Consider the following 113,413-nt stretch of genomic DNA (forward strand, 5'->3'; position numbering starts at 1 on the left):
CAGCTCGAAGAGGATCTCTTCCGCGGCAAGCCTGAGGAGGAAGCAGCGCGCGACGCGGAGGTGCCGGCCGTGGCCGACGTCTTCGAAGAGGCCATGCGCCTCGGTCCGCTCCTGTGGACCAGGCGTCCCGAGCACTGGAACTTCCTCGCGCTGCGTCTCGGCACCTGCTCGCTTCCGGCTCGCAACGGGATCGACGACGCCGAGACCCCCGACGGACTCCCCGAGTACATCGACCGTGTCGATCGGCTGCGGCTGCGCTACGCGACGGTCGACAACGTCCCCGTCTTCGAGACCTTCCCCACTGCCGGATCCATCGGCATCGCCGGCCCGCGCGCCCTCGTCGCCGACGTCATGCGCGGCGTCGCCGTGCAGGTCTTCGGGCTGCACGCCCCGAACGACGTGGTCACTGTGGCTTTCTCGGATTCGTCATGGACATCAGAGCTCGAATGGCTCAAGTGGCTCCCGCACACGTCCGCCGAGCGGAGTCCGTTCCGCGGCGCGGCGCTCGCCGATTCCGCCCCGAGTGGCGCGGCCCTCCTCAACTCGCTCGAGGAGTACGTGCGGCGCGCCGCCGGCGGCGGCGCCGGTGCACCCCGCGGACCGTTCAAGGACGACTGGAACCCGCTGCTGTACGGCACCGATGTGGCCCGCGCCGCGGAGGACCGCACCAAAACGCCTCCCGTGTCCGTCATCGTGTTCGTCACCGGGGATGCACCGGTCGACCGAGGTCGACTGACGGATGTGCTCGAGAGGGGCGCCGACCACGGGGTCCACGCCATCTTCATCTCCGAGACCGTCGAGTCGCTTCCCGCCGTCTGCCGCAGTTTCATCGAACTCACGTCGGACCTCGGTGACGCACGCGTCGGTCTCGTGCGCAACGGCGAGAGCTTCGAGCATGTCGCCGTGGAGGGCGTCTCGAACGCGTACATGGAGATGTTCGCGCGGCGGCTGGCCCCGGTCGTCGATGCGAGCACCGTGGTGCACGACGCATCCGACATCCCGAACGCGGTCATGTTCCTCCAGCTCATCGACCCGGCCATCGCCGAGAACCCGAACGCCGCCATCGAGCGCTGGCGGCAGAACAACACGATCCTCGACCGCACCCCGACGCCACGGCCACGGCTCAAGAAGGCGGGCACGCTCCGCGCCATCATCGGCCAGGGGCCGAGCGATGCGATGGCCCTCGACCTCCGCACGCAGGGCCCGCACGCCCTCGTCGGCGGGACGACCGGATCGGGCAAGTCCGAGTTCCTGCAGGCGTGGGTGCTCGGGATGGCTGCGGCGCACAGTCCCGACCGCGTCACGTTCCTCTTCGTCGACTACAAGGGCGGGTCGGCATTCGCGGACTGCGTCGACCTGCCGCACTGCGTCGGTCTCGTGACCGACCTCAACCCCCACCTCGTCCGCCGTGCTCTCACCAGCCTCCGCGCCGAGCTGCAGCACCGCGAGCACCTGTTGAACCGCAAGAAGGCCAAGGACCTTCTCGAACTCGAGAAGCGCCAGGACCCCGAATGTCCGCCCTCGCTCGTCCTGGTGATCGACGAGTTCGCCGCGCTCGCGTCCGAGATGCCCGAGTTCGTGGACGGCGTGGTCGACATCGCCCAGCGCGGCCGCTCCCTCGGCATCCACCTCATCATGGCGACCCAGCGCCCCGCCGGCGTCATCAAGGACAACCTCCGGGCGAACACCAACCTGCGCATCGCGCTCCGAATGGCGGATGAGGCAGACTCGCGCGACGTGGTCGACGACGACGTCGCGGCGAGCTTCCCGGCATCCGTCCCCGGTCGTGCGATCGCGAAGACCGGACCGGGCCGACTCGTCCCCTTCCAGTCCGCGTACACCGGCGGGTGGACCAGCCAGGAGGAGACCACGGTCGCCGAGGTGCGCGTGGCCGAGTTGCGCTTCGGTGCAGCCCCCGAGTGGGAGCCGGACCGTCCCGCCGAGTCGGACTCCCACGAGGAGGACCTGGGCCCGAACGACCAGAAGCGCATCGTCTCGACGCTCGTCGCCGCGCGCGAGCTCGCCGAGCTGCCGCTCCCGCGACGTCCGTGGCTCGACGACCTCTCTCCGCTCGTCGACCTGGCGGATCTCGAGAACGACGGCGATACCCGCATCCCGATCGCCCTCATGGACGTCCCCGAGAAGCAGATGCAGGAATCGGCGGCCTTCGTCCCCGATCGCGACGGCTCCCTCGTCGTGTACGGCACGTCGGGGTCGGGCAAGTCGACCGTCCTCAAGACGATCGGCACCGCCGCGGGCATGCGACCGGACCGCGGCCGCGTGAACGTGTACTGCCTCGACTTCGCCACCGGTGCCCTCGGCGCGCTGTCGGCGCTGCCGCACGTCGGATCGGTCGTCGACGGGTCCGACGTGGAGCGCATCCAGCGCCTGTTCCGCACCCTCGACAGCGAGATGGACCGGCGGGCGACGGCGTTCTCGGCCGCGAGCGCGGCGACGCTGCAGGAGTACCGCGAGATCGCGGATCCGAACCTCCCGCGCATCATCCTCCTCATCGACAACTTCCCCGAGTTCAAGAAGGACTGGGAGGTCGCCCCCGGGCGCGGGCCGTTCTACCGCACCTTCATGCGGATCCTCGGCGAAGGCCGCACGCTCGGTGTGCACACGGTGCTGACCGCGGACCGCGGCAACGCGGTGCCGAGCGCGGTCGCCTCGAACATCCCGCGCAAGGTCGTGCTGCGCATGGGCGACCCGTCGCAGTACATGCTGCTGGGCACGCCCCGTGACGTGCTGGACGAGCAGTCCGCCCCCGGTCGCGCGGTGATCGACGGTCACGAAGCGCAGATCGCCGTCCTCGGCGGCACATCGAACGCGGTGGAGCAGACGAAGGCGCTCGGTGTGCTGGGCGAGAAGCTCCGCGCCGAGGGCGTGCGGGATCTGCCCGAGATCGGCGCGCTGCCCACTGCGGTGCCCGCGTCCGACATGCCGGCACGGGCCGATGGGATGCCGGTGTTCGGCGTCGCGGACGACACCCTCTCGGCCCATGGGTTCGAGCCGATCGGTTCGTTCGTGATCTCCGGGCCCCCGGCATCCGGTCGCACCAACGGCCTCAAGTCGCTCGTCATGGCGATGGAGCGCTTCGACCCGGGCGTGCAGCTGTACCACTTCGGCAGCCGCAGGTCCGAGCTCAAGGACTTCCGTCCATGGGTGAAGAGCGCCACGCGCCCCGACGACGAGAAGGAGCTCGCGACCGAGCTGACGGAACTCGTCACGCGGGAGCTGTCGGAGGGCCGCATCCTGATCGTCATCGAGGACATGCCTCACCTGTCGGACGGACCGGCGGACCGCCCTATGCGAGCGCTCCTGCAGGCCATGAACGACAGCGAGCACATGCTCATAGGCGAGGCCGAGATCTCGCGCGCGAGCGGCAGCATCGGCGTCCTCGGCGAGTGGAAGGCCGGCAGGCAGGGCATCGTGCTCAAGCCCGACACGTACGACGGCGAGGCGATCTTCAAGACACCGTTCGGTCGTGTCAAGCGGTCGGACTTCCCCGTCGGGCGCGGCATCTTCGTGCAGGCGGGTCGCGCCGTCACCGTGCAGATGCCGCTCGTCGCCGACGTCGCGCCTGCCGCGGAACCGGTCGTCAGCGTTCCGACGACGCGTGCCGCGGCTCGCGAAGCGGTGACGGCGGATGCCGCGGGCACGACGCTGGGGGCATAACCCTCGATCGAAACGGGGACTTCTCCCCATGTACGTGGCGACGAGTCTTTTCTACTCTCGATAGGGAGGTGATGCGCTGTGGGCATGATGCTGCCGAACGAACTGATCTGGGTGATGGAGAAGCTCGGATTCGAATGGCCCGACGTCGACGAGGACGAACTGCGACGCGGTGCGCAGATCGTCTCCCACTTCCGGGACGACCTCGAGGACTCCCTGCAGGCCATCGACCGGAAGGTGAACGGCGACCTGGCAGCGGCGATGCGGGGCCAGGCGGGGCCTGCGTTCGTGTCGGCGTGGAACACCAACCGGTCGCAGAATCTGCAGAAACTCGTCGACCTGCTGGGGCCTGTTCCGCCCGGGATGGACATCGCCGCCGGCGTCGTGCTGGGACTCAAGATCAAGGTCATCGCCGACGTCACGACGACGATGATCGCGCTGGTCGGCATGCTCACGAACCCGGTCACCGCGGTCGGTGCCGGCCCCATGCTCATCATCAAGAAGAAGCTCTTGAACGCCGCGGTCGACATCGCCATCGAGCAGGCGCTGAACCAGATCCTGCCGACGGTCATCGAGCCGCTCGCCGATGAATTGCCCGCTGTTGTCATGGCGGCGCTGAACGCTCCCGTCGTCGAGGCCGTGGCCGGCAACCCAGACGAGTTCTACGCCGACCTGCAGGCGCTCGAGCAGTCCGAGGAGGAGCTCGATCTGCGCGCTGCCGACATCGAATCGTTGATGGACCGGCTCATGGCCGACCTCGCCGGACTGAACATCACGGGGGACTGACACATGGCTCGAGTCGGAGACGAACTCATCAAGCCGATGCTGCGGGCGCTGGACGACATCCCGGTCCACGGTCGGCAGCTCGGCGAGATGGTGCGAGGCTTGCGCGGCAAGCAGCGACGCAACCGCGACGGTGTCGAAGACATCGACACGTTCGATGTCACCTTGCGTCCGTTCAAGCGGAACAAGAAGCACGACCCGGTCGAGTACGACCGCCAGTACAACGAGCAGATGGACGCCCTGCAGCAGATGCCGCTGTCCGACTGGCTCCGCAACCGCACCGAATACCTGCAGAACGGCCGCACGCCCGACTCGCTCCGGGCGCAGGAGAACGCTCGCGCGGCTGCGCTCAAGGCAAAGATCTTGGAGCTTCGTGAGCAGGGCCAGAGCCGATCCGAAGCTGCGGAGAATGCGTCATCATGGCTTGCGACGCAAGCTGCCACTCACAGGCTGGACGGCATCGCGGGGGGCAACGTCACTGACATCTCCGGTGTCGGCGACGCTCGCATCAACTCGTCGCTGGGGTCTCAATGGCGGTCTCGCGTGGGTGACATCGACGCCGCCGTCGTCCGGTTCATCCAATCTCATCCGGGGGCGGACCTCTCCGATGTCTACATGAATGTCACCTTCAGATAGGTTGAAAACCATGGTCCAGATCGAAGATTTCGTCGCGCACTCGCCGGTCTCGCAGGAAGTCATAGCCGCGTATCGCGACCGAGTTCCCTCGGAGATCGTCGAGATCTGGGAGCAGTACGGCTACGGCACGTTCGGTGAGGGGTTCATCCGCGTGATCAACCCTTCAGTGTTCGAGGCTGAGCTCGGTGATCGGATCGGGAAAACTCAGGGCGACGGCATCGCGATCCCCGTCATGGTGACCGCCCTGGGCGATCTCATCACCTGGGAGCCGAGCGTCGATTCACTCGTTGCGATTCTCTTCCGGAAGTTCGAAACGGTGGGTCTGGGTTCGCCCAAGACCTTCCTCGGCCTAACTCGCCTCGACGGGGCGGAGCACCTGGAAGAAGAATTCGCGTGGGACCCCTACCCGGAGGCAGTCGCCCGTCATGGGGCCGTGGAGTTCGACGAGTCATTCATCTTCGTCCCGCTGCCGTCGTTGGGTGGTGCGGGCACGGTCGATACTCTGCAGAAACGCCCCACGCTCTCGGCTATTCAGGTAATGGTCGATCTGCAGGGTCCCATCGGCCACTGAATTCGACCGCCCCGGGTCGAGGCTGTCCGCTGGCTCGAGTCGGCGACGAAACCACCATCGTCATCGTCGATAGGTTGTGGGGATGATCGAGTTGGCTGACTTCGTCGAGCATGCACCTGTCGAACCCGACGTTGTCGCCGCGTATCGCGATCGGGTACCCCCGGAACTGGTCGAGGTTTGGGAACAGTACGGATACGGCACGTTCGGTGAGGGTTTCATCCGCGTCATCAATCCCGCCGTCTACGAGGCGGAGCTGGGGGACCGGCTCGGCAAGACCCAGGGCGACGGTATCGCGATCCCCGTCATCTTCACCGGTCTTGGCGATGTGATCACCTGGGAACCCAGTATGGGCGGCCTGATCGCGCTGATGTTCCGTAGCAATCGAGGCGCGGGTTTGGGTAAGGTGTCCAGCTTCCTGACCTTGACGCGTGCAGGCGGCGCGCGTCACCTTGCCCGTGTTCTGGACTGGGATGTATTCCCACAAGCGGTTGCGACGCAGGGCGTACCGGACTTCGACGAATCGTTCATCTTCGTGCCGCTGCCTTCCATGGGTGGTCCGGGCACAGTCGACACTTTGCAGAAGCGGCCGACGATCTCCGCCATCCAGGTCATGGTCGATCTCCAAGGGCCCATCGGTCACTGATCGACCACATCTGGGTTCTTCCCTAGGTTGGAAACCATGGTAGAGATCGCAGATTTCGTCCCGCATGCTCTGGTGGAGCCGGAAGTGATCGCTGCGTACCGTGACCGGGTTCCCGCAGAGATCGTCGAGATCTGGGAGCAGTACGGTTACGGCACGTTCGGGGAAGGCTTCATCCGCGTCATCAACCCTGGCGTGTACGAGGCGGAGCTCGGCGACCGCATCGGTAAGACACAGGGTGGCGGGATAGCGATCCCCGTCATGGTGACCGGTCTCGGTGACCTGATCACGTGGGAGCCGAGTCTCAACGGGCTCGTCGTACTCATGTTCAGGAGCAACCGCGGGACGGGGATGGGCAAAGCCGCTACTTTCCTCGGTCTGTTGATGCTGGACGGCTCGGATTACTTGTCGGAGAAGTTCGGGTGGGATGTCTTCCCTGAGGCGGTCCAGCAGCAGGGGGCGCCCGCATTCGACGAGTCGTTCATCTTTGTTCCCCTTCCTTCCTTGGGTGGACCTGGCACGGTCGACACCCTGCAGAAGCGTCAGACGCTGTCGGCTATCCAGGTCATGGTCGACCTGCAGGGTCCCATCGGGCACTGATCGGCCACAGTCGGATGAAGGAAGCTGTTCGCCTCGCCGGTCCGCGCCGGGCAGTGCCCGGACACCGAGCGCGAACGCCGCGGGGTGGGGTCTCCGCAACGACGGTCTTCGGTTAGCTTGAGGGACATGGTCGAGATTGCTGACTTTGTTCCGCACGCGCCGGTCGAGCCCGAGGTCATCGCGGCCTACCGGGAGAGGGTTCCCGCAGAGATCGTCGAGATCTGGGACACGTACGGGTACGGCACTTTCGCTCACGGTTTTCTTCGAGTGATCAATCCCGCGGTCTACGAGGCTGAACTCGGCGACCGAATCGGCAAGACCCAGGGTGACGGTGTGGCGATCCCCGTCATGGTCACTGGGCTGGGAGATCTCATCACCTGGGAACCCAGTCTGGGTGGACTTGTGGGTCTCATCTTCCGCGAGAACAGAGGCGTCGGCCTGGGGGACGTGGATTCATTCCTTCTTCTCACCGAGGCGGTGGGCTTGGACCATTTGGCCGCGGAGTTCAACTGGGGCGTCTTCCCCGAAGCGGTTGCGACGCAGGGCGCACCGGACTTCGACGAGTCGTTCATCTTCGTTCCCTTGCCATCCCTGGGCGGCCCGGGCACGGTCGACACACTTCAGAAACGCCCGACCCTCTCAGCGATCCAGATGATGGTCGACCTACAAGGCCCCATCGGGCACTGAGCGCACGCTCGGAATTGCGCTGTCGATCAGCGCTTCGGCGCGGGGGAGCGACCGGCCCGACGAGCGATTGTCAAGAGGGGACTTCTCCCCATGGGGTGGGAGAGACCTCTTCGCTAGCATCGTTCACGCGGGGGAGGAAACGGGTTCTCCGTACCACGACGAAACGCTGGGAGGCGGGTTCATGGCTCACGATTTTGGTGCAACATACAGCGAGATGGAGAGCGCGGCGCAGCGCCTGCGCGATGGTCGTCAGACTGTCACCGACACGCTGAAGGAACTCCAGGGCATCATCGATGACCTGGTGCAGGACGGCTTCAAGACCGAGAACGCGTCCGAGGCCTACTCGACCGCCTACTCGGAGCTCACGACGTCGCTCGACGACGCCGCTGAGGCCGTCAACGACATGGCTCAGGCGCTCGACCGCATGGCGGACCGCATCCGCGACACGGACGCCGAGCTCGCCGGCGGTTGATCCCTCCACACGCTCACGGGCCGCGATGCGATCTCATGATCCGCATCGCGGCCCGTCGCCTGTGTTCACGATGATTAGGATCAGGATGACGAACGGAGTGTCGCGACGATGACCACCTCGCAGACCTACTGGTACAACCTCTCCACCCAGTCCGTGGTGCGCGACGATCAGCGCCCCTCCGAGGACTGCCTGGGCCCGTTCGCCACCGCGGCAGAGGCCGAGGATTCGCCCGCCGTGCTCATCGAGTACGCGAAGAGCTGGCTCGAGAGCGAAGAGAGCGAGCCGTACCGTCAGATGGCGGCGGAACTCGACGACGACATCGATCGCGCCTGACGCGCGCATGCGTGCTTCCCGCCGCGGAGCGGTCGCTGTTCTCGCTGTTGCCGCCCTTGCCCTGAGCGCCTGCGCGCCCGCACTGCCACCGTCGGTCGTCCCCGACAGCAGCGTCACCGTCGGGTGGGGAGGCCGGCTCACCTCGTTCAACGCCGCGACCGACCCCACAGCAGCCAACCGCGACATCGCCGCGGCGACGCGCTCAGCCTTCGGTCATATGGTCGATGGGGAAGTCGTCCCGGACGAGTCGTTCGGCACGGCGAAGATCGTGGGCAAGGACTCCTTCACTGTCCGGTACGACCTGAAGGAGCCGCTCTGGTCCGACGGCATCCCGCTGGACGCCGCCGACCTCGTGCTGGGATGGGCGGCATCCGTCGGTCTTCTCACGAAGGACGGCCCCACGGATGCGGCGCTGAAAGCCGCGCGGCCGAAGGTCGACGAGTTCGCTCGCGCAATCGACGTCACCTACCCCGCCCCCACCATCTCGTGGCAGACCGCGATCGCCGCTGACGTGCCGGCGCACACCGTGGGGATGCGCGCCTTCGATCTCGACGACCCGATGGAGGCGAAGCAGGCCGTCATCCGGGCGGTGCTCGACCGGGACACAACGGCTCTCGCCGCCATCTCGGACGTATGGAACACGGATTTCGCTCTCACGGACGGCAAGCTCTCGCCGACGATGGCGCTCTCGAGCGGCCCGTACGTCGTCTCGAAGGTCTCCGACGAGGGGGCGAGTGTCACGCTGACGCCGAACCCTCAATACCGCGGAGCGGCGGTGCCGCAGGTCGCCGACGTCGCGCTCGTCCCTCGCGGGGACGACCCTCTCGCTGCCGTCGGGAAATCCCTCGACATCCTCTCGTTCACGCCGACTCCCGCTGACCGCACGCCGGTGAAGCAACTCGAGCGGCGAGACTTCGGGGCGCAGACGACGAACGACGGCACGATCTGGACCGTCCTCCTCAGCACCGACGCGGTCTTCTCCTCGCGCAACGCCCGCGCGGCCTTCTTGCGCGCCATCCCCGCGGACGACATGGTCGCCGCCGGCGCGGGTGAGTGGTCGCAGTCGTATCCGAAGACGACGTCGATGGTCACGGCCCCGGGTTCGCGGGCGTTCGAGATCGTCACTGAGGATTCCGGTTTCGCGAAGACGATCGGCACTCCCGCGGACGACGCCGCCGTCGATCGTGCTGCCGCCGGTGTCCGCGGCGGTGCCCGGGTGTGCGTGCTCTACGACCGAAAGAGCGGATTCGCGAAGGGCGCCTTCACAGCCCTGAAAGCCGGCATCGCCGAGGCCGGCTGGAACGCCGTCGACTGCGCGACGGATGACCTGGATGCCGCGCAGAAGGCGTCGGGATGGGATGCCGTCATCCGGCGCGTCCGCGTTCCCCAGACACCCCAGCAGATCGCGAGCCAGTGGAGCACCACGGGCTCCTCGAGCCTCGTCGGTCGGGTCGATCCGAAGCGCGACGAGCTGATCGCCACACTCCAGCAGACGGTGGACGTCTACGACGCGCGCGACCTGCTGGCGAAGATCGAGTCGACGATCGTGTCGGACGCGGTCGCCCGACCGCTGGCCGCGGTCCCGCGTCTGACGATCTCCGCGCCCCGCGTGACCGGCGTCACGGTGCGCGACGGCGACGACGCTCCGGTGCTCTCCGGGATCTCGGGGTGGACGCCCTCGGGGTGAGCCGCCGCATCCCGCCGTCGTGTCCGATTTCCGCGAGTCGATGTCGGGCGGTCGTGTCAGGCTGAGGTCATGACGATCGCAGCGATGACCTTCGACGAGCGGTATCGCGCGATCGACGCGCGCGACGCCCGCTTCGACGGGCAATTCGTCACCGCGGTGCACACGACCGGGATCTACTGTCGTCCCAGCTGTCCGGCGCGGACCCCGAAGGCGGCGAACGTCAGCTTCTTCGCCACGAGCGCCGCCGCGCACGAGGCCGGGTTCCGGGCGTGCAAGCGCTGCCTGCCCGAGGCGACCCCCGGCTCACCGCAGTGGAATCTGCGGGGCGATGTCGCCGGGCGGGCGATGCGTCTCATCGCCGACGGGGTCGTCGACCGGGACGGGGTCTCCGGGCTCGCCGCGCGGCTCGGGTACTCCGATCGTCACCTGACGCGGCTCCTCACGACCGAGCTCGGCGCCGGCCCCCTCGCCCTGGCGCGTGCGCATCGCGCTCATACGGCGCGCACCCTGCTCGTCGACACCGATCTGTCGATGGCCGACGTCGCGTTCGCCGCCGGATTCGGCAGCATCCGTCAGTTCAACGAGACGATGACCGAGGTGTTCTCCCTGTCGCCGTCCGACCTCCGGGCCCGTCGGCGCGGGACGACCGCGGCTCCCGGGCGGATCGACCTCGTCCTCCCGGTGCGCAAGCCGTTCGACGCGGTCGGGCTGTTCGGATGGATGCGGGCGCACGCCATCCCCGGGGTCGAGACCGGTGACGCCGCGACGTTCGCGCGCACGATCCGTCTCAGCGGCGGCCCGGCCTGGTTCGAGGTGCGACAGGATGCCGCGGGTCGCCTACGGCTGCGCGCCGAGCTCGCCTCGCTGCGAGACCTCGCACCGCTGATCGCGCGGGTGCGTCGGCTGTTCGACCTCGACGCCGACCCGACCGCCATCGATGCCGCCCTGTCGCGGCATCCCGAACTGCGTCCTCTCGTCGAGCGCATTCCCGGAGTTCGACTGCCGGCAGCCATGGATGCCGACGAGATGCTCATCCGCGCCATGATCGGGCAGCAGATCAGCGTCGCGTCCGCGCGCACCGTGATGGGGCGGCTCGCCGCCGCACTCGGCGAACCGATCGACTCGCCCGCAGGGCCGTCCGTCCTCTTCCCCACATCCGCCGTCATCGCCGAGCGCGGGGGAGAGGTGCTGCGCGGGCCCGGCGCCCGGATCCGCGCCATCGTGGGCGCAGCGACCGCGCTCGCCGACGGGTCGCTCCGCCTGAGCCCCGGCGACGACACCCTCGAGCAGCGCGAGCGGCTGCTGGCTCTTCCGGGGATCGGTCCCTGGACGGCCGACTACGTCCGCATGCGCGTCCTCGGCGACCCGGACATCCTGCTCCCCGGCGACGTCGCCGCCCGGGCGGGAGCCGCAGCGGCCGGCATCCCCGCGGATGCCACCGGCCTCACGACCTGGTCGACCAGGGTCGCGCCGTGGCGCAGCTACCTGATGGCGCACCTCTGGTACGCCGCCCCCGTCACGCAGGCGTGGCGCGCGGAAACCCCCGACACCCCGTCCCGAAAGGACGACCGATGAGCGCGGTCCTGCAGACCCTCGACACTCCCGACGGCGCATTCACGATCCTCGAAGAGGACGGTCGCGTGCTGGCGTCGGGATGGACCTCGGATGCCGACGCGATCCTCGGCAGGCTACGGGCCGACCGCGTGCCCGCCGACGTGACGACGGGTCGAGTCCGGTCCGCGGACGCCGTCGCCGCCTATTACGACGGCGACCTCGCGGCGATCGACGACGTGCCGGTCAGCCAGCACGGCACAGCGATGCAGCTCACGGGGTGGAGCGCGCTGCGAGACATCCCGGCGGGAAAGCCCCTCACCTACGCCGAGTTCGCCGCCCACCTCGGCTCACCGACCGCGGTCCGGGCCGCGGCATCCATCTGCGCGCGGAATGCGCCGGCCCTGTTCGTCCCCTGCCACCGGGTGCTGCGGACCGGGGGAGCCCTCGGCGGATTCGCCTGGGGTCTCGACGTCAAGATGCGGCTGCTGGAGCGCGAAGCGGCGATCTGACTCGGTTTTTTCGAGTAAGCGCTTGCTTGCGGCGAAATCACAGGGATATCCTGGAGGGCTCCCGCGCGATGCGGGCGCCTTGTCCGGCCCCATCAAGGAGGAAGCCATGTCCACGGAGATCGTCTACACGAAGTCCGCCGCCTTCCTCGTCGCCGGACGCCCCGTCCGTCAGGGATGACACCGAGGATCTGATCCCGCGCGGAGGCTTCCCGCGCACCTCTTCGTTCTCCCTCGACGGGTCACCGCGACCCTGATCGTCCGCGCCACGCCGCGCTCCTCGCCGCCTCGGCATCCGCTCCTCACCTGTGCAGGATCATGACCTCCTCGACGCATCCCCGTCTGTCCACCGCCCGCTCCCTCGCCCGCCTGATCCCGTTCGCGAAGCCCGTGCTCCCGCGTCTCGGGCTCGGTGCCCTCAGCGCGCTCATCGCGAGCCTGCTGGGCCTGTCCATCCCGCTCGTCCTCGAGCAGATCGTCGGCAAGAACGGTCCCATCGCCTCGGGCAACCCGTGGCTGATCGCCCTCGGCGGCGGCGCCGTGCTGCTGCTCGGCCTGCTCGAAGCGCTCATGGTCTGGGCGCGCCGCTGGTTCGTGCTCTCTCCCGCCACCGCCGTCGAGTACGAGCTGCGCACCGACTTCTACGGCCGGCTGCAGCGACTGCCCGTCGCCTTCCACGACCGCTGGCAGTCGGGCCAGCTGCTCAGCCGCATGATGCAGGACATCGGCCTCATCCGCCGGTGGATGGCGTTCGGCGTCGTCCTGCTGGTCGTGAACATGATCACGATCGTCGTCGGCTCGGCGATCCTGTTCAGCTGGCACTGGCTGCTCGGCACGATCTTCGTCATCGTCTCCGCACCGCTGTGGATCGCGGGCTTCGTGTTCGAGAACCGTTACGGCATGCTGTCGCGGCAGAGCCAGGACCAGGCCGGCGACCTGGCGACCGCCGTCGAGGAGTCGGTGCACGGCATCCGCGTCCTCAAGGCCTTCGGGCGCGGCAGCCATGCCCTGCGCAAGTTCACCCGCCAGGCCGAGACGCTGCGCGAGACCGAGATCAGCAAGGCCAAGGCCGTCGGCTGGATCTGGTTCTGGCTCGTGCTGCTGCCCGACATCGCCTTCGCGCTGTGCCTCGGCGCGGGCATCTACCTCGTCTCGGTCGGCGAGATCGACACCGCCGCGCTCATCGCCTTCTTCGCGATGGCGACGATCCTCCGCTGGCCCGTCGAGTCGATCGGGTTCCTGTTCTCGTTCCTCGTCGACGCACGCACCGCGACGGACCGCATCTTCGAAGTGTTCGACGAGCAGAACACGATCGTCGACCCCGAGAACCCGGTCTCGATCGCGGAGCCCCGCGGCGAGCTGGTCTTCGAGAGGGCGCGGTTCCGGTATCAGGATGCCGCGGCCACCGAGCGCGACCTGCTCGACGGCATCGACCTGTCGCTGCGACCCGGCGAGACCATGGCTCTCGTCGGTCTGACGGGGTCGGGAAAGACGACGCTCACGACCCTGCCCGGGCGCCTTTACGACGTCACCGGCGGTCGCGTGCTGATCGACGGCGTCGACGTCCGCGACCTGCCGTTGACCGAGCTGCGCCGTCACGTCGGCATGGCTTTCGAGGACGCGACGCTGTTCTCGCAGACCGTGCGTGAGAACGTCCTGCTCGGGCGCGAGGACCTCGACCCGCAGAGCGCCGAGGGGGAGCGCGTCATGCGCGAGGCCCTTCAGGTCGCGCAGGCCGCGTTCGTCGACGACCTGCCCGACGGCGTCGACACCGTCATCGGCGAAGAAGGGCTCAGCCTCTCGGGCGGTCAGCGTCAGCGCCTTGCGCTCGCGCGCGCCGTCGCGGCGCGTCCCGCCGTCCTCGTCCTCGACGACCCGCTGTCGGCACTCGACGTCGACACCGAGGCGCTCGTCGAGGACGCCCTCCGTGTGGTCCTGGCCGAGACGACGGCGCTCGTCGTCGCGCACCGGCCCTCCACCGTCACGCTCGCCGACCGCGTCGCGCTCCTCGAAGAGGGACGCATCACCGCCGTCGGCACGCACTCCGAGCTCCTGCGCACCAGCGAGCACTACCGGCACGTCATCTCGAGTCTCGAGGACGAGCAGGAACGTCAGCACAAGAGGGAGGTGTCCCTGTGAGCACCGTCACGGGCACCAGCGGCGAAGACCGCTCCGATTACACCCGCGAAGAGAGCCGGCAGATCCGGCGTCGCTCGCTGCGACTCCTCGGGTCGCTCGTCACGCCGCTGAAGATGCAGCTCGTCCTCGCGGGGATCGTGCTGGTCATCTCGACCGTCCTCCGCGTCGCCGGTCCCGCCCTCGTCGGCTGGGGCATCGCGAACGCGCTCCCGGCCGTCCAGAAGGAAGCCGACTGGATGCCGACGATCGTCGTCGTCATCATCTTCCTGATCTCCGCGATCGGCGGCGCCGCGCTCATCGGCTGGTACGCCGTCGTCGTGGCGCGCCTGACCCAGGCGGTCATGCTGGACCTCCGCAAGCGGATCTTCCTGCACACGCAGAAGCTCAGCCTCGAGTTCCACGAGTCGTACACGTCGGGCCGCATCATCTCGCGTCAGACGAGCGACCTCGACACGATCCGCGAGCTGCTCGACGGCGGTCTGAACGAGCTCGTCTCGGGCCTGCTGTACGGCGGGTTCACTCTCGTCGCGCTGATCCTGCTCGACTGGCAGTCCGGTCTCGTCCTCGCAGCCATGGGCGTCCCGCTGTTCTTCCTCATGCGCTGGTTCTACCTGCGCTCGCAGGTCGTCTACCGCGAGTCCCGCGTCGTGAGCGCCAAGGTGATCGTCAAGTTCGTCGAGACGATGACCGGTGTCCGCGCCGTCAAGGCGTTCCGCAAGGAGCCGGCGAACGACCGCGAGTTCGGCGGTCTGGCGAGCGACTACCGCGACATCAACATGCGCTCGATCCGCCTGTTCGGCACGTTCGAGCCCGCGATGATGGCCCTGGCATCCTTCGCCCTCGCGGCAGTGCTGCTCTGGGGTGGTCTGCGCGTTGTGAGCGGGGCTCTCGAGCTCGGTTTCCTGCTGTCGGCCGTCCTGTACGTCCGGAACTTCTTCGCGCCGATGCAGGAGGTGGCGTTCTTCCTGAACTCCTACCAGTCCGCCACGGCGGCGCTCGAGAAGGTGTCGGGCGTCCTCGAGGAGTCGCCGACCGTCCCGGATCCGGCGAAGCCGGTCGACCTCCGCGAGGCCAGCGGCCACCTGAGCTTCGACGACGTGACCTTCGGGTACTCCGAGACGAAGATCATCCTGCCGGACTTCCGCCTCGACATACCCGCCGGGCAGACGATCGCCCTCGTCGGGACGACGGGTGCCGGCAAATCGACGCTCGCCAAGCTCGTCGCACGGTTCTACGACCCGACGAAGGGTGCGGTGACGCTCGACGGCGTCGACCTGCGGGAGCTGCACCCGAAGGATCTGCGCCGCGCGATCGTCATGGTCACGCAGGAGGCCTACCTGTTCAGCGGGACCGTCGCCGACAACATCGCCCTCGGCAAGCCCGACGCGACGATGGACGAGATCCGTGCGGCGGCGCGCGCCGTGGGGGCGGACGGCTTCATCCAGAAGCTGCCCGACGGCTACGACACCGACGTGAACAAGCGCGGCGGCCGCGTATCGGCGGGGCAGCGTCAGCTGATCTCGTTCGCGCGCGCCTTCCTCGCCGACCCGGCCGTGCTGATCCTCGACGAGGCGACGGCGTCGCTCGACATCCCGAGCGAGCGGCAGATCCAGGAGGCCCTCGGCACCCTGCTCGCCGACCGCACGGCGATCATCATCGCGCACCGCCTGTCGACGGTCGCGATCGCCGACCGCGTGCTCGTCATGGAGCACGGCCGCATCATCGAGGACGACACCCCCGACGCCCTCATCGCGGGCACGGGCAAGTTCGCCCAGCTGCACCGGGCCTGGCGCGAGTCGCTCGTCTGAGTCGATCCTGGTCCGCTGACGGGTGCCGGGGCCCGATGTCGGGGCCTCGGCATCCGTCGTTCGCGGCGGCCGAGTGTGCCGGATGCAGGTTCAGGGGGTGTTCACCGCGCTCAGGGCACCATCGGAGCCGTCTGAACCTGCACTCGGCACGGTCACCGCGCGTCGCGTGCGGGTCAGATCGCGCCGGCGCGGTGGACGGCGGCGCCGAGCGGATGCGCGGGGGTGATCTCCGCCAGGGCGAGGGCGCCGTCGATCCCGACGCCGCGGGGCGAGACGAGGCGGAGGTCCTCGCCGAGTTCGGACTCGAAGGCGTCGTGCAGCGTTCGCGAGGCGAAGACCCCGCCGATGGCGCAGACGTCGAACGCCGGCTCGTCGGTGCGCACGCGTCGGACCGCGGTCCGGGCGGATGAGGCGAGCTCGTGCGCCGCGCGACGCGAGATGTCCTGCGCCACCGCGTCGCTGGCATCCGCGGCTGCAGCGACCTCGCGAGCGAGCGAGGCGACGACGCGCACGCGGTCGTGGTCGGCCTGCAGCGCCATGTAGGCCTGCGTCAGGTCCGGCCAGCGCGACAGCGCGGCCTCGGTCAGAACCGTCGCGGGGCCGCGTCCGTCGTAGGCGCGCATCACGGCATCGAGGGCCGCGCGCCCGATCCAGTAGCCGCTGCCGGCGTCGCCCATGATCCAGCCCCAGCCGTCGACCCGCGCCGTCTCGGTCTCGCCGACGGCCAGAGTGACGACTCCGGTGCCGGCTGCGACGACGGCGCCGTGCCGATCGCCCAGCGCACCGAGGAACGACGTCGTCGAATCGTGCGCGAGCATCGTCGCCTGCACGCCGTCGGCGTGGACCAGCGCGAGCAGCGCATCCGCATCGGCGTCGCGGTCGGTGAGTCCCGAGATCCCCGCCGTCACGACGTCGAGGTCGGTGCCGGTCCGCGCGAGGGTCTCGCGCACGACGTCGGCGAGCTGCGGCAGGAGGGGGATGCCGGTGTGGATGCCGCGGAACGTCAGGTCCTCGCGGCGGGTGCCGTCGTCGACTCGCACCTTGATGTCGCTCTGTCCCGCATCGATGGCGAGCACTCGGCGCGCGTTCATCGTCCTCCTCCGGTGGTGGCGCCTGCCAGCGCCCGGTACCGCTCGCGCAGGAACTCTCCCGCCGGCTTGCCATATGGACAGTAGTCGTCGTTGCGGTCGGCGACGTCCGGGTCGTAGAGCTCGGCCGGCCAGTCCCAGAGGAAGAACCCCGACATCCACTCGCGTTCCGCGCACGCGTCGAACATGACGCGGTAGTAGTCGAGCTGCGCCTGTCCCGACGGCGCGCCCTCGAGAGCCCAGTCATTCGGTCGCATCGGGGAGTTCTCGCGCGAGGGGCATCCCGCTTCGAGGAAGACGAACGGTTTGCCGGATGCCGCGACGACCGCCTCGATCCGGTCGAGGTTCTCCTGCCACGCGTCGATCGGGTAGTAGCCGCTCGAGGAGATCACGTCGACCGCGTCCCACCAGCCGACCCGATCCTCCTGGTACTTGTCGCAGTTGTACGTCACGAGTCCGGAGTACACCTCTCGCACGGCCCGCACCAGGTCACGCCAGTGCGACTCCTGCCCGTCGGCGCGCACCATCTCGCACCCGATGCAGAGCATCGCGCAGCCCTCGGCCTCGGCGATGCGGGCGGCGTCGAGGATGAACTCCCGGTACGAGGCGAACCACTCCGTCCAGCTCGGCTCGCCGGGCACGTCCCAGTCGAAGAAGCCGATGAACGCGCGCCAGGTCCCCTCGGCGACGTTGACGACCGGCTTCAGACAGACCTTCAGGCCGCGGTCGTGCGCCACACGGATGGCGTGGACGATCTCGCCCTCGGTGACCGTCGGCTCGTCGCGGAACGGGATCTCGGTCGAGAACGCGGTCGTCTGCAGGGCGGCGTACGAGAGCGCCGTCCACGTGACGCCGTGGTCGACCATCGCGTCGAGGGATGCCGCGGCCGCAGGTGTCGTCCACGTTCCGCGGACGCCCGTCCACCCCCACGTCATCCCGCAGACGAATCCATCCGGCAGGCTCATCCGGTCACCAGCTGGTTGGCGGAGCGGAGCACGCGGGGGTCCGCGAGCGCGTCCGCGTCGAGCGCGACGCCGGCGTCGTGGCGCACGACGATGCGTCCGGTCTCGCCGGGGAGCAGCGTGAGCAGGCCGTCGGCGGGCTGCGCGGAGGCATGCACCTTGTCGGCGAGCAGCGAGACCTCGCGGACGAAGCGGGCAGCCGTGATGCTGACCTCGGTGCCTCCCTCGACGGCGCGCGTCGAGACCGTCAGACCGGGATCGCCGAGCGTCGAGTCGCGCGGCTCGGCGAAGTACCAGACTCCGCGCGCGCCGTCGGCATCGACCACGAGCGCCTCGGACGCGGCATCCGCCGCCGTGGCGAGCTCGGCATCGATCGACACGACGAGCGTTCCCCGGGCCTCGACGGTGACGTCCACCGCCGTGTCCGCGAGCACCTCGCCGCCGAACGAGACGCGTCGCGTGCGCACCGGGACGCTCCACGCCTCATCGGTGTCGTTTCCGAGGACCGCGACGAGCCGGCCGTCGCGCGGCTGCACCGTCGCGACGCGGGGCGCGAAAGCGTTCTTCAGCGCGTGGAACAGCGGCTTGACCCGCTCGGCCCCGTCGATCGCGGCCCACGAGGTGACCGGCCAGCAGTCGTTGAGCTGCCAGACGACGGCGCCCATCGTGTGCGGCGCCCACGAGCGGAAGTGGTCGAGCGCGGCGCCGACGGCGAGGGCCTGGTTCAGTTGCATCGCCCAATGCCAGGTCTCCATGTCTGCCGGCACCCGGAAGTGGGGGAGCAGCCCGTTCGTGAGCTTCACGTTGCCGTCGATGGCCTTCTGGTGGACGATCATGCCCGGCGACTCGGGCGTCAGCGGCGCATCGTCGACGGACTCGACGAGCGTCGTCCACGCCGGCGGCGCCTGCCAGCCGAACTCGGCGACGAAGCGCGGCGTGTGGTCGCGGTACGTTGCCCAGTCGCGCCGGTTCCACTGCTCCCACAGGTGCATGCTGCCGTGCAGCTCGTCGTTCGGGTGCGGCCCCGTCTGACGACCGGATGCCGCGTCCCAGCCCGTCTCCGGACTGAAGGGGCTCCCGGGGGCGTACGGGACGTGCGGGGCGAGTTCGGCGATGAGGGCGGGGAAGAGTTCGTAGTAGTACGTCGCACCCCAGCTCTTGCCGTCGAGGCTCAGCTTCCAGCCCCAGTCCTCGAAGCCCCAGAGGTTCTCGTTGTTGCCGACGAGCTGCGCGAGCGAGGCGTGCGAGGCGAGTCGGACGATGTTCTCGCGCGCCTCGGCCTCGATCTCGGAGCGCAGGGGCTCCTCCTCGGGGTAGGCGGCGCACGCGAAGAGGAAGTCCTGCCAGACGAGCAGGCCGAGTTCGTCCGCGAGGTCGTAGAAGTCGTCGGACTCGTAGAGGCCGCCGCCCCACACGCGGATGAGGTTCACGTTCGCGTCGATCGCCTGGCGGAAGCGGCGCTCGTAGCGGTCGCGGTCGACGCGCACGGGGAGCGCGTCGTCGGGGATCCAGTTGACCCCCTTCACGAAGATCGGCCGGTCGTTGATGACGAGCGTGTACGGCGTGCCCGCGGCATCCGGCTCGATGTTCCAGTGGACCGTCCGGAACCCCACCCGACGGGTGGTCGCGTCGACCGTCCCGCCCTCGGCGTGCAGGGAGACCTCGACGGTGTAGAGCGGCTGGCCGCCGTGACCGACGGGCCACCAGCGGTGGGCCACGGGGAGGTCGACCTCGACGTGCCCGTTCTCGCCGACGGCGGTGGCGACCACGGTCGCGTCGCCGTCCAGGCCCGGACCCCGCACCACCGCACGCAGCTCGAGCGGGGTGTCGGCGGCATCCGTCCGGTCGATGCGGACGTCCACCGACACGCGTCCGCCGTCGCCGTCCGGCATCGCGACGACGCAGGTCTCGGCCAGTCGCGCGGTCGACCACGACTCGAGGCGCGCCGGCTTCCAGATGCCGCTCGTGTACGTCGCGATGCCCCAGTCCCAGCCGAAGCTGCAGGCGGACTTGCGGATCGCCTCGTAGGGCAGCGGGTACGGACGCGGCCGGGCACCGAGCTCGATGCTCGCCTGATTCGCGTACGGCACCGGTGCCCGGAAGGCGACCTCGAGGTCGTTGTCGCCGTCGCGCAGGAGCGCGGCCACGTCGTAGCGGTAGGAGCGATGCTGATTGGCGACCTCGCCGATCACCGTGCCGTTGAGGCGGATCGCGGCGACCGTATCGAGACCGTCGAACACGAGGTCGTGGCGCTCGCTGCCGTCGGGCGTCCAGGCGAACGTCGTCCGATACGTCCAATCGACGAGGCCGATCCACGCCAGCAGCGACTCGTTGTCGCCGTGGAACGGGTCGGGGATCAGGCCCTCGGCGAGCAGATCGACGTGGATGCTGCCGGGCACGGTCGCGGGCACGGTGAGACCGCCGACGACGTCGGGTACGGGACCCGCGGTGGCGCGGACGGTCCATCCGTCGTGGAGGGGACGGCGGGAGAGGTGGGTCACTTGACGGCTCCTGAGGTGAGGCCCTGGTAGATCCATCGTTGCAGGACGAGGAAGGCGACCAGCGTCGGGATGATCACGACGAGCGTGCCGGCCGCGATCACCTCCCACTGCGCGCCGAACGGACCTTTGAATCGGAAGAGGGACGTGGAGATCATGCCCTCGGAGGGCAGGTAGAGGAAGGGGGCGTAGAACTCGTTGTAGACCGCGATGCCCTTGATGATGACGACGGTGGCGATCGCGGGGCGCAGCAGGGGGAGGATCACACGCCAGTAGATCGTCCACCGGTTGGCGCCGTCGATCATCGCGGCTTCGTCGAGCGAGATCGGGATCGACTGCATGAACTGGATGAAGAGGTAGATCGCGATGATGTCGGTGCCCATGAAGAGCAGGATCAGCGCGGCCTTGGTGTCGTAGAGGCCGAGACCGTTGACGAGCTGGAACGTCGCGACCTGACTCGTCACCCCCGGGATGAGGGTGGCCAGCAGGAACAGGCCCATGACGAGCTTCTTGCCCCGGAAGGCGAACCGGTCGAGGGCGTACGCGGCCATCGTGCCGAGTGCGATCGTGCCGACGAGGGAGACGGCCAGGACGATCGTCGTGTTGACGAAGCCCTCGAGCATCTTGCCGCTCGTGAACGCCGTCACGAAGTTGTCGAAGTTCAGCCAGTTCGACGGCGGATCGAACGGCCCCGTCGCCGCGTATTCGCTCGAGCTCTTCATCGAGGCGAACAGCAGCACCGACAGCGGCAGCAGGGTGACGACCGCGGCGATCACGAGGCTGGTGTACTTCGCCGCGGTGGCGCTCATGCTGCCGAGACGCTGGAGCGGCGTCCGCCCCGACCGGCGCCGGGGGAGGGGCGTGGGCTTCGTGGGCGGAATCAGCGTGGCGGTCATGTCAGGTCCACCTTCTCGTCGGGGAACACGCGGCGCTGGATCCACGTCACGACCAGCACGATCGCCAGCAGGACGACGGCCATGGCCGAGGCCAGTCCGACCTGGCGGAAGGAGAACGCGGTCTGCAGGGTCTGGATGACGAAGGTCGCCGACCCGTTGGCGCCGCCGGTCATGATGAACGGCACCTCGAACACCGACAGGCTGCCGGCGATGGCGAGGATGAATGACAGTCCGATGATGCGACGGATGCCGGGGGCGATGATCGACCAGAACTGCTGCCACTTGTTGGCGCCGTCCAGTTCCGCGGCTTCGTAGAGCTCGCGGGGGATCGACTGGATCGCGCCGAGGAAGAGCACGAAGTTCAGTCCCGTGTAGCGCCAGACGGATGTGCCGGCGAGCGACCAGTTGACGACGTCGGGGTCGCCCAGCCACTTCGGCGGGTCGGCGAGGCCGACCCATCCGAGCACCGTGTCGAGGGTGCCCCCGGGCTGGAACAGGTAGAGGAAGACGAACCCGATCGCGACGCCGTTGATCAGGTACGGGAAGAAGAGGATGCCGCGGAACAGGTTCGAGAACCGGGTCGAGAAGCTGAGGATCACCGCGAAGTAGAGCGCGATGGCCATCTGCAGGAAGGAGGCGGCGAAGTAGTAGAGGCTCACCCAGAAGACGCTGAAGATGCGCGGATCGGTGAAGACCTGCACGTAGTTGTCGATGCCGACGAGGTTCTTCTCGAGGTCGATGCCGTCCCAGTCGGTGACCGAGTAGTAGAAGAGGTTCAGCGCCGGCCAGTAGGTGAACAGGAGGAGGAGGCCGACCGCCCCGGAGAGGAACAGCCAGGGGGTCAGCCGTTGCACGATCCCGCGTCCCGCCCGGCGCGACCCGCTGCCGGGGGCGCCGGATGCGCGGCGTGTGCCGCGCATCCGACGTCCTCGGGCGGGTGCGGACAGGACCGCAGGGGCATCCGCGGGTGCGGAGCCGGAAGCTGCGATCGCCATCGTGGATGCCTCTCTCAGCCGAGCTTCTTCGCCGATGCGCCCCAGCGCTCGTTGAGTTCGGCGAAGTAGCTGTCCTTGTCGCCGTCGGCGGCGCCGCGGGCGATGTCGACGAGCTTCTGGCGGTAGAGCGGGCCGTAGAGGTCGATCTGCGAGTCGTCGGCGATCGCGTTGATCAGACCCTCCTTGCCGGCGGGGGCGGGATTGATCTCCATGAGCTCGACTCCCGAGTCCTCGAATCCGGCGAGGTTGGCGGGGAGCGGCTTGTCGATGACGGGGGACAGCATGCCCTGCGCCTCCGTGTAGCCGGAGTCGGCGGCGACCCACTGGATCCACGCCCACGCGGCGGCCTTCGCCTTCGAGTGCTTGCTCACGGCGAGGTTGTAGTCGCCGCCGATGACGGCGTACTGGGTGCCGTCGACGTTGGCCGGGAAGGCCATGTAACCGATGTCGTCGGCCGAGCCGCCGTTCGCCTCGGCGGCCGCCTGCATCTGCGAGATGGCCCACGAGCCGAGCGGCATCGTGGCGATCTTGCCGGTGCCGAGGTCGACCTTGGACTGCTCCCAGTTGGTGGTGAGCGGGTCCTCCTCCGTGAGTCCGGCCGCGACCGTGTCGTAGAGGAAGGAGTCGACCGCGTAGGTGTCGGTGCCCTCGGTCCACGGCGCGGGGTTCTCCGCCATCGTGATGGGGGCGTCGGGGTCGTGCGTGATAGAGCCGAGGTTCCCGAAGGCCTGCGTGAGCGGCCAGCCATCCTTGTAGTTGGTGTACATCGGGATCGCGTCGGTGTTGTCTTTCACCTTCTGCAGCGTGTCGAGCCAGCCGGCCTCGTCGGTGGGCAGGTCGGTGATCCCCGCCGCGTCGAAGACCTTCTTGTTGTAGACGATGCCGTTGGCGTTGCCGCCGAAGGCGATGCCGTACTGCGTGCCGTCGAAGCTCGCGGCGGGCAGGAAGCGATACGTGTCCTCGAACGACGAGGTCTTGCCGAGCGGCTCGAGGAACTGCTCGTACTGGTCGGGCTTGATCGCCGGGATGCCGATGACGTCGCCGTAGTTCGTGGTCGACATGCGGGTGAGCATCTCACCGGCGTAGTCGGTGATGCCCTCGAAGGTCACGGTGACGTCAGGGTACTTCTTGGTGAACTCCTTCGCGTACTTCTCGAAGGTGCCGTCCTCGACAAGGTCGGTGCGCCAGGTGACGACCTTGATGTCGCCGGCCACCTTTCCGTCGATCGTGTTGTCGCCGGCGGGCTGTGTGCCACCGCCGGCGCAACCGGCGAGGGCGATGCCAGCGAGCGTGAGCGTCGCGGCAGCAACGCCGATCCGTGTGCGTGCCATGTGTGCGTCTCCTGTCAGGTTCGTCTTCGAAACCACTCGGGTGCGGGTCGGCAACGGCGCCGACGCGGCTCACGTTAGACCCCCGACCGACCTCTCACAAGGCTTCGATGACAGCGCTGTCTGGACTTGTCCGAATGTCGATGCACATCCGCGAAATAGCCCTGGGCTGGGGTTTATTATCTCGGATGCGTCTTTGTGAGGCTTCCGATGTCAGACAAATGTCCATCGTCGTCATTTCTGTCCGGACTGCTATCGTGGGCGGCGGGAGGCACGATGACGGTGCAGCAACGGGCCACGCTCGACGACGTCGCGCGGCTGGCCGGAGTCAGCTCCAAGACGGTCTCACGGGTCTTCGCGCAGCGGGAGCTCGTCGCACCGCAGACGGTCGAGCGGGTCCTCGCCTCGGCGAAGCGGCTGCGCTTCCGGCCCAACAGCCTCGCGCAGGGGCTGCGCCGTGGGGGCAGCCGCACGGTCGGCTTCATCATCGGCGAGCTGAGCAACCCGTTCTACTACAAGGTCGCCGCCGGTATCGAGAAGGAGCTCTCCGCGCACGGGTTCAGCCTTGTCGTCGCCACCACCGACGACACCGAAGAGGGCGAGGGGCGCGTCGCCGATGCGCTCCTGGCGCAGCGCGTCGGAGCGCTGCTGCTCATCCCCGTCGGCGAGGACCAGTCCTACCTCGAGGGGGAGCGTCAGCTCGGGACCCCGGTCATCGCCATCGACCGCCCGGCCCGCAACCTCGCTGCCGATTCGATCGTCCTCGACAACCGCGCGGCCGTCCTCGAGGCGACCCGTCGGCTGACGGCGCTCGGTCACCGGCGCATCGCCTACGTCTGCAACCCGGCATCCGTCTGGACGCAGTCCGAGCGTCTCGCCGGCTACCGCCAGGCGATGGCCGAGGCGGGCATCGAGGCGGGGCGGTGGGAGATGCTGGGCGACGACCTGTCGATCCCGCCGCGGGAACTCGTGCAGCGCCTCTGGCAGCAGGATGCCTCGCCGACGGCCATCATCGCCGGCAACAACCGGGTGACGGTCGGCGCACTGCGCGCGCTGAAGGCGCGCGACGATCAGCGGACGGCGCTCATCGGCTTCGACGACTTCGACACCGCGGACGTGCTCGGTGTCTCGGTCATCTCATACGACCCGCTCGAACTGGGGCGACGCGCGGCCACCCTCGCGATGGAGCGCATCGGCGACCCCTCCGGCTTCGTGCGTCAGATCACCCTGCCGACGTGGATCATCGAGCGGGGCACCGGCGAGCGTCCGCCGGTCGACTGAGCGGACTCAGACCCGCGCCGCGAGGAACTCGGCCTGCCGCATCCACTGGTACGCCTGGCCGCCCTCGTGCTCGTTGAAGGGGAAGACCTCGATCTCCTTGTCCGCCCCGGCCCATGCGTTGAAGGCCGCGAACACGGTCGACGGCGGGCAGATCGGGTCGAGCAGGGCGACCGAGAAGAGGGATGCCGCCTGTGCCCGCGCGGCGAAGCTCACCCCGTCGAAGTACGAGAGGGTCTCGAAGACGCGCTCCTCCGCTCCGCGGTGGACGGCCAGGTACCGCGCGACCTCCTCGTACGGGTCGCGGCCCGTCATCCCGACGGCGCGCTCGAAGTGGCAGAGAAAGGGCACGTCGGGCATCGCCGCGACGAGATCGTCGCTGAGGGCTGCCGCCGCGATGGCGATGCCGCCGCCCTGGCTGCCGCCGCACACGGCCACACGGGCGGCATCCACCTCGGGGAGGGAACGCACCGCGTCGATCGCCCGCACCGCGTCGGTGAACACGCGGCGGTAGTAGTAGGTCTCGGGGTCGTCGATGCCCTGAGTCATGTATCCCGGGAAGGCGGGGCCGGAGCCGTGCGGGTCGGGGGTCGCCCCGCCCGATCCCCAGGCGCTGCCCTGACCGCGGGTGTCCATGAAGAAGTGCGCGTAGCCGGATGCCGCCCACCCGAGCCGCTCCACCGGCAGACCCCGGCCCCCGCCGTACCCGTTGAACTCGACGACGGCCGGCAGCGCGCCGTCGCGCGCGGTCGGCAGGAGCAGCCAGCCCTTCACGGGGTCGCCCGCGAAGCCGGGGAACGTCACGTCGAACGCCTCGATGCCCCGCAGGGGCGTCTCGACCGGGGTGACCACCGGCGACCCGCCGGCCTCCCGCGCGCCGGCGATCGTGCTCGACCAGAAGTCGTCGAAGTCGGCGGGGATGCGGATCTGGGGACGGTAGTCGCGGAGGTCGGGCAGAGGCAGATCGAAGCGCGGCACGGCCTCACCCTAGCGCCCGGGCGAGCCCCGGCGGAGATATCTCGACATCGAGAGAAACCGGGGTCGTGCGATACGCTGAGGAGCATCCGCGACGCCCTTTTCTTGGAGACGACACGTGCCTGATTCCACCATCATCTACACCTACACCGACGAGGCTCCCGCGCTGGCGACGGCGTCCTTCCTGCCGATCGTCGAAGCGTTCGCCGGAAAGGCCGGAGTCCACATCGACACCCGCGACATCTCGCTCGCGGGCCGCATCCTCGCGGCGTTCCCCCAGAACCTCACCCCCGAGCAGCAGGTGGGCGACGCGCTCGCCGAGCTCGGCGGTCTCGCCACCCTGCCCGAGGCCAACATCATCAAGCTGCCGAACATCTCGGCATCCATTCCGCAGCTCAAGGCGGCCGTCGCCGAGCTGAAGGCCGCCGGCTACGACATCCCGGACTACCCGGACGAGCCGAAGGACGTGGCCGAGAAGGACATCCGCGCCCGTTACGACCGCATCAAGGGTTCCGCCGTGAACCCCGTCCTGCGCGAAGGCAACAGCGATCGTCGTGCCCCGCTGTCGGTCAAGAACTACGCCCGCAAGCACCCGCACCGCAACAAGGCCTTCGCCGACGGCAGCAAGACCCGTGTCGCGACGCTCGGCCACGACGACTTCAAGGCCAACGAGACCTCGACGGTCATCGAAGGTGACGACGTCCTGACGATCCGCTTCACGGCCGAGGACGGCTCCGTCACCGAGCTGAAGTCGGGACTCAAGGTCCTCCCCGGCGAGGTGGTCGACGCGACCTTCCTCTCCGCGGCGGCCCTCGACGCCTTCCTGACCGACACGATCGCTCAGGCGGCGGCCGAGGACGTGCTCTACTCCGTGCACCTCAAGGCCACCATGATGAAGGTCAGCGACCCGATCATCTTCGGCCACGTCGTCCGCGCCTTCTTCGCCGACGTCTTCTCGCGCTTCGGTGACAAGCTCGCCGCGGCCGGCCTCACCCCGAACGACGGTCTCGGCGCGATCCTCGCCGGTCTCGGCCACGTCGAGGGCGGCGACGAGATCCGCTCGGCGTTCGATGCGGCCATCGCGAACGGTCCCCGACTCTCGTACGTCAACTCCGACAAGGGCATCACCAACCTGCACGTCCCCTCCGACGTGATCGTGGATGCCTCGATGCCGGCCCTCATCCGCAACGGCGGCAAGCTCTGGGGTGCCGACGGCGGTGAGGACGACACGATCGCCGTCATCCCCGACTCCTCCTACGCGGGCGTCTACCAGGCGACCATCGACGACGTCATCGCGAACGGTCCGCTGAACCCGGCGACCATCGGCTCCGTGCCGAACGTCGGACTCATGGCGCAGGCGGCCGAGGAGTACGGCTCGCACGACAAGACGTTCGAGATCCCCGCGGCCGGCACGGTCGAGGTCGTGAACGCGGCGGGCGAGGTCCTCCTCTCGCACGCGGTGCAGTCGGGTGACATCTGGCGTGCGACGCAGACCAAGGACGTCGCCATCCGCGACTGGGTGAAGCTCGCCGTCACGCGTGCCCGTGCGACCGGGGTCCCCGCCGTGTTCTGGCTCGACGAGAGCCGCGCCCACGACGCGAACCTCATCGCGAAGGTGAAGACCTACCTCGCCGACCACGACACCGAGGGGCTCACGATCGAGATCCTCGCGCCGGCCGACGCGACCCGGTACTCGCTCGAGCGCATCCGCCGCGGTGAGGACACCATCTCGGTCACCGGCAACGTCCTCCGCGACTACCTCACCGACCTGTTCCCGATCCTCGAGGTCGGCACGAGCGCCAAGATGCTCTCGATCGTCCCGCTGCTCGCCGGCGGCGGACTGTTCGAGACCGGTGCGGGCGGCTCGGCCCCCAAGCACGTGCAGCAGCTCGTCGGTGAGAACTACCTGCGCTGGGACTCGCTGGGCGAGTTCTTCGCGCTGGCTGCCTCGTTCGAGCACCTCGCCGACTACACCGGCAACGCACACGCGAAGGTCCTCGCCGACACCCTCGACGCGGCCACCGGCACCTTCCTCGAAGAGGACAAGTCGCCCGGACGCGCCCTCGGCACGATCGACAACCGCGGCAGCCACTTCTACCTCGCGACCTACTGGGCGCAGGAGCTGGCTCGTCAGACCGTCGACGCCGAGCTCGCGGCGGCCTTCGCCCCCGTCGCCGAGGCGCTGAGCTCGAACGAGGAGACGATCGTCGCCGAGCTCGTCGCCGTGCAGGGTGCGCCCGCCGAGATCGGCGGCTATTACCGTCCCGACCCTGCGCTGGTCGAGAAGGTCATGCGCCCCTCGGCGACGCTGAACGGCATCATCGACGGGCTCTGATCCCAACGAACGGATGCCCCGGCCGCGTCAGCGGGCCGGGGCATCCGTTCGTTCGGGGGAGTGTCAGAGCTTGATCTGCGCGACGACCTCGCCGTACTCGGTCTCGTCGACGGGAGTGAAGCCGACGCGCTGGAAGAACGCGTCCGGCCCGCCCTCGCCCGCTTCGTAGATGACGTTGACGTGGTCGAAGCCGCGCGCACGGGCTTCGTCGATGAGCTGGTCGACGGCGTAACGGCCGACGCCGCGGCCCTGGTCGTCGGCATCCACATTGATGCGCCAGAGCACCGAACGGAAGTGCTCGTGGGGGGCGTCCGCATCGAACCCGGCACTCACGAAGCCCACGACCTCGTCGCCGTCGAGGATGACGCGCTGCCACGAGGTGGCGGGATCGACCACGGTCGCCGCGATCGCGTAGCTCTCGGGCGTGACGAACCGTTCCTGGCCCGGCTTGAGGGAGAGCGTGTTCACACCGACGATCGTCGTCGCCGACAGTTCTTCTACGCGGAGGTCAGCCATGAGCACAGGCTAACCGGGATCGCCACGGACTGCATCCGAACGATCGATGCGCTTCGCGTCAGGAATGGATCCAGACGTCGCCGCCGTCAGGCATCCAGTCATAGAGCTTCTTGGCCAGGGCCGGAGGCATGTTGACGCAGCCGGCGCTCATCTGGTTGCCGAAGTTGTTGTGCCAGTACGCGCCGTGGAAGGCCTGGTTGCCGTTGAAGTACATGACCCACGGAACGTCGGGCTGCGTGTACTTGTTGCCGGTGTCGCGCGACGTGCCCTTCATGTCCTGCAGGGGGGTGCGCCAGCCGATCGAGTAGTGACCGGTGTACGTCACCGCGCCGTCGCGGCCGCTGGAGATCAGCCAGGTGTCGACGACCTTGCCGTTCTCCTTCAGGTAGAGCCGCTGCTCGCCGAGGTCGACCTCGGCGAGTCGGACGGTGCTCACCGTGTCGCGCGGCGTCACATCGACGGGCAGGTCGTAGGACGCATCGCCGGTGGCGAGCTGGTTGGCGAAGTCGCGGGCGATGCCCGAGGTCTCACCGAGGACGCGGCCGTCCTGGCCCGCGACGACGGTCGACAGCACGGTGCCCGCCTCGCTCGTGAGGACGTTGGCGCTCTCGGGGTCCTGGTTGATCTTCGTCGGCAGCGCGTCGACGGCCGCCTGGATCGCCGCGGCGTCGGCCGTGTAGCCGAACGTGCCGGACTCGTCGGCCGAGACCTGCAGCCAAGACGCGAGGGTCTCGGGTGCCACAGGCACGGCACGGTCGTCGCCGACATAGAAGCCGGCCTCGGCGATCATGTCGTTGAGGGTGGTCGCGGTCGCCTCGGCCTCCGTCGTCGTGACGGCCGACGCGACCGGCTCGGGCGTCGGGTCGACGCTGGCGGTGGTGGCGCCGTCGGCGAGGGCGGTCTCGAGGGCGGCGCGGACGGCGTCGATCGACACCCCGGTGCCGTCGACCGCCGGTGTCACCGTGTACGCGCCGTCCTGGAACGAGACGGCCGCAGGCGTCGGATCGGTGTACGCGTCGGGCAGTGCCGCGCGCAGAGCGGATGCCGCCCGGTCGGCGTCGAGGGTGACCTCAGGCGTCCCGTACTCGGCGAACCACGCGGTCACGTTCCACATGGGGCTGCCCGCGAAAGCGGCGTCGGCGACGGCGGAGGCATCGACCGAGGCGCCGAGATCGGCAGCCGACACGGTCGGGCCGCCGTCACCCAGCGAAACCTCGATGGACGCGAGGCGCGACGAGATCGAGTCGGCAGCGGCTCCCGCGGTCTGTCCGCCCACCGGCACTCCGGCGGCGGTCGTCCCCGGGGCGATCAGCACGAGCGAGCACACCGTGGCGGCGGCGACGACAGCGGCGACGGGCAGCCCGATCTTCAGCCACAGACGGCGAGGCCTGGGCGCCGGCTCGGCCGGTGCCCAGCGGACGTCGACGTGCCCACCCGATGCGGGCGTGCCGTCGGCGTCCTGGCGTGTGATGGTCTCGGACATCGATCTCCCCCGAGCTGCGGCCCGGCGTTCCCGACTCCACGGGGATCCGGGGTCTCGTCGCCAGGGCGAATGTCGCTTCCGAAAAGGGTACGCGACGTGGGCTGAATCCGGTTCACCGACCGCACAGATCGTGATAATCGGACACCGCCGTGCGGATGCGGTCGGTGGCGTCGGCGAGGCCCGTGGCGCCGTCGAGGTCGCCCGCCGCGGCATCCGCGGAGGCGTCCGCCAGAACGTCGAATCCGGCGCGGAGGTCGGCGACGATCGCCTCGACGCGTGCATTGTCGATCGATCCGGAGACCTGGCGCAGCGTCGTGCGGACGGCGGCGGTGGCCGTCGCGGCGGCGGCCGGGTCGGCGGCATCCGCCTCGGCGAAGTCGGTCATCGCACCGTCGACGGCGCCCGAGAGGGTCGCGCACGCGGCGGCGACGGTCTGCGTGTCGTGCCGCGGGGCCGCCGGCGTGCACGCGACGGCGATCGCGGCGATCGCGGCGGCGACGAGGAGGGTGCCCGCGGCGCGGGCGGGGCGGGATGCGGACACGTCGGGCCTCCTCGGGTCGGGACCGTTCGAGCCTGTCACGTCTCCGCTGGAGGAACGGTGGAACCCGGGCTCCGGCCGGGCGGGTGACAGCCCCGCACCGCGGGCCGTAGGGTGTGGCCATGCAGCGCACAACGGTGTGGTCGTGGCTCATCGGCGGTCTCCTGCTCGTCGGGCAGAGCGTGCTCGGCGTGCTCTCCGCCCTCGCCGCCCGCGCGGGAGACGCCGCCTCGGTACCGCTCGAACTCGGCGCCGCCGTGCTGGTCGCCGCCGCCTGCGTCGTCTACGCGTTCGGGTTGCGGCCCGAGGAGAGCGTCGTCGCCCGCCGGCCGGCGGGTGTGGTCATGCTGCTCTCGCTGGGCGGGTTCGTCCTGGTGCGCGCCGCGTGGTGGGCCGGCCCCACCGGGTACGCCGTCGGTGCGGAGCCGACCGCGGCGCTCAGTGTCATCGTCGCTTTCCTCCTGGCCATCGGGGGCGCGATCGCGATCCTCCGCATCGGGGTGATCCCGCGGCCGTGGAGTTGGATCCCGATTGCCGCCATCGGTCTGGGGCTCGGCCTCGCCACCATGTTCGCCGTGGCGACACTCGTGGCGCCGGGCGCCGGCGGTCCCGTCGGGGTGCTCCCCGCGTCGATCCCGGGTGTCGTCGGGATCATCTCGATCGTCCTGGCGGTCACGACGCAGCCGTCGCCGGCGCGGCCGTCGGCTTCACCGGCCGGCGCCGCCGTCCGTCACGGCTGAGGAGAGAAGACCTTGCCCGGGTTGAGGATCCCGGCCGGGTCGAAGACGGACTTGATCCCGCGCTGCAGCGACCACTGAACCTCGCCGAGCTCGTCTGCGAGCCAGCGGCTCTTGAGGACGCCGATGCCGTGTTCGCCGGTCAGGGTGCCGCCGAGGGCGATCGCCGCGCGGAACAGGTCGGCGGCCGCACGCCAGACCTCGGCGGGCACCTCGTCGCCCTCGAAGATGAAGTTGGGGTGCAGATTGCCGTCTCCGGCGTGACAGACCGTGGGGATCGTCAGCCCGTAGGCGGCTTCGATGCGGGCGATCTCGTCGAACATCGCCGGCAGCGCGCTCCGCGGCACGGACACGTCCTCGATCAACGCCGTTCCCAGCGTCTCCATCGCGGGGTGCATCGCCCGCCGCACCGCCCACAGCTGCGCGGCTTCCGCGTCGTCCGCGGCGAGCCGCACGGCTCCGCCGCTCGCGGCGAGGATGTCCGCGATCTCGGTCTGCTCGTGTGCCGCGGCGGCTCCGTCGGTCTGCACGGTCAGCTGCGTCGCGCCGGGCGTCGGCGGGGCGAGACCGAGGAGCTCATGCGCGGCCGTCAGGCTCACGGCATCCATCAGCTCCATGATCGACGGCTGGATGCCGGCCGCGGTCACGGCGGCGGCTGCGGCGGCGGCGGTGCGGACATCGGGGAAGAGGGCGGTGAGGGTCCGCGTCTCGCCGGGCACGAGCCGACGGAGCTTCAGGGTCGCGCCGACCACGACGCCCAGGGTGCCCTCCGAGCCGATCATGAGTGCCGTCAGGTCGTAGCCCGTGACGCCTTTGACGCTGCGATGACCCGTCGAGATGAGCCGCCCGTCGGCGAGGACGACATCGAGTGCGAGGACGGCGTCGCGGACGACTCCGTACTTCGCGCACAGCAACCCGCCCGCGCCCGTCGCGATGTTGCCGCCGACGGTCGAGATCTCGCGGCTGGCGGGGTCTGGTGGCCACCAGAGACCATAGGGGGCGAGGGTGCGCCCGAGGTCGGCGTTGAGGATGCCGGGTTCCACGACGGCGAGGAGGTCGTCCGGGCGGACCTCGAGGACGCGGTCCATGCCGCGCACCGACAGGGCGATTTCGCCGGCGCCGGTGTTCGCTCCTCCGGCGAGGCCCGTCCCGGCACCGCGGGTCACGACCGGCGTGCCCGTCGCGGTGGCGATCCGCATCGTGGTCTGGACGTCTGCGACGGATGCCGCGTGCACGACGGCGAGCGGTCGCCCGGCGGCGCGCTGCCCCGACTTGTCGGCGCGGGCCGCGTCGACGGCCGGATCGGAGGTGTCGACGCGCTCCCCGAGCGCCTCGCGCAGCAGAGCGACGACGTCGGTCACGACAGGCGGCGGCGCCCCGCCAGGACGCCGACCACGACGGCGACGACGGCGAAGCCGAGACCGATCCAGGCCTGCCCCGCGCTCCACCAGGCGATCGTCGCCGACAGGTAGATGAGCAGCTCGACGAGTCCGCGCACGAAGGGGTGGACGCGGATCACGGCGCGCGGCGAGGCGAACAGGCCCCACACGATGAGCGTCGCCAGGGGCGCGGCGATTCCGAAGACGATGTTCCAGGGGAGGTCCCACGCCGTGAAGCCCCAGATCGCGAGCGATGCGACCGCGAAGAGGGTGCACAGGAAGCTGAGGAGGTCGAGGGCCGAGAGCCGCTCGGCGGTCGCGGTGGTCCCCGTGGCGGCAGGTGCCGTGGCGGCGGGTGCGGGCTCCGCGGGTCGTTCGGGGCGGACGTGGGGGAGCTCGGACATGCCTCGATTCTACGGGGGCCGTCGTGACGGCCGGAGTGTAACGAGTTTGTTAAGACTGCTTGCAAAAGCGGGTCGCTCTCTTGCGGCATCCGTATTCGTAAGGCTTACTAACAAACATGCCGAGCCCGATCCGATCCGCAGCCGTGACCCGCTCCCGACGTGCCGCGGGCAAGATCCTCCCCGAGCACGCACGTGCCCACAATCGCGCACTGGTGCTGCAGTCGCTCTTCTCTGCAGGGGCGATGAGCCGCGCCGACCTCGCGCGCGAGACCGGACTCACCCGGGTCACCATCTCGGATCTCGTGGGGTCGCTCATGGAGGACGGGTACGTCGTCGAGCAGGGTGTGCGGGAGGCATCCGGCCCCGGCAAGCCCGCCATGCTCGTCGACATCGCGCGCGACGGTCATCGCATCGTCGGACTCGACCTGTCGGGCAGCGAGAGCCTCGTCGGCGCGGTGCTCACCCTCGACGGCGAGATCGTCGCACGCCACAGCGTCCCGGTCCCCGCCCGGCAGAGCGAGGTCCTCGACGCGATCGTCGCCCTCGCCCGCACGGTCGTCGCCGACGCCCATGCCCCGGTCCTGGGTCTCGGCGTCGGGACACCGGGCGTCGTCGACGACCGCGGCGTCGTCCTCGCGGCGCCCGGCTTCGGGTGGGCGGATCTCGACCTCGCCGGGGCCCTCGAGCGCGACCTCGGACTCCCCGTGCTCGTCGCCAACGACGCGAACGCCGCGGTCCTCGCCGAGCACACGTTCGGCGGCGCCGGCGACGACGTGATCCTCGTCCGCGTCGGCCGCGGTGTCGGCGCGGGCCTCCTCACCGGGGGAGAGCCGCTCGCCGGTGCCCGCTTCGCCGCCGGCGAGATCGGCCACGTCACCGTCGGTACCGACGGCGGACCCGCCTGCGCCTGCGGCAAGATCGGATGCCTCGAAGCCTGGCTCGCCGTCCCCGCACTCACCGAGCGCATCGCCGCCACCGGCGACCCCGACAGCGTCCTGCGCGACGCCGGCGAGCGGCTCGGCATCGCCCTCGCGCCCATCGTCGGAGCGCTCGACCTGTCGGAGATCGCGCTCTCGGGCCCCGCCGACCTGCTCGGAGGGGCGCTCGCCGAGGCCGCGGCCGAGACGGTCCGCACCCGCACCCTCGCCACGTTCCACGACGGGCTCCAGGTGCGGATGTCGACCCACAGCGAGGACATCGTCCTGCGCGGTGCGGCCGTCATGGTCCTCTCCGGTCGCCTCGGAGTGTCCTGACCCGCACCACCCGCACCACCCGCACCACCCGCATCCGCGACGACCCGTCCGGGCCGCCGCATCCCCACACAGTGAAGGAATAGCTATGAAGAAGACCCTCGGAGCACTGTCGCTCCTCGGCGCGTCAGCCCTCCTCCTCTCCGGCTGCGCCGGTGGCGGGACGCCCACCGGCGGGAGCGCCGAGACCGGCGACCTGACCGTCTGGCTGGTCGGCACCGACACGCCCCAGGACGCGCGCGACTATCTGAAGAAGACGTTCGAAGACCAGAACGACGGCTGGACCCTCACGATCGAGGAGAAGACGTGGGCCGACACCGGTGAGGCGTACGTCGCCGCGCTCTCGTCCAACGACGCCCCCGACATCGTCGAGGTCGGCAACACGCAGGCGCCGGGATTCATCTCGCAGGGCCTGTTCGCCGACCTCTCCGGCATCCAGGACGACCTCGGGGGCGATGACATGCTGACGAGCTTCGTCGACCTCGGGTCGGAGGACGGCACGCTCTACGCCGCGCCGTACTACGCCGGATCGCGCGTCGTGTTCTACTCGCCCGCCAGCTACTCCGGAGAGGTCCCGACGACGCTCGCCGACTACGTGAAGGCCGGCATCGACGGGACCACCGCGACGAAGTCGGGCATCTACGCCCCAGGCAAGGACTGGTACAACGCCCTGCCCTACATCTGGGCCAACGGCGGCGAGATCGCCACCCTCGACGGCGAGAAATGGGTCGGCGGATTCTCGAGCGAAGGCGGGATCGCGGGCCTCACGATGCTGCAGGACGTCTACACGAACGCGACCATCGCCCCCGCAGACTCCGACGAGACCGACCCCCAGGTGCCGTTCTGCGCCGGCGAGGTCGGGTTCCTCTCGGCGCCGGCGTGGGTGAAGTGGTCGATCCTCGCGGCCGCCGACGCCGAGGCGCCCGGATGCCCCGACGAGGCCGGTAAGGACCTGGCGGCGTTCGCCCTGCCCGGCATGAGCGCCGGCGAGGTCGCCCCGGTCTTCGCGGGCGGCTCGAACATCGCGGTCGCCGCGAAGTCGGACGCGCAGGACAAGGCGCAGGCGGCGCTGGAGATCATCCTGTCGGAGGGGTACCAGAAGATCCTCGCCGAGAACGGGCTGATCCCCGCGCGCACCTCGTTCGCGCAGTACCTGCCAGACGACGCCATCACCGCCGAGGCGGCCAAGGCCGCGGCATCCTCCAAGGCGGTCCCGGCGAGCCCCAAGTGGGCCGAGGTCGAGTCGGCCGGCGTCATCAAGGACGCGCTCGTGAAGATCGCGCAGGGAGGCGACGTCACCGAGATCGCCACCGCCCTCGACGGTCAGATCGAAGCGATCCTCAACTCCTGACCGACCTGTGCAGGGGGCGGTCGCACCCCGGCTGCCCCCTCACCCTGCACGGAGACGATGATGTCCGGAACCCTCACACGCGCCGCCCCTCCGGCGCCGCCCCGCGATCGCCTCGCCACCGCGGCCCGCGAGCGCGGCCGACGTCGCAAGGACGGCGCGGCGGCGCTCACCCTGCTCGGCCCCTCCCTCGTCATCCTCGCGGTGATGGTCGGGTACCCCGCGGTCCTCATGGTCGTCCAGTCGTTCACCGACTACTCGATCCGCGACAAGGTGCAGGGGACTCTTCCCGACGTGGTCGGCCTGGACAACTACCTCGAGGTGTTCACCGCGTCCGACTTCCCGGCGGTGCTCGTGCGCAGCCTCGGGCTCATGCTCGTCATGACCGTGCTGATCGTCGGGCTCGGCGCACTCGTCGCGGTGCTCATGACACGACTCACCCGCGGCTGGCGCCTGCTGGTGTCGATCGGGCTGCTCCTCGCGTGGGCGATGCCGCCGCTGGCGGCGACCACCGTCTGGGGGTGGATCTTCGACGCGCAGTACGGCCTCGTGAACTGGCTGCTCAACTCCGTCACCGGGTCCACGGACTTCACGAACCACTCCTGGCTCCTCGACCCCTGGTCGTTCTTCGCCGTCCTCACGATCATCGTCGTGTGGCAGGGGGTCCCCTTCGCCGCCTTCACCCTCTATGCCGCGCTCGGGCAGGTTCCGGGCGAGGTCCTCGAGGCGGCGTCGCTCGACGGCGCGACCGGGCTGCAGCGGTTCCGCCTCGTGGTCTACCCGTACCTGCGGAACGTGGTGACCGTCGTCGTCGTCCTGCAGGTGATCTGGAACCTCCGGATCTTCACGCAGGTGTACACGCTGCAGCAGCGCGGTGGGCTCGTCTCGGAGACGAACGTCCTCGGCACCTACATCTTCCGTCAGGGGGTGGGCGAGTTCGGGGTGACCAGCGCGATCGGCGTACTCACCGTCATCCTCCTGCTCGCCCTGTCCTGGGGCTACGTCCGGACGACCCTCAAGGAGGAGGAGCTGTGAGCACGCAGATCACGCCTGCCGCGCAGCTGGCGACCGTCGGCGTCGACGAGGTCGCCGGCCGGGTCGGCGACGCGCGGACGCCCGTCGCGGGATCGCTCGCCGCACGGCGGCGTCGCCGCTCACCGCTCGGCCGCGTGGTGCTCAACGTCGCCGCGCTCGTCGTCTTCGCGTGCTCGGTGTTCCCCGTCTACTGGATGCTGAACATGTCGTTCACGAGCGGCGAATCGATCATCAGCCGTACGCCGAGCTTCCTGCCGCTGGACTTCACGCTCCGCAACTACGAGACGGCGTGGACGCGACCCGCAGCGCCCGGGCAGACCGATTTCGTGCACGGACTGATCAGTTCGGGTCTCGTCACGGTCGGCGTCCTCGTGGTCACCCTCCTCGTCGCGTTCCTCGCCTCGATCGCGGTCGCCCGCATCCGCTTCCGGGGACGCCGCTCGTTCATCGTCTCGGTCCTCATCGTGCAAATGATCCCGGGTGAGGCGATGATGTTCACGATCTACGGGATGATCGACGACTGGCGGCTCATGAACACGCTCGTGGGACTCGGCATCGTCTACATCGCCGCGGTCGTCCCGTTCACCATCTGGACCCTGCGCGGGTTCGTCGCGGGGGTCCCGGTCGACCTCGAGGAGGCGGCCATGATCGACGGGTGCACGCGGTCGCAGGCGTTCTGGAAGGTCACCTTCCCGCTCCTCGCTCCGGGCCTCGTCGCCACCGGCGTCTTTGCCTTCATCCAATCGTGGAACGAGTTCACGATGGCGCTCCTGCTGCTGCGGGGCCAGAACCTGACGCTGCCGCCGTGGCTCCTGTCGTTCCAGTCCGCGACCGAAGCGACCAACTGGGGCGCGGTGATGGCGGCATCCACCCTCATCTCCATCCCTGTCGTCGTCTTCTTCCTCATCGTGCAGGGGCGGATGTCGGGCGGGCTCGTCTCGGGCGCCGTAAAGGGCTGACATGCGCGTCGGAATCGACGTCGGCGGCACGAAGACGCTCGCCGTCGCGGTGGATGACGGCGGTCGCGTCGTCGCGACCGACCGCCGCGCGACCGGGCGGGGAGCCGAGGCCGTCGTCGACGGCATCTGCGCGGCCGTGCACGCCGTGCTCGGCGACGCGCCGCCGGGCCCGGTCGGAGTCGGCATGCCGGGGCAGGTCTCGCCCGGCGGCGTCGTCCGGCACGCGCTGAACCTCGGGATCGGGAGCGTCGACCTGGCCGAGGCCGTCGCCGCCCGGATCGGTGTGCGGCCCGTCGTCGAGAACGACGTGCGCGCCGCCGCCGTGGGCGCGGCCGCCCTCCTGCCGGCAACGGACTCGCTCGCCTACCTGAACCTCGGGACGGGCGTCGCCGCGGGGATCGTCCGGGCCGGGATGCCGTGGCGCGGTGCGCGTGGCGCCGCCGGCGAGATCGGGCACCTCAGCGTCGACCCCGCGGGGCCGGTCTGCCCCTGCGGGCAACGCGGATGCATCGAGGCGCTCGCCGGCGGCGCCGGGGTCGCCGCGCGGTGGGGGGAGCCGTCGCCGCTCCCCGTCGCCGAGGTGTTCGACTGCGCGGATGCGGGCGACCCGCTCGCCCGGTCGCTGCGGGCGGATCTGGTCCGTGGCGTGGCCGCCGCGGTGCAGGTGCTCGTGCTCACGGCCGACGTCGAGCTCGTCGTCCTCGGCGGCGGGGTGTCGCGTCTGGGTGAGCGGGTGTTCGCGCCGGTGCGCGCGGCGCTTCGGGCCGGGGCATCCGGGTCGGCCTTCCTCGCCTCGCTCGATCTGGCGGAACGGCTCGCCCCGGTGCCCGCGGGCGAGCCCGTCGGCGCGGTCGGTGCCGCACTGCTGGCGGGGTCGCCCGTCGGGGTCGCGCCGGGACTCTGATCGATGTGCTGGTCGGTATTCAGTCTCGACGCGAGTCCGCTGGGCGTGCGGGGGCGGATCCCCGGGCGTCAGCTCAGCGGCCGCACCGATCGGGACTGAATACCGAATGCGGCGTCTGACCGGCGATCGGAGGGAGCCGCGGCTCAGACCGTCCCGGAGAAGACCCGCCGCACGTGCAGATCGGCGCTCAGGAGCACCGCGTCGGCGACGGCGCCGACGGCGAGGGAGCCGAGCTCCGGCCGACCGATGGTGCGCGCCGGCGTCGCGGTGAGCGCGGCGACGGCGTCAGGCAGTGCCACACCCGCCGCGACGGCGGTGCGGAGCGCGGCATCCTGCGTCAGGGTGGAACCTGCGATCGTCCCGTCGGCCAAGCGCGCGACACCCGCGTCGACCGTGACCGACAGCGACCCGAGAAGGTAGGTCCCGTCCGCGGCGCCGGCGGCGGCCATCGCGTCGGTCACGAGCGCGATCCGGCCCGGGGCAGCGGCGAACAGCATCCGGATCACGTCGGGGTGCAGGTGCACGCCGTCGGCGATGACCTCGAGGGCCACGCGGGGGTCGCCGGTCGCGGCGCCGACCGGTCCCGGGGCGCGGTGGTGGAGTCCCGGCATCGCATTGAAGGCGTGGGTGAGGAGGGTGGCGCCTGCGTCGAACGCGCGGCGCGTGGCCTCGACGTCGGCATCGGTGTGGCCGACCGCGACGACGACGCCGGCCGCGGCGAACTGGGCGATCGCGTCGTGCCCGCCGGGCAGTTCGGGCGCGAGCGTCACCTGCACGAGCGAGCCGTGCGCCGCTTCGATCAGCGCGGCGACGGCCTCGGGCGTGGGGGTGAGGAGAAGGGCAGGATCGTGGGCACCGTGGTGCGCCGGGTCGAGGAACGGGCCCTCCAGGTGCGCGCCGAGGACCGAGGCATCCGCTTCCGCGAGCTCGGCGATCGCACCGAGACGGGTCGCGAGGTCGGCGGGGGAACCGGCGACCAGCGAGATGACGGCGCGCGTCGTACCGTGCGCGAGGTGCGCCGCCCGGGCGACGCGGATCGCCTCGATGCCGTCCTCGTGCGCGCGACCGCCTCCGCCGTGCCCGTGCAGGTCGACGAAACCGGGCGTGAGCACCGCGCCCGACGCATCGACGACCTCGTCGGCGCCGAGCGAGCGCCACGACTCCCCGGTGCCGGATGCCGCGACCCGTCCGGCCTCGATGCGGATCCACGCGTCCGGGGTGTCCGCGCCGGCGTCGATCAGCCGGGCGGAGTGGATGATGCGGGTCACGTCGTCCACGGGACCTCCGCGAGGGCGGGGAAGCGGATGCCGAGCGAAGTCCAGAGCGGCCCGAGCCCGCCGACCCGCGCGCGGAACGAGTCCCACGTGCGCTCGGGTCCGGTGGCGGCGGACCACGCGATCTCGGCTGCGGCCGCGATGCGCGGGAAGGCGAGTGCGTCGATGTCGGCGAGGCTCGCGACGGTCTCGGTCCACAGCGGAGCCTCGACGCCGAGGATCGCGTCCTCGGCGAGACCGTCGACGACGGCGGTCGGCTCCCACGAGTACGCGCGCTCGAGGCTCGTCGCGCCGTTCGCCCAGGTCAGACCCAGGGGTGCGTCGTCGGTCGGCTTCATGTCGAGGTAGATCGCGTCGGCGGGCGAGAGGATGACGCGGCCGCCGCGCTCGGCGAAGGCGCGGGCGTGCTGGGGCGCGGCATCCGTCGGCGTCGCGAAGCCCCAGTACTGGCCGATCGTGCCGGGAGCCAGGCCCGCGACGGCGCCGGCCTCATGCCAGGCGATCGGCGTCTTGCCGAGGTCGGCGATGACGGCGCTCGCACGCGTGACGAAGTGCGCGAAGTCCTCGGGCGTCGTCCCGTGGGACTCGTCACCGCCGAAGTGCAGCCAGGGTCCCGGGGTGAGCCCGGCGAGTTCGGCGAAGACGTCGCGCACGAAGGCATACGTCGCCTCGTCGTGGACGCGGAGCGACGAGAAGCCGACCGCGGTGCCGGTGTACGGCTCGCCCTCGACGGGGATCGCGCCTTCGGTGATGACGTCCGTGACCGGCGCCTCGGCGATCTCCGGGTAGGCGAGCGCGACGGCGTGCGTGTGCCCCGGCATGTCGAACTCGGGGACGACGGTCATGTGACGGGATGCCGCATACGCGACGATCTCGCGGTACTCGTCCTGCGTGTAGAAGCCTCCGGGAGCCCCGTCGACCGCGGTCGTCGAAGCCCTCTCGGTGAGCTCGGGACGCGAGCGCAGCTCGAGCCGCCAGCCCTGGTCGTCCGAGAGGTGCAGGTGCAGGACGTTGAGCTTCAGCGATGCGGCGCGGTCGATGTACGCCCGCACCGTGTCGACTCCGTGGAAGTGGCGCGCGACGTCGAGCATGACCCCGCGGTACGCGAACCGCGGGGCATCCGCGATGCGGACGGCCGGCACCACCCAGCGCTCGCCGTCACGACGGACGAGCTGGCCGAGCGTCTGCACGCCGGAGAAGAGGCCCGCGGCATCCGCTCCCGTGATCCGGATGCCGGTGGCCGCCGCCTCGAGGACGTACGACTCCGCGAGGCCGCCCTCCCGCACGTCGAGCACGATGCCGTCGCCGTCCGGCAGGTCGAGGCCCGTGCGTGCGGCGACGAGGGAGCGGAGGGCGGTCGCGGCATCCGTCTCGCCCGTCAGGCCGGCGCCGGAGAGGTCGAAGGCGGGCCCGTTCTGGACGGCGACGTCCGCGGGGAAGGGCACGAGGGGGAGGGGCACCGGAGCCACCGCCGTTCTGTAAGGTGTCCTAACAAAACCGATCGGGCCAGCCTATCAGCGGCCCCATCCGTTATGCTCGCAGTGTCGCGACTGGCGTTGAGGTGGGCTACCACCGGGGAGCGATTGACACGGCATTCGACCGCGCGCCTGGGCCGATGCGAGATTCCTCATCCCGAAAGCCGTCGTCAGGAGATCGTCATGACCGATTCGCTGTTCAACGCCCCCCTCTCCGAGGTCGATCCCGAGATCGCCGATGTGCTCGAGCGGGAGCTCGACCGTCAGCGTGGGTTCCTCGAGATGATCGCCTCCGAGAACTTCGTTCCCGTCTCGGTGCTGCAGTCGCAGGGCTCCGTCCTCACCAACAAGTACGCCGAGGGATACCCCGGCCGTCGCTACTACGGCGGCTGCGAGGTCGTCGACGTCGCCGAGGAGCTCGCGATCGAGCGCGCCAAGGCCCTCTTCGGCGCCGGGTTCGCCAACGTGCAGCCCCACTCGGGTGCGTCGGCCAACGCCGCCGTCCTGCACGCGATCGCCCGCCCCGGCGACACGCTGCTCGGCCTTTCGCTCGACCACGGCGGCCACCTCACGCACGGCATGAAGATCAACTTCTCGGGCCGTCTCTACAACATCGTCGCGTACGGCGTCGACGCCGAGACCTCGCTCGTCGACATGGACGAGGTCCGTCGCCTCGCGATCGAGCACAAGCCGAAGGTCATCATCGCCGGCTGGTCGGCCTACCCCCGTCAGCTCGACTTCGCCGCCTTCCGCGCGATCGCCGACGAGGTGGGCGCCCTCCTCTGGGTCGACATGGCGCACTTCGCCGGCCTCGTCGCCGCGGGCCTGCACCCGTCGCCCATCCCGCACGCGCACGTCGTCTCGACCACCGTGCACAAGACGATCGGCGGCCCCCGCTCGGGCCTCATCCTCTCGAACGACGCCGACATCGCCAAGAAGATCAACACCGCGGTCTTCCCCGGCCAGCAGGGCGGGCCCCTCATGCACGTGATCGCCGCGAAGGCGACCGCGTTCAAGCTCGCGATGACCCCGGAGTTCAAGGAACGTCAGGAGCGCACGCTCCGCGGAGCGGCGATCCTCGCCGACCGCCTCACCCAGGACGACGTCACGGGCGCCGGCATCGCGGTGCGCTCCGGCGGCACCGACGTGCACCTCGTGCTCGTCGACCTGCGCGACGCGGCGATCGACGGCAAGCAGGCCGAAGACTTGCTGCACGACATCCGGATCACGGTCAACCGCAACGCGGTCCCGAACGACCCGCGTCCGCCGATGGTCACCTCGGGGCTGCGGATCGGCACGCCGGCGCTCGCGACCCGCGGCTTCGGCGACGCCGAGTTCACCGAGGTCGCCGACGTCATCGCGCTCGCGCTGCTGCCGGGTGCCGACCACGAGGCGCTCCGCGCGCGCGTCGCGAAGCTCGCCGACGCGTTCCCGCTCTACCCCGGCCTCCAGCAGTGACCGCCGGCATCCGGCCCCTCCTCCGACCGCGAGACTGCACGCACGCCTCGAGACAGCGGTTTTTGACCGCAGTCTCGAGCTCCCCGCGCAGTCTCGCGGGCGAGGGGCGACGACAGGAGGCATCATGACCGCTCGGATCCTCGACGGTAAGGCCGCCTCGGCGGCGATCAAGACGGAGCTCGCAGAGCGCGTCGCGGTGCTGAAGGAGCACGGCGTGACGCCCGGCATCGCCACCGTCCTCGTGGGCGCGGACCCGGCATCCCAGCTCTACGTCGGGATGAAGCACCGCCAGTCCGAGGCGATCGGGATGAACTCGATCCAGCGCGAGCTGCCCGCCGACGCGACGCAGGAGCAGGTCGAAGCGCTGATCGACGAGCTCAACGCCGACCCCACCTGCCACGGGTACATCGTGCAGCTGCCGCTGCCGAAGCACCTCGACACCGACCGGATCCTCGAGCGGATCGATCCCGAGAAGGATGCCGACGGCCTCCACCCGACGAACCTCGGTCGCCTGGTGCTCAACGTCAACACCCCGATCACGTCGCCGCTGCCGTGCACGCCGCGCGGGGTCATCGAGCTGCTGGTGCGGAACGGCTACGACCTGGCCGGAAAGCACGTCGTCGTCGTCGGTCGCGGAGTTACGATCGGCCGATCGATCGGCCTGCTGCTCACGCGCCGCGAGTACAACGCGACCGTCACGCTCACCCACACCGGCACGACCGACCTCGGCGCGCACCTGCGCGAAGCCGATGTCATCGTCGCCGCGGCAGGTGTGAAGCACATCGTCACCGCTGAGCACGTGAAGCCGGGCGCCGCCGTCCTCGACGTCGGCGTCACGCGCGAGGACGACCCCGAGACCGGCAAGAGCCGCGTCTACGGCGACGTCCACCCGGATGTCACGGAGGTCGCGGGCTGGGTGTCGCCGAACCCCGGCGGCGTCGGCCCGATGACGGTCGCGCTCCTGATGACCAACGTCGTCGAGGTCGCCGAGCGCGCTGCGGGCCTGCGCGTCTGACGTGTGCTTGTAAACGAGGGATGCCGGGTGCCGCCCGGCATCCCTCGCCTTCGTTGACGGGCACCGCTCGCCTGTCGCGATGTGCGGTGGCGTGCGGCGTGTTGTGACGGGGGAAGCCCGCGGGGGCGCTGCCGTGATGCTCGCCTGTCGCAATGTGCGGTGGCGTGCGGCGTGTTGTGACAGGGGAAGCCCGCGGGGGCGCTGCCGTGATGCTCGCCTGTCGCAATGTGCGGTGGCGTGCGGCGTGTTGTGACAGGGGAAGTCCACCGGGGGCCCTGCGCCGGGGAAGCCCGCGGGGGCGCTGCGCCGCCGCTCGCCTGTCGCGATGTGCGATGGCGCGCGGCGAGTTGTGACAGGAGAAGCCGGCGGCCCGGCGCCTCAGGCGGTGAAGCGGGCGAGGAAGGCGCGGGTGCGGGCCTCCTGCGGATGCCGCAGCACGGACGACGGCGGGCCCTGCTCGACGATCGTGCCGGCGTCGAGGAACACGACGCGATCGGCGACGTCGCGCGCGAACGCCATCTCGTGCGTCGCCATCAGGATCGTCGCGCCCTCCGACGCCAGGTCACGGACGAGCTCGAGGACCTCGCCGACGAGCTCCGGGTCGAGCGCCGAGGTGATCTCGTCGAGGAGCAGCACCTCGGGGTCGGTCGCGATCGCGCGGGCGATGGCGACGCGCTGCTGCTGACCGCCCGACAGCCGGTCGGGGTGATCCTCCGCCTTGTCGGCGAGCCCGACGCGGGCCAGCAACTCGGCCGCGCGGGCTTCGGCGTCGCGGCGCGGCATCCGGTGCACCACGCGCGAGGCGAGCGTGACGTTGTCGAGCACGGACAGATGCGGGAAGAGGTTGAAGCTCTGGAACACGGCGCCCAGGCGCGCTCGCACGCGGTTGCCGTCGACCCGCGGGTCGGAGATGTCCTCGTCGCCGAGGAAGATCTGCCCGTCGTCGATGGGCTCCAGCAATCCCAGGCACCGCAGCAGCGTCGACTTGCCCGATCCGCTCGCGCCGATGAGCGCGACGACCTCGTGCGCACCGAGCGTCACATCGACGCCCTTCAGCACGTCCCGGTCACCGAAGGACTTGCGGATGCCGGTCGCCGTCAAGATCCCGCTCACAGCACCGATCCTGACTGCTCGCGCTCGCGGAGCCTCGCCGTGTACCAGTCCGTCAGGCGGATCGTGGGGATCGCCAGGAGGATGAAGAGGATGCCTGCCACGACGTACGGCGTGAAGTTGTAGGTCGTCGCGACGACGCCCTTCGCCCGCGCGATCGCGTCGAGGCCCGCGATGATCGAGATGAGCCCGACGTCCTTCTGCATCGAGATGAAGTCGTTCATGAGCGCGGGTGTCATCTTGCGGAGAGCCTGCGGCAAAACGACGCGGCGGAGCGTCTGCACATGGTTCAGGCCGAGCGCACGGGCGGCGAGGCGCTGAGAGGGGTGCACCGAGTCGATGCCGGCGCGGATCACCTCGGCGACGTAGGCCGAGTATGTGAGCGTGACGGCGAGGATGCCGAGGAACAGCTCGTCGATCCGCTCGCCGACGATCGTCGGCAGCCCGAACCCGACGAGGTAGAGCACGATGATGAACGGCAGCCCGCGGAACAGATCGGTGTAGCCCGCCGCCAGGGTCCGCACGGGAAAGAAGACCGGGCCCCGGAGAGTGCGCAGGAGTGCGATCACGAGCGCGACGCCGCCGACCGTGAAGATCGAGATGCCGAGCACCGTCAGGTTGAGGAGGAAGCCCTCCCACACCTTCGGCAGCGCCTCGATGGCGACAGCGGGGTCGAAGAAGGCCCGCTGGACCTTCGCCCAGCCCTCCGTGTTGATGACGAACGCCCACACGATCACCGCGAACGCGGCCGTCGAGAGGATCGCGATGAGCACGGACCGTCGCTCCCGCCCGCGCCGATAGGCGCGACGGTCGAGCTCGAGTGCGCTCGGGATGCTGGTACTCACGGATCGACGCTAGCGCGTCCTCACGGGCGCTTCGTCACTGGAGCTTCGTCACGCCTTCGGTGAGACCCGACAGCCATTCCTTCTCGAGCTCCGCCAGGGTGCCGTCCTCCCGGAGGGCGTCGACGGCCGCGCTCACCGCGGGGGTCAACGGCGAGTCCTTGGCGAGCAGCAGGCCCCACTGGTCCTCGACGCCGACCTTCGGGAGCTCGCCGACGATGAAGGAGTCGGTGATGTACGCGGTGACCGCGACGTAGGCGGTCGGGGTGTCGAGGACGACGGCATCCACCTGTCCGGCGCTGAGGGCCGCGGTGGCGTCCTCGTTCGAGTTGTAGAGCTTCGGGGTGAGCCCGAGGTCGAGCGCGTCGAGCGTCAGAGCGCTCGTCGAGTTCGCCATGGCGCCGATCGTGATGTCCTTGAGCCCGGCGAGGTCGGTCACGCCGTCGGCCTTGCCGCCCTTGAGGGCGATGATCGACTGGCTCGCGGAGTAGTACGGCGACGAGAAGTCGACGCCCTTCTTGCGGTCGTCGGTGATCGTGTACTGCTGCAGGTTCACGTCGAAGCTCTTGGGGCCGGGCGCGATCGCCGCCTCGAAGCTCGTGCGGACCCACTCGACGTCGTCCTTCGCGAAGCCGAGCTTGTCGGCGACGGCGTAGGCGACGGCGGCCTCGAAGCCCTTGCCCGACTCAGGCTTGTCGTCGTAGACGTAGGGCTCGTAGGCGGTCTCGCCGGTGGCGACGGTGAACTTGCCGGGGGTGACGTAATCGTCGGGCGAGGGAGTCGCACCGGCGGACGACCCGGCACCCGGGGCCGCGTTCGAGGCGCAGCCTCCGAGGAGGAGGGCGAGGGCCGCGGCGGACGCGACGAGTGCGGTGCGCAGGGCGGGACGACGGGACATGAGGGCCTCCGGGGGCGCCGAGGGTGCTCGGACGAGGGGGTCGGGTTGGCATCGCCGCGTGATCGCGGAGAGCCGCTGATCATTCTCGCGCGCAGACGGATGCCGCGGGTCCTGCGGCGACGCTTTGTTACACGCCCGTCACCCCAGGGCGATTGAGAGGATGGGGGGATGATCCCTGCGCGCACGCTCCTCATCGGTTCCGGTCGCATCGGAACGCGGGTGGCGGAGGAGCTCCGGCGCGCGGGCGGCGAGGTCGTCACGCTGCGGCGGTCGGCGGCATCCGATTCGGACGGCTGGCGACACATCGCCGCGGACCTGTCCCGGCCGCTCACCGAGTCGCTGCCGGCGGTCGACGCGGTCGTCGTGACGCTGCCGCCGGGCGAGGAGCAAGGTTTTCTCGCCGGCGCGATCGGCCGCGTCGCAGAAGCGTTGCCCGAGCGGCCGGCACGCACGATCTGGGTGTCGTCGACGCGGGTGTTCGAGGGGTACGGCGACGAGCGGCCGCTGGACGAGAACGACGAGCCGCGGCCGCGCAGCGATCGAGCCCAGCAGCTCGTCGACGGGGAGGAGCGCGCGGTCGAGCTGTTCGGCGCGACCATCCTGCGACCCGCGGGCATCTACGGACCGGGACGTGACCGGCTCATCCGCCAGGTGCTCGCCGGCACCCCGGTGGATCACGACCGCCGGACCAACCGCATCCACGAGACCGACGTCGTCCGCACGATCCTCACGCTGCTGCGGGCCGACGAGGTGCCCGCCGTCCTCCACGCCGTCGACCGGCGGCCGGCGACGCTCGGCGAGGTCGTGAGCTTCCTCGCCGAGCGCCTCGGCGTGCCGGTGCCGCCTCGCGGCGAACCCGCCGAGCGGCGCGGGACGATCCTCGACGGCACGCGCCTCACCGAGGTCGTCGACGGCCTCGCCTACCCGACGTTCGAGGACGGCTACGGAGAGATGCTCGCGCAGCGCGGCTGAGCCCTGGCGGATGTCGGCGGCCCGCGCGAAGATGCCGACATGACGCGCGCGCAGGAGATCCTCGACTGGCTGCGGGACTCGGACCCGTCACTGCGGTGGCAGGTAGAGCGGGATCTCCTGGGCGTGCCGCCCGAGCAGTGGGAGGTCACGCGGGCACGCGTGACCACCGAGGGGAACGGAGCCACGCTCCTCGCGCAGCAGGGGGAGGACGGGCAGTGGGAGGGCGGCGCGTACTTCCCGGCCGGGTTCTTCGGCAGCCCCGAGTCAGAGATGCCCGGCCAGCCGTGGACGGCCACGACCTGGACGCTCAAGGATCTGCGCGAGTGGGGAGTGCCGGCATCCGCTCTCGGGGACACCGCGGCGAAGCTCGACCGCAACAGCCGCTGGGAGTACGACGACCTGCCGTACTGGGGTGGGGAGGTGGACGTCTGCATCAACGCGTTCACGCTCGGGACGGGAGCGTGGCTCGGCGCCGACGTCTCGGCGCTCGCCGCATGGTTCCCCGAGCATCAGCTCGCCGACGCCGGCTGGAACTGCGAGGCCGAGGAGGGTGACTCGGTGCGCGGGTCGTTCCACTCGACGCTCAATGCCGTCCGCGGCATGCTCGCCTACGAGCAGTTCACCGGCGACACGGCGCTGCGCGACAGCCGGCACCGCGGCGAGGAGTACCTCCTCGAACGGCGCCTGGCGTACCGGCTGTCGACGGGAGAGGTCGTCGGCAGCTTCGTCACCGACTTCGTCTACCCCAACCGGCACCGCTACAGCGCGCTCGCGGCGCTCGATCATTTCCGGGATGCCGCTCTCCAGGCCGGCACCCCGCCGGACCCGCGGCTCGCCGAGGCGATCGAGATGGTCCGCGCGGCGCGGCACGCCGACGGCACGTGGCACCAGGGACGCACGCTCGAGGGCAGGCGCTGGTTCGACATCGACGCACCCGAGGGTCAGCCGTCGCGGTGGCTCACCTTCCTCGCGCTCCGGGTCCTCCAGTGGTGGGATGCCGCCCGCTGACGACCGCGCGGTGGCTCAGCCGCCGGCGCGACCCCATCGGGCCGCGAGCGCCTCGGACCCGCGGGCGAGGAGGGTGACGTCGGCGCCGACCAGCACGAAGGACGCGCCCTCGTCGAGGTAGCGTTGCGCGGCATCCGGATCGAAGGCGTTGACGCCCACGGGCTTTCCCGACGCACGGACGGCGGCGAACGCGTCGAGGACGGCTGCGACCACATCGGGATGCGTCTGCGCGCCGAGGAGCCCCATCGACGCCGCGAGGTCGCTCGGGCCGACGAAGACCCCGTCGATCCCGTCGACCGCGGCGATCTCGGCGGCGTTCCGGACACCCTCGACCGTCTCGACCTGCACGAACAGGGAGACGTGGCGGTCGGCGTCGGCGAGGTAGTCCTCGACGCGATTCCACCGGCCGGAGCGGGCGAGCGCGGACCCGACGCCGCGGCGTCCGTGCGGGGGATACCGCACCGCGGCGACGAGCTCCGCCGCCTGCGCCGCCGTGTCGACCATCGGCACGAGGATGTTCTGCGCGCCGATGTCGAGCACCTGCTTGATCGTCACGACGTCGCCGAACGGCACGCGCACCACCGCCGTCACGGGGGCGGCGGCGACGGCCTGCAGCTGCGCGAGCACCGACTCGAGCCCGTTCGGGGAGTGCTCCATGTCGATCAGCAGCCAGTCGAGGCCCGCGCCCGCGCAGATTTCGGCGACGAGCGGCGACCCGGAGCACACCCACATGCCGGCGAGGGGACGGTCGGCATCCGTCAGCGCTTCGCGGAACGTCGGGTTCAGATGAAACGGCATTCGATCACTCCCATCGGCCCATAGTCGCAGCGCACCTCGTCGCCCCGCGACACCCACACCGGCCGCGTGAACGAGCCGGCGAGGATGATCTCGCCCGCCTCGAGACGTGCGCCGTGCTGGTGGATCTTGTTGGCGAGCCACGCGACGCCCGTCGCGGGGTGGCCGAGGACACCCTGCGCGACACCGGTCTCCTCGATCTCGCCGTTGCGTGAGAGCACCCCCGGCACCCAGCGCAGGTCGATCTCGTCGGGGCGGCGGTGTTCGATGCCGAGAACCATTGCACCGTAGGCGGCGTTGTCGCTGATCGTGTCGACGATCGTGCGGCCCTCGAGTTCGATGTGCGAGTTCAGCACTTCGAGCGCGGGTACGGCGTAGTCGATCGCCGCGAGGGCGTCCTCGAGCGTGCAGTCGGGGCCTTCGAGCGGGCTCGCGAGGACGAAGGCGAGTTCGACCTCGATCCGGACGTTCGAGAAGTGGTCGACGGGGATGCTGTCGCCCGAGCGGTAGACGGTGTCGTCGAACATGACCCCGTAGTCGGGCTCGGTGATCCCCGTCGCCTGCTGCATCGCCTTGGAGGTCAGCCCGATCTTGCGACCGACGAGGCGCCGGCCCGACGCGACCATCCGGTCGCGCCAGACGCCTTGGATCGCGTAGGAGTCCTCGACCGTGGCCTCGGGGTGGCGTGCGGTGATCCGTGGGATGACGCCGTGCGTACGATCGGCCTCGGCGAGCTCGTCCGCGATGCGCGAGACGTCCTCGGTGGACAGCATCAGAGCTGGTTCCCGAGCTTGTACTCGCCCTGCTTCCACGAGGGCATCGCCTCGTCATCGCCCTCGCGGGTGTACGAGAAGCCGTCGGCGCCGATCGTGACCGCCATCTCGCTGCGGTCCTCCCGGGTGCGGACGGGCTGCGGGTTGCCGTCGAGGTCGAGCACGAGGGATGCCTCGGTGTACCAGGACGGGACGACGGGGTTGCCCCAGAAGTCGCGTCGCTGGTTGTCGTGCACGTCCCACGTGATGACCGGGTTGTCGGGGTCACCGGTGTAGTAGTCCTGCGTGTAGATCTCCACCCGGTGGCCGTCGGGGTCGCGCAGGTACAGGTAGAAGGCGTTCGAGACGCCGTGCCGGCCCGGTCCCCGCTCGATCGCGTCGGAGCGTCGCAGCGCGCCGAGCTTGTCGCAGATCGCGAGGATGTTGTGCTTCTCGTGCGTCGCGAAGGCGACGTGGTGCATGCGAGGCCCGTCGCCGCCGGTCGCGGCGGTGTCGTGCACGGTGGGCTTCCGCCGCATCCACGCCGCGTAGACCGTGCCGTCCTCGTCCTGGATGTCCTCGGTCACCCGGAACCCCAGGTCCTGGTAGTGGCGCACCGCGCGCGGGACGTCGGGCGTCACCTGGTTGAAGTGGTCGAGGCGGACGAGTTCGCCCGGGATCTGCAGGTCGTAGCGCCACGACAGCCGCTCGACGTGCTCGCTCTGGTGGAAGAACTCGTACGGGAACCCGAGGGGGTCCTCGACGCGCACCGAGTCGCCGATGCCCTTCGTGAACCCCTCGGGGCGGCGCTCGACGCGGCATCCGATCTCGCTGTAGAAGGCGACGGCCCGATCGAGGTCCTCGGGCGTGCGGACGCGGTACGAGAACGCGGCGACGGCGGCGACGGGCCCCTTCCGCAGCACGAGGTTGTGGTGGATGAACTCCTCCGTCGAACGGAGGTAGATCACGTCGTCGTCCTCCTCGGTGACGTGGAGCCCCAGGATGTCGACGTAGAACTGGCGGGATGCCGCGAGGTCGGTGACCACGAGGTCCATGTACGCGCAGCGCAGGATGTCGGGGGCGGGGGAGGTGGGCGTCCGCACCGGGTCGTCGGTGCGGATGGGGGCTTCTTGCGAGACGAAGAACCCGGAGGAGGTCTTGGTCATGCCGTCGCGGTGGCTCATGTCAGCGTCCTTGCTGGTCGTGGGCGGAGTCAGTTCTTGCCAAAGGTGGGGTTGTGGACCGCGCCGAGCGTGATGTGCACGGCCTGCTGGTCGGTGTAGAAGTCAATCGAGCGGTAACCGCCCTCGTGGCCGAGTCCGGAGGCTTTCACGCCGCCGAAGGGCGTACGCAGGTCGCGGACGTTGTTCGAGTTCAGCCACACCATGCCGGCCTCGACGGCCTGCGAGAAGTTGTGGGCTCGCTTCAGGTCGTTCGTCCACACGTAGGCGGCGAGACCGTATCTGGTGTCGTTGGCGAGGGCGAGGGCGTCGTCGTCGGTGTCGAACGGGGTGATCGCGACGACGGGACCGAAGATCTCCTCCTGGAAGATCCGCGCGGTCGGGGGCACATCGGCGAACACCGTCGGGGCGACGAAGTTGCCGTCGGCGAACCCCTCGGGGCGACCGCCGCCGGCGACGAGGCGACCTTCCCCCTTGCCGATCTCGACGTACGACATGACCTTGTCGTAGTGCTCGGGGTGCACGAGGGCACCGACCTCGGTGGCGGGATCGTGCGGAAAACCGACCTTCACGCGCTGCGCCTGGGCGGCGTAGCGCGCGACGAACTCGTCGTACACGTCGCGCTGTACGAGGATGCGGCTGCCTGCTGTGCAGCGCTCGCCGTTGAGGGAGAAGACCCCGAAGATCGTCGCGTCGATGGCGGCGTCGAGGTCGGCGTCGGCGAAGACGATCGCGGGGCTCTTGCCGCCGAGCTCCATCGACAGGCCCTTCAACCAGGGAGCGGCGTTGGCGAAGATGAGCTTGCCGGTCGAGCTCTCGCCGGTGAAGGAGATGAGCGGCACGTCGGGGTGCTTCACCAGCGCGTCGCCGGCGTCCTCGCCGAGGCCGTTGACGAGGTTGAAGACGCCCTGCGGGAGGCCGGCCTCTTCGAAGATCCCGGCCCAGAGCGATGCCGAGAGGGGAGTGAACTCGGCGGGCTTCAGCACGACCGTGTTGCCCGTGGCGAGGGCGGGACCGAGCTTCCAGGACTCGAGCATGAACGGCGTGTTCCACGGGGTGATGAGCCCCGCGACGCCGATCGGCTTGCGGTTGACGTAGTTGATCTGGCGACCGGGCACCTTGAACGTGTCGTCGGACTGGGCGACGATCAGGTCGGCGAAGAACCGGAAGTTCTCGGCGGCGCGACGGGCCTGGCCGAGCGCCTGCGTGATCGGCAGACCCGAGTCGAACGACTCGAGCTCCGCGAGCCGGGCGTCGCGCGACTCGACGATGTCGGCGATGCGGTGCAGGATGCGCGAGCGCTCGCGGGGCAGCATCTTCGGCCACGGGCCGTCGGTGAAGGCGCGGCGCGCGGCGGCGACCGCGGCATCCACATCGGCCTTCTTGCCGGCCGCGGCCTGCAGGTAGACCCGGTTCGTGACGGGGTCGAGGACGTCGAACGTGTCGCCGTCCACAGAGTCGACGAACGCACCGTCGATGTAGTGCTGGATGCGGGTGGGCAGGTCCGCGGGCGTGTGCGGCGCGGCCAGGGTGGGATCCGTCATGTCGTGCGTCCTTGCTCGATGGGTCAGAAGTTCGGCAGGCCGAGGGCCTGGTCGGGGTGTTCGTGGGTCATGTAGGCGTCGAGGGTCGCCGAGCGGTGCCGACGTGCGGCGTGCTCGATCTCGCTGAGCGGGGCGCTCCGCTCGATGAGCACGAGGATCTGCTCGTGCTCGCGGACCGACTCCTGCGCGCGACCCGGCACGAAGCTGAACGTGGAGTCACGGAGGTGCCCGAGCCGCGCCCACTCGACGTGGACGAGCTCCAGCATCCGCGGGTTCGCGCAGCGCTCGAAGAGGGTCGCGTGGAACTCCTGGTTCAACCGGGTGAAGGCGCGTGGGTCGAAGTGGTCGAGCGTCTCGATCATGAGCTCGTTGATGTCGCGCGCTCGCCGGACGTCGGACTCGGTGAGGGCGCGGGCGGACAGCGCGGTGGCGGTGCCCTCGAGGATCGACAGCGCCTGCATGCTGAAGCGGTACTGCGAGTCGTCGACCATCGCGACGCGCGCGCCGACGTTGCGCTCGAAGGTGACGAGACCCTCGGCCTCGAGCTGGCGGATCGCCTCGCGCACCGGGACGACGCTCATGTCGAGCTCGCCCGCGATGCTGCCGAGGACGAGGCGGTAACCGGGGGTGAACGCCTCGCTGACGATGCGCTCCTTGATCCACGCGTACGCCTGCTGCGACTTGCTCGGGGCCGCGACGTCGCTCATCGGGAGCCCCGTTCGGCTTCGTAGCGCGCCCGCCACGCGGCATTCATCGGGAAGAGCCCGTCGACCGGCTCGCCTTCCGCGACGCGGTCGGCGATCCACGCGTCCTCGTCCTCCTGCGCGAGGGCCGCGTCGGCGACCTCCTCGGCGAGCGCGGGCGGCAGCACGATGACGCCGTCGCGGTCGCCCACGATGATGTCGCCCGGCTGCACCGTCGTGCCGCCGCAGGCGATCGTGCCCCCGGCATCCCACGGCACGTGCTTGCGACCGAGGACCGCAGGGTGCGCGCCCGCGGTGTAGACCGGGATGCCGACCGCGGCGACGGCGGCCGCGTCGCGCACGCCGCCGTCGGTCACGATGCCGGCCGCGCCCTGCGCGTGCGCGCGGATCGCGAGGATGTCGCCGAGCGTGCCGGAACCGGCCTCGCCACGCGCCTCGATCACGATGACCTCGCCTTCGCGGACCGTGTCGAACGCGCGCTTCTGCGCGTTGTAGCCGCCGCCGTGGCTTCGGAACAGATCCTCGCGGTTCGGCACGAACCGGAGAGTGGCGGCGACGCCGACGAGCTTCGCATCGGGGTGGAGAGGGGCGACGCCGTCGATCGTGACGTTGTCGAGGCCGCGCTTTCGCAGCTGCTGCGACAGACCTGCGACGGGGACGCGCTCGAGCTTCGCGCGGAGATCGGGCGAGAGAGCGGATGCCGCGGCGAGCCCGGCGGCCTCGCGGGAGCCCCAGGCCTCTTCGCGCTGCGTGTCGTCGACCTGGGGGAGCGAGCCGAGTGCAGGGTCGAACGCGATGTCGGGGCCGTCGACGACGGTCGTCGTGAGTCGACCGGTGGTCGCCCCGGTGTCGGGGGCGTCGACCTCGACCTCGACGACGTCGCCGGGGACGATGACGGACGACCCCGCGGGCGTGCCGGTGAGGATGACGTCGCCGGGTTCGAGTGTGAAGTGCTGCGACAGGTCGGCGACGATCTGCGGGAGGGGGAAGAGGAGGTCGTCGGTGCTGCCGTCCTGGACGAGCTCCCCGTTCACCCAGGTGCGCACGCGCAGCCGGGTGGGATCGAGCCGGCGGGCGTCGAGGACGACGGGGCCGATCGGGGTGAAGCCGTCGCCGCTCTTGGAGCGGACGTTCGACCCCTTGTCGTTCGCCCGCAGGTCGTAGAGGCCGAGGTCGTTGGATGCCGTGACGCCGGCGACGTGCTCCCACGCCCGGGCAGCGCTGACGCGGCGGGCCGCCGTGCCGATGACGAGCGCGATCTCACCCTCGAAGGCGAGGAGCTCGGTTCCGACGGGCCGCTCGACCGTTCCGCCGGACGCCGCGACGGAGCCCGTGGACTTGAAGAAGTAGGACGGCGCCGCAGGCGTGCGTCCGCGTTGGGCGGCGCGCGACCGGTAGTTCAGATGGACGGCGACGATCGTGCCGGGGCGGCCCGGGAGGGCGGCGAAGCGCGGGTCCAGGGATGCGGCATCCGTCACCGTGTCATCGTTCTGCATTCCTGAGCTCCCTCGCTCTTGCGTCGTATCTCAAATCGTATATGATCGGGCTGCACCGGACAACCGGGAATCGACGAAGACGTCGGATGACACAGGAGTCAGCATGAGCACTTCCCCCACCCCTCGAGGGTTCACCCCCACCGGGACCATCGCGACCGCCGCGGACCGCCGCCGCGTCGTGTTCGCCACCGTCGTCGGCACCACCGTGGAGTGGTACGACTTCTTCATCTACGCGACCGCCGTCGGGCTCGTGTTCGGACAGCTCTTCTTCGCCCCGCTGGGCAAGGACAGCGTCCTCATCGGATTCGCGACGGTCGGTGTGAGCTTCCTCTTCCGGCCCCTCGGCGCGTTCCTCGCCGGCCACCTCGGTGACAAGTACGGCCGCAAGGTCGTGCTCATGTGGACGCTCATCCTGATGGGCCTGGCGACGGCGCTCATCGGCGTCCTGCCGAGCTACGAGTCCATCGGCCTCGCCGCGCCCATCCTCCTCGTGCTCCTGCGCATCCTGCAGGGCATCTCCGCCGGCGGCGAGTGGGGCGGCGCGGTGCTCATGGCCGTCGAGCACGCCCCCAAGACGCGCCGCGGCGCGTTCGGCGCCTCGCCGCAGATCGGCGTGCCGCTGGGCCTGCTGCTCGCATCGGGCGTCATGGCGCTCATGTCGGCGATCGCGCCGGGGGAGCAGTTCCTGCAGTGGGGCTGGCGCGTACCGTTCCTCCTCAGCGTCGTCCTCATCCTCGTCGGCTGGTACGTCCGTCGCCGCGTGGAGGAGAGCCCCGTCTTCCTCGAGCTCGCCGAGCGCAAGGAGCACAGTCGGATGCCGATCGTCGAGCTCTTCCGCAAGCACGCGGTGCTCGTGATCGTCGCCGCCTTCGTCTTCGCCGGGAACAACGCCGTCGGCTACATGACCACCGGCGGGTACATCCAGGGCTACGCCACGAACCCCGAAGGCCCCCTCGGCCTGGACCGCGGCCCGGTGCTGTGGGCGGTGACCGGGTCGGCCGTCACATGGCTGCTGTCGACGCTCGTCGCCGGTTTCGCCTCGGACCGGTTCGGGCGCCGCACGACGTACATCGCAGGGTGGATCATGCAGCTCGTGGGTGTGTTCACGCTCTTCCCGCTGGTCAACACGGGGAACGTCTTCGTCCTCTTCCTCGGGCTCGCGATCCTCACGATCGGTCTCGGTTTCACCTACGGCCCCCAAGCCGCGCTCTACGCAGAGCTCTTCCCCGCCTCGATCCGCTTCTCGGGCGTCTCGATCTCGTACGCGATCGGTGCGATCCTCGGCGGCGCGTTCGCCCCGACGATCGCGACCGCGCTCGTCGCCGCCTTCGGGTCGACCACCCCGGTCACTTGGTACCTGGCCGGCATGACCGTGCTCGGCCTCGTAGCGACGCTGCTGCTGCGCGACCGCAGCGGCATCCCACTCGACCCCGATCACGAAGCGGAGCAGTCGGTCAGTCCCGTCCGCGGTCTGACGCGCGCCTGACCGTTCGAGGAGAACCATGCAGTTCCACCACCACGGCTACGTCTCGGGCGATCCGCGGGTGCTGCCCGCCGCCGGCACCGGCGTCGACCGCCCCGAGGAGCTCCCCGACAAGACCGACGTGCTCATCGTCGGCTCGGGTCCGGCGGGGATGCTGTTGGCCGCCCAGATGTCGCAGTTCCCGCAGGTCTCGACACGTCTCATCGAGCGGCGCACCGGTCGGCTCGAACTGGGTCAGGCCGACGGCATCCAGCCGCGATCGGTGGAGACGTTCCAGGCGTTCGGGTTCGCCGAGCGGATCATCGCCGAGGCGTACAACATCGGCTACATGAACTTCTGGGGCCCCGACCCGGCCGACCCGAGCCGCATCCGCCGCACATCGCGGACCGATGACTACGGGCTGAAGATCAGCGAGTTCCCGCACCTGATCGTCAACCAGGCGCGCGTGCTCGACTACTTTGCCGAGGCCGCCGCCCACGGCCCCGGACGGATCGTGCCCGATTACGGCATCGAGTTCGTCGGCCTCGAGGTGCCCGAGGATGCCGCGGCCCCCGTCGCGGTCACGGTCCGCCACGTCGGCGGCCCCCGCGCGGGGGAGGAGCGCGTCATCCGGGCGCGGTACGTCGTCGGATGCGACGGTGCCCGGAGCGGTGTGCGACAGGCGATCGGGCGCGTGCACGTCGGCGATGCGTCGAAGCACGCCTGGGGCGTCATGGACGTGCTGGTCGACACCGATTTCCCCGACTGGCGCATCAAGTGCGCCATCAACAGCTCGGCGGGGAACATCCTCCACATCCCTCGCGAGGGCGGGTACCTCAGCCGCATGTACATCGACCTCGGCGCGGTCGCCGCGGACGACAACCACCGCGTCCGCGAGACCCCCATCGAAGAGGTCATCCGCCGCGCGAACGAGATCCTCCACCCCTACACGATCGATGTGAAACAGGTCGCCTGGCACAGCGTGTACGAGGTCGGACACCGTGTCACCGACGGATTCGACGACGTTCCCGAGGGCGTCGACCGCGATCCGCGGGTCTTCCTCACCGGCGACGCATGCCACACCCACAGCGCCAAGGCCGGGCAGGGCATGAACGTCTCGATGCAGGACGGGTTCAACCTGGGGTGGAAGCTCGGGCACGTGCTGACCGGGCTGGCCCCGGCATCCCTCCTCGCCACCTACGGCGCCGAGCGACGACCCGTCGCGCAGCAGCTGATCGACTTCGACAAGGAGTGGTCGTCGCTGATGGCGCGAAAGCCCGAGGAGATCACCGACCCTGAAGACCTCGCGACGTACTACCTCGCGACCGCCGAGTTCCCGTCGGGGTTCATGACGCACTACGGCGCCTCGGCGATCGTCGCAGGCGCCGAGCATCAGGACCTCGCGACGGGGTTCTCCGTCGGCAAGCGGCTGAAGTCCGCGGAGGTCGTCCGGGTCGCGGACGGCAACGTCGTGCACCTCGGTCACCATGCCAAGGCCGACGGGCGGTGGCGCGTGTACGCCTTCGCCGATGCGTCGGGCGAAGACCTCTCGGCCTGGGCGGAGTGGTTCGCCTCGGCATCCGGCCCGATCGCCCGGCACACGCCGGCCGGGGCCGATCCCGACGCCGTCTTCGACACGAAGGTGATCTACCCGCGGCGGTACGAGGACGTCGAGATGGCGGCGGTGCCCGCCGTGTTCCGACCCCACTCGGGGCCACTCGGGCTCATGGACTGGGAGAAGGTGTACGCGACCGGACCGTCGACCTGGACGGATGTCGACGTCTTCTCCGAGCGCGGGATCTCGCCGCGTGGCGCGGTCGTCGTCGTCCGCCCCGACCAGTACGTCGCCGCCGTCCTGCCGTTGACCGCCACCGCCGAGCTGGGGGAGTTCCTCGCCGGAGCCTTCCGCCCCGCCGGCTGACGCGTCGAGGTGCCGAGGCGTCGCAGATGGTCGCCTGCGCGGCATCCCGCCGACCATCTGCGACGTCTCGGCGCTCCCACCGTCGACTCGAGCACCGCTAGGGTCGGGGTGTGAGCGCCCTGAACCCGCTGGTCCCGTCCGGATACGACATCGTCTGGTCCGTCATCGCGCTGATCGCGGCCGTGCTCATGGTCGTCGCCCTGGTCTCGCTCATGCGGTCGACGCGGCGGTTGACCTCGAGGCAGGCGCTGGTGTGGGTCCTCGTGGTGCTGCTGGTCCCGGTGGCGGGTCCCGCCGCGTGGCTCGCGATCGGTCGACGAGCAGGGATGCCGCGCCGCGAGGCGTGAGTCGCGTTTCCGGAGCGCGATAATCGAGCGAGCGGTCTCGCCCCGGCATCGCCTGTATCACCTACCCGAGGACGACCCATGGTGTTCCACAGCAAGGCCACGCTCGAGCACTGGGTGGCCGAGTTCATCGAAGCCCGAAGCGCCGGGGAGGAAATCCGCGTCGTCGTGCAGGACGGGTCGGGCGGAGAGGACACCGGATTGGTTCTGATCCCGCTGGAGAACGCACCGAACCAGGTGTGGATCGAACCTCGCGACGAGGGCGACGATCTCAGTTGGCACGTGTTCATCCAACCCGCCGAGCGGACCCTGGAGCTGACCAGCTTCGAGCTCAACGCCCTCACGCACGAACTTCAGATCGCAGCCGAGCTGTGCGCCTTCCTCCAGGAGAAGTCCCTCGGGCACTCCGAGCCGGAACCCGCCGCGGAGACCGAGTCATCCTCGGCGGAGTGATCACCGCTCCGCAGAGCGCCTGCGAGGAACGAGGTCAGGCTGCGATGCTTCCCTCGACGGCATCGGTCACCACTTCGAGGAACGCTTCGATGTGGTTGATCTCGGACGGGCTGAGACGCTCCACGGCGGCCTCCATGAGCTCGTCCAACTCCTCGAACGTGGTGCGCATCTCCCGTTTGGCGAGCGGCGTCGCCGTGACCGAGACGGCCCGTCGGTCGCCGGCGACCTCGTGCCGCACGATCCGGCCGGTGCGTTCGAGCTTGTCGATCATGGCGGTCACCGATGCGGACGAGATCCCCAGATGCTGGATGAGCGCGTGGGGCCTCGCGGCGTGATCGCGCTGCTGCATCAGGAAACGGAGTGCCGCGAACTCGTTCTCGCTCATACCCAGTGAGCGCCGGGCGCGGGTCAGCATGTCGGACTCGGCCACGCGGTAGCGCCGCAACATGGCGAGGACTCTTCGGGCGTCGTGCCGCGCGACCCGAGGGGTCACATCGTTACCGTTCATCGCGCTCCACTCACGCCGCTTGGCTGAGGGCAACAGTAGTGCGCGCACCGCGCTTCTCCCCTCCCGTAGCGCGGGGCGGTGCCACGTGGTAGCCATCCCCGGGCAGGCCGCAGTCGAGGGCTCGATCGATTCAGGAAGGTATCGGAGCGGGTTCGGCGATCGATGTGAGCCCCCGAAGGTAGTGCGTTCCCACGAGCACCAGAGTGATGGTGCGAAGACGGTATCCCAGGGGCTCGTCGTGCCACGTTGCGTCCGGTCGCACTTCACGCATGTAAAGCCAGGGTGGGATGACTCCCTCGAGGACGCCGATCCACATCGCGTCGTACTTCTTGTTCCGTTCTACTCCGAACAGTTGCCCTGGACTCGCCAACGATGCGAGCAGGCCGGCCGTTGTGCCGAGCTCCACATCTCGGTCGCTTCGGGGTTGCGCAGGTGGCCACTCGGGCTGTGTGCGTGCGAATGCGGACTCGAAGGTCACATCGTCACGCACACGGTGAACCTCGCTGATCCGGATCGCAACGTGTCCGTCGAAAAATCCGCCATCCATCGTCTGATGAACGAGCACCCAACGCCTGCCGACGCTGACGATGAAGCCCTTGACCGTCTGCGACGGGCGGGACACGCGGTCGATGACGACGAGATCGGACCCGCCGATAGCTTCGCGGAGCTTGCGACGGATGGTCTTCTTGCGCACCTCGCCATCCTCGCCGAAGTCAGGACCTGCCGGAACCTCGTTCCGTCGTTGAGGAGCGCCCAGGCTTCATCCCGCCGCCACCGTTGCCGAGCCGACGCGAAGTGTCGTCTCATCGCCACGACGGGGACAGTTCGCGTCGGCTCGACGCTGCCCGGCTAGCCCTCCCCGGGCGAAGGTCACCGCCGCAGGTTCACCTGCAGGATCTCTTCCTGGTAGGGGGCGCGGACGTCGCCCGAGACCCGCAGGTCGAGCAGCAGGAACGGGCGCTCGTCGGCGGGGAGATCGCGCCAGCGCGCGAGTGCCTGCAGGTCGTCGAGCGTCCGCACGATGACCCCCTCCGCGCCGACGGCCCGCGCGAGCCCGGCGAAGTCGACCTCGGGGATCTCCATCGGCCCCCGCGCGAGACCCATGACCCCGTACAGGTGCACCTCGGCGCCGTACGCACCGTCGTTCCACACCACGGCGAGGCCGCGCCCGCGCGCCACCCGGACAGCCGACTCGAGGTCGGCGATCGCCATCAGGCCGCCGCCGTCGCCCGTCGTGAGGACGATCGTCGACTCGGGCCGCGCCCGCGCCGCGCCCGGTACCGACGGGAACCCGAGGCCGATCGACTGGTACGCCGTGCCGATCATCATCATCCGGTCGGGCGAGGCCACCGGCCAGAACATGTTGGCCCAGCCGATGAAGTGCCCGCCGTCCGAGACGACGACGCGATCCTCGGGCAGCAGTCCCGCGATCGCCGCGGCCACGCTCCGCGGGTCGAGTCGCCCGTCGGGCGCGAGAGCGTCGCCGACGTCGTAGGTCCGGAGCCCGGCGACATCGACCGCCTCCCGCCAGCCCGACGGCGTCACCTCGAGCTGCTCGAGCTCGTCGGCGATCGCGCGCGCCGCGAGGGCGGCATCCGCTCGCAGGTACCGGCCGACCTGCGGATGCGTCGCCGCGGCCGCCACGTCGACCTGCGCGATCGTGGCGCCCGGCGAGAAGAGCTCGCCGAAGCGCATCGTGAACTGGTTGAGCGACGCCCCGAACACGACGACGACGTCGGCCTCGCGGATCGCGGCCATCGCGCCTTCCGCCCCGAAACCGCCGGTGACGCCCAGGTCGTACTCGCCGCGCGGGAAGACGCCGCGGCCGAGTGCGGTGGATGCCGTCAGTGCCCCGACCGCGTCGGCGAGGCGTCCGAGCTGCTCACCGGCGCCCGCCGTCCACGCGCCGCGGCCGGCGAGGAGGAGGGGGCGTTCGGCTGCCGCGAGCGCGCGGACGACGGCGGACACCGTCGCGAGGGCGTGCGGGCCGGTCGGGGCGAGCGGGGCAGGGAGGACGGGATCGGGCGTGGCCGGGATCTCGCCCGCATCGCGCCCGCCCACGTCGTAGGGGATCGCGAGCACGACGGGGATGCGGAACGACAGGGCGTGCTCGATCGCGATGACCGTCGTGGCCGCGGCATCCGTCCGTCCCACCGTGTAGGTCCGGACCCCCACGGCCGACGCGAGCGAGAGCTGGTCGACGTCCCACGGTCGCGGGCCGGAGGTCGGCTCGTCACCGACGACGAGCACGAGCGGCACGCGCGCCTGCGCGGCCTCGGCGAGAGCGGTGAGGGTGTTCGTGAAGCCCGCCCCGTAGGTCGAGGTCGCCGCGGCGAGGCCGCCCCCGGCGCGGTAGTGAGCGTCGGCGGCGACGACACCGCCGGCTTCGTGCCGGACGGCGGTGAAGGTGACGTCATCCCGTCGTTCGAGGGCGTCGAGGACGAGCGCGTTGCCGTTGCCCATGACGCCGAAGACGTGATCGACGTGGGCGGCGAGGGCGGAGGCGACGTGGGCGGCGACGGTGGGCATGAGAGCTCCTGGAGACGATGACGACGGATGCCGTATATGTCTCGCGCTCCGCGACGATGCGGGTGGCTGCGTGCCCCTTTTCCGAGCACCAGGACCTTCGCGGTCCCGGACGGGATCAGTATAGGCGCGCGAACGGGGACGTCCGTGGCACACTGCGGTCATGCTGCAGACGATGGAGATCAGCCTCTCGCCGTTCGACGCCGCCCGGATCGTGCTCGACCACGTGCAGTCGTCGGGAATGACGGTGGAGTGCGTGGGTCAGCACGCGACCGCGACGGAGGCCGGGCATCAGACCGCGCTCCTGATCTTCGAGAAGTACTACATGCGCACCAGCAGCCGGGCGTCGCTGACGGTCCTGCTCGAGAACCTCGCCGGTCGCACGAAGGCCGTGTTCCGGGGATCTGGGGGAGGGGAGGGCGCCCTGTTCCGGTTCGACTGGGGGGCGAGCGCCGACTTCGCCGCGAGCGTCGTCGATGCGCTCCAGCCCTACGCGACCGACTGAACCGCAGATGGATGCCGCGCAGATCCGACTCCGTCGACTCCGCTCGCACCTGCTCGTCGAGCCCGCCGCGACCGTCCCCGACGTCGCGCGCCGGCTGTTCGCCGTGCAGGCGCAGGACTTCGCGGCCGGTCGCTGGGCGCTCGGCATCCGCACCTCCGGCGGCCCCGCCGTCGGCGACGTCGACCGCGCGTTCGACGCGGGGCTCCTGGTGCGCGCGTGGACGCAGCGCGGCACCCTCCACATCGTGGAGCCCGGTTCGGTGGGGGCGATCCTCGACGTGACGGGGGAGCGGCAGACGCGGGCGTACGGCATCGACCCGGGAGTGCTCGATCGTGGCGAACGCGTCTTCCGGTCCGCCCTCGCCGCAGAGGCGCCCTTGACCAGGCCGCGTTCGTCGACGCCCTGCAGCGGGACGGCGTTGCGGGGTCCGTCGCTGCGGGCACGCGCATCCTCACCGCCCTGTCGATCCGCGGGGTGCTCGCGCTCGGCCCTGTCGTCCCGCGCGACGAGGGTGTCGCCCGTGAGCAGTACCTCGTCGCCCTCCCACCCCGAGGCCCGGCCGGCGACGACCCGGCCGTCGATCTCCTCGTGGCCTACCTGCGCGGACACGGGCCCGCGACCGGTGCGGACTTCGCCTGGTGGGCGGGGCTTCCGGCGGGGCAGGCCCGGGGAGCCGCCGAGCGTGCGGGCGACCGCGTCGTGGCCCTCGGCGGGGAGCTCCTCGACGTGCCCGACGAGCCGACCACCGCGGTGCCCGCCCCGGCCCTCCCGGGCACGATCGCGCTCCCGGCCTTCGACGAATACGTCCTCTCGTACGCCGACCGCTCGATCGGGATGGGTGCCGGTGATCGCATGAACGTCGGCCCCACCGCCAACGGGATGGTGCGTCCGGTCATCCTCCGCGGTGGTGTCGCGGTCGGCACCTGGAGCCTCTCGCTCGCGGTGGGAAGTTCGGGCATCCCCGCCGCGACCCTGTTCGACGGGGAGTCGGATGCCGGGGTGGGTGACGCGCTCGCACGCGTGGGTGGCTTCTTCGGCCGCCAATAGCGAGTGCGGAGTCGTGGCGCAAGCGGTTCTTCGTGCCGTTCCGCCCGATTAGCGTGCTCTCGAGCCCGCTGATCCTGGCGGCCGTGTCGGAGGGAGTGCATCATCGACTCCCCGCTGCGCGATTCTCCCCGGCGCGACACCTCGTCGCTTCGCGATGCACCCGACCGGATCCTCGTCCAGCGCGCCGTCGACGGCGACACGGCAGCTTTCGGAGAGATCCTCCGGCGTCACTCCTCTCTCGTGCGCGCCTACGTCTACCGCATCGTCGGGTCGGTCGCCGACACCGACGACGTCGTGCAGGACGCGTTCGTGACGGCATGGAAGCAGCTCCCGACGCTCCGCGATCCGTCGGCCGTGAAATCGTGGCTGATGCGGATCGCCGGCCGGGAGGCGCTCGCCCTCGCGACCCGGAGATCGCGAGAGGATGCTCTCGACGAGGCCGTCCTTCCGCCGTCCTCGCATGCGCAGCCCGAGCGCGCGGCGATCCAGAACGACCGCCTCGCGGCCCTCTCGCGGGCGCTCGACCGACTGAAGGAGGATCAACGCCGATGCTGGCTGCTGCGTGAAGTCGCAGAGCTCAGCTACGCCGAGATCGCAGAAGAGATGAACATGACCGACAGCACCGTCCGGGGACTGCTCGCACGGGCCCGGGCGAGCATCGCGATCGAGATGGAGGGGTGGCGATGAACGACGACGACACTCTCGAGTGCGGCCGCTCCGTCGACGAGCTCAGCAGCTACGTCGAGTCCGGTCGCACGCCCCGCGACCCCCACATCGAGTCGTGCCCCGACTGTCTGAACGTCATCGAGGCCCTGGAGCGGGTCGGCCAGCTCTCCCGGGACCTAGTCGCCGACGATGCCGAGCGGATGCCGCGACCCCCCGAGAGCTGGTTCGAGGGGATCCTTTCGGTCATCCACTCCGAGCTGCGCGCGGGTCGCAGCTTCCCCATCCACCACCCCGACCCCCGCGTGACGATCACGGTCACCGAGGGGGCCGTCCGCTCGCTCGTGCGCTCGAGTGCCGACCAACTCGACGGGATCTACCTCGGGCGCACCGAGATCGTGGGCGATGCCGAGACCCCGGGCGCCCCGGTCCGCATAGAGCTCACCGCCTCCGTCGCCTGGGGCAAGTCGATTCCCGAGCTCACGGCGAGCCTTCGCGAGCTCGTCTACCGCGTCCTCGCCGAGCACACCGAGCTCAACGTCACCGCTGTCAACGTCGCCGTCGAGGAGCTCCACGGCACAGAAGGGAAGGAGTGACGCCATGACCCGGGTCCCCTCCATCGGTCAGCCCCCCATCGGGCAACCCTCCGACGAGCCGATCGACGCGTCCGCCGGCCAGCCCGATCTCGTCGCCCGCATCCGTGCCGTCGACGGCGTCACCGACGTCTACTCGCCCCGTTCCACCGTCGCTCGCATCCCCGGTCTCATCGCCGCCGCCGCCGGCGCGGACGGGGATCGCATGGCGGAGGTCGCCGTGACCGTTCGCGACGGGATGCCGCTGGTCGCCGCGCGGATCGCGACCGCGTCGCACGACAACACCCCGAACGCGGCCCGCCGCGTGGCCGACGCGCTGATCGCGAACACCCCGGACGACGCGCGGATCAGCATCCAGATCGCCCGGATCCACTGACGCCGAGAGCTGTCGCAGAACTTCTCCGAACTTTTTTGTGACGAATCGGGACGCCCGGACCTCTTATGTACGAGGCCGAAAGCAACGGCCCGCGCCGCACCCACAGTGCGTCGGAAGATCGTTCGAGAAAGAGGAGAACCATGGCTACCGAGACCCCCGCGACCACCACCCCCGCCGTGCCCGGCGCACGCGTCGACCGTTCGCTGCCGAAGGCCGACGAGACCTCGTCGACCACCGCCGGCACGACCGTCATCTCCGACGGCGTCGTGGCCAAGGTCGCCGGCATCGCCGCTCGTGAGATCCCCGGCGTCCACGCTCTCGGTGGCGGCGGAGCCCGCGCCCTCGGCGCGATCCGAAACGCCATCAACGCTCAGGACCTCGGTCAGGGCGTCAAGGTCGAGGTCGGCGAGACCCAGGCCGCCGTCGACCTGACGATCGTCGTCGAGTACCCGACCCCCGTCCACCAGGTCGCTTCGCAGGTCCGTGACGCCGTCGCCGGCGCCATCACGCGCCTCGTCGGACTCGAGGTCGTCGAGGTCAACGTCACCGTCGACGACGTCCACATCCCGGGCGACGAGGACGAGCAGCACGAGGAGTCGCGCGTCTCATGAGCACCACGCTGATCGGCGCCCTGACCGGCGCCATCCTCGCCGTCGTGGGCCTCGCGTTCGGGTTCTGGGGATTCCTCCTCACCGCCCTGTTCATGGCGATCGGCGCCGTCGTGGGCCGCATCGCCTCGGGCAAGCTCGACGTGCGGGCCGTGACCGACGCCTTCACGGGACGGCGCACCTCCTGATGCGTACCGACACCGACGGAACGGCGGGCGGCGGGTCCTCGCGACCCGCCGCCGCGGCCCCCGGCGTCGCCGGCCGTACCGAGGTCGCCGAGCGTGTGCTCGTCGGCATCGCACGGGCGGTGTCCGCCGATGTCATCGGCGTCCCGCGGGGCGAGATCTCCGTGGGTGTCGCCGACCGACGGGACGGCATGGCTCTGAAGGTATCGAGCCCTCTCCCCGTCCCCGACCTCGATGATCTGGACGCGGTGCGGAGCACCGTCCCCGTCCTCGAGCGCGCCTCGCAGATGCAGGAGCAGCTGCGCGAGCGACTGACCCACCTCCTCGGGCGCGACATCGCCCGAATCGACGTCACCGTGACCGGTGCCCGGACCCCGGAAAGGAAGCGTGTGCGATGACCACCCCTGTGCTGCGTCGCGTTGTGCGCCGCGAGACCCATTCGCCGCGCAGCGTCGCCTTCGCCCTCGTCGTCCTGGTCGCGATCATCCTGGCCCTGTACGTCGCCGTCGAGCTCGTGCTGGCCCTCGCGGCCCAGCCCGCACTTCTGGTGCGCCCTGTGGCGGCGCTGGAGTGGCTGGCCGGACTCCCCGGCAACGCCCCGGTGGCGGCCGGTGTCGCCGGCGGGCTCGTCGTGGCCGCGATCGGGCTGTGGCTCGTGGTCCTGGCCGTCGCGCCGGGCCGTCTGTCCAAGCACGAAGTGGATGCCGGTGGCCGCGTCGCCGTCATCGACAACGGCGTCCTCGCCGCGGCGCTCGCCCAGCGGGTGAGCGACGAGATCGGCGTCGCCCGCGACCGTGTGACGGTCGGGGTCGCCCACCGGAGCGTCGACGTCACCGTCCGTCCCGGAGCCGGCATCCCGGTCGACAAGACCCAGGTCACCTCGCTGGCCGATGCGGAGATCGCCGCGCTGAAGCTGGCGCGCCCTGTTCGCACCCGCGTGCGGATCGCGCGCCCCGACGATGAGGAGAAGGCGGCATGAACGACACCAACCGTGCACTCAACCGCACCGTCCTGATGATCGTCGGCGTGATCCTGCTGATCGGCGGGGGCGCGGCGGCCACGGCGGCGGCCCTCCCGGCCGTCGGCGACGTGTGGACCTCCTCCGGAAAGGCCGCCGTCGACGCACTCCGCGCCGCGGGCGACGCCACCGCGATCCCCGGCACCGCGCTCAGCTGGGCGGTCATCGGTGCGGCGGTCATCGCGATCGTGATCGCGGTCGTCCTCTTCGCCAGTCTCACGACTCTCGTGAGCCGGCGTTCCCGCACCGTCCTCCGCTCGAGCGGCTCGCAGACGCCGCTCGGCCGGGTCACGATCACCGAGGGCTTCGCGGCGGACGCCGTGAAGAATTCCCTCGCCCGTGAGGGCGACGTGGTCGCGGCATCCGTCACTGCGCACACGGTCCGCGACGAGCCCGTGCTCCACGTGAGCATCACGGCCCGTCAGGGAGCCGACCCCCGTCGCGTCGTCGATCACGTCGATCGGCTGATGGACGGCCTGGCAGCCGTGACCGGCGCAGACACCGCCGCCTACATCTCGATCCACGGCGGCCTGCGCAGCAGGTTCGCCTCGGACGCCGCGCGGGTCAGCTGATCCACCGATCGAACCACCGGTCCAGGCACCGGTTTCCCCCCCACCACCGATAGAGAAAGGAGACCCTCATGGGACTCGACGACAAGATCAAGAACGCCGCTCAGGACATCGCCGGCAAGGCGAAGGAAGCGATCGGCAAGGCCACCGACAACGACAAGCTCGTTGCTGAAGGCAAGGCCGACCAGACGAAGGCCGACGCCAAGAAGGCCGGCGAGAACGTGAAGGACGCCTTCAAGAAGGACTGACCTTCACCACTCGCGCTGTTCGGGCGCGCGAGTCGAGCGGGGAGCACACGGGGACTGTGCTCCCCGCTTTCGTGTGCCCGGGTCAGGCGAACAGTTCCGCGCCCACGTACGAGCCGTCCCCCGCGCCGCGGGGCACCGCCCAGATGCCCGACGCGATGTGACGCACGTACTCGTTCATGAGGTCAGTCGACAGGGCGCGTTGGAGCGTCACGAACTGGTCCGGGCTCCGTTGGTACGAGAGGAAGAACAGTCCCGCGTCGAGGCGGCCGAGGTCGGTGTTGCCGTCGACGTAGTTGTAGCCGCGCCGCAGGATGCGGATGCCGTTGTTCAGGTCGGGATGGGCGAGGCGCACGTGCGAGGCCCGGTCGATCGCGGGGGCACCGGCGGCATCCGTGGTGCCGAAGTCGGGCGCGGTCGTCTCGACGCCGCCCGAGAGCGGAGCGCCCTGCGCCTTGTCGCGTCCGATGATCCGCTGCTGCTCCGACAGTCGCACGCGGTCCCACGTCTCGATGAGCATCGCGACCTTGCGGGCCACGAGGTACGAGCCGCCGGCCAGCCACGCCGGAGCGTCGTCCTCGGCGACCCACACGTGGTCGGCGAGGGCGCTCGTGTCGTCCGCGAGGATGTTCGCCGTACCGTCCTTGAAGCCGAAGAGGTTCCGCGGCGTCGCCTGCGCGGCGGTCGTCTTCGAGGTCTTTCCGAAGCCGAGCTGCGACCAGCGCAGCCGCGCACGCCCGAAGGCGATCCGGCTGAGGTTGCGGATCGCGTGCACGGCGACCTGCGGATCGTCGGCGCACGCCTGGATGCAGAGGTCGCCCCCCGAGACGGACGGGTCGAGGTCGTCGCCGAGGAACGCCGGCAGTTTCGCGAGGCCCGCCGGGCGCAGCCGGGCGAGCCCGTACCGGTCCTCGCCGCTGTCGGTCGAGAACAGGGTCGGGCCCAGGCCGAAGGTGATCGTCAGGCCGGATGCCGGCAGCCCCAGCGCCTCACCGGTGTCGTCCGGCGGCGCCTCGGGCGACCCTCCGACGGCGCCGCTGGCGCTCACGTCGAGACCCTGCGTCATCCTCGCCGCCGCGTAGCTCCAGTCCTTCAGGAGCGACTGCAGGTCGTCCCGGCTCGAGCCCGCCATCATGTCGAAGGCGGCGAAGTGCAGGTGGTCTTGCATCGGTGTCGTGATCCCCGCCTGGTGCGTCCCGAAGAAGGGGTGGACGGATGCCGCCCCCTCCTGCTCCGCACGTTCGCGCCCGACCGCGACGCCGATCGCGGAGCCCGCGCCGGCGCCGAGCGCGAGGCCCGCGGCGCCGACCCCGGCGGCGAGACCGAACAGGCCGCGCCTGCTGAGCGACGGGCGGGCGGTCTCTTCTGAGGGCGAGTCCTCGGTGGTCATTGCAGGACGGTGGAGGTCAGGCGGGACAGCGGCTCGGCCAGCGCGTTGATCAGGTCGGTGAGCTCGCGCTTGTCGTCCTCGGTGAGGGTCTTGTAGGCGACGAAGCCCTTCTCGAGCGAGCCATGGGCGGCGAGGGCGGCGTTCAAGTCGTCGTAGCGCCGCGCGATCTCCGTCGAGAGCGTCTTCCCATCGGATCCGGCGGCCGACGCGAAGTCGCGAACGAGCGAGAACGCCATCTTCGAGCCCTCGACGTTCGCGGCGAAGTCCGACAGGTCGGTGCCCGACCACCAGTCCTCCTCGCCGCTGATCTTGCCGGTCGCCACCTCGTCGAGCAGGGCGATCGCGCCGTTGGAGATCCCGGCGACGCCCTGGGCGTCGAGCGCCTTCTGGAACGCGTCGGAGTGGACGTAGTCGTTGAGTTCGCCGACGTCCGCGACCAGCTTGTCGCCGTACGTCGCGCGTTCCTGCGTGGTCGACGGAGCCCAGTCCTGCCACGCCGGCGTCTCGCCGTCGGCGTTCAGCGCGTCCTTCTCCGGGACCCACAGGTCCTTCTCGATGCGGTGGAAGCCGGTCCATTCGAGGCCCTCGGCCACGGCATCCACTTCGCGGTAGTCGATGCGCGGGTCGAGGTCGCCGAGGGATTCGGCGACCGGCTCGATGCGCTCGTAGAACGCGCGCACCGTCGGGAACTGCGCGCGCGCCTCGTCGTCCCGCCCCGACTCGTAGGCGGTCGTGAAGGCGTCGACGGCGGGGACGAGCTGCTCGACCTGGTCCTTGACGAACGCGGCGTAGAGGTCGACGGCCTTCTGCTTCTGCTCGGCGTCGTCGCCGGTGGCGGCGACCGCCCCGCCGGTGACGCTGAAATCAGCGCGCCCGACGCCCTCGCCGACCATGCCCGGCTTGCAGAGCGTCTTGTACTTCCCCGGCTGCGCGACGACGGTCAGGGTCCGCTCGGCGCCGGGTGAGATGTTCTCGACTTCGCCGATGATGCGCAGCCCGTCCTCGGCGAGCAGGTAGAACTCGCTCACCTGGGAGCTCTTGTTCGACACCGCGAAGGTCAGCGTTCCGCTCTTCGCAGTCGCCGTCGAGACGTCGCAGGAGGTATCCGTCGAGGTCACTGTGAGAGCGTCCGTGCTCGTCCCGTCGGTCTTCGCGACGCAGCCCGAGAGGGCGACGGTGCTGACGGCCACGAGGGCGAGGGCGGCATGCGCCGTGGTGAGGCGGGGGCGGGTCATGATGCTCCTTGGGATGCGTGACGGGATGCGAAGGTGCCGGCGGATGTCGCAGGCGCAGGGCGCGGGCGCGGGAACAGGCCCCGGACGAAGAACGTGCCGACGACGGCGAGGTACAGCCCCCAGGCGATCACCTGCAGCCAGGTCATCTCGGGCATGAAGCCGACGGTCGCCTGGAGGAGCGCGGCGATCGCGCTGCCGGGAGGGAGCTGCGCGCTCAGGTCGAAGGCCCAGCCGAACGGGAACCCGGCGACGCCGACGCCGACGCCACCGGTGGCGGGGTCGATGGTCGCGGCATCCGAGAAGGGGCCGGGGAGGGCGCCCGACTCCTGCAGGTCGTGGAAGGCGTAGGCGAGCACACCTGCGGCGACGACGACGAGGAAGCCGCCCGTCCACGCGAAGAAGCGGCGGAGGTCGAGACGTACGGCGCCGCGGGCGAGCAGCCATCCGAGCAGGACGGCGACGGCGAGGCCGAGCACGGCGCCGAGCCAGCCCGGGCCTTCCTGGCCGGCGGTCTGCACCATGGACCAGAGGAAGAGCGTCGTCTCGATGCCTTCGCGCGCCACCGATACGAAGCCGATCAGGACGATGCCCCAGAAGCCGCCCATCGCGAGTGCGCGATCGATGCCGCTCTCGAGATGGGAGCGCATGGTGCGCGCGGTCCGCTGCATCCAGAAGATCATCCAGGTCACCATGCCGACGGCCAGGAGGGAGAGGATGCCGCCGAGGAGCTCCTGGGCCTGGAAGGTGAGGGCGTAGGCGCCGAAGGTGAGGACGGCGCCGATGACGAGGACGAGCGCTGCCGCGAGTCCCACTCCGGCCCAGAGCTTCGGGAGGACGTCGCGGCGGTCGATCCGGACGAGGTAGGCGACGAGGATGCCGACGACGAGCGCGGCCTCCAGGCCTTCGCGGAGGCCGATGAGGAAGGGAGGGAGGAGCGAGGCGAGCACGGGATCTCTTCGGGTGTTCGGGAGTGAGGCCGGTGCCTGCTGCCCCGTCGCAGCCCGTCCGCGGGACCCGCTGCGCGACGTCGCAGATTAGGTTAGGCGAACCTCACTCGCGAGAGCGTACACCCGCCGCACGGCGGCGCTCAACACGGCGTTCAGGCGTGTCGGTCCAGGAACGCGTAGACCTCGCCGTCGTCGACGCCGGGGAACATCCCCCGCGGAAGGGGCGAGAACATCTGCATGTGCACGCGGGCGCTCGGCCATGCCTTGCCCTTCCACCGTTCGGTGAGATCGGCGTCGGGTCGCCGGCAGCAGGCTTCGTCGGGGCACGTCGAGGCCGCCCGCTTCGGCGTTTCGCGCCCGCGGAACCAGCGTGCGTCGTCGAAGGGCACCCCGACCGTGATCGAGAACTCGCCCTCCGTAGTCGAGCCGGTCTGGCTCGAGCACCAGAACGTCCCGCCGGGGGTGTCGGTGTACTGGTAGTGCTCGGTCGTCCGGTTCTGCTCCGCGAACGCGGACCGCGCCGCGAATCTGCGGCAGACCACCTGCCCCTCGACCGATCCCGTCACGTCCATCGGCAGCGGCAGCCCGTCGTTCTCGTAGACGCGGTTGATCGCGCCCGCCCCGTCGACGCGCAGGAAGTGGAGCGGGATGCCGAGGTGCTGCGTCAGGAGGTTGGTCATCCGCATCGCGGCCGCCTCGTGGGTCACGCCGAATGCGTCGCGGAAGTCCTCGACGGCCAGGTTCCGGTCCTTCTTGGCCTGGGCCAGGAAGGCGACCGACGCGGTCTCGGGCATCAGGCAGCACGCCGCGTAGTAGTTGATCTCCAGGCGCTGCTGCAGGAAGTCGGCGTAGTCGGTCGGCGGGGTGTGCCCGAGCAGACGGTGCGCCATCGCCTGGAGCGCCATCGACCGCAGGCCGTGGCCGCCGGGGATGGATGCCGGGGGCAGGTAGATCCGCCCGTTCTCGAGGTCGGTGACCGATCGTGCGGAGTGGGGGAGGTCGCTCGCGTAGATGAGTTCGAACCCGAGCTGCTCCGCCATGATGCTGACCGTGCGGTGCGTCAAGGCGCCGGTGGAGTGCCCGGCGGCTTTGAGCTTTTTCTCGGCGAGCTTCTCGATGTCGGGCAGGTAGTTGTTCTGCTCTCGCATCCGCAGGCGCAGTTCGGTGTTGGCGCGGCGGGCTTCTTCGGGTGTCGCGATCGATTCGCGTTCGCGCCGCTCGAGTTCGCGGTGGAGCGCGAGGATGCCCTCGATCGTCTCGTCCGACATCGTCTTCGTGACCTTCACCGGGGCGACGCCGAGGCGGCGGAACACGGGGCTCCGCTGCGCGCGCTCCAGGTCGAGTTCGAGGGCGGCGCGGCGGTTCGGGGGCTCCGTGGAGAGCAGGTCGGTCACGTCCGTGCCCGTCGCCGTCGCGATCGCCTGCAGGACCGACAGCTTCGGCTCGCGCTTGCCGTTCTCGATGAGGCTGAGCTGGCTCCCGGCGATGCCCACGAGCGCCCCCAGTTCGTCGAGCGTGAAGCCGTGGGCGGTCCGCTGATGCCGGATGCGGTGGCCGAGGGTCGAGAGCTGGAGGGGCGTCGCCATGAACTTGATGCTATCGAAAGAATCGCATTTCTTGACGCAGAGAACTGCGAAAAGAGTGGGCTGTTGGGGCGCACAGTGGAGGTACGCCCACCCCGACCGAGGAGCGCCGAATGGCCATCGCAGACCTGTTCACCCGCCCCACCCGTACCGGCTCGACGCCGATCGTCGCCCGCTCGACGCCGGCGCCCACCGGCATCCGTCCCGCCGTCACCGGAGAGGGCATGGCGGCCCTCCACGCGTGGGTCGACGAGATCGCGGCGCTCACGCAGCCCGCCCGCATCCACTGGGTCGACCGCTCGGCCGCCGAGAACGACGCGCTGCTGCGCCAGCAGGTCGATGAGGGCAAGCTCATCAAGCTCAACCCCGAGTGGCGCCCCGGGTCCTACCTCGCCCGCTCGCACCCGAGCGACGTCGCCCGCACCGAGGGTCGCACCTTCATCGCCTCGGAGCGTGAAGAGGATGCCGGGCCCACCAACAACTGGATCGCGCCCGACGAGATCCGCGCGACCATCGCGCCCCTGTTCGAGGGCAGCATGCGCGGCCGGACGATGTACGTCGTGGCGTTCTCGATGGGCGCCGTCGGCGGCCCGCTCTCGCACATCGGCGTGCAGGTGACCGACAGCGCCTACGCGGTCACGTCCATCGGCATCATGACGCGCGTGGGCGCCGAGGTGCTGCAGCAGATCGCCGACGGCAAGCCCTGGGTCAAGACCGTGCACTCGGTGGGCGCGCCGCTCGCTCCCGGACAGCAGGACGAGGCGTGGCCCTGCAACGACGAGAAGTACATCGTCCACTTCCCCGAGACGCTCGAGGTCTGGTCGTTCGGCTCCGGCTACGGCGGTAACGCGATCCTCGCCAAGAAGTGCTTCGCGCTGCGGATCGCCTCGGTGATCGGCCGCGACGAGGGCTGGCTCGCCGAGCACATGCTGCTCATCCGCGTCATCGACCCCGCGGGCAAGGCCTACCACGTCGCCGCAGCGTTCCCTTCGGCCTGCGGCAAGACGAACCTCGCCATGCTCCGCCCGACCATCCCCGGGTGGCGGGTCGAGACGCTCGGCGACGACATCGCCTGGCTGCGTCCGGGTGAGGACGGCCGCCTCTGGGCCATCAACCCCGAAGCCGGCTTCTTCGGCGTCGCGCCGGGGACGGGCGAATCGACGAACGTGACGGCGGTCGACACTCTCTGGGGCAACACGATCTTCACGAACGTCGCGCTCCGTCCCGACGGCGACGTGTGGTGGGAGGGCCTGACCGACGAGGCGCCGGCCGAGCTCACCGACTGGGAGGGCAAGCCCTGGACCCCGGCATCCGGTCGTCCCGCCGCCCACCCGAACTCGCGCTTCACCGTGAGTGCGGGGCAGTGCCCGCAGATCGCCGCGGACTGGGATGCCCCCGAGGGCGTCCCGCTCGACGCGATCCTGTTCGGCGGACGCCGTGCCACCAACGTCCCGCTGGTGGTCGAGGCCACCGACTGGACCCACGGCGTCTTCATGGGCTCGAACATCTCGTCCGAGCGCACCGCCGCCGCCGAGGGGCTCGTCGGCGAACTCCGCCGCGACCCCTTCGCGATGCTGCCCTTCTGCGGCTACAACATGGCGGACTACTTCGGCCACTGGCTGAAGGTCGGTCAGAAGCTGCGCTTCGACCGGGCTCCGCGCATCTTCCAGGTCAACTGGTTCCGCAAGGGCTCGGACGGGCGCTTCCTGTGGCCCGGCTTCGGCGACAACGCCCGCGTCATCGACTGGATCATCCGCCGCATCGACGGGTCGGTCGGCGCCGTGGACAGCCCCGTCGGGCGCCTGCCGAAGACCGACGACCTGAACCTCGCGGGGATCGAGGTGCCGCAGGCCGATCTCGACGAGCTGTTCGCGGTGGACCCGGCATCCTGGCTCGCCGAAGCCGACCTCACCGAGGAGTTCTACCGGACGTTCGAGGGCAAGGTCCCGCCGGCCCTCTACGCCGAGCTCGCCGCCTTGCGCTACCGTCTGCAGCGCGCGCAGCAGGAGGCCTGAGCCTCCCGCACCAGGCGTCGACCCGACGAGAACTGCTGTTCCCGGATGCCGGGAGTCGCAGTTCGCGTCGGGTCGCGGTGCGTTCGGGGGAGCCTTCAGACCAGCAGTTGGCGGGCGGCGAGGTCGCGGTAGAGCGGCACGTCGCGCACGAGCTCGTCGTGCGTGCCCTGACCCACAACGCGGCCGTGATCGAGGACGACGATGAGGTCGCTGTCGACGACCGTCGAGAGCCGATGTGCGATGACGACGAGCGTGCGACCCGCGGCGACCGCGTCGATCGCTTCGCGCATGCGCTGCTCGTTGAGGCCGTCGAGCGACGACGTCGACTCGTCGAGCAGCAGGATCGGGGGAGCGGCCAGCAGTGCCCGCGCGATGGCGAGGCGCTGACGCTCGCCACCGGAGAGCATCACGCCCGCCTCGCCCACCGGCGCTTGCAAGCGCAGAGGCGAGCGCTCGAGCACCTCGGTGAGGTTCACGGCGTCGAGCACGCGTTCGCAGTCCGCGTCGGTCGCGTTCGGGGACGCGAGGCGCAGGTTGTCGGCGATCGTGCCGGCCAGTGTGGGGGCGTCCTGTTCCACGTACCCGAGTCGGGCCCGCAGCGACAGGCGGTCGAGCGCGCGGGCATCGATGCCGTCGATGAGGATCGCGCCGGCGGTCGGGTCGTAGAACCGCTCGATGAGCGAGAGGGTCGTCGACTTGCCGGCCCCCGACGGGCCGACGAGTGCGACGCGGGCCCCGCGCGGCACCTCGAACGAGACACCTCGGAGCACGGTGGCCTCGGGTTCGGGCTCCGAGTCCTCGGGGAGGGGCGCGCGGGCGTCGGCGAGGGTCTTGATCGCCTCATCCTGCGCGCTCCGGCGGGCGCGGACGACCGCTTCGGGATAGGAGAAGTGCACGTCGCGGAACTCGATGGCGGCCGTCGAGTCGGCGGACGATGAGGCGGCGGATGCGGCGATCGCGGCATCCTCGGCCGTCTCGTCCGGCAGGTCGAGGACCTCCTGGATGCGGCCGAGCGCGCCGAGCGCCTGATTCACCGACGTGATCGCGCCGAAGAACGAGGCGAGCGGCTGCACGAGGAAGAAGAGGAACATCACGAAGACGACGAGCTGAGCGATCTCGATGGCGCCGGATGCGACGCGGAACCCGCCCACGCCGAGCACGACGAGGAGCGAGACCTGCAGGGCGATTCCCGCGACGGGGACGACGACCGCCGAGGCCTTCGCGACCTTCACGCCGGCGTCGTAGGCCTCGCTGGCCGTCGACGAGATGGTGTCCTGCTCACGGGCTTCCGCGCCCGAGGCGCGGATCGTGCGGATCGAGCCGATCGCCCGCTCGACGCCGGAGGCGAGCGCGCCCACCTTCTCCTGCTGCTCGAGCGTCGCCCGACGGATGCGGCCGCTCAGCACGACGACGACCGTCGCCGAAGCGCCGATGACGACGACGATCAGCAGCAGCAGGATCGGGTCGATGATGAGCATCGCGATGATCGCGCCGACGAAGATGAGGGCGTTGCCGATCGAGTCCGCGAACCCCTGCGTGAGGACGGCGTAGAGGAGGGTCGTGTCGGTGCCGACCCGCGAGACCAGGTCGCCGGTGCGACGCGCGTCGTACTCCTGCACGGGCAGGTGCAGGAGCTTCGCGATCAGGCGGCGGCGGCTCGAGTAGACGACCGCGGTGCCGGTGCGCTGCAGCAGGTAGTGCTGGAACCCGCCGATGAGCGAGGACACGACGACGAGGCCGACGAGGACCCAGACGAGGATGCCGAGGGCCTGGCCCGCCTGCACCCGGCCGATGACGTTCCCGACGAGGAGCGGCTGGATGAGGGTGGCGACTGCTTCGAGCACGCTGAGGACGCCGACCACCACGAGAACACGCTTGTGTTCGAGGAGGAAGGGCACGAGCTGACGGAGGCTGGCGCGGGGGCCGTCGTCCTTCGAGGGGCGGCGCAGACCGCGGCGGGGCGTGGACATCCCTCTATCTTCCTCCGTCCTGACGATGTCCCCGCCCGTCGATAGTGTGGTCCGGTGCCAGAACCCGTGATCCGCGCCGAGAAGCTCGTGAAGGCCTATAAAAGCAAGGGCAAGCCCGACTTCGTGGCCGTCGACGGACTGTCGTTCGAGGTCGCACCGGGGGAGTCCTTCGGCCTGCTCGGCCCGAACGGAGCCGGCAAATCGACGACGATGAAGATGATCGGCGCCGTGTCGACCCGGACGAGCGGCAACCTCTCGATCCTGGGGCTGGACCCCGACCGGCACGGCCCCGAGATCCGCTCGCGCCTGGGTGTCGTCCCGCAGCAGGACAATCTCGACGGCGAGCTCAACGCGCGCGAGAACCTCTACATCTACGGCCGGTACTTCGGCCTTCCGGGCAAGGTGTGCGCCGAGAAGGCCGACGAGCTGCTGGCTTTCGCCCAGCTCGAGGACAAGGCGAAGAACAAGGTCGACCAGCTCTCCGGCGGCATGAAGCGCCGTCTGACGATCGCGCGCGGGCTCATCAACGACCCGCGCATCCTGCTCCTGGACGAGCCCACGACGGGCCTCGATCCGCAGGCGCGTCACGTGCTGTGGGACCGCCTGTTCCGCTTGAAGGAGCGCGGCACGACGCTCGTCCTCACGACCCACTACATGGACGAGGCCGAACAGCTCTGCGACAGGCTCGTCGTCGTCGACAAGGGGCGCATCATGGCTGAGGGGAGCCCGGCCTCCCTCATCCGCGAGTACTCCAGCCGCGAGGTGCTCGAGGTGCGCTTCGGTTCCGACCGCAACGAGCAGGCCGCCGCCCAGCTGCAGGGCGTCGGCGACCGCGTCGAGGTGCTGCCGGATCGCATCCTCGTCTACGCGCACGATGGCGAGGCCGCGCTCGAACGGGTCGCGGCGTCGGGGCTGCAGCCGATGACGAGCCTCGTCCGTCGGTCCAGCCTGGAGGACGTGTTCCTCCGCCTCACGGGACGGTCGCTCATCGAATGAGCGAGACGACACAGGCAGCGCAGCCGACGCTCGACGAGCTGCGGGCAGAGGCGATGGAGTGGGGGCGCAAGCCCCGTCGATTCGGCAGCTGGTACGTCACGGAGCACATGGTCCGGGCGATGCGCGCCTACGGCTGGACCATCGTGGTCGGAGCGCTCGGGCAGCCGGTTCTGTATCTGCTCGGCTTGGCCGCCGGCCTCGCCGCGCTCATCCGGACGCCGATCGACGACCGCGGCGTGCAGGTCGACTACCTCGTCTTCGTCGCACCCGCGCTCCTCGTCACGGCGGCGATCTCCGTCGCCTCCGAGGAGATGACGTACCCCGTCATGGCCGGGTTCAAGTGGCGACGGTACTTCTTCGGGTTCAACGCGTCCGCCCTGTCGAGCCCGCAGATCGCCAACGGCGTCATCATCGGCGCGGCCGCCCGCATGACGTTCGCGGTCGCGGCGTACTACCTCTTCATCTGGCTCCTCGGTGCCCTCGGCATCGGGTGGACGACGGTGCCGAACCCCGAGACCGGGTGGATCGCGATCCCGGCGGGCATCCTCGCGGGCCTCGCGTTCGGCATCCCGCTCATGGCGTACGCCGGCTCGATCGAAGACGACAGGGGGCAGTTCGCGCTCGTCCAGCGCTTCATCTTCATGCCGATGTTCCTGTTCTCGGGCACGTTCTACCCTCTCGAGACCCTGCCCGTCTGGCTCCAATGGATCGGGTGGGTCTCGCCGCTGTGGCACGGCGCCGAGCTGGGGCGCCTCGCGACCTACGGCGCCGCAGTGCCGCCGTTCATGATCGTCGTCCACTTCGCTTATCTCGTCGTGCTCGCTGGAGTGGGGTACCTGTGGGGCCGGAAAGTCTTCATCGAAAGGCTCGCCAAGTGAGCGCCGTCGCCGTCGACACCGCCGCCCGCCGCGGGGGAGTGCGTGCCCTTTGGGCGGGCAACCCCGGCGCCGTCGTGCAGCGCGGATTCCTCGCCGCCCGATCCTCGAGCTGGGCCGTCGTCCTGTCCGGTTTCTTCGAGCCGGTCTTCTACCTCGCGTCGATGGGTCTCGGGCTCGGCAAGCTCATCGGCGACGTCCAGACCTCGCAGGGGATCGACGTCAGCTACGCCGCGTTCATCGCGCCCGCCCTCCTGGCCGTGTCCGCGATGAACGGCGCGATCTACGACTCCACCTGGAATGTCTTCTTCAAGCTGAACTACGGCAAGCTCTACGAGGGGATGCTGGCCACGTCCCTCGGGCCCCTCGATGTCGCCCTCGGCGAGATCCTCTACGCGCTCCTGCGCGGCCTGCTCTACGCGACCGGTTTCATGATCGTCATGCAGGTGCTCGGGCTGAACCTCGCCTGGACCGCGATCCTCGCGATTCCGGCGGTGCTCCTGATCGCGTTCGGCTTCGCGAGCTTGGGAATGGCGATCACGAGCTACATGAAGACGTTCCAGCACATGGACTGGATCAACTTCGTGCTGCTGCCCATGTTCCTCTTCTCGGCGACGTTCTACCCGATCACCGTCTACCCCGAGTGGGTGCAGTCGATCGTCATGGCACTGCCCCTCTGGCACGGCGTGGAACTCCTCCGCGGGCTGACCCTCGGCATCCTGTCGGTCGACATGCTCTGGCACGTCCTCTACTACGTCGTGATGATCGCGATCGGCCTCGTCTTCACGACGAAGCGCCTGCGCGCACTGTTCCTCGACTGAGGATCAGCGGCCGGACTCCATGACCTCGCGCGCCTTGCGGATGCGACGCGGATTCACGGGATGCGTCGCGAGGACGACCTTGCCTCGGGAGTGCAGCTTCAGCAGGTCGTCGTACGCCTCGGCGACGTCGGCCAGCGGATAGAAGCCCGAGACGAGCACGTTCACGGCGCGCTTCTCGGCGAGATCCACGACTTTCCGAAGCTGATCCGTCCCGTGCGCGACCGCATCGGGCTCGTCCGAGAGCAGGGCGACCTCGCGGTCACGCCGGTCGGCGCTCGAGCGGAACTTGCCTGCCGGGACGCCCAGCGCCTCGGCGATGTCCTGTCCGTCTTGGCCGAAGTTGTCGATGTAGGCGCTGACTCCGTCGGGGGCGAGCGCACGGATGCGGTCGACGATCCCATCGCCGTACTGCACCGGCTTCACGCCGAGCTGTCGCAGATAGTCGAAATTGCGGGCGCCGCACGTTCCGATCACGCGGGCGCCGCGATGCATCGCGATCTGAGCCTCGACGCTTCCGACACCGCCCGCGGCAGCCGAGATGACGACGGTGTCCCCGGCACCGACCTTGAGTTCGTCGAGGATGTCGAGGGCCGTCGTCCCGGCCAGGTACAGCCCGCCCGCCGTCTCGAAGGTCACGTTCTTGGGCTTGCGGACCAGGCGGTCGACCGAGATCGTGAGGTGGCTGGCCTGGGCGCCCGAGCGGAGGTGGCCGACGACGTCACTGCCCACGGGGAAGCCGGACGTCTCGGGCCCGACCGCGATGACGGTGCCTGCGAAGCAACTGCCCGAACGGCGCGGGAACTCGTCGTCCCATTCCTTCTCGGCGCCCGAGCGGACGAAACCGTCGATGTGATTGAGGCCCATCGTCATGACCTCGACGGTCACCTCGCCCTGGCGGGGCTCGGCGAGGGGGCGGTCGACGAGATGCAGCACCTCCGGCCCGCCGGTCTGGTCGTACTCGACGACCGATGCCTGGGTGACCTTCTTGATAGCCATGGTCCACTCCCTCGTGTGCCTGTGAGGCCGACGATAGACCCGCCTCGTGCCCGAGGGGAACTCTTGACAGAACGGATGCCGCGGCCCTCCCGATGGGGTGGGCCGCGGCATCCGTCGGTTCAGCGTGAGGTCAGCGGGTGACGGCCTCGGCGTGTCCGATGTTGGTCTCGTACTCGACGTCCTTCGTCTCCTTCGACAGCCACAGGGCGATGAAGGTGAGGACCGCGGAGCCCGACAGGTAGACGCCGACGAGCCAGGGCGATCCGCCCGCGGCCGCCCACAGTGCGGTCGCGACGATCGGCGCGAGCGCGGCCCCGAGGATCGACGACACGTTGTACGAGATCGCCGATCCCGTGTAGCGGACGTTCGTCGGGAAGAGCTCGGGCAACAGGGCCCCCATCGGGCCGAACGTCGCGCCCATGAGCATGAACCCGAGGATGAGGAACGCCTGCACGAGTGCACCGCTGAACTTCGGGTCGAGCTGGGGCAGCAGGAACACGTTGAACAGCAGGCCGAAGACGCCGATGAGTCCCGTGATCCACAGCAGCAGGCGACGACGTCCGATCGAGTCGGCGACGGGGCCGGACAGCAGTGTGAAGACGCCGAAGAAGATGACGCCGACGATCTGCATGATGACGAAGTCCGTGTACCCGAACCCGAGGCCGGGCACATAGGTGGCCGCGTCGAAGGGCGTCCCGGCGGCCTGGGCGGCCGCGGCGGCACCGTCGGTGGTGGCCTTGGTGCCGTACGCCAGGGTGAAGCTGGTCATCAGGTAGAAGAGCACGTAGGTCGCCAGCATGATGAACGTGCCGAGGATGAGCTGCTTCCAGTGGCGTCGGACGACTTCACCCAGCGGGAACTTGCGGATCGCCCCGGTCTTCTCGGCCTTCGCGAACGTCGCCGATTCGACGAGCTTCAGGCGCACGTAGAGACCGACGATGACCATGACCGCCGAGAACAGGAACGGCACGCGCCAGCCCCAGGCGAGGAACTCCTCGCTGCGCTGCGCGGGTCCGTCCGGGTGGGGGAGGAGGAAGTAGATCACCAGGAAGACGGTGTTGGCGATGATGAAGCCGATCGGCGCACCGAGCTGCGGGAACGTGCCGTACCAGGCTCGCTTTCCCTTCGGAGCGTTCTCGGTCGCGACGAGCGCAGCGCCCGACCACTCGCCGCCGAGGGCGAAGCCCTGCGCGAGGCGGAGGATCAGGAGCAGGATCGGGGCGACGATGCCGACCTGGCCGTAGGTCGGCAGGAAGCCGATGAGGAACGTCGCGACGCCCATCGTCAGGAGCGATCCGACGAGCGTGGCCTTGCGACCGAACTTGTCACCGAAGTGGCCGAAGATGACGGCGCCGACGGGGCGCGCGACCATGGCCGCGCCGAAGATGCTGAACGACAGCAGCAGGTTCACGGTGTCGTTGCCGGCCGGGAAGAAGAGGATGGGGAAGACGAGGACGGCGGCGGTCGCGTAGACGTAGAAGTCGTAGAACTCGATCGTCGTGCCGATCAGGCTCGCCGTGATGACGCGGGAGCGCGGATTGGCGGGTGCGGCGGATGCCGCGGGTGCTGCGGATGACATGCGGGGGACCTTCGGAACGAAGCGGTGGGTCCTCATGGGACGTGTCGGCGGCGGATGCGCTCGCAGGGGTGACGCGAGGGCATCACAGCACTGGGATCACCGATGCGTCGACGGAGTGGTCGACGCAAACCTCCACCCTACTCCCGCGCGTCGCGCGAGAAGTCCCGGTCAGCGCCAGATGACGGCGAGGCCGGCGTTGACGAGCGTCAGGATGCCGATGGGCCAGAAGATCGCGGCGGGGACGGAGCCCGACTTCCGCAGACGTCCCGCGCCCGCGCCGAGGAGCCCGCCGATGATCACCAGGATGACGAGCTTGATGCCGATCTTGGCGTAGTTGAGGTCGTGGTCGAGTCCCCACGGCGCCGACAGTGCGAGGCCGGCCACGAGGGCGATGCCGAGTCCCCAGTGCATGATGCGGGTCACGCGGCGCTGACCGACGAGTTCGACCACCCACGCACCGAAGAGCGTCGCGAATCCGACGAGGTGGACGAGAACGACGATGCTGCGCAGGGTCTCCATTCCCTCAGGCTACCTGAAGGTGGAGATCCCGCGCAGCATCGGGTCGAGCGCTCAGACGCGGAGGTCGCGGAGGACGAGCGCGGTGCGGATCGCGGCATCCGCTGCTTCCGCACCCTTGTCCTCCTTCGAGCCCTCCAGGCCCGCCCGGTCGAGTCCCTGCTGCTCGTCGTCCAGCGTCAGGACGCCGAAGCCGACGGGCTTGCCGGTGTCGAGCGCGACGCGGGTGAGGCCGTCGGTCGCGGCGGAGGACACGAAGTCGAAGTGGGGAGTGCCGCCCCGGATGATGACACCGAGGGCGACGGCCGCGTCGGCGCCCGCGTCGAGCGCCGCCTTGGCGGCGACCGGCAGCTCGAACGATCCCGGCACGCGGACGAGTCGCCACGAGGCCCCCGACGCGTCGAGGATGCGCTTCGCGCCCGCGATCAACCCGTCGGTGATCACGTCGTGCCACTGGCCGGCGACGACGACGACGGACAGGTCGCTCGCGTCGACGATCTCGGTCTGGGGTGCTCCGTGACCGCTCATGCTTTGTGCTCCTCGCTGTGCGCGAGTGCTTCGCGCAGTTCGTCGGCGTCGATGATGTGACCCATGCGGTCGGCCTTCGTCGCCAGGTACTGGTGGTTGTTCGCGCCGACCCCGACGAGCAGCGGCACCTGGTCGACGATCGTCAGGCCGAGTGCGCGCAGCTGCGAGACCTTGTCGGTGTTGTTGGTCAGCAGGCGGATCTGCTTGACGCCGAGGTCGGTGAGGATGCCGGCGGCCGCCGCGTAGTCGCGAGCGTCGGCCGGCAGGCCGAGTGCGAGGTTCGCGTCGACCGTGTCGAGGCCGCGCTCCTGCAGGCTGTAGGCCCGCAGCTTGTTGATGAGTCCGATGCCGCGACCCTCGTGGCCGCGCATGTAGATGACGACGCCGCCGTCCTGCTCGATGGCGTCCAGGGCGGCCTCGAGCTGCGGACCGCACTCGCACTTCAGCGAGCCGAAGGCCTCACCGGTCAGGCACTCCGAGTGGACCCGCACGAGCGGTGCTTCCTCGGTGAGCTCGCCGGAGACGACGGCGATGTGGTCGGTGCCGGTGATGCGGTCCTTGTACGCGAGGAAGCGGAACTCCCCGTGCGAGGTCGGGACCTTCGCCTCCGCGCGCAGGCTCACGCGACGCTTGCCGATGTGGTCGGTGTGTGCGGCGGCGCTGTCGCCGTCGGCTGCGCTCACGTGCGCGATGAGCTGTTCGATCGTGATGACGGGGATGCCTTCGCGTTCGCCCATCTCCAGCAGGCCCGGCATCCGCATCATGCTGCCGTCGTCGGCGACCACTTCGCCGATGACGGCGACGGGCTGGAGGCCGGCGAGCTGCATGAGCTCGACCGCGGCTTCGGTGTGCCCGGCGCGCTCGCGCACGCCGCCGTCGACGGCGCGGAGCGGGAGCACGTGGCCGGGGCGGATGAGGGAGGCGGGGACCGACGTCGGGTCCGCGAGGACGTTGGCCGTCCGGGCGCGGTCCGACGCGCTGATGCCGGTCGTGACGCCGTCGGCGGCGTCGACGCTCACGGTGTACGCGGTGCTGCGGGCGTCCTGGTTGACCTCGACCATCGGCGGCAGGTCGAGCCGGTCGGCCCAGTCCGCCGGCATCGGCGCGCAGAGGAAGCCGCTGGACCACCGGATGGTCCAGGCGAGCCACTCCGGCGAGGCCAGCTCGGCGGAGATGATGATGTCGCCCTCGTTCTCGCGGCTCTCGTCGTCGGCGACCAGGATCGGTCGGCCTTCTTTGAGGGCTGCCAGGGCGTCGGGGATGGACGAAAGGCTCATCGGGAGCCTCCTTCTTCTGTGGACGGGATGCCGTCGGGTGAGGCGAATCGGAGCAGACGCTGCACGTGCCGCGCCAGGATGTCGGTTTCGAGGTTGACCCGGTCGCCGGGCGTCAGCGCGCCGAGAGTGGTCACCTCGAGGGTTTCGGGGATGAGGGAGATCTCGAACCACTGCGACGACGCGTCGGCGTCCGACACGTCCGAGACGGTGAGCGAGACGCCCTGCACGGTGATCGATCCCTTGTCGACGACGAGGGGGGCGAGGTCTGCGGGCAGCGAGACGCGGATGACGCGCCACTGCTCGCCGGGGCGCACCTCGAGCACCTCGCCGGTGCCGTCGACGTGCCCCTGCACGATGTGACCGCCGAGCCGGGTGTGCGCGGCCAGGGCGCGCTCGACGTTGACGGGGGAGCCGACGGCGAGCGTGCCGAGCGTCGACATGTCGAGCGTCTGCTTCATGACGTCGGCGGTGAACCCCTCCGGCGTCTGGTCGGTGACCGTGAGGCAGACCCCGCTGATGGAGATCGAGTCGCCGCGCTGCGCGTCCGAGACCGCGAGCGGTGCGCGGACCGCGAGGCGCACGCCGTCGCCGGACGGATCGATGGCGGTGATGACGCCCTGCTCTTCGATGATGCCCGTGAACATCAGCCCTCCTTGGGGGTCAAGGTGACGAGGATGTCGTCACCGAGTCTGTCGAGACCGAGGATCTCGAGTCGGCGCTGCTCTGCGATCGTCGTGACTCCGATGTCGCCGACCGCGACGCGGTCTCCGCCGATCAGGGTCGGCGCGACGTACACGAGGAGCTCGTCGACCAGTCCCTGGCGCAGGAACGACGCCGCGAGCGTCGGGCCGCCCTCGAGGAACACGCGGTGAGCGCCGAGTTCGCGGAGCCTGTCGAGCAGGTCGCGGAGATCCTCGCCCTCGTCCTGCATGAACGGCCGCGGGTGGCGCCGGAGTGCGGCCTCCTGGGGCACCGCGCGGATTCCGACGACGACCGGCCGCGGCTGGTCCTCGTAGAGCGATCCGTCCGCGGTGCGTGCCGTGAGCGCGGGGTCGTCGGCGAGGACGGTGCCGGTGCCGACGACGATCGCGTCCGCCCGTGAGCGGCGGCGGTGCACGTCCGCGCGTGCGTCCGGTCCCGTGATCCACTGGCTGGTGCCGTCGGATGCCGCGGCCCGACCGTCGAGCGACTGCGCCCACTTGACGGTGACATGCGGTCGCCCCAGGCGCTGCACGGTCAGCCACGACGAGATGAGGTCTTCGCCCTCCTCGCGGAGCACGCCCCCCTCGACGTCGACACCGGCGGCGCGCAAGCGCTCTGCGCCTCCGGACGAGACGGCACCCGGGTCCTCGGCCGAGTAGACGACGCGTGCGACCCCGGCCTCGATGAGGGCGACGGCGCACGGGCCGGTGCGGCCGGTGTGGTTGCAGGGCTCGAGGGTCACGACGGCGGTGGCGCCGCGCGCGGCATCCGGCCCCAGTTTCGACAGCGCGTCGATCTCGGCATGGGGGGTGCCGGCGCCGTGGTGCCAGCCCTCGGCGAGCACGGCGCCCTCGGGCGAGAGGATGACGGCCCCGACCTGCGGGTTCAGGCCGCGAGGCCCGTTCGTCGCGAGCGCGAACGCGTGACGGAGCGCGCTGCGCTCCGCGTCGGTGACACTCATCCGGATCCTCACGATGGGGTTCTCCGGGGCGCGGGCGCGACAGGTGGGTACGGCGTCGCCGCATCCACCGTGCTGCCTCCCATCCGGACTAGCGACTCTCGTCGCATCACCGTCGGTTCCGGATTTCCACCGGATCAGCAGGACCTGGGTCCCGCTCGCGGACTGTCACCGCCGGTTCGGATTCCCACCGACCCCGGAGCACGTTTCTTGCTCTTGCAGTGTAATCAACCGCTCTTCGCCGGTTTCATTCCCGCGTCATCTCTTGACTTCCGGGGTCATTCGGTCAGGGCGCGGGCGGTCGCCTCATCGACGACCAGCTCGGTGACGAGGCGGGCGGCGAGCGCCCCGCGCAGACTGTCGCGTTTGTCGACGCCCGAGACGATGCAGACGCGACTCGGCACGCGGCGGAGCACGTCGAACCGCGGGCCCGTCGCGCGGTCGTTGAGCTCGATCCCGCGCGTGGAGCCGTCGAGCCGGTAGAACACCGTCGCGACGTCGCCCACCACCCCCTCGCCGTCGAGCGCGGCGAGCTCTTCGGGTTCGAGATAGCCGCCGGAGTAGACGTGGCTGGGGACGCGCGAGTCGGCGGCGCCGACGCTGAAGACGACGAGGTCCATCGCCGCCTGGATGGCGAGGATGCGGGTGGTGCTGCGTTCCCGCCACATCGCGTGCTTCGTGCGCGGGTCGTCGAAGAACGCCGGCACCGGGAACTGCTGCGCGTTTCCGCCGTAGGCCTCGGCGAAGCGGCTGAGGATGTCGCTGGCGTACAGCAGGCCCGTCGTCCGCGTGTTCCCCGAGCCGTTCAGCTGCACGAACGTCGTGCCGTGCACGGACTTCGGGACGAGGCGCCGGCTGACCGCCGCCGTCGTCGACCCCCAGGCGATCCCCACGGTGGTGTCCGCGACGATGAGGTCGCCGAGCAGGTGGGCGGCAGCCGTCGCGACGCGCTCGAGTCGCTCCACGTCGCTGGCGTCGTCGGGCACCGGAACGACATGCGCGGTGATGCCGTAGCGGTCCGCGAGGTTCTGCTCGAGCAGCTGCGGCGCGGCGAAGGGGGAGCGGATGCGGATGTCCACGATCCCGGTCGCGCGGGCACGCGACAGCAGGCGCGACACGGTCGATCGGGAGGTCCCGAGTTCGCGCGCGATGGCTTCCATCGTGCGGTCCTGGACGTAGTACAGGTGCGCGGCCGTGAGGGCGCGACGGATGTCGTCGGGATCGAGCGTCTCTTCCACGGATGACAGTGTGCACGTATGTGCATGGCGACTGCAATCCCGTCCACGAATGTCATCATTGGTCCCATCAGCCACTGCGGTGGCGGTCTGAGGCGACCGGGTCGACACCCGGCAGAAGTGGGAGTGTGTGACGTGGACGCGGACATCCGATCGACGACAGCGGCGCTGCGGGAGCGGCCCCAGGCGGACGTGCTCATCATCGGCGGCGGCATCAACGGCGTCGCGACCTTCCGCGACCTGGCCCTCCAGGGCATTGACGTCGCCCTGGTCGAGAAGAGCGACTTCCTCTCCGGAGCGTCGGCCGCGTCGAGCCACATGATCCACGGCGGCATCCGCTATCTCGAGAACGGCGAGCTCCGACTCGTCCACGAAGCCGTCACCGAGCGCAACGACCTGCTCACGACGGCGGCTCACTACGTCCGACCGCTCCGCACCACCGTGCCGATCTTCTCGACCTTCTCGGGCCTCCTGTCGGCACCGCTCCGCATGGTGCTGCATCGCAAGACGGCCTCGACCGAACGCGGCGCCCTCCTCATCAAGGTGGGGCTCATCATCTACGACTCGTTCTCGCGCGGCGGCGGCAAGGTCCCCCGCCACACGTTCCACGGTCGCCGCCGGTCGCTCCGCGCCCTGCCCGACCTCAACCCCGACGTCAAGTACACCGCCACGTACTGGGATGCCTCGCTCCGCGACCCCGAGCGCCTCGGCCTCGATCTCGTCCGGGACGGCATCGCCGTCGGCGGCAGCCGGGCCCGCGCCGCGAACTACGTCTCGGCCGCGGGCGTCCAGGATGGCAAGGTCGTGCTCCGCGACGAGGAGAGCGGCGAGGAGTTCCCGTTCGCGGCATCCGTCGTCCTCAACGCGGCGGGGCCGTGGACCGACCTCGCCAACCGCGCGCTCGGCGACGCCACCCGCTACATGGGCGGCACCAAGGGGTCGCACATCGTCCTCGACCACCCCGAGCTCATGCAGGCCACCGGAGGACGCGAGCTGTTCTTCGAGCACTCCGACGGACGCATCGTCCTCATCTACCCCCTCAACGGTCGCGTCCTGGTCGGAACGAGCGACCTCGAGCACGACATGTCCGAGCCGGCTGTCTGCACCGAGGAGGAGGTCGAATACTTCCTCGACCTCATCGGTCACGTCTTCCCGACGATCCCCGTCGACCGCTCGCAGATCGTCCACCGCTACTCGGGTGTCCGTCCCCTCCCCGGGCACGGCGACATGGCCGCGGGCTTCGTCTCGCGCGACTACCGCATCGAAGAGGCGATCCTCCCCGGGTCGGACCGCGTGCCGGTGCTCAGCCTGGTCGGCGGCAAGTGGACCACGTTCCGCGCCGTCGCCGCGCGACTGACCGACGAGCTGATGACCCGGATCGGCCGCGAGCGTGTCCGCTCCACGAAGGGTCTGCCGATCGGCGGCGCCGTCGGGTTCCCCCGCACCGACGCCGACCGCGACGAATGGGTGCACCAGCACCTCTCGGACTTCGGACTCGAGCGCGGTACGCGTCTGCTGCACCGCTACGGCACGCACGCGCTGGCCGTCGCCACCGCGCTCCGCCAGGACGACGACGACGCGCCCCTGTCGACGCTGCCGCGATTCAGCTCGGGAGAGTTCCGTTACATGGCGACCCGCGAGTCGGTCGTGCACCTCGACGACATCTTCCTGCGCCGCACGAACATCGGCTTCCGCGGTGAGGCGACCCGCGAGGTCGTCGAAGAGGTGGCCTACGCCGTCTCGGATGTGATGGGCTGGGATGCCGCGACCCGCCGCTCGGAGATCGACCGGACGCTCGCCGCGGTGCACGCCGCCGATCCCGTCGCTGTCTGACGCCGGCATCCGCGTCGCGATCAGCGACGAGCACTCGAAGAGGAGACGAGACGTGGCCGAACACGTGATCGCCATCGACCAGGGAACCACCTCGACACGCGCGATCGTGTTCGACGGCGAAGGGGCGCTCGTCGCCACCGCGCAGCGGGAGCACGAGCAGATCTTCCCGCGGGCCGGGCGGGTCGAGCACGACCCCGTGGAGATCTGGACGAACACGGAATGGGTGCTCGCCCGCGTCCTCAACCAGGTGGGGCTGGCGCCGTCGGACGTCGCCGCCATCGGCGTGACCAACCAGCGCGAGACCGCGATCGTCTGGGACCGCCGCACCGGCCGGCCGATCCACAATGCGATCGTCTGGCAGGACACCCGGACGCAGCCCGCGATCGACCGGCTGATCGAGACGCACGGCGTCGACGCCTTCGCCGACGTGACGGGGCTGCCGCTCGCGTCGTACTTCTCGGCGTCGAAGATCGCGTGGATCCTCGACAACGTCGACGGGGCGCGCGACGCGGCGCGGAACGGCGACCTGATGTTCGGCACGCCGGACACGTGGATCGTCTGGAACCTCACGGGTGGCAGCGACGGCGGCATCCACATCACGGACGTCACCAACGCGAGCCGCACGCTGCTGATGGATCTCAAGACCCTCGACTGGTCGGACGAGATGCTCGAGATCTGGGACATCCCGCGCGCGATGCTGCCCGAGATCCGCTCCTCCTCGGAGGTCTACGGCGAGGTCGCGCAGCCGCGGGTTGCGCGCGGCATCCGGATCGCCGGCATCCTCGGGGACCAGCAGGCCGCCACCTTCGGGCAGGCCGCCTTCGACGCCGGGCAGTCCAAGAACACGTACGGGACCGGCAACTTCCTGCTCGTCGGGACCGGCACCGAGCTCGTCCGCTCCGAGGCGGGTCTCATCACGACGGTCGCCTACCGCATCGGCGACGAGCCCGCCCACTACGCGCTCGAAGGTTCCATCGCCGTCACCGGCTCGCTCGTGCAGTGGCTGCGCGACAACCTCGGGATCATCTCCGATTCGGGCGAGGTCGAGCGGCTCGCCCGCAGCGTCGAGGACAACGGCGGCGCCTACTTCGTGCCCGCCTTCTCGGGACTGTTCGCCCCGTACTGGCGACCCGACGCGCGCGGCGCCCTCGTCGGCCTCACCCGCTACGTCACCAAGGCCCACATCGCCCGCGCCGCCCTCGAGGCGACAGCGTTCCAGACGCGCGACGTGATCGCCGCCGTCATCTCCGACACCGGCCGCGACCTCGACGAGCTCCGCGTCGACGGCGGCATGACCCGCAACGACACGCTCATGCAGTTCCAGGCCGACATCCTCGGCATCCCCGTCATCCGCCCCAAGGTCGTCGAGACGACGGCTCTCGGCGCCGCCTACGCCGCCGGTCTCGCCGTCGGCGTGTGGTCCGACAAGGACGCGCTCCGCGGGTACTGGCAGGAGGACCGCCGGTTCGAGCCGCAGATGGACCCCGACGAGCGCGACCGCCGATGCCGGCTGTGGGAGAAGGCCGTCTCGAAGTCGATGGGCTGGGTCGACGACGACGCCCGGGTCCTCGCCGGAACCGTCTGACCTACTTCAGGAGCCTCGACAGGCGGCGGTCCGCGAGGATCTTGCCGCCCGTCTGACACGTGGGGCAGTACTCGAGGCTGTTGTCGGCGAAGAACACCGATCGCACCTCATCGCCGCACACCGGGCACGCCTCGCCGCGTCGGCCGTGGACGGCCATCCCGCGGCGCTTGGCGTCCTTGAGGTCGGCCGGAGGTTTGCCGGATGCCGCGGCCACCGCCTCGGCGAGGGTCTGCCGCAACGCGGCGTAGAGTCTGTCGATCTCGGCATCCGTCAGCCCTGCAGCCAATGCGTACGGCGACATCTTCGCGGCGTGGAGGATCTCGTCGGAATAGGCGTTGCCGATCCCCGCGACGATCGACTGGTCCCGCAGGACGCCCTTGATCTGCGTGCGGCGCCCCGCCAGGAGCTCCGCGAGCGTGTCGCGCGTGAACGCGGCGTCGAGGGGATCCGGGCCGAGGCGCGCGATGCCGGGCACGTCGGCGGGGGAGCGGGCGGCGTAGTAGGCCAGGGACTTCTTGGTGCCGGCCTCGGTCAGGTCGAACCCGGAGCCGTCGTCGAAGCCGACTCGTAGGGCGATCGGGGTCTTCCCCGGCCGGATGACCGTGGCGGGCAGCTGGTCGTACCAGCGCAACCAGCCGGCCTTGGCGAGGTGGAAGACGAGGTGGGCACCGGCATCCGTCTGCAGGTCGACGAACTTGCCGTGACGCTCCGCACCGGTGACGGTCGCGCCGGTGATCGCATCGATCGGCGGGTCGTACGTCTTCAGGGCGGCGATGTTCGCGACCGACACCTTCGTGACGGTGAGTCCCGTCGCACGCTCGCGGAGGAAGTCGACCAGTCCCTGCACCTCGGGCATCTCAGGCATGGGGTCATCCTGTCATCCGGCGGCGACGGCGGTCAGGGGGTTGTCACGGGACCGGCTTGTCAGAGCACCGGCCACGTCTGCGGCGAGCGGTCGTCCGTGCCCAGGAGCGCGGCGATCCAGCCGTCGTGACGGCCGCGCGGATCGCTGAGCCCCTGGCGCAGGAGGCCCTCGTACCGGAACCCGAGTTTCTGCGCGACCCGCGCAGATGCGTGGTTGCCGACGACGGCGCGCCATTGGATCCGGGCGAGAGCGAGGGGCTCCGCGAACCCGAAGTCCACGACGGCGGTGGCCGCCTCGGTGAGGTAGCCGTGGCCGCGGGCCGCGGCATCCATCCAGAACCCGATCTCTGCCGAGCCCTGCTTCTCGACGCGGTGGAGGCCGACCATGCCGATCCAGCGGCCCTCGCGGCGGACGCCCCAGGTGAGCTCGCTCTCGTCGTCCCACCATCCGGTCGCCTTGGCGACGAAGTCCTCCGCGTGCCGCCGGTCGTACGGCGACGGAAGCGTCGTCCACCGGGGCACCTCGGGATCCTGCGCCGCCGCCGTGATCGCGTCGACGTCGGCCGCCGTCGGGACGGACAGCTCGAGCCGCTCGGTCCGCAGAGTCACCGGTTCCATGCCCCGACCCTAGCGGCGGCCGCGTGTGCCGTATTCAGTCTCGGCACTCGGACGCGCGAGCACCCCTCGCGCGACTCGGCGGTGCGAGCGCCTCGCGTCGACGCCCGAGACTGAATACTGAACGACGACAACTTCACCGTCGTCTCCAGATTCTGGGCGAAGGCCGCATCGTCCACAGGTGGCGCTGTCGCTGTCGTCAGTCGGGGCGGCAGGCCCACAGTGGCGGGATGTTCGAGGTATGGACGAGAGCTGAGCTCGTGTCGAGCGGTGCGTCAGCGCGACAGATCACTGATGCTGTCCGCGACGGGCGGTTGATCCGAGCGCGCAAGGGGCACTACGTGTCGGGCGACGCACCTCCGGCGCTCGTCACGGCGGCACGAGTCGGTGGGCGACTCGGTTGTATTTCCCTGCTGGCCGCCCTCGGCGTGTTCACCTTTGACGACGCGAAGGTCCATATCCACATGGAACGAGGCGACAGCAGGATGCGGGGATCGACGGGCCCCATCCTCGCGCCTGTCGGTGACCGCGATGGGGTGAGCCTGCACTGGCGGAGATGGCTGGAGGCACCGGGCTCGGGGGCAGTTCACATCTACGACGCGCTTCTCGACGCCGTTCGGTGTCAGGACGCACGACACGCCATCGCCACACTCGACAGCGCCGCGCACATCGGGCTGATCACTCTCGCAGAGATCCGAGACCTGTTCGGAGTGCTACCCCGTCGCTATCGTGCGCTGGCGCCTCTCCTGGACGGACGCGCGGAGTCCGGTCCCGAGACTCTGGTCCGACTGATGGTGAGGAGCCTTGGGCATTCCGTCGAACTCCAGGTCACCCTTGAAGGCGTGGGGCGCGTCGACCTGCTGGTCGACGGGTGGTTGGTGATCGAGTGCGACAGTCGACAGTTCCACTCCTCATGGGATCAGCAGCGGACCGACTACCGCCGCGACCGCGCGCTGGCTGCACTCGGGTACAGCGTTCTTCGCCTCATGGCGGAGGACATCCTCTATCGCCCGGACCTCGTCGTTGCTGCGCTCCGAGGGCTCCTGGACTCGCATCGTTCTGGCCACTGAGCAATCCTGCAGAACCGAATTCAGTCCCGAAGGATGCGACAACGGGACGGCGGAGCGTGGTTCTGCGGGGTGCTCAGGGCCGGATGCGTCCGCAGACTGAATACGGAACGCGTAGCAGCGGGCTCAGCCCTCGGGGTGCTGCTGGATCCAGACGGCCATGGCGGCGAGGTTGGCCAGCGGGGCCATCGCGCCGGTCACCGGCGCGTCGAACACGATGGACTCCACGCCGACCTCGGCGTAGGAGGCGACCCAGCCCGCGGCATCCGGCATCGGAACCGCGAGCAGCCGGTCGACCTCCCCGGGCGGGATGCCGAACCCCGCCGCCGCCTCTGCGGCACGCTCCGGCGTCGAGAAGGCGAAGATCGCCGGGCCCTGCTCGGTGGTGGCGGCGAAGGGGGAGGGCTGCTCATCGGTTCCGCGCGCGATGAAGATCCACCGCTCGAGGGCGAAGACGGCGCGCCAGAGGCGCTCCTGCGCGTCGCGGTCGTCGGGGGCGGCCATCGACACCGCAGCGGCCGCGTCGATCGCCGCGACGGTCTCGGGGGCGGGCCCGAGCTCGGGAGTCGGCTGATCAGGCACGACGCAGCAGCCCCAGCTTGTCGTAGACGTCGCCCAGGGTGCGATCGGCGACCTCCTCGGCGCGGGCGGCGTTCGTCGCGAGCACCCGGTCGAGCTCGGCCGGGTCGTCGAGCAGCTCGAGCGTGCGCTCGCGCACGGGACCGAACTCCGAGACGACGACCTCGGCGAGCCCCTTCTTGAAGTCGCCGTAGCCGCGACCTGCGTACTCGTCCTCGATCGAGGGGACCTGCCGACCGGTGAGGGCGGCGTAGATCACAAGGAGGTTCGAGACGCCGGGCTTGTTCTCCGAGTCGTAGCGGACGACGCCCTCCGAGTCGGTGACGGCCCGCATGATCTTCTTCGCCGACTTGGCCGGATCGTCGAGAAGCCAGAGGACACCGGCATCCGACTCGGCGGACTTCGACATCTTCGACGTCGGGTTCTGCAGGTCGTAGATCCGCGCCGTCTCCTTCTGGATGACGGGCTTCGGCACGACGAACGTCTGACCGTGGCGGCTGTTGAAGCGCTCGGCGAGGTCGCGGGTCAGCTCGACGTGCTGCTTCTGGTCGTCGCCCACGGGGACGAGATCCGTCTGGTACAGCAGGATGTCGGCGGCCATGAGGATCGGGTACGTGAAGAGCCCGACGTTGGTGGCGTCGGTGCCGTAGCGCGCCGACTTGTCCTTGAACTGCGTCATCCGGCCGGCCTCGCCGAAGCCGGTGACCGTGGACAGCACCCAGGCGAGCTCGGCGTGCGCGCGCACGTGCGACTGCACGTACAGCGTCGACTTCGACGGCTCGATGCCGGCGGCGATGTACTGCGCGGCGGTGCGGCGGGTCTTCTCGCGCAGCTCCGCGGGATCGTTCGGCTGCGTGAGGGCATGCAGGTCGACGACGGAGAAGAACGCGTCGTAGGACTCCTGCATGTCCCGCCACTGCAGGAGCGCCCCGATGTAGTTGCCGATCTGGAGGGAGTCGGCGGAGGGCTGCATTCCGGAGTACAGGCGGGGTTTGCTCACCCTACGATCCTAGGCGCGAACGGATGCCGCGCCCCCGCGTCCGTGCCTCAGCTGCCGAGCGTGTAGTCGGCCACGACGGGCGCGTGGTCGCTCCAGCGGGTGTCCCAGGACGGTGCCCGGACGACCCGGTAGTCGGTCGCCCGCGTCGCGAGCTCGGGGGTCGCGAGGTGGTAGTCGATCCGCCAGCCGGTGTCGTTGTCGAACGCCTTGCCGCGGTTCGACCACCACGTGTACGGCCCGTCGACCTCGCCGGCGAAGCTGCGCCCGACGTCGACCCAACCGAGTCCGGTGCCGCTGTCGCCGTCGACGGTCGTGACGGTCTCGCCCGCGGGCCCGGTGAAGCGGTCGAAGTACGCGCGCTCGCGCGGCAGGAAGCCGGCCTTCTTGACGTTGCCCTTCCAATTGCGGATGTCGAACTCGCGGTGCCCGACGTTGAGGTCGCCGGTGATGAGCGCGAGGTCGCCGAGGTGCGGCATCCGCTCTTCCATCGCGTCGAGGAACGCGTACTTCGCGACCTGCTTCTCGGTGCCCGCCTCGCCCGTGAAGACGTAGGCACTGACCACGGTGAGCAGCTCGCCGTCGACCTCGATGTCGGCTTCGACCCACCGGCCCTTCGAATCGAGCGTGTCGTCGCCGAGCTCGACGCGCCAGACGTCGAACGGCTCGCGGGTCGCGATCGCGACACCGGCGCGACCCTTCGCGAGGGCCTCGTCGTTCACCAGGTGCCACCCGGGAAGGGCGGCGGCGAGATCGGATGCCTCGGCCCGCACCTCCTGCAGGGTCAGGACGTCGACCCCCGCGGTCTCGAGCCAGTCGTGCATCCCCTTCCGGGCGGCGGCGCGGATGCCGTTGACGTTGACAGAGGCGATGCGGAGTGTTCGTGGCACGCCTTCCAGCGTATCCAGGGCGGCGGACATCGCCTCACCGCCGGGTGCGTTCCCAGAGGTCCTCGGCGTGCCGCAGATCACGCCGTGCGCCGGGCTTCCGCCACCACGAGGCGTCCGCGAGCGCCTGCCGCGCCTCGCGGACACCGGCTTCGGCCACGACGCAGAGGGCGCGGCGCTCCTGCTCCCGTCGCTCCTCGGCGGTCAACTCCACGAGCGGGATGTCGGCGTCATCCGCGGCGACGGCGATCCAGGACGCGGCGACGAGGATCACGATCCCCGCGAGGCGGAGCCAGAGCAGCAGCCCGACGACGGTGAAGGTCGCCAGGAGCGGATTGGTGGGGGAGTAGACCGCGAGGAATCCGGCGCCGAGCTGCAGGAGCGCGAGGGCACTCCCGCCGGCGGCGGCCCCCGGGATGATCGACCTCACCGGCAGCGAGGTCCCGGTGAGGAACCGGATGAGTCCGGTGAGAGCGGTGGTGTTCAGAAGGATGCTGACGATGACCGACGCGATGCGGCTCGATACGTCCACGGCGGTGGATTCGTACGGCACCCGGGCCCAGTCGAGCACGATCGCCACGACACCGCCCGCCACGAGTCCGAACAGCGCGCCGAGGACCAGGGCGAGCCCGAACAGGAGGGCGGCGAGCAGGTCCCCGAGTTTGAGGAGCACGAAGCTCCTCGTGTCGAACGGCAGGCCGAAGATGTCGCGCACCGCGCGGCGGGTGAAGGTGACGAATCCGATCGCCGTCCAGATCGCGACGGTGACGGCGATCGCACCCGTCACCGCGAGGAGGCTGCCGCTGTCGCGCGCGATACCCGCCACGTCGGCCGGATCGAGCGTTCCCCCGACCGCGATGAATCCGGGCAGGTAGGAGTTCACGACCGTGATGAGTCCGTCGATGGCGGTCTGCGAACCGCCCAGCCAGAGGCCGACGGCGGCGAAGGCGGTGTACAGCGTCGCGAAGATCGCGAACAGGGACTGATAGCTGATGGATGCCGCGAGCAGGAACCCGTTCCGCCGCAGGAAGCGGCGCCACACCCGCACCGGGAACGAGCCGATGGTCCGCTGCGTCAGCTCGGTGGCCCGCTCGATCGGCTGATCGAGTCGCTCGCGCAGACGAGACGCCTCCCACCGCTCGCGCAGGGGAGGCGTCGTGTCGTCCGAGGTCACGCCTCGAGGCTATCCGGCCGGATCAGCTGCGGAGGACCGCCTGCTTGACCTCGGCGATGGCCTTGGTGATCTCGATGCCGCGGGGGCACGCCTCGGTGCAGTTGAAGGTCGTGCGGCAGCGCCACACGCCTTCCTTGTCGTTGAGGATGTCGAGGCGCACGTCGCCCGCGTCGTCGCGCGAGTCGAAGATGAAGCGGTGCGCGTTGACGATCGCGGCGGGGCCGAAGTACTGACCGTCGGTCCAGAACACAGGGCAGGACGACGTGCACGCGGCGCAGAGGATGCACTTCGTGGTGTCGTCGTAGACGGCGCGGTCCTTGATCGACTGGATGCGCTCCTTGCCGGGCTCCGGCGCGCTGTTCGCCTGGAGGAAGGGCTGCACGTCGCGGAAGGACTCGAAGAACGGGTCCATGTCGACGATGAGGTCCTTCTCCAGCGGCAGTCCCTTGATCGCCTCGACGTAGATCGGCTTCGAGATGTCGAGGTCCTTGATCAGCGTCTTGCAGGCGAGGCGGTTGCGGCCGTTGATGCGCATGGCGTCCGAGCCGCAGATGCCGTGGGCGCACGAGCGGCGGAAGCTCAGCGTGCCGTCGACGTCCCACTTGATGCGGTGCAGTGCGTCCAGCACGCGGTCCGTCGGGTACATCTCCACGTCGTAGTCGACCCAGCGCGGCTCAGCGTCCACCTCGGGGTCGAAGCGCCGGATGATGAAGGTGACCAGGTACGACTGGATGCCGGAGTCGTTCGTCTCCTGCGTCTGCGCCGGGGCGCCGCTGTCGACGATCGTCATCAGTACTTCCTCTCCATCGGCGGGTAGTTGTACTCGCCCTGCTCGTTCTTGGTGAACACGACCGGCTTCCAATCCAGGCGGATGTGGTCCTCGGGGTTCGCGGAGTGCGGGTCGCCCGTGAGGTAGGCCATCGTGTGCTGCATGTATTCGTCGTCGTTGCGGTCGGGGTAGTCCTCGCGCATGTGACCGCCGCGGCTCTCCTTGCGGTTGCGCGCGGCGTAGGCGACGATCTCGGCGATGTCGAGGAGGAAGCCCAGCTCGACGGCCTCGAGGAGGTCGGTGTTGTAGCGCTTGCCCTTGTCGTCGACGTGGACGTTCTTGTACCGCTCGCGCAGGTCGTTGATCGTGCCCATGACGTTCGTGAGCGTCTCTTCGGTGCGGAAGACCTGGGCGTTGGCGTCCATCTCCTCCTGCAGCTTCTTGCGGAGCGTGGAGATGCGCTCGGTGCCCGCGTTGTTCCGCAGGCCCTCGATCAGCTCGCGGACCTCCTTCGCGGGGTCCTCGGGGAGCGGCATGAACTCGGCGGTCTGGACGTACTCGACCGCGTTCTGGCCGGAGCGCTTCCCGAAGACGTTGATGTCCAGGAGCGAGTTCGTGCCGAGGCGGTTCGCGCCGTGCACCGACACGCACGCGCACTCGCCCGCGGCGTAGAGGCCGGGGACGACGGTGTCGTTGTCGGCGAGGACCTCGCCCTTGATGTTGGTCGGGATGCCGCCCATCGCGTAGTGCGCGGTCGGCATGACCGGCACCGGCTCGACGACCGGGTCGACGCCGAGGTAGGTACGGGCGAACTCGGTGATGTCGGGGAGCTTCGTCTCGAGCACTTCGGCGCCCAGGTGCGTGCAGTCGAGGTAGACGTAGTCCTTGTTCGGGCCGGCGCCGCGGCCTTCGAGGACCTCCTTGACCATGCACCGGGCGACGATGTCGCGGGGCGCGAGGTCCTTGATGGTGGGGGCGTAGCGCTCCATGAACCGCTCGCCCGAGGCGTTGCGGAGGATCGCGCCCTCGCCGCGGGCACCCTCGGTGAGAAGGATGCCGAGGCCCGCCAGACCTGTCGGGTGGAACTGGAAGAACTCGATGTCCTCGAGCGGCAGTCCCTTGCGCCAGACGATGCCGACGCCGTCACCGGTGAGGGTGTGGGCGTTCGAGGTCGTCTTGAAGATCTTGCCGAAGCCGCCGGTCGCGAAGATGACGGCCTTGGCGTGGAAGACGTGGAGGTCGCCGGTGGCGAGCTCGTACGCGACGACACCGGCGATGCCGGTGCGACCCAGGGCATCCTTCACCGTGATGAGGTCGAGGGCGTAGAACTCGTTGAAGAAGTTGATGCCGAGCTTGACGCAGTTCTGGAACAGCGTCTGGAGGATCATGTGACCCGTCCGGTCGGCGGCGTAGCAGGCGCGACGGACCGGGTTCTTGCCGTGCTCAGCGGTGTGCCCGCCGAAACGGCGCTGGTCGATCTTGCCGTCGGGCGTGCGGTTGAAGGGCAGGCCCATGTTCTCGAGGTCGATGACCGCGTCGATGGCTTCCTTCGCGAGGATCTCGGCTGCGTCCTGGTCGACGAGGTAGTCGCCGCCCTTGACGGTGTCGAAGGTGTGCCACTCCCAGGAGTCCTCTTCGACGTTGGCGAGCGCTGCCGCCATGCCGCCCTGTGCCGCGCCGGTGTGGCTGCGGGTCGGGTAGAGCTTAGTGATGACGGCCGTCTTCGCGCCGGGACCGGCCTCGATCGCGGCGCGCATGCCGGCGCCGCCGGCGCCCACGATGACGACGTCGAACTGGTGGTAGTGGACGCCGTCCTTGACGACGGAGTCCGCGGTCTGAGTGCTCACGTGACGAATGCCTCTGTTCTCTGCTTTGCGTGCCGGCGCGGCCGGCTCAGCCCTGTGCCTTGCAGACCTCGGCGAGAACGCTGCCGTCGAGGTTGGGGATGCAGGGATCGAAGGTGAAGACCACGAGGGTGCCGAGGAGGATCATGAAGCCGGCCACCACCCAGAGGCTGGTGACGAGGACCCGGCGGACCTTCGCGTTGGTGACGTAGTCGTTGACGATCGTGCGCATGCCGTTCGTGCCGTGGATGAACGCCAGCCACAGCATGAGGACGTCCCACCACTGCCAGAACGGCGTGGCGAACTTGCCCGCGACAAACGCGAAGTCCAGGCCCGAGATGCCCTCGCCGAGCATGAGGTTGACGAAGAGGTGACCGAAGATGAGGACGAGCAGCAGCACGCCCGAGACGCGCATGAAGACCCAGCCCCACTTCTCGAGGTTGGGACCCTTCTTGCGGACGGCGGCCTTGCCCTGCGGGGTGCGCGGAGCGGCGAGGGTGTCGGCGGTCATCAGTGCTCGCCTCCCATGTGCGAGAAGACGTTCGGAAGGTGGCGCGCGGCGAAGCCGACGAGGGTGACGGCCCAGACGGCCAGCACTCCCCACCACAGCTGCCGCTGGTGACGCGTGGCCCACGGCCACAGGTCCACCGCGATGATGCGGAGGCCGTTGAAGGCGTGGTAGACGATCGCGCCGACCAGGGCGACTTCGCCGAGGCCCATGATCGGGTTCTTGTACGTGCCGATGACCGCGTTGTACGCATCGGGGGAGACCCGGATGAGTGCGGTGTCGAGGACGTGCACGAGCAGGAAGAAGAAGATGGCGATGCCGGTGATGCGGTGAAGGACCCACGACCACATGCCCTCGTTGCCGCGGTACAGCGTGCCGCGCGGGGTCTTGGACGTGGTCTCAGCGATCGACGGCGTGACGCGTGCTGGTGCAGACACGGTCGTCCTCCCTTGAGTGAGATGGATCGCGCGCGTGCGGCGAGATCGCGGCATCCCGGGGAATGTCGCCCATCGTCGCAAGCGGGCGCATCGACCATCCTAAGCGGCCTCGAGAGGGGTGGGCGAGGAAGGCGAGCCTTAATCGGCCGGTAGGGTTCCGACCATGGTCGAACACATCGAGGACTTTTACGCCGTCATCCCCGCCGGGGGCGTCGGATCCCGCCTGTGGCCCCTGTCTCGCGCGGATGCCCCGAAGTTCCTCCACGACCTGACCGGGTCGGGGCACTCCCTCCTCCGCGACACGTGGAACCGCCTCGAGCCCCTCACCGGGCCCGATCGGATCGCCGTCGTCACCGGCCGCGCGCACCGCGCCGCCGTCGAGGCGCAGCTCCCCGGCATCCCCGACAAGAACGTCATCCTCGAATCCGAGCCGCGCGACTCCGCCGCCGCGATCGGCCTCGCTGCGTCGATCCTGCACCGGCGGCATCCGGATGTCGTCATCGGATCCTTCGCCGCCGATCACGTCATCCGCGGCTCGCGCGTGTTCGAGTTCGCGGTGCGCGACGCCGTCGAGGTGGCACGCGAGGGCTACATCTGCACGATCGGCATCACCCCGTCCGAGCCGGCGGTCGGCTTCGGCTACATCAAGCGGGGCGGCGAGCTGATCGTCGACGGCGCGCGGGATGCCTCCCTGGTCGAGCGCTTCGTCGAGAAGCCCGACCTCGAGACGGCGAAGGCCTACGTCGCCGATCGCTCCTACCTGTGGAACGCGGGCATGTTCATCTCGCGGGCCGACGTCCTGCTCGCCGAGATCGAGGCGAACAACCCCACCCTGCACGCCGGGCTCATGGAGCTCGCCGAAGCGTGGGACGACCGCGATCTCCGGGGCCCCGCCGTCGACCGCATCTGGCCGACCCTCGAGAAGATCGCGATCGACTACGTCGTCGCGGAGCCGGCGGCGGAGAAGGGCAAGCTCGCCGTCGTCCCCGGACACTTCGACTGGGATGACGTGGGGGACTTCGCGAGCCTCGCCAAGCTCAACTCGGGCGGCCGCACGGACCTCGCGATCCTCGGACAGAACGCCCGCGTGCTCTCGGATGCCGCGAGCGGCATCGTCGTCTCGCAGACGAGTCGCGTGATCAGCATCATCGGCGTCAAGGACATCGTCGTCGTCGACACGGACGACGCGCTTCTGGTGACCACTGCCGAGCACGCCCAGCGGGTCAAGAGCGTCGTCGACGCGCTGAAGGTGACCGGTCGCGGGGACGTCCTCTGACACCCCGTCCGTTGAGCAGGATGCCGCTCCTGTGACGGGTTCATTGCGGCTTTGTAACCATTCGGACGAACGGGCTCATCAGGGTGACCGGTCGTCGTCACAGTGGGTAACTTCGGTTGCGCACACCCGCGAAGTCCGCGGGTTCTCTTCCGTGGAGGCACTCTTGACCATCTCGAACCCGAAGAAGCTCGCCGGCATCGCCGGTGCCGCGCTTCTCATCGCCGCGCTGGCTGGCTGCGGTACCGCACCCGAGGCCAACCCGACGTCGTCCGCCGGCGCCGGTGGCGGCGACATCGTCGACGGCTTCAAGCCCTGCCTGGTCTCCGACGCCGGTGGCTGGAACGACAAGTCGTTCAACGAGTCGGCCAAGAACGGCATGGACAAGGCCGCCGACGAGCTGGGCATCAAGCCCCTCGAGTTCGAGTCGACCAACGACAACGACTACGAGCCCAACATGACCACGGCGATCTCCGAGGGCTGCACCCTCATCGTCTCGGTCGGCTTCAAGCTCGCCGCGGCGACGGTCGAGGCGGCCAAGGCCAACCCGGAACTGCAGTTCGCGATCATCGACGACTACGCGGACACCGACCAGGACGGCAAGACCGACGCCCCCAACATCAAGCCCCTCGTGTTCAACACGGCGGAGGCCGCGTACCTCGGTGGCTACGCCGCCGCCGCGTGGTCCGCTGAGGCCGGCGTCAACAAGGTGGGCACCTTCGGTGGCCTCCAGATCCCCTCGGTCGCGGTCTTCATGGACGGCTACGCCCTCGGCGTCGAGAAGTACAACGAGGACAAGGGTGCCGACGTCAAGCTCTTCGGCTGGGACGTCGCCGCTCAGAAGGGCGCCTTCACCGGCGGCTTCGACGCGAACGACACCGCCAAGCAGACCGCTCAGTCGGTCCTCGACCAGGGCGTCGACGTCATCCTCCCCGTCGGCGGTCCGATCTACACGAGCGCCGCAGCGGCGATCAAGGACAGCGGTGACGACACCCTCATCCTCGGCGTCGACAGCGACCTCGCCGTCGCCGATGACACGGTCTCCGACATCACGCTGGTCTCGATCATGAAGGCGATCGACGTGGCCGTCTACGACACCACGGTCGCCGCATCGACCGGCAAGTTCGACGCCGCGCCGTACGTCGGCACCCTCGAGAACGAGGGCGTCAAGCTCTCGAGCTTCCACGACTTCGAGTCGAAGCTGCCCGCCGGTCTGACCGACGAGCTCGACACGCTCCAGAAGTCGATCATCTCCGGTGACATCACGGTCGAGTCCAAGAACTCGCCGTGATCTGAACGACATCCACTCGGGGCGGGCAGCGCAGAGCTGTCCGCCCCGAGTGCCGTTCGCTCAACGTTTTATGGCGGGTACTTTCCAGACACCCGCCGGTTAGGGTTCTCGTATGAAGCTCGAGCTCCGCGGAATCACGAAAAGATTCGGCAGCCTCGTCGCCAACGATCACATCGACCTCGTGGTCGAGCCGGGGGAGATCCACGCTCTCCTCGGCGAGAACGGCGCCGGCAAATCCACTCTCATGAACGTCCTCTACGGCCTCTACCGCGCCGATGAGGGACAGATCCTGCTGGACGACGCCGTCCAGAACTTCCGGGGTCCCGGTGACGCGATGGCGGCCGGCATCGGCATGGTGCACCAGCACTTCATGCTCATCCCCGTGTTCACCGTCGCCGAGAACGTCATGCTCGGCCACGAGAAGACGACCGGCCTCGGCAAGCTCGACCTCGCGCAGGCCCGCGCCCATGTGCGTGCCGTCGCCGACCGGTTCGGCTTCCAGATCGACCCCGACGCCCTCGTCGGCGACCTCCCCGTCGGCGTCCAGCAGCGCGTCGAGATCATCAAGGCTCTCTCCCGCGACGCGAAGGTCCTCGTTTTCGACGAGCCGACCGCGGTCCTCACCCCCCAGGAGACGGACGAGCTCATGGGGATCATGCGACAGCTGCGCGACGAGGGGACGTCCATCGTCTTCATCACGCACAAGCTGCGCGAAGTGCGCGAGGTCGCCGACCGGATCACGGTCGTGCGCCTCGGCAAGATCGTCGGCACCGCGTCGCCGACGGCGACCAACGCCGAGCTCGCCTCCCTCATGGTCGGTCGTGCCGTAGAGCTGACCGTCCAGAAGGAGCCGGCCAAGCCGAGCTCCGGCGGACTCGAGGTGCGAGACCTGCGCGTCCTCACCCCCGGCGGCGCCATCGTCGTCGACGAGGTGTCGTTCGACGTCCGTCCTGGCGAGATCCTCGCCGTCGCAGGTGTGCAGGGCAACGGCCAGACGGAGCTCGTCGAGGCCATCGTCGGCCTCGCCGCCCGCACCGAGGGCTCCATCAGCCTCGACGGCACGGAGCTCGTCGGAAAGAGCGTCCGCAGCATCCTGGATGCCGGCGTGGGCTTCGTCCCCGAGGACCGCAAGGAAGACGGGCTCGTCGGCGGCTTCTCCGTCGCCGAGAACCTCATCCTCGACCGCACCACCGACCCGGCGTTCTCGCGCGCGGGCACCATCCGCCGCGCCGAACTCGACGCGTTCGCGCGTGCCCGCATCGAGGAATACGACATCCGCACGCGGGGTCCCGAGACCCCTGCAGGCACCTTGTCCGGCGGAAACCAGCAGAAGGTCGTCATCGCTCGCGAGATGAGCCGCGACCTCAAGCTCTTCGTCGCCGCCCAGCCGACCCGCGGCGTCGACGTCGGATCCATCGAGTTCATCCACAAGCGCATCGTCGAGACGCGCGACGCGGGGATCCCCGTGATCGTCGTGTCGACCGAGCTCGACGAGGTCACCGCACTCGCCGATCGCATCGCTGTCATGTACCGCGGGCGCGTCGTGGGCATCGTCCCCGGTGACACCCCCCGCGAAACCCTCGGCCTCATGATGGCCGGCGCAACCGACCCGGAGGTGGCTGCATGAGCGGCACGACGCCCGGCGCCGCCGACGCGGCGCATCCCGCTGCACAGCTGCCCACCGCGAGCGGCCCGCTGACGGGGGAGAAGGAGCCGGGGCAGCCTTCGCGCACCGACGTCTTCTTCCGTGAGCTCGTGCGCGGCAGCGCCGTCACGACGATCCTCGCCTTCGTGCTCGCCATGATCGTCGGCGGCGTGCTCATCGCGGTGACCAACGAAGAGGTGCAGCGCACGAGCGGATACTTCTTCGCGCGTCCCACCGACACCCTCGTCGCGGCGTGGAACGCCATCTACACCGGGTACGAGGCCCTCTTCCGCGGCGCCGTCTTCAACCCGCGCGTCGGCGACTTCTCGGCGCAGATCCGCCCGCTGACCAACACCCTCGGGTTCGCCGCGCCGCTGATCGCCGCCGGCCTCGGCGTCGCCCTGGCGTTCCGCGTCGGCCTGTTCAACATCGGTGCGCGCGGCCAGATGCTCGTCGGTGCCCTGTTCGCAGGCTTCTTCGCGTTCAACCTCGACCTGCCGCTGCTCGTGCACCTGCCGCTCACCCTGCTCGCCGGCATCCTGGGCGGAGCGATCTGGGGCGGTCTCGTGGGTCTGCTGAAGGCGCGCACCGGTGCGCACGAGGTGATCCTCACGATCATGCTCAACTACGTCGCGTACTACCTGCTGCTGTGGATGCTGCGCACCCCGGGTCTCCTGCAGGCAGAGGGCAGCAACCAGCCGCAGTCGCAGCCGACGCCGGCCACAGCCCAGTTCCCCGACCTGTTCGGCCCGACGTTCCCGCAGCTGGACTGGGGCTTCGTCATCGTCGTCGTCGCGACCGTGTTCGTCTGGTGGCTCATCGAGCGCTCCAGCCTCGGACTGCGGATGCGGGCCGTAGGCGAGAACCCGCACGCCGCGCGTGCGGGCGGCATCAACGTCGAGCGCATCTACATCTACGCCATGGTCTTCGCCGGCGGCCTCGCCGGTCTCGCCGCCATGAACCAGATCCAGGGCAACGTCACGACCGGTTTCGCCGCCACCATCGACGCCGGCATCGGCTTCGACGCGATCACCGTGGCCCTCCTCGGGCGCAGCCGCGCGTGGGGGACCTTCGCGGCCGGCATCCTGTTCGGCGCCCTCAAGGCGGGGTCGTTCTCGATGCAGGCGCAGGGGATCCCGGTCGACATCGTGCTCGTCGTCCAGTCGCTCGTCGTGCTCTTCATCGCGGCGCCGCCTCTGCTGCGCGCCGTGTTCTTCCTTCCCAAGACCGAGATCGAGAAGGCGGACAAGGCGCGAGCCAAGGCCGCGAAGAAGGCGGTGGCGGCATGAGCGCTCCGGCTCCCGCACTCGAATCCGACGGCACCATCCAGCTGACCGTCGTCAAGGCGCGTCACGTCAAGGTGCCGATCGTCTTCGGCGTCGTCGTCGTGCTGATGGCGCTCCTGTTCGGCCTCGTCCCCCGCGGCGCCGTCACGACGTTCCGCCTCGGCGACGCGACCTCGTCGATCGCCGTCCCGAACATCGAGGTGCCGACGGGCGCCACGAGCTGGGCGATGGTCGTCGTCCTCGTCCTCCTCGCGGCACTGGCGGCATGGAACGCATGGAACTACCGCCGGACGCCGCTGTGGCTGACCTCGGTCTTCGCCGTCATTGCGGTCGTCGCCTTCATCGTGTGGGCCGCCGCCGGAGGAACCTTCCCCGTCACGAGCCTGCTCTTCGGAGCCGTGTCGCTGTCGGTCCCGCTGGTGTTCGGTGCGCTGGGCGGGGTCATCGGCGAACGCGTCGGCGTCGTCAACGTCGCCATCGAGGGTCAGTTGCTGCTGGGCGCCTTCTCGGCGGCACTCCTGTCGAGCATCACGGGCAGCCCCTTCATCGGCCTGATCGGCGCGATGGTGGGCGGCGTGCTGGTCTCCTTCGTCCTCGCGGCGTTCGCCATCAAGTACCTCGTCGACCAGGTGATCGTCGGCGTCGTCCTGAACGTCCTCGTGACCGGCCTGACAGGCTTCCTCTACGGGGCGCTGCTCGTCCCCAACGAGGACACCCTCAACCGTCCGGAGCGCTTCGGCCGCATCGAGATCCCGTTCCTGAGCGAGATCCCGATCATCGGTCCGGTCCTGTTCAACCAGACCTTCATCGTGTACCTCATGTACGTCGCGGTCGCCGTCGTCTCGTGGAGCCTCTACCGCACGCGCTGGGGTCTGCGCCTCCGCGCCGTCGGTGAGCACCCGCAGGCCGCCGACACCGTGGGCATCAAGGTCAACACGACGCGATTCTGGAACGTCTCGCTCGCCGGTGCGATCGCCGGCATCGGCGGCGCGTACTTCACGCTCGTGTCGGTGCCGCAGTTCGGCAAGGAGATGACCGCCGGGCTCGGCTTCATCGCTCTCGCGGCCGTCATCTTCGGCCGGTGGGACCCGATCCGCGCGACGCTCGCCGCGCTGCTGTTCGGCTTCGCGACGAACCTGCAGAACCAGCTCACCGTGCTGGACACCCCCATCCCGAGCGAATTCATGCTCATGCTGCCGTACGTCGTGACGATCCTCGCGGTCGCCGGTTTCGCCGGGCAGATCCGCGGGCCCGCGGCAGCGGGCAAGCCCTACATCAAGGGCTGATACGGATGCCGCGACCTGCGGCATCCGTCGATCTACAGAGGAAGAAGTCGTGACCGACATCGATTGGGACGAGCTGCGCTCCGCAGCCGTCGAGGCCATGGAGAAGGCGTACGCGCCGTACTCCCGTTACCGAGTGGGCGCCGCGGCGCTCGTGAGCGACGGGCGGATCGTGACCGGCTGCAATGTCGAGAACGCGTCCTACGGCGTTGGGCTGTGCGCGGAGTGCGGTCTCGTCGGCAACCTCCACATGACCGGCGGCGGCGAACTCGTCGCGTTCGTCTGCGTCAACAACGACGGCGAGACGATCATGCCGTGCGGCCGGTGCCGACAGCTGCTCAACGAATTCGCGATCCCCGGGATGCTGCTGGAAACCGTGTCCGGTATCCGCACCATCGACGAGGTCCTGCCCGATGCGTTCGGTCCCCGCGATCTGGAGGCCGCCCGATGAGCGCGGTCGAGGCGTTCGACGCCGTCGACGTCATCCGGACGAAGCGCGACGGCGGCGCCGTCCCCGAGGATGCGCTCCGCTGGATGATCGACGCGTACACCCGCGAGTACGTCGCCGACTCGCAGATGGCCGCGTTCGCGATGGCGGTGCTCCTCAACGGGATGAACCGCGACGAGATCCGCGTCATGACCGATGCGATGATCGCCTCGGGGGAGCGGATGAGCTTCGGCGGGCTCGGCAAGCCGACCGTCGACAAGCACTCCACCGGCGGCGTCGGTGACAAGATCACCCTCCCGCTCGCGCCGCTCGTCGCCGCCTTCGGCGTCGCGGTGCCGCAGCTGTCGGGCCGCGGACTGGGGCACACCGGCGGCACGCTCGACAAGCTCGAGGCCATCCCCGGCTGGCGAGCAGCCCTCAGCAACGACGAGATGATCGCGCAGATGCGGGATGTCGGCGCCGTCATCTGCGCCGCCGGCTCCGGCCTGGCACCGGCCGACAAGCGCCTCTACGCGCTCCGCGACGTCACCGGCACCGTCGAGGCGATCCCGCTCATCGCCTCGAGCATCATGTCGAAGAAGATCGCCGAGGGCACGGATTCGCTCGTCCTCGACGTGAAGTTCGGCTCCGGCGCCTTCATGCAGGACGTCGACAAGGCCCGCGAGCTCGCCCGCACGATGGTCGCCCTCGGCACCGATTCGGGCGTCGCGACCACGGCGCTGCTCACCGACATGAACACGCCCCTCGGCCTCGCCATCGGTAACGCCAACGAGGTCCGCGAGTCCGTCGAGGTGCTCGCCGGCGGCGGACCCGCCGACGTCGTCGAGCTGACCGTCGCGCTCGCACGAGAGATGCTCGCCCTCGCCGGCCAGCCCGACGCCGACGTGGAAGCCGCCCTGAAGGACGGCCGCGCCATGGACTCGTGGCGCCGGATGATCCGCGCGCAGGACGGTGACCCGGATGCCGCAATGCCCACCGCGCGCGAGACCCACACCGTCACGGCGACCGAGTCCGGCGTCGTCACGCGGCTCGAAGCCCTCCCGTTCGGGATCGCCGCCTGGCGCCTCGGCGCCGGACGCGCCCGTGCACAGGACCCCGTCATCCACGCCGCCGGTATCGACCTGCACGTGAAGCCGGGCGACACGGTCACCGCCGGACAGCCGCTGTTCACACTGCTGGCCGACGATGAGAACCGCTTCGCGCGGGCCGCCGAGGCGCTCGAGGGCGCCTGGGAGATCGGTGCGGAAGCCCCGGCATCCACCCCGCTCGTCCTCGAGCGCATCACCGCCTGAACCCCTCACGACAGGACTGCACAATGGCCATCGATCAGCACGGTGACGCGAACCTCGAGGGCGTCTCGATCCGCTCGCTCCCCAAGGTGTCGCTGCACGACCACCTCGACGGCGCGCTCCGGCCGCAGACGATCATCGAGCTCGCCGACGAGGCGGGCGTCGAGGTTCCCGAAGCCGCGGCCGACGACCTCGCCGACTGGTTCGAGGACCAGTCCGATTCGGGCTCGCTCGTCGAGTACCTGAAGACGTTCGACCTGACCATCGCGGTCATGCAGACCCGTGACGGACTGCGCCGCGTCGCGAAGGAGTTCGTCGAGGACCTCGCAGCCGACGGCGTCATCTACGGCGAGGTGCGCTGGGCGCCCGAGCAGCACCTGGGCGGCGGCCTGAGCCTCGACGAGGTCGTGGAAGCCGTGCAGGAGGGCATCGAGGAGGGCGAGGACTCGGTCGAGGGATCGGGCCGCGACATCCGTGTCGGCCAGCTCATCACCGCCATGCGTCACACCGACCGGTCGCTCGAGATCGCCGAGCTCGCCGTCCGCCACCGCGGTCGCGGCGCCGTCGGGTTCGACATCGCCGGTCCGGAGGCGGGCTTCCCGCCGTCGAACCTGCGCCCGGCGTTCGACTACCTGGCATCCGCCTTCTTCCCCGCCACGGTGCACGCCGGTGAGGCCGCGGGGCTCGATTCGATCCGCTCCGCGCTGATCGACGGGCGGGCACTGCGCCTCGGACACGGTGTGCGCATCGCCGAGGACCTCGACGTCGTCGCGGAGAAGGGCGAGGAGGTGCAGGTCCGCTTCGGCGACCTGGCGCGCTGGGTCCGCGACCGCGAGATCCCCCTCGAACTGTCGCCCTCGTCGAACCTGCAGACCGGCGCGATCGCGGCGTGGGGAACGCAGCTCGAGGATCACCCCTTCGACCTGCTGTACCAGCTCGGCTTCGCTGTCACCGTGAACGTCGACAACCGCACCATGAGCCGCACCTCGCTGACCCGCGAGCTCAAGCTCCTCGCCGACGCGTTCGAGTACACGCTCGACGACCTCGAAGCCTTCCAGCTGAACGCTGCGGCGGCGGCCTTCCTCACGATCGAGGAGCGCGAGGAGCTCATCGAGCTCATCGGCGAGGGCTTCTCGGCCTGACGGGGGCGTCGCCATGGACCGTCCCCGGGCTCGGTGGCGCTGTCCGCGGAGTTTTCGCACTCCGGGCGGCGATCCGGTGCCTGACGAGCGCGGCGGCCTCAGTTTCTCCTCGGTCAGTGCCGCTCAAGCGCGCGGCTGATCGACAGGCGGACGTGGTCGCGGTGGTACTGGATGTCCTCCGCAAGCGGGCGGACCGTGGTGTATCCGAGCGCGGCGGCCGCGAGGTCGCGCCGCCGGTCGCGCTTCTGCGCCTCCCACCCCTCGTGGTGAGCACGGCTGTCGCATTCGATGATCAGCCATCCTTCGACGACGAAGTCGACCCGCCCGACCGTCGTGATGCTCACCTGCGTCTCGAATCGACAACCGAGTGAGCGGAGGATCAGCCGCATCAGGGTCTCGGGACCGGACTCGGCCGACCGATCGATGAGGGTCCGAAGGCTGCGGTGCCGGTGCGGCAGCCGGCGGAAGATCTCCGCGATCGTGACCTCGTCGATGAGACCCAGACGCCATGCACTGTCGAGGGTGGCGACGGCCGCGCGCGGTTCCTGGCACCGGACGGCCGCCACGACCGCGCTGACGATATCGACCGATGTGGCGCTCACCGGCAGCGAAGCGGGTCGCCAATGCCGGACGACGTCCGGTGAGGCCGGCGGGAGACTGCTGCGGTGCGGCTCGACCTGGACGTGGAGGCGAGTCTCCGAGAGGACGTACACGCCGAGCATTCGCAGCAGCGAGACGCAATCGAGGCGGTCACCGGATCGAGCCGCTCGGATCAGATCGGGGTGAGCGTCTCCCCGGAGGTACCGGTCTCGGCGAACGCGGACGAGCCGCCCGGAGGCGACGGCACGGTCGATGTCGCGACGTCGGAGGCCGGCATCGCTGAGTTGTCGCCGTGAGAGGGCAGGGGACGGGAGCGTGTGAACGGACATGCGCCTGAGGGTGTCCGTTTGGTGCCCGCCTTCTCCGCCCGCGCGCTGGATAGGGGAGGAGCGCGACGATCTGGTCCGCCGGGGAGGAACCGGCGTTGGCACTGTCCGAGGAGGTCCTTCGCCGGGCGGGGTTGCCGGCCTGCCCCTCGCGGGCCCGCCCTGCGGCACTGTCAGAGGAAATCCGCCCCAGGGCGGCCTCTCAAGGGTGAGAAACCGCGGGCAGCCGCAAATTCTCCGCGGTTGTGGCTAGTCAGCGCGGCGGCGGAGGTTGATGGGTGCGGGCTGTGGGAGCCGGGCTCCTCCGCGGCTGTGGCCAGAGTGGGACTTCGACCGCGAGTCAGAGGCGGGGGAGGAGTTCCGCGACGGATGCCGTGATCTCGGCCGTCATGGCGGGGTCGTCGATCGTGGGGGTGCCGTCGCCGGCCTGCGGGCCGTAGTCGCCGAAGGAGGCGTGCGAGGCGCCGGGGATCTCGACGAACTCGGCGTCGGCGGGCAGCATGCCGCGGGCATCCTGGATCTTCTCGGGGGTGGACAGCCCGTCCTCGGAGCCCGAGATGCTCAGCACGGGAAGCCCGGAACCGGACAGGTCGTTCGCGCAGTACGAGGCGAAGAGTACGAGGCCGTCGGCATCCGGTGCGAGCTGACACGCCCGCACGCCACCGAGCGAGTGTCCGCCGACGAGCCAGGTGTCGACGTCGGGCGCGGCATCGGTGAACGTCGACAGCGGCCGGGGGTCGAAGAAAGCGAGGTTCAGCCACGGGCGGGTGATGACGACCGTCATCCCGTCCTCCGCGACGAGCCCCGCGAGCTTCGCCTCGTACGCCTCACCGTCGACCTTCGCCCCGGGGATGAAGACGAGCCCGACGGTGCTCTCTCCGGAGGACGGCGACATCACGACGTTGCCGCCGGTGTCGGACACGGCGATCCGGTCGTCCTCGCGCACCGAGGCGAGCGGGCCGGCCTCGGCGCCCATGACGCCGACCTGGCTCCAGATCACGATGCCGAGGATGCCGGCGACGAGCAGCCCCGCCACGGACAGCAGCACGATCGAGACGATGCGCCGTGCCCGGGAGCGGGGCCGCTTCGACGCGCTCACGCGCTGTAGAGGCCGAGCTCGGTCTGCCGCTGGGCGACCTGCTCCTGGATGCGTGCGAACAGGGGGTGGGCAGGCTCGAGACCTGTGACGGATGCCGTGAAGGCCGCGGCATCCTCGGTCCGGATGCGCTCCTGCAACTCGACGGCCTGCGGGTCTGCAGCGTCCTCGAAGCGGAGTGCGGCGGCGATCGCGGCGATGAGTCCGTCGACGCCGAGACCGCGCTCGGCGGCCGCCGAGGCGGGGCCGACGAAGCGCTCGTGACGCGACAGCTTGCGCAGCGGCTGACGGCCGACGCGCTGCACGGTGTCGGGCAGGGCCTCGTTGGAGAACCGCTCGAGGATCGTCGCGCGGTACTCGGCGAGCTCGGCGGGGTCGAGCCCGTGCGCGGCCGCGAGGAACGCGG

At 69.9% G+C, this 113,413-nt stretch carries 108 protein-coding genes, 1 pseudogene and 2 riboswitches (2 of these 111 only partly in view); of the genes and pseudogenes, 57 read left to right on the plus strand and 52 right to left on the minus strand.

Going from position 1 to position 113,413, the window contains the following annotated elements; translation table 11 throughout:
• From H286_RS0100245 to H286_RS0100315, 14 genes are all read left to right on the plus strand, one after another.
• Positions 1-3,678 carry the 3' portion of an FtsK/SpoIIIE domain-containing protein gene (locus tag H286_RS0100245; protein WP_020096648.1) on the plus strand. It extends 918 nt beyond the left edge of the window, so only the last 3,678 of its 4,596 coding nucleotides appear in the window; its start codon lies off the left edge, out of view; its stop codon occupies positions 3,676-3,678.
• Between the two features lie 84 nt (positions 3,679-3,762).
• Complete coding sequence (locus H286_RS0100250) at positions 3,763-4,461, plus strand: WXG100 family type VII secretion target (protein ID WP_018188878.1); 699 nt, start codon at positions 3,763-3,765, stop codon at positions 4,459-4,461.
• Positions 4,462-4,497: 36 nt separating this feature from the next.
• Positions 4,498-5,094, plus strand: a complete 597-nt coding sequence (locus H286_RS0100255) for a polymorphic toxin type 15 domain-containing protein (protein WP_231370861.1) — start codon at positions 4,498-4,500, stop codon at positions 5,092-5,094.
• A 10-nt stretch (positions 5,095-5,104) separates the two neighbouring features.
• Positions 5,105-5,665: a GAD-like domain-containing protein gene (locus H286_RS0100260; protein ID WP_018188876.1), complete on the plus strand. Its 561-nt coding sequence runs from the start codon at positions 5,105-5,107 to the stop codon at positions 5,663-5,665.
• Between the two features lie 82 nt (positions 5,666-5,747).
• Complete coding sequence (locus tag H286_RS0100265; RefSeq protein ID WP_028497330.1) at positions 5,748-6,308, plus strand: GAD-like domain-containing protein; 561 nt, start codon at positions 5,748-5,750, stop codon at positions 6,306-6,308.
• Between the two features lie 36 nt (positions 6,309-6,344).
• On the plus strand, positions 6,345-6,905 hold the full coding sequence (locus tag H286_RS0100270; RefSeq protein ID WP_020096651.1) for a T6SS immunity protein Tdi1 domain-containing protein: 561 nt from the start codon (positions 6,345-6,347) through the stop codon (positions 6,903-6,905).
• Positions 6,906-7,031: 126 nt separating this feature from the next.
• Positions 7,032-7,592 (plus strand): GAD-like domain-containing protein, encoded by a 561-nt coding sequence (locus H286_RS0100275; RefSeq protein ID WP_020096652.1) that lies wholly within the window; start codon positions 7,032-7,034, stop codon positions 7,590-7,592.
• 181 nt (positions 7,593-7,773) lie between these two features.
• Complete coding sequence (locus H286_RS0100280; RefSeq protein WP_231370862.1) at positions 7,774-8,064, plus strand: WXG100 family type VII secretion target; 291 nt, start codon at positions 7,774-7,776, stop codon at positions 8,062-8,064.
• A 108-nt stretch (positions 8,065-8,172) separates the two neighbouring features.
• Complete coding sequence (locus H286_RS0100285; RefSeq protein WP_018188871.1) at positions 8,173-8,397, plus strand: hypothetical protein; 225 nt, start codon at positions 8,173-8,175, stop codon at positions 8,395-8,397.
• 7 nt (positions 8,398-8,404) lie between these two features.
• Complete coding sequence (locus H286_RS0100290) at positions 8,405-10,084, plus strand: ABC transporter substrate-binding protein (RefSeq protein WP_020096653.1); 1,680 nt, start codon at positions 8,405-8,407, stop codon at positions 10,082-10,084.
• A gap of 69 nt (positions 10,085-10,153) precedes the next feature.
• Positions 10,154-11,659: a DNA-3-methyladenine glycosylase 2 family protein gene (locus tag H286_RS0100295; protein ID WP_020096654.1), complete on the plus strand. Its 1,506-nt coding sequence runs from the start codon at positions 10,154-10,156 to the stop codon at positions 11,657-11,659.
• On the plus strand, positions 11,656-12,147 hold the full coding sequence (locus H286_RS0100300) for a methylated-DNA--[protein]-cysteine S-methyltransferase (RefSeq protein WP_020096655.1): 492 nt from the start codon (positions 11,656-11,658) through the stop codon (positions 12,145-12,147). Before H286_RS0100295 ends, H286_RS0100300 begins: the two co-directional genes overlap by 4 nt.
• 315 nt (positions 12,148-12,462) lie before the next feature.
• The gene (locus tag H286_RS0100310; protein WP_020096657.1) at positions 12,463-14,283 is read left to right on the plus strand and encodes an ABC transporter ATP-binding protein; all 1,821 of its coding nucleotides are present in this window, start codon (positions 12,463-12,465) and stop codon (positions 14,281-14,283) included.
• A complete protein-coding gene (locus H286_RS0100315; protein WP_018188866.1) occupies positions 14,280-16,091 on the plus strand; it encodes an ABC transporter ATP-binding protein in 1,812 nt (603 codons plus the stop codon). Before H286_RS0100310 ends, H286_RS0100315 begins: the two co-directional genes overlap by 4 nt.
• A 173-nt stretch (positions 16,092-16,264) precedes the next feature.
• Here the strand turns inward: H286_RS0100315 and H286_RS0100320 are convergent, their stop codons facing one another.
• Genes H286_RS0100320 through H286_RS0100345 form a run of 6 tightly spaced genes read right to left on the minus strand, consistent with a single transcriptional unit; the run spans position 16,265 to position 23,861 of the window.
• Positions 16,265-17,182, minus strand: a complete 918-nt coding sequence (locus H286_RS0100320) for an N-acetylglucosamine kinase (protein ID WP_018188865.1) — start codon at positions 17,180-17,182, stop codon at positions 16,265-16,267.
• On the minus strand, positions 17,179-18,144 hold the full coding sequence (locus tag H286_RS0100325) for a glycoside hydrolase family 113 (protein ID WP_028497331.1): 966 nt from the start codon (positions 18,142-18,144) through the stop codon (positions 17,179-17,181). The genes H286_RS0100320 and H286_RS0100325 overlap by 4 nt, the downstream gene beginning before the upstream one ends.
• Positions 18,141-20,642 carry a glycoside hydrolase family 2 protein gene (locus H286_RS0100330; RefSeq protein ID WP_020096659.1) on the minus strand — a complete coding sequence of 834 codons (2,502 nt, stop codon included), beginning with the start codon at positions 20,640-20,642 and terminating at the stop codon, positions 18,141-18,143. The genes H286_RS0100325 and H286_RS0100330 overlap by 4 nt, the downstream gene beginning before the upstream one ends.
• Entirely contained in the window at positions 20,639-21,535 is an 897-nt protein-coding gene (locus H286_RS0100335) for a carbohydrate ABC transporter permease (RefSeq protein WP_020096660.1), read from the minus strand. The genes H286_RS0100330 and H286_RS0100335 overlap by 4 nt, the downstream gene beginning before the upstream one ends.
• Positions 21,532-22,530, minus strand: a complete 999-nt coding sequence (locus tag H286_RS0100340; RefSeq protein WP_028497332.1) for a carbohydrate ABC transporter permease — start codon at positions 22,528-22,530, stop codon at positions 21,532-21,534. The genes H286_RS0100335 and H286_RS0100340 overlap by 4 nt, the downstream gene beginning before the upstream one ends.
• Positions 22,531-22,544: 14 nt before the next feature.
• Positions 22,545-23,861, minus strand: coding sequence for an ABC transporter substrate-binding protein (locus H286_RS0100345; RefSeq protein ID WP_018188860.1), 1,317 nt, complete (start codon positions 23,859-23,861; stop codon positions 22,545-22,547).
• Between the two features lie 273 nt (positions 23,862-24,134).
• On the opposite strand from H286_RS0100345, the gene H286_RS0100350 reads away from it, so the two are divergent.
• On the plus strand, positions 24,135-25,139 hold the full coding sequence (locus H286_RS0100350) for a LacI family DNA-binding transcriptional regulator (RefSeq protein ID WP_020096662.1): 1,005 nt from the start codon (positions 24,135-24,137) through the stop codon (positions 25,137-25,139).
• A 6-nt stretch (positions 25,140-25,145) separates the two neighbouring features.
• On the opposite strand, the gene H286_RS0100355 is transcribed toward H286_RS0100350, so the two are convergent.
• Positions 25,146-26,114: an acetylxylan esterase gene (locus tag H286_RS0100355; RefSeq protein ID WP_020096663.1), complete on the minus strand. Its 969-nt coding sequence runs from the start codon at positions 26,112-26,114 to the stop codon at positions 25,146-25,148.
• 115 nt (positions 26,115-26,229) lie between these two features.
• On the opposite strand from H286_RS0100355, the gene H286_RS0100360 reads away from it, so the two are divergent.
• Positions 26,230-28,446, plus strand: coding sequence for an NADP-dependent isocitrate dehydrogenase (locus tag H286_RS0100360; protein WP_020096664.1), 2,217 nt, complete (start codon positions 26,230-26,232; stop codon positions 28,444-28,446).
• 63 nt (positions 28,447-28,509) lie between these two features.
• Here H286_RS0100360 and H286_RS0100365 read toward each other — a convergent pair whose 3' ends face one another.
• The 3 genes from H286_RS0100365 to H286_RS0100375 form a co-directional block, all read right to left on the minus strand.
• Positions 28,510-28,962, minus strand: a complete 453-nt coding sequence (locus H286_RS0100365; RefSeq protein ID WP_018188856.1) for a GNAT family N-acetyltransferase — start codon at positions 28,960-28,962, stop codon at positions 28,510-28,512.
• Positions 28,963-29,020: 58 nt separating this feature from the next.
• Complete coding sequence (locus tag H286_RS0100370) at positions 29,021-30,445, minus strand: L,D-transpeptidase family protein (RefSeq protein WP_020096665.1); 1,425 nt, start codon at positions 30,443-30,445, stop codon at positions 29,021-29,023.
• A gap of 112 nt (positions 30,446-30,557) precedes the next feature.
• A complete protein-coding gene (locus H286_RS0100375; RefSeq protein WP_020096666.1) occupies positions 30,558-30,986 on the minus strand; it encodes a hypothetical protein in 429 nt (142 codons plus the stop codon).
• Between the two features lie 119 nt (positions 30,987-31,105).
• Between H286_RS0100375 and H286_RS0100380 the strand changes: the two genes are divergently transcribed.
• Positions 31,106-31,723, plus strand: a complete 618-nt coding sequence (locus H286_RS0100380) for a hypothetical protein (protein WP_020096667.1) — start codon at positions 31,106-31,108, stop codon at positions 31,721-31,723.
• Here H286_RS0100380 and H286_RS0100385 read toward each other — a convergent pair.
• Together H286_RS0100385 and H286_RS0100390 are read right to left on the minus strand one after the other, a co-directional pair.
• On the minus strand, positions 31,714-33,081 hold the full coding sequence (locus H286_RS0100385; RefSeq protein ID WP_020096668.1) for an FAD-binding oxidoreductase: 1,368 nt from the start codon (positions 33,079-33,081) through the stop codon (positions 31,714-31,716). The genes H286_RS0100380 and H286_RS0100385 overlap by 10 nt on opposite strands.
• Positions 33,078-33,503, minus strand: a complete 426-nt coding sequence (locus tag H286_RS0100390) for a YrdB family protein (protein ID WP_020096669.1) — start codon at positions 33,501-33,503, stop codon at positions 33,078-33,080. Before H286_RS0100390 ends, H286_RS0100385 begins: the two co-directional genes overlap by 4 nt.
• Positions 33,504-33,646: 143 nt before the next feature.
• Here H286_RS0100390 and H286_RS0100395 point away from each other — a divergent pair, with 143 nt between their 5' ends.
• From H286_RS0100395 to H286_RS0100415, 5 genes are all read left to right on the plus strand, one after another.
• A complete protein-coding gene (locus H286_RS0100395) occupies positions 33,647-34,756 on the plus strand; it encodes an ROK family transcriptional regulator (protein WP_020096670.1) in 1,110 nt (369 codons plus the stop codon).
• Between the two features lie 85 nt (positions 34,757-34,841).
• Positions 34,842-36,104: an extracellular solute-binding protein gene (locus tag H286_RS0100400; protein WP_020096671.1), complete on the plus strand. Its 1,263-nt coding sequence runs from the start codon at positions 34,842-34,844 to the stop codon at positions 36,102-36,104.
• A gap of 60 nt (positions 36,105-36,164) precedes the next feature.
• Positions 36,165-37,136: a carbohydrate ABC transporter permease gene (locus H286_RS0100405; RefSeq protein ID WP_020096672.1), complete on the plus strand. Its 972-nt coding sequence runs from the start codon at positions 36,165-36,167 to the stop codon at positions 37,134-37,136.
• Entirely contained in the window at positions 37,133-38,095 is a 963-nt protein-coding gene (locus tag H286_RS0100410) for a carbohydrate ABC transporter permease (RefSeq protein ID WP_020096673.1), read from the plus strand. Before H286_RS0100405 ends, H286_RS0100410 begins: the two co-directional genes overlap by 4 nt.
• Position 38,096: 1 nt before the next feature.
• Positions 38,097-38,999, plus strand: a complete 903-nt coding sequence (locus H286_RS0100415; protein WP_020096674.1) for an ROK family protein — start codon at positions 38,097-38,099, stop codon at positions 38,997-38,999.
• Between the two features lie 143 nt (positions 39,000-39,142).
• Here the strand turns inward: H286_RS0100415 and nagA are convergent, their stop codons facing one another.
• Together nagA and H286_RS0100425 are read right to left on the minus strand one after the other, a co-directional pair.
• On the minus strand, positions 39,143-40,276 hold the full coding sequence (gene nagA, locus H286_RS0100420; protein WP_020096675.1) for an N-acetylglucosamine-6-phosphate deacetylase: 1,134 nt from the start codon (positions 40,274-40,276) through the stop codon (positions 39,143-39,145).
• Positions 40,264-41,742 carry a family 20 glycosylhydrolase gene (locus H286_RS0100425; RefSeq protein ID WP_020665405.1) on the minus strand — a complete coding sequence of 493 codons (1,479 nt, stop codon included), beginning with the start codon at positions 41,740-41,742 and terminating at the stop codon, positions 40,264-40,266. Before H286_RS0100425 ends, nagA begins: the two co-directional genes overlap by 13 nt.
• A 67-nt stretch (positions 41,743-41,809) precedes the next feature.
• Positions 41,810-41,893: riboswitch (ZMP/ZTP riboswitch) on the plus strand.
• A gap of 38 nt (positions 41,894-41,931) precedes the next feature.
• Between H286_RS0100425 and glyA the strand changes: the two genes are divergently transcribed.
• Entirely contained in the window at positions 41,932-43,206 is a 1,275-nt protein-coding gene (gene glyA / locus H286_RS0100430; protein ID WP_020096677.1) for a serine hydroxymethyltransferase, read from the plus strand.
• 124 nt (positions 43,207-43,330) lie between these two features.
• Positions 43,331-44,221 carry a bifunctional methylenetetrahydrofolate dehydrogenase/methenyltetrahydrofolate cyclohydrolase gene (locus H286_RS0100435; protein WP_020096678.1) on the plus strand — a complete coding sequence of 297 codons (891 nt, stop codon included), beginning with the start codon at positions 43,331-43,333 and terminating at the stop codon, positions 44,219-44,221.
• Between the two features lie 378 nt (positions 44,222-44,599).
• Here H286_RS0100435 and H286_RS0100440 read toward each other — a convergent pair whose 3' ends face one another.
• From H286_RS0100440 to H286_RS0100450, 3 genes are read right to left on the minus strand one after another with little or no spacing between them, the layout of a single operon-like run.
• On the minus strand, positions 44,600-45,334 hold the full coding sequence (locus tag H286_RS0100440) for an amino acid ABC transporter ATP-binding protein (protein ID WP_020096679.1): 735 nt from the start codon (positions 45,332-45,334) through the stop codon (positions 44,600-44,602).
• A complete protein-coding gene (locus tag H286_RS0100445) occupies positions 45,331-46,176 on the minus strand; it encodes an amino acid ABC transporter permease (RefSeq protein ID WP_018188840.1) in 846 nt (281 codons plus the stop codon). Before H286_RS0100445 ends, H286_RS0100440 begins: the two co-directional genes overlap by 4 nt.
• Positions 46,177-46,210: 34 nt before the next feature.
• A complete protein-coding gene (locus H286_RS0100450; RefSeq protein ID WP_020096680.1) occupies positions 46,211-47,071 on the minus strand; it encodes an ABC transporter substrate-binding protein in 861 nt (286 codons plus the stop codon).
• Between the two features lie 168 nt (positions 47,072-47,239).
• Here H286_RS0100450 and H286_RS0100455 point away from each other — a divergent pair, with 168 nt between their 5' ends.
• Positions 47,240-48,043, plus strand: a complete 804-nt coding sequence (locus tag H286_RS0100455) for a sugar nucleotide-binding protein (protein WP_020096681.1) — start codon at positions 47,240-47,242, stop codon at positions 48,041-48,043.
• A gap of 39 nt (positions 48,044-48,082) precedes the next feature.
• Positions 48,083-49,051 (plus strand): hypothetical protein, encoded by a 969-nt coding sequence (locus H286_RS0100460; RefSeq protein WP_020096682.1) that lies wholly within the window; start codon positions 48,083-48,085, stop codon positions 49,049-49,051.
• A 15-nt stretch (positions 49,052-49,066) separates the two neighbouring features.
• On the opposite strand, the gene H286_RS0100465 is transcribed toward H286_RS0100460, so the two are convergent.
• The 6 genes from H286_RS0100465 to H286_RS0100490 are packed head-to-tail and all read right to left on the minus strand — an operon-like array spanning position 49,067 to position 55,523.
• On the minus strand, positions 49,067-49,849 hold the full coding sequence (locus H286_RS0100465) for an aldolase/citrate lyase family protein (protein WP_020096683.1): 783 nt from the start codon (positions 49,847-49,849) through the stop codon (positions 49,067-49,069).
• Positions 49,834-50,619: a 2-keto-4-pentenoate hydratase gene (locus H286_RS0100470; RefSeq protein WP_020096684.1), complete on the minus strand. Its 786-nt coding sequence runs from the start codon at positions 50,617-50,619 to the stop codon at positions 49,834-49,836. Before H286_RS0100470 ends, H286_RS0100465 begins: the two co-directional genes overlap by 16 nt.
• Complete coding sequence (gene hpaD / locus H286_RS0100475; RefSeq protein WP_020096685.1) at positions 50,619-51,782, minus strand: 3,4-dihydroxyphenylacetate 2,3-dioxygenase; 1,164 nt, start codon at positions 51,780-51,782, stop codon at positions 50,619-50,621. The genes H286_RS0100470 and hpaD overlap by 1 nt, the downstream gene beginning before the upstream one ends.
• A gap of 29 nt (positions 51,783-51,811) precedes the next feature.
• Complete coding sequence (gene hpaE, locus H286_RS0100480; RefSeq protein ID WP_020096686.1) at positions 51,812-53,323, minus strand: 5-carboxymethyl-2-hydroxymuconate semialdehyde dehydrogenase; 1,512 nt, start codon at positions 53,321-53,323, stop codon at positions 51,812-51,814.
• A gap of 23 nt (positions 53,324-53,346) precedes the next feature.
• Positions 53,347-54,030: a GntR family transcriptional regulator gene (locus H286_RS0100485; RefSeq protein WP_020096687.1), complete on the minus strand. Its 684-nt coding sequence runs from the start codon at positions 54,028-54,030 to the stop codon at positions 53,347-53,349.
• Positions 54,027-55,523, minus strand: a complete 1,497-nt coding sequence (locus tag H286_RS0100490) for a fumarylacetoacetate hydrolase family protein (protein WP_020096688.1) — start codon at positions 55,521-55,523, stop codon at positions 54,027-54,029. The genes H286_RS0100485 and H286_RS0100490 overlap by 4 nt, the downstream gene beginning before the upstream one ends.
• A 103-nt stretch (positions 55,524-55,626) precedes the next feature.
• Here H286_RS0100490 and H286_RS0100495 point away from each other — a divergent pair, with 103 nt between their 5' ends.
• The 4 genes from H286_RS0100495 to H286_RS0100510 all read left to right on the plus strand — a co-directional run bounded on the left by H286_RS0100495 (position 55,627) and on the right by H286_RS0100510 (position 59,703).
• Entirely contained in the window at positions 55,627-57,009 is a 1,383-nt protein-coding gene (locus tag H286_RS0100495) for an MFS transporter (RefSeq protein WP_020096689.1), read from the plus strand.
• A gap of 16 nt (positions 57,010-57,025) precedes the next feature.
• Positions 57,026-58,906, plus strand: a complete 1,881-nt coding sequence (locus H286_RS0100500) for an FAD-dependent monooxygenase (protein ID WP_020096690.1) — start codon at positions 57,026-57,028, stop codon at positions 58,904-58,906.
• A 110-nt stretch (positions 58,907-59,016) separates the two neighbouring features.
• Positions 59,017-59,253, plus strand: coding sequence for a PLDc N-terminal domain-containing protein (locus tag H286_RS0100505; protein ID WP_020096691.1), 237 nt, complete (start codon positions 59,017-59,019; stop codon positions 59,251-59,253).
• 78 nt (positions 59,254-59,331) lie between these two features.
• Positions 59,332-59,703: a hypothetical protein gene (locus H286_RS0100510; protein WP_018188827.1), complete on the plus strand. Its 372-nt coding sequence runs from the start codon at positions 59,332-59,334 to the stop codon at positions 59,701-59,703.
• Positions 59,704-59,737: 34 nt separating this feature from the next.
• On the opposite strand, the gene H286_RS0100515 is transcribed toward H286_RS0100510, so the two are convergent.
• The 3 genes from H286_RS0100515 to H286_RS0100525 all read right to left on the minus strand — a co-directional run bounded on the left by H286_RS0100515 (position 59,738) and on the right by H286_RS0100525 (position 62,740).
• Entirely contained in the window at positions 59,738-60,151 is a 414-nt protein-coding gene (locus H286_RS0100515; protein ID WP_018188826.1) for a MarR family winged helix-turn-helix transcriptional regulator, read from the minus strand.
• Positions 60,152-60,341: 190 nt separating this feature from the next.
• Complete coding sequence (locus tag H286_RS0100520; protein WP_020096692.1) at positions 60,342-60,905, minus strand: hypothetical protein; 564 nt, start codon at positions 60,903-60,905, stop codon at positions 60,342-60,344.
• Between the two features lie 176 nt (positions 60,906-61,081).
• Entirely contained in the window at positions 61,082-62,740 is a 1,659-nt protein-coding gene (locus H286_RS0100525) for a thiamine pyrophosphate-binding protein (RefSeq protein WP_020096693.1), read from the minus strand.
• 160 nt (positions 62,741-62,900) lie between these two features.
• On the opposite strand from H286_RS0100525, the gene H286_RS0100530 reads away from it, so the two are divergent.
• The 11 genes and pseudogenes from H286_RS0100530 (at position 62,901) to H286_RS0100580 (ending at position 68,549) form a co-directional block, all read left to right on the plus strand.
• Positions 62,901-63,242: a DUF6054 family protein gene (locus tag H286_RS0100530; RefSeq protein ID WP_020096694.1), complete on the plus strand. Its 342-nt coding sequence runs from the start codon at positions 62,901-62,903 to the stop codon at positions 63,240-63,242.
• 7 nt (positions 63,243-63,249) lie between these two features.
• Positions 63,250-64,289 (plus strand): annotated as a pseudogene (locus H286_RS14735) (DNA glycosylase AlkZ-like family protein).
• Between the two features lie 168 nt (positions 64,290-64,457).
• Complete coding sequence (locus tag H286_RS0100540; RefSeq protein ID WP_269208867.1) at positions 64,458-64,976, plus strand: RNA polymerase sigma factor; 519 nt, start codon at positions 64,458-64,460, stop codon at positions 64,974-64,976.
• Positions 64,973-65,548, plus strand: a complete 576-nt coding sequence (locus H286_RS0100545; RefSeq protein WP_231370863.1) for an Asp23/Gls24 family envelope stress response protein — start codon at positions 64,973-64,975, stop codon at positions 65,546-65,548. Before H286_RS0100540 ends, H286_RS0100545 begins: the two co-directional genes overlap by 4 nt.
• 4 nt (positions 65,549-65,552) lie before the next feature.
• Positions 65,553-65,921, plus strand: a complete 369-nt coding sequence (locus tag H286_RS0100550) for a hypothetical protein (protein WP_020096697.1) — start codon at positions 65,553-65,555, stop codon at positions 65,919-65,921.
• Between the two features lie 140 nt (positions 65,922-66,061).
• Positions 66,062-66,532 carry an Asp23/Gls24 family envelope stress response protein gene (locus H286_RS0100555; RefSeq protein ID WP_020096698.1) on the plus strand — a complete coding sequence of 157 codons (471 nt, stop codon included), beginning with the start codon at positions 66,062-66,064 and terminating at the stop codon, positions 66,530-66,532.
• A complete protein-coding gene (locus H286_RS0100560) occupies positions 66,529-66,717 on the plus strand; it encodes a DUF2273 domain-containing protein (RefSeq protein ID WP_018188818.1) in 189 nt (62 codons plus the stop codon). The genes H286_RS0100555 and H286_RS0100560 overlap by 4 nt, the downstream gene beginning before the upstream one ends.
• Positions 66,717-67,112 carry a hypothetical protein gene (locus tag H286_RS0100565; protein ID WP_018188817.1) on the plus strand — a complete coding sequence of 132 codons (396 nt, stop codon included), beginning with the start codon at positions 66,717-66,719 and terminating at the stop codon, positions 67,110-67,112. The genes H286_RS0100560 and H286_RS0100565 overlap by 1 nt, the downstream gene beginning before the upstream one ends.
• The gene (locus tag H286_RS0100570; protein ID WP_018188816.1) at positions 67,109-67,693 is read left to right on the plus strand and encodes a DUF6286 domain-containing protein; all 585 of its coding nucleotides are present in this window, start codon (positions 67,109-67,111) and stop codon (positions 67,691-67,693) included. Before H286_RS0100565 ends, H286_RS0100570 begins: the two co-directional genes overlap by 4 nt.
• Positions 67,690-68,304 (plus strand): hypothetical protein, encoded by a 615-nt coding sequence (locus H286_RS0100575; RefSeq protein ID WP_018188815.1) that lies wholly within the window; start codon positions 67,690-67,692, stop codon positions 68,302-68,304. Before H286_RS0100570 ends, H286_RS0100575 begins: the two co-directional genes overlap by 4 nt.
• A gap of 68 nt (positions 68,305-68,372) precedes the next feature.
• A complete protein-coding gene (locus H286_RS0100580; protein WP_018188814.1) occupies positions 68,373-68,549 on the plus strand; it encodes a CsbD family protein in 177 nt (58 codons plus the stop codon).
• An 82-nt stretch (positions 68,550-68,631) separates the two neighbouring features.
• Here H286_RS0100580 and efeB read toward each other — a convergent pair whose 3' ends face one another.
• The 4 genes from efeB to H286_RS0100600 form a co-directional block, all read right to left on the minus strand.
• Positions 68,632-69,936 carry an iron uptake transporter deferrochelatase/peroxidase subunit gene (gene efeB, locus H286_RS0100585; RefSeq protein ID WP_020096699.1) on the minus strand — a complete coding sequence of 435 codons (1,305 nt, stop codon included), beginning with the start codon at positions 69,934-69,936 and terminating at the stop codon, positions 68,632-68,634.
• Positions 69,933-71,171: an iron uptake system protein EfeO gene (gene efeO / locus H286_RS0100590; protein WP_020096700.1), complete on the minus strand. Its 1,239-nt coding sequence runs from the start codon at positions 71,169-71,171 to the stop codon at positions 69,933-69,935. The genes efeB and efeO overlap by 4 nt, the downstream gene beginning before the upstream one ends.
• A complete protein-coding gene (gene efeU / locus H286_RS0100595) occupies positions 71,168-72,118 on the minus strand; it encodes an iron uptake transporter permease EfeU (protein ID WP_020096701.1) in 951 nt (316 codons plus the stop codon). The genes efeO and efeU overlap by 4 nt, the downstream gene beginning before the upstream one ends.
• 152 nt (positions 72,119-72,270) lie before the next feature.
• A complete protein-coding gene (locus tag H286_RS0100600) occupies positions 72,271-73,704 on the minus strand; it encodes a helix-turn-helix transcriptional regulator (protein WP_020096702.1) in 1,434 nt (477 codons plus the stop codon).
• A 110-nt stretch (positions 73,705-73,814) separates the two neighbouring features.
• Here H286_RS0100600 and H286_RS0100605 point away from each other — a divergent pair, with 110 nt between their 5' ends.
• Positions 73,815-75,716, plus strand: a complete 1,902-nt coding sequence (locus tag H286_RS0100605; protein ID WP_020096703.1) for a phosphoenolpyruvate carboxykinase (GTP) — start codon at positions 73,815-73,817, stop codon at positions 75,714-75,716.
• Positions 75,717-75,811: 95 nt separating this feature from the next.
• Here the strand turns inward: H286_RS0100605 and H286_RS0100610 are convergent, their stop codons facing one another.
• Positions 75,812-77,686: an ABC transporter ATP-binding protein gene (locus H286_RS0100610; protein ID WP_020096704.1), complete on the minus strand. Its 1,875-nt coding sequence runs from the start codon at positions 77,684-77,686 to the stop codon at positions 75,812-75,814.
• 54 nt (positions 77,687-77,740) lie between these two features.
• On the opposite strand from H286_RS0100610, the gene H286_RS0100615 reads away from it, so the two are divergent.
• Genes H286_RS0100615 through H286_RS0100625 form a run of 3 tightly spaced genes read left to right on the plus strand, consistent with a single transcriptional unit; the run spans position 77,741 to position 80,378 of the window.
• Complete coding sequence (locus tag H286_RS0100615) at positions 77,741-78,682, plus strand: ABC transporter ATP-binding protein (protein WP_028497334.1); 942 nt, start codon at positions 77,741-77,743, stop codon at positions 78,680-78,682.
• Entirely contained in the window at positions 78,679-79,560 is an 882-nt protein-coding gene (locus H286_RS0100620) for an ABC transporter permease (protein ID WP_020096706.1), read from the plus strand. The genes H286_RS0100615 and H286_RS0100620 overlap by 4 nt, the downstream gene beginning before the upstream one ends.
• Positions 79,557-80,378, plus strand: a complete 822-nt coding sequence (locus H286_RS0100625) for an ABC transporter permease (RefSeq protein ID WP_020096707.1) — start codon at positions 79,557-79,559, stop codon at positions 80,376-80,378. The genes H286_RS0100620 and H286_RS0100625 overlap by 4 nt, the downstream gene beginning before the upstream one ends.
• A 3-nt stretch (positions 80,379-80,381) precedes the next feature.
• On the opposite strand, the gene H286_RS0100630 is transcribed toward H286_RS0100625, so the two are convergent.
• The 8 genes from H286_RS0100630 to H286_RS0100665 form a co-directional block, all read right to left on the minus strand.
• Complete coding sequence (locus H286_RS0100630; RefSeq protein ID WP_020096708.1) at positions 80,382-81,374, minus strand: NADP-dependent oxidoreductase; 993 nt, start codon at positions 81,372-81,374, stop codon at positions 80,382-80,384.
• Positions 81,375-81,504: 130 nt separating this feature from the next.
• The gene (locus H286_RS0100635; protein ID WP_020096709.1) at positions 81,505-82,953 is read right to left on the minus strand and encodes an MFS transporter; all 1,449 of its coding nucleotides are present in this window, start codon (positions 82,951-82,953) and stop codon (positions 81,505-81,507) included.
• Between the two features lie 168 nt (positions 82,954-83,121).
• Entirely contained in the window at positions 83,122-83,472 is a 351-nt protein-coding gene (locus H286_RS0100640; RefSeq protein ID WP_020096710.1) for a hypothetical protein, read from the minus strand.
• Between the two features lie 51 nt (positions 83,473-83,523).
• The gene (ribH, locus tag H286_RS0100645) at positions 83,524-83,997 is read right to left on the minus strand and encodes a 6,7-dimethyl-8-ribityllumazine synthase (RefSeq protein WP_018188801.1); all 474 of its coding nucleotides are present in this window, start codon (positions 83,995-83,997) and stop codon (positions 83,524-83,526) included.
• Positions 83,994-85,274 carry a bifunctional 3,4-dihydroxy-2-butanone-4-phosphate synthase/GTP cyclohydrolase II gene (locus tag H286_RS0100650; RefSeq protein ID WP_018188800.1) on the minus strand — a complete coding sequence of 427 codons (1,281 nt, stop codon included), beginning with the start codon at positions 85,272-85,274 and terminating at the stop codon, positions 83,994-83,996. The genes ribH and H286_RS0100650 overlap by 4 nt, the downstream gene beginning before the upstream one ends.
• Positions 85,271-85,918 (minus strand): riboflavin synthase, encoded by a 648-nt coding sequence (locus H286_RS0100655; protein WP_018188799.1) that lies wholly within the window; start codon positions 85,916-85,918, stop codon positions 85,271-85,273. Before H286_RS0100655 ends, H286_RS0100650 begins: the two co-directional genes overlap by 4 nt.
• Positions 85,918-86,937 carry a bifunctional diaminohydroxyphosphoribosylaminopyrimidine deaminase/5-amino-6-(5-phosphoribosylamino)uracil reductase RibD gene (gene ribD, locus H286_RS0100660; RefSeq protein ID WP_020096711.1) on the minus strand — a complete coding sequence of 340 codons (1,020 nt, stop codon included), beginning with the start codon at positions 86,935-86,937 and terminating at the stop codon, positions 85,918-85,920. The genes H286_RS0100655 and ribD overlap by 1 nt, the downstream gene beginning before the upstream one ends.
• Before the next feature lie 65 nt (positions 86,938-87,002).
• Positions 87,003-87,143, minus strand: a riboswitch (FMN riboswitch).
• Positions 87,144-87,212: 69 nt separating this feature from the next.
• The gene (locus tag H286_RS0100665) at positions 87,213-88,172 is read right to left on the minus strand and encodes a sugar-binding transcriptional regulator (RefSeq protein WP_018188797.1); all 960 of its coding nucleotides are present in this window, start codon (positions 88,170-88,172) and stop codon (positions 87,213-87,215) included.
• 132 nt (positions 88,173-88,304) lie between these two features.
• On the opposite strand from H286_RS0100665, the gene H286_RS0100670 reads away from it, so the two are divergent.
• Positions 88,305-90,002, plus strand: coding sequence for a glycerol-3-phosphate dehydrogenase/oxidase (locus H286_RS0100670; RefSeq protein WP_020096712.1), 1,698 nt, complete (start codon positions 88,305-88,307; stop codon positions 90,000-90,002).
• A gap of 52 nt (positions 90,003-90,054) precedes the next feature.
• Positions 90,055-91,587, plus strand: a complete 1,533-nt coding sequence (gene glpK / locus H286_RS0100675) for a glycerol kinase GlpK (RefSeq protein WP_028497335.1) — start codon at positions 90,055-90,057, stop codon at positions 91,585-91,587.
• Between the two features lies 1 nt (position 91,588).
• On the opposite strand, the gene H286_RS0100680 is transcribed toward glpK, so the two are convergent.
• Positions 91,589-92,452 (minus strand): Fpg/Nei family DNA glycosylase, encoded by an 864-nt coding sequence (locus tag H286_RS0100680; RefSeq protein WP_018188794.1) that lies wholly within the window; start codon positions 92,450-92,452, stop codon positions 91,589-91,591.
• Between the two features lie 59 nt (positions 92,453-92,511).
• Complete coding sequence (locus H286_RS0100685) at positions 92,512-93,069, minus strand: GNAT family N-acetyltransferase (protein WP_020096714.1); 558 nt, start codon at positions 93,067-93,069, stop codon at positions 92,512-92,514.
• 788 nt (positions 93,070-93,857) lie between these two features.
• Between H286_RS0100685 and H286_RS15240 the strand changes: the two genes are divergently transcribed.
• A complete protein-coding gene (locus H286_RS15240; RefSeq protein ID WP_231370900.1) occupies positions 93,858-94,136 on the plus strand; it encodes an endonuclease domain-containing protein in 279 nt (92 codons plus the stop codon).
• Positions 94,137-94,259: 123 nt separating this feature from the next.
• On the opposite strand, the gene H286_RS0100695 is transcribed toward H286_RS15240, so the two are convergent.
• From H286_RS0100695 to sdhC, 8 genes are read right to left on the minus strand one after another with little or no spacing between them, the layout of a single operon-like run.
• Positions 94,260-94,715 carry a hypothetical protein gene (locus H286_RS0100695; protein WP_020096716.1) on the minus strand — a complete coding sequence of 152 codons (456 nt, stop codon included), beginning with the start codon at positions 94,713-94,715 and terminating at the stop codon, positions 94,260-94,262.
• Entirely contained in the window at positions 94,708-95,712 is a 1,005-nt protein-coding gene (gene trpS, locus H286_RS0100700; RefSeq protein WP_081626483.1) for a tryptophan--tRNA ligase, read from the minus strand. Before trpS ends, H286_RS0100695 begins: the two co-directional genes overlap by 8 nt.
• 47 nt (positions 95,713-95,759) lie before the next feature.
• Entirely contained in the window at positions 95,760-96,629 is an 870-nt protein-coding gene (locus H286_RS0100705) for an exodeoxyribonuclease III (RefSeq protein WP_020096717.1), read from the minus strand.
• A 4-nt stretch (positions 96,630-96,633) separates the two neighbouring features.
• Positions 96,634-97,770, minus strand: a complete 1,137-nt coding sequence (locus H286_RS0100710; RefSeq protein WP_020096718.1) for a YihY/virulence factor BrkB family protein — start codon at positions 97,768-97,770, stop codon at positions 96,634-96,636.
• A 22-nt stretch (positions 97,771-97,792) separates the two neighbouring features.
• The gene (locus tag H286_RS0100715) at positions 97,793-98,560 is read right to left on the minus strand and encodes a succinate dehydrogenase iron-sulfur subunit (RefSeq protein ID WP_018188787.1); all 768 of its coding nucleotides are present in this window, start codon (positions 98,558-98,560) and stop codon (positions 97,793-97,795) included.
• Entirely contained in the window at positions 98,560-100,386 is a 1,827-nt protein-coding gene (gene sdhA / locus H286_RS0100720; RefSeq protein ID WP_018188786.1) for a succinate dehydrogenase flavoprotein subunit, read from the minus strand. The genes H286_RS0100715 and sdhA overlap by 1 nt, the downstream gene beginning before the upstream one ends.
• Positions 100,387-100,432: 46 nt before the next feature.
• Positions 100,433-100,894 (minus strand): succinate dehydrogenase hydrophobic membrane anchor subunit, encoded by a 462-nt coding sequence (locus tag H286_RS0100725; RefSeq protein ID WP_018188785.1) that lies wholly within the window; start codon positions 100,892-100,894, stop codon positions 100,433-100,435.
• Complete coding sequence (gene sdhC, locus H286_RS0100730; protein WP_018188784.1) at positions 100,894-101,328, minus strand: succinate dehydrogenase, cytochrome b556 subunit; 435 nt, start codon at positions 101,326-101,328, stop codon at positions 100,894-100,896. Before sdhC ends, H286_RS0100725 begins: the two co-directional genes overlap by 1 nt.
• 163 nt (positions 101,329-101,491) lie before the next feature.
• On the opposite strand from sdhC, the gene H286_RS0100735 reads away from it, so the two are divergent.
• From H286_RS0100735 to H286_RS0100770, 8 genes are all read left to right on the plus strand, one after another.
• Positions 101,492-102,604, plus strand: a complete 1,113-nt coding sequence (locus tag H286_RS0100735; protein WP_020096719.1) for a mannose-1-phosphate guanylyltransferase — start codon at positions 101,492-101,494, stop codon at positions 102,602-102,604.
• Positions 102,605-102,767: 163 nt separating this feature from the next.
• Positions 102,768-103,892, plus strand: a complete 1,125-nt coding sequence (locus H286_RS0100740) for a BMP family lipoprotein (RefSeq protein WP_018188782.1) — start codon at positions 102,768-102,770, stop codon at positions 103,890-103,892.
• A 112-nt stretch (positions 103,893-104,004) separates the two neighbouring features.
• The gene (locus tag H286_RS0100745) at positions 104,005-105,519 is read left to right on the plus strand and encodes an ABC transporter ATP-binding protein (RefSeq protein WP_018188781.1); all 1,515 of its coding nucleotides are present in this window, start codon (positions 104,005-104,007) and stop codon (positions 105,517-105,519) included.
• The gene (locus H286_RS0100750; RefSeq protein ID WP_018188780.1) at positions 105,516-106,826 is read left to right on the plus strand and encodes an ABC transporter permease; all 1,311 of its coding nucleotides are present in this window, start codon (positions 105,516-105,518) and stop codon (positions 106,824-106,826) included. Before H286_RS0100745 ends, H286_RS0100750 begins: the two co-directional genes overlap by 4 nt.
• A complete protein-coding gene (locus tag H286_RS0100755) occupies positions 106,823-108,109 on the plus strand; it encodes an ABC transporter permease (protein ID WP_020096720.1) in 1,287 nt (428 codons plus the stop codon). The genes H286_RS0100750 and H286_RS0100755 overlap by 4 nt, the downstream gene beginning before the upstream one ends.
• A 49-nt stretch (positions 108,110-108,158) precedes the next feature.
• Positions 108,159-108,557 carry a cytidine deaminase gene (locus tag H286_RS0100760; RefSeq protein WP_018188778.1) on the plus strand — a complete coding sequence of 133 codons (399 nt, stop codon included), beginning with the start codon at positions 108,159-108,161 and terminating at the stop codon, positions 108,555-108,557.
• Positions 108,554-109,846, plus strand: coding sequence for a thymidine phosphorylase (locus H286_RS0100765; protein ID WP_020096721.1), 1,293 nt, complete (start codon positions 108,554-108,556; stop codon positions 109,844-109,846). Before H286_RS0100760 ends, H286_RS0100765 begins: the two co-directional genes overlap by 4 nt.
• 23 nt (positions 109,847-109,869) lie before the next feature.
• A complete protein-coding gene (locus H286_RS0100770) occupies positions 109,870-110,985 on the plus strand; it encodes an adenosine deaminase (protein ID WP_018188776.1) in 1,116 nt (371 codons plus the stop codon).
• A gap of 113 nt (positions 110,986-111,098) precedes the next feature.
• Here the strand turns inward: H286_RS0100770 and H286_RS15090 are convergent, their stop codons facing one another.
• Positions 111,099-111,587, minus strand: a complete 489-nt coding sequence (locus H286_RS15090; protein ID WP_020096722.1) for an endonuclease domain-containing protein — start codon at positions 111,585-111,587, stop codon at positions 111,099-111,101.
• A gap of 63 nt (positions 111,588-111,650) precedes the next feature.
• On the opposite strand from H286_RS15090, the gene H286_RS15095 reads away from it, so the two are divergent.
• Positions 111,651-111,881 carry a hypothetical protein gene (locus tag H286_RS15095; protein ID WP_020096723.1) on the plus strand — a complete coding sequence of 77 codons (231 nt, stop codon included), beginning with the start codon at positions 111,651-111,653 and terminating at the stop codon, positions 111,879-111,881.
• Between the two features lie 370 nt (positions 111,882-112,251).
• Here H286_RS15095 and H286_RS0100780 read toward each other — a convergent pair whose 3' ends face one another.
• Complete coding sequence (locus H286_RS0100780) at positions 112,252-113,010, minus strand: alpha/beta hydrolase (protein ID WP_020096724.1); 759 nt, start codon at positions 113,008-113,010, stop codon at positions 112,252-112,254.
• Positions 113,007-113,413, minus strand: partial view of a mannitol-1-phosphate 5-dehydrogenase gene (locus H286_RS0100785; protein WP_020096725.1) — the 3' portion only. 757 nt of this gene lie beyond the right edge of the window; 407 of the gene's 1,164 nt are visible here — the last part of the coding sequence; its start codon lies off the right edge, out of view — the gene reads right to left on this strand; the stop codon is at positions 113,007-113,009. Before H286_RS0100785 ends, H286_RS0100780 begins: the two co-directional genes overlap by 4 nt.

The sequence above is a fragment of the Microbacterium sp. 11MF genome (assembly GCF_000383475.1).
GTDB classification, from domain to species: Bacteria; Actinomycetota; Actinomycetes; order Actinomycetales; family Microbacteriaceae; genus Microbacterium; species Microbacterium aquilitoris.

Bases quoted from the DNA above. Each gene is read 5' to 3' on its own strand.
- efeO (WP_020096700.1), bottom strand. From the start codon at position 71,171: ATGACCCGCCCCCGCCTCACCACGGCGCATGCCGCCCTCGCCCTCGTG.
- H286_RS0100755 (WP_020096720.1), top strand. From the start codon at position 106,823: ATGAGCGCTCCGGCTCCCGCACTCGAATCCGACGGCACCATCCAGCTG.
- H286_RS0100495 (WP_020096689.1), top strand. From the start codon at position 55,627: ATGAGCACTTCCCCCACCCCTCGAGGGTTCACCCCCACCGGGACCATC.
- ribH (WP_018188801.1), bottom strand. From the start codon at position 83,997: ATGAGCGGTCACGGAGCACCCCAGACCGAGATCGTCGACGCGAGCGAC.
- H286_RS0100650 (WP_018188800.1), bottom strand. From the start codon at position 85,274: ATGAGCCTTTCGTCCATCCCCGACGCCCTGGCAGCCCTCAAAGAAGGC.
- H286_RS0100560 (WP_018188818.1), top strand. From the start codon at position 66,529: ATGAGCACCACGCTGATCGGCGCCCTGACCGGCGCCATCCTCGCCGTC.
- H286_RS0100735 (WP_020096719.1), top strand. From the start codon at position 101,492: ATGGTCGAACACATCGAGGACTTTTACGCCGTCATCCCCGCCGGGGGC.
- H286_RS0100500 (WP_020096690.1), top strand. From the start codon at position 57,026: ATGCAGTTCCACCACCACGGCTACGTCTCGGGCGATCCGCGGGTGCTG.
- H286_RS0100640 (WP_020096710.1), bottom strand. From the start codon at position 83,472: ATGGAGACCCTGCGCAGCATCGTCGTTCTCGTCCACCTCGTCGGATTC.
- H286_RS0100515 (WP_018188826.1), bottom strand. From the start codon at position 60,151: ATGTTGCGGCGCTACCGCGTGGCCGAGTCCGACATGCTGACCCGCGCC.
- H286_RS0100485 (WP_020096687.1), bottom strand. From the start codon at position 54,030: ATGAGCGACGTCGCGGCCCCGAGCAAGTCGCAGCAGGCGTACGCGTGG.
- efeB (WP_020096699.1), bottom strand. From the start codon at position 69,936: ATGACCACCGAGGACTCGCCCTCAGAAGAGACCGCCCGCCCGTCGCTC.
- H286_RS0100600 (WP_020096702.1), bottom strand. From the start codon at position 73,704: ATGGCGACGCCCCTCCAGCTCTCGACCCTCGGCCACCGCATCCGGCAT.
- H286_RS0100270 (WP_020096651.1), top strand. From the start codon at position 6,345: ATGGTAGAGATCGCAGATTTCGTCCCGCATGCTCTGGTGGAGCCGGAA.
- H286_RS0100435 (WP_020096678.1), top strand. From the start codon at position 43,331: ATGACCGCTCGGATCCTCGACGGTAAGGCCGCCTCGGCGGCGATCAAG.
- H286_RS0100605 (WP_020096703.1), top strand. From the start codon at position 73,815: ATGGCCATCGCAGACCTGTTCACCCGCCCCACCCGTACCGGCTCGACG.
- H286_RS0100570 (WP_018188816.1), top strand. From the start codon at position 67,109: ATGACCACCCCTGTGCTGCGTCGCGTTGTGCGCCGCGAGACCCATTCG.
- H286_RS0100680 (WP_018188794.1), bottom strand. From the start codon at position 92,452: ATGCCTGAGATGCCCGAGGTGCAGGGACTGGTCGACTTCCTCCGCGAG.
- ribD (WP_020096711.1), bottom strand. From the start codon at position 86,937: ATGAGTGTCACCGACGCGGAGCGCAGCGCGCTCCGTCACGCGTTCGCG.
- H286_RS0100530 (WP_020096694.1), top strand. From the start codon at position 62,901: ATGCTGCAGACGATGGAGATCAGCCTCTCGCCGTTCGACGCCGCCCGG.
- H286_RS0100685 (WP_020096714.1), bottom strand. From the start codon at position 93,069: ATGGAACCGGTGACTCTGCGGACCGAGCGGCTCGAGCTGTCCGTCCCG.
- hpaE (WP_020096686.1), bottom strand. From the start codon at position 53,323: ATGACGGATCCCACCCTGGCCGCGCCGCACACGCCCGCGGACCTGCCC.
- H286_RS0100550 (WP_020096697.1), top strand. From the start codon at position 65,553: ATGACCCGGGTCCCCTCCATCGGTCAGCCCCCCATCGGGCAACCCTCC.
- H286_RS0100280 (WP_231370862.1), top strand. From the start codon at position 7,774: ATGGCTCACGATTTTGGTGCAACATACAGCGAGATGGAGAGCGCGGCG.
- H286_RS0100350 (WP_020096662.1), top strand. From the start codon at position 24,135: ATGACGGTGCAGCAACGGGCCACGCTCGACGACGTCGCGCGGCTGGCC.
- H286_RS0100400 (WP_020096671.1), top strand. From the start codon at position 34,842: ATGAAGAAGACCCTCGGAGCACTGTCGCTCCTCGGCGCGTCAGCCCTC.
- H286_RS0100325 (WP_028497331.1), bottom strand. From the start codon at position 18,144: ATGAGCCTGCCGGATGGATTCGTCTGCGGGATGACGTGGGGGTGGACG.
- H286_RS0100525 (WP_020096693.1), bottom strand. From the start codon at position 62,740: ATGCCCACCGTCGCCGCCCACGTCGCCTCCGCCCTCGCCGCCCACGTC.
- H286_RS0100370 (WP_020096665.1), bottom strand. From the start codon at position 30,445: ATGTCCGAGACCATCACACGCCAGGACGCCGACGGCACGCCCGCATCG.
- H286_RS15240 (WP_231370900.1), top strand. From the start codon at position 93,858: ATGGTGAGGAGCCTTGGGCATTCCGTCGAACTCCAGGTCACCCTTGAA.
- H286_RS0100250 (WP_018188878.1), top strand. From the start codon at position 3,763: ATGATGCTGCCGAACGAACTGATCTGGGTGATGGAGAAGCTCGGATTC.
- H286_RS0100405 (WP_020096672.1), top strand. From the start codon at position 36,165: ATGTCCGGAACCCTCACACGCGCCGCCCCTCCGGCGCCGCCCCGCGAT.
- H286_RS0100565 (WP_018188817.1), top strand. From the start codon at position 66,717: ATGCGTACCGACACCGACGGAACGGCGGGCGGCGGGTCCTCGCGACCC.
- H286_RS0100575 (WP_018188815.1), top strand. From the start codon at position 67,690: ATGAACGACACCAACCGTGCACTCAACCGCACCGTCCTGATGATCGTC.
- H286_RS0100765 (WP_020096721.1), top strand. From the start codon at position 108,554: ATGAGCGCGGTCGAGGCGTTCGACGCCGTCGACGTCATCCGGACGAAG.
- H286_RS0100285 (WP_018188871.1), top strand. From the start codon at position 8,173: ATGACCACCTCGCAGACCTACTGGTACAACCTCTCCACCCAGTCCGTG.
- H286_RS0100630 (WP_020096708.1), bottom strand. From the start codon at position 81,374: ATGGCTATCAAGAAGGTCACCCAGGCATCGGTCGTCGAGTACGACCAG.
- H286_RS0100260 (WP_018188876.1), top strand. From the start codon at position 5,105: ATGGTCCAGATCGAAGATTTCGTCGCGCACTCGCCGGTCTCGCAGGAA.
- H286_RS0100450 (WP_020096680.1), bottom strand. From the start codon at position 47,071: ATGTCCCGTCGTCCCGCCCTGCGCACCGCACTCGTCGCGTCCGCCGCG.
- H286_RS0100510 (WP_018188827.1), top strand. From the start codon at position 59,332: ATGGTGTTCCACAGCAAGGCCACGCTCGAGCACTGGGTGGCCGAGTTC.
- H286_RS0100310 (WP_020096657.1), top strand. From the start codon at position 12,463: ATGACCTCCTCGACGCATCCCCGTCTGTCCACCGCCCGCTCCCTCGCC.
- glyA (WP_020096677.1), top strand. From the start codon at position 41,932: ATGACCGATTCGCTGTTCAACGCCCCCCTCTCCGAGGTCGATCCCGAG.
- H286_RS0100770 (WP_018188776.1), top strand. From the start codon at position 109,870: ATGGCCATCGATCAGCACGGTGACGCGAACCTCGAGGGCGTCTCGATC.
- H286_RS0100290 (WP_020096653.1), top strand. From the start codon at position 8,405: ATGCGTGCTTCCCGCCGCGGAGCGGTCGCTGTTCTCGCTGTTGCCGCC.
- hpaD (WP_020096685.1), bottom strand. From the start codon at position 51,782: ATGAGCCACCGCGACGGCATGACCAAGACCTCCTCCGGGTTCTTCGTC.
- H286_RS0100340 (WP_028497332.1), bottom strand. From the start codon at position 22,530: ATGGCGATCGCAGCTTCCGGCTCCGCACCCGCGGATGCCCCTGCGGTC.
- H286_RS0100635 (WP_020096709.1), bottom strand. From the start codon at position 82,953: ATGTCATCCGCAGCACCCGCGGCATCCGCCGCACCCGCCAATCCGCGC.
- H286_RS0100415 (WP_020096674.1), top strand. From the start codon at position 38,097: ATGCGCGTCGGAATCGACGTCGGCGGCACGAAGACGCTCGCCGTCGCG.
- H286_RS0100620 (WP_020096706.1), top strand. From the start codon at position 78,679: ATGAGCGAGACGACACAGGCAGCGCAGCCGACGCTCGACGAGCTGCGG.
- H286_RS0100705 (WP_020096717.1), bottom strand. From the start codon at position 96,629: ATGTCCGCCGCCCTGGATACGCTGGAAGGCGTGCCACGAACACTCCGC.
- H286_RS0100745 (WP_018188781.1), top strand. From the start codon at position 104,005: ATGAAGCTCGAGCTCCGCGGAATCACGAAAAGATTCGGCAGCCTCGTC.
- H286_RS0100580 (WP_018188814.1), top strand. From the start codon at position 68,373: ATGGGACTCGACGACAAGATCAAGAACGCCGCTCAGGACATCGCCGGC.
- H286_RS0100380 (WP_020096667.1), top strand. From the start codon at position 31,106: ATGCAGCGCACAACGGTGTGGTCGTGGCTCATCGGCGGTCTCCTGCTC.
- H286_RS0100255 (WP_231370861.1), top strand. From the start codon at position 4,498: ATGCTGCGGGCGCTGGACGACATCCCGGTCCACGGTCGGCAGCTCGGC.
- H286_RS0100655 (WP_018188799.1), bottom strand. From the start codon at position 85,918: ATGTTCACGGGCATCATCGAAGAGCAGGGCGTCATCACCGCCATCGAT.
- H286_RS0100555 (WP_020096698.1), top strand. From the start codon at position 66,062: ATGGCTACCGAGACCCCCGCGACCACCACCCCCGCCGTGCCCGGCGCA.
- H286_RS0100545 (WP_231370863.1), top strand. From the start codon at position 64,973: ATGAACGACGACGACACTCTCGAGTGCGGCCGCTCCGTCGACGAGCTC.
- H286_RS0100390 (WP_020096669.1), bottom strand. From the start codon at position 33,503: ATGTCCGAGCTCCCCCACGTCCGCCCCGAACGACCCGCGGAGCCCGCA.
- H286_RS0100320 (WP_018188865.1), bottom strand. From the start codon at position 17,182: ATGAACGCGCGCCGAGTGCTCGCCATCGATGCGGGACAGAGCGACATC.
- H286_RS0100295 (WP_020096654.1), top strand. From the start codon at position 10,154: ATGACGATCGCAGCGATGACCTTCGACGAGCGGTATCGCGCGATCGAC.
- H286_RS0100470 (WP_020096684.1), bottom strand. From the start codon at position 50,619: ATGCTGTCCACCGAGGACGTCTCGCGCATCGCGGACGAGCTCGCCGAG.
- H286_RS0100715 (WP_018188787.1), bottom strand. From the start codon at position 98,560: ATGACGATCGTCGACAGCGGCGCCCCGGCGCAGACGCAGGAGACGAAC.
- H286_RS0100365 (WP_018188856.1), bottom strand. From the start codon at position 28,962: ATGGCTGACCTCCGCGTAGAAGAACTGTCGGCGACGACGATCGTCGGT.
- H286_RS0100750 (WP_018188780.1), top strand. From the start codon at position 105,516: ATGAGCGGCACGACGCCCGGCGCCGCCGACGCGGCGCATCCCGCTGCA.
- H286_RS0100610 (WP_020096704.1), bottom strand. From the start codon at position 77,686: ATGTCCACGCCCCGCCGCGGTCTGCGCCGCCCCTCGAAGGACGACGGC.
- H286_RS0100460 (WP_020096682.1), top strand. From the start codon at position 48,083: ATGACGCGCGCGCAGGAGATCCTCGACTGGCTGCGGGACTCGGACCCG.
- H286_RS0100265 (WP_028497330.1), top strand. From the start codon at position 5,748: ATGATCGAGTTGGCTGACTTCGTCGAGCATGCACCTGTCGAACCCGAC.
- H286_RS0100275 (WP_020096652.1), top strand. From the start codon at position 7,032: ATGGTCGAGATTGCTGACTTTGTTCCGCACGCGCCGGTCGAGCCCGAG.
- H286_RS0100725 (WP_018188785.1), bottom strand. From the start codon at position 100,894: ATGACCGCCGACACCCTCGCCGCTCCGCGCACCCCGCAGGGCAAGGCC.
- H286_RS0100490 (WP_020096688.1), bottom strand. From the start codon at position 55,523: ATGCAGAACGATGACACGGTGACGGATGCCGCATCCCTGGACCCGCGC.
- H286_RS0100465 (WP_020096683.1), bottom strand. From the start codon at position 49,849: ATGCCGTTTCATCTGAACCCGACGTTCCGCGAAGCGCTGACGGATGCC.
- H286_RS0100345 (WP_018188860.1), bottom strand. From the start codon at position 23,861: ATGGCACGCACACGGATCGGCGTTGCTGCCGCGACGCTCACGCTCGCT.
- H286_RS0100300 (WP_020096655.1), top strand. From the start codon at position 11,656: ATGAGCGCGGTCCTGCAGACCCTCGACACTCCCGACGGCGCATTCACG.
- H286_RS0100455 (WP_020096681.1), top strand. From the start codon at position 47,240: ATGATCCCTGCGCGCACGCTCCTCATCGGTTCCGGTCGCATCGGAACG.
- H286_RS0100335 (WP_020096660.1), bottom strand. From the start codon at position 21,535: ATGACCGCCACGCTGATTCCGCCCACGAAGCCCACGCCCCTCCCCCGG.